Annotated in this window: 102 protein-coding genes and 1 pseudogene (1 of these 103 running past the window's edge); 37 read left to right on the top strand and 66 right to left on the bottom strand. The window is 59.8% G+C overall.

Translation table 11 applies throughout. From position 1 onward, the window contains the following. The first annotated feature begins 104 nt into the window (after positions 1–104). The 3 genes from DA915_RS17380 (at position 105) to DA915_RS28720 (ending at position 2,869) form a co-directional block, all read left to right on the top strand. Positions 105–1,955 (top strand): AAA family ATPase, encoded by a 1,851-nt coding sequence (locus DA915_RS17380; RefSeq protein ID WP_107676732.1) that lies wholly within the window; start codon positions 105–107, stop codon positions 1,953–1,955. 129 nt (positions 1,956–2,084) lie between these two features. Continuing rightward, positions 2,085–2,417 carry a hypothetical protein gene (locus DA915_RS17385; RefSeq protein WP_128287075.1) on the top strand — a complete coding sequence of 111 codons (333 nt, stop codon included), beginning with the start codon at positions 2,085–2,087 and terminating at the stop codon, positions 2,415–2,417. Positions 2,418–2,545: 128 nt separating this feature from the next. Then, positions 2,546–2,869 (top strand): hypothetical protein, encoded by a 324-nt coding sequence (locus DA915_RS28720; RefSeq protein WP_128287074.1) that lies wholly within the window; start codon positions 2,546–2,548, stop codon positions 2,867–2,869. Positions 2,870–2,933: 64 nt separating this feature from the next. On the opposite strand, the gene DA915_RS17390 is transcribed toward DA915_RS28720, so the two are convergent. Further along, a complete protein-coding gene (locus DA915_RS17390) occupies positions 2,934–3,854 on the bottom strand; it encodes an SRPBCC family protein (RefSeq protein WP_107676734.1) in 921 nt (306 codons plus the stop codon). Then, entirely contained in the window at positions 3,851–4,192 is a 342-nt protein-coding gene (locus tag DA915_RS17395) for a helix-turn-helix transcriptional regulator (protein WP_020009926.1), read from the bottom strand. Before DA915_RS17395 ends, DA915_RS17390 begins: the two co-directional genes overlap by 4 nt. 285 nt (positions 4,193–4,477) lie before the next feature. Here DA915_RS17395 and DA915_RS17400 point away from each other — a divergent pair, with 285 nt between their 5' ends. From DA915_RS17400 to DA915_RS17420, 5 genes are all read left to right on the top strand, one after another. Next, on the top strand, positions 4,478–4,696 hold the full coding sequence (locus DA915_RS17400; protein ID WP_003505772.1) for a hypothetical protein: 219 nt from the start codon (positions 4,478–4,480) through the stop codon (positions 4,694–4,696). A 46-nt stretch (positions 4,697–4,742) separates the two neighbouring features. After that, positions 4,743–5,147: a hypothetical protein gene (locus DA915_RS17405; RefSeq protein ID WP_003505769.1), complete on the top strand. Its 405-nt coding sequence runs from the start codon at positions 4,743–4,745 to the stop codon at positions 5,145–5,147. A 258-nt stretch (positions 5,148–5,405) separates the two neighbouring features. Beyond that, positions 5,406–6,299: a DMT family transporter gene (locus DA915_RS17410; RefSeq protein WP_107676735.1), complete on the top strand. Its 894-nt coding sequence runs from the start codon at positions 5,406–5,408 to the stop codon at positions 6,297–6,299. Between the two features lie 148 nt (positions 6,300–6,447). Further along, entirely contained in the window at positions 6,448–8,451 is a 2,004-nt protein-coding gene (locus tag DA915_RS17415) for a hypothetical protein (protein ID WP_107676736.1), read from the top strand. 135 nt (positions 8,452–8,586) lie between these two features. Beyond that, complete coding sequence (locus DA915_RS17420) at positions 8,587–9,075, top strand: cupin (RefSeq protein ID WP_107676910.1); 489 nt, start codon at positions 8,587–8,589, stop codon at positions 9,073–9,075. 97 nt (positions 9,076–9,172) lie between these two features. Here DA915_RS17420 and DA915_RS17425 read toward each other — a convergent pair whose 3' ends face one another. The 4 genes from DA915_RS17425 to DA915_RS17440 all read right to left on the bottom strand — a co-directional run bounded on the left by DA915_RS17425 (position 9,173) and on the right by DA915_RS17440 (position 13,432). Then, positions 9,173–9,985, bottom strand: coding sequence for a nickel-binding protein (locus DA915_RS17425; RefSeq protein ID WP_107676737.1), 813 nt, complete (start codon positions 9,983–9,985; stop codon positions 9,173–9,175). Positions 9,986–10,144: 159 nt separating this feature from the next. Further along, positions 10,145–12,079, bottom strand: coding sequence for an ABC transporter ATP-binding protein/permease (locus DA915_RS17430; protein ID WP_107676738.1), 1,935 nt, complete (start codon positions 12,077–12,079; stop codon positions 10,145–10,147). Between the two features lie 159 nt (positions 12,080–12,238). After that, a complete protein-coding gene (locus DA915_RS29295) occupies positions 12,239–12,397 on the bottom strand; it encodes a hypothetical protein (RefSeq protein ID WP_244600753.1) in 159 nt (52 codons plus the stop codon). A gap of 105 nt (positions 12,398–12,502) precedes the next feature. Further along, complete coding sequence (locus tag DA915_RS17440) at positions 12,503–13,432, bottom strand: LysR family transcriptional regulator (RefSeq protein ID WP_107676739.1); 930 nt, start codon at positions 13,430–13,432, stop codon at positions 12,503–12,505. Between the two features lie 139 nt (positions 13,433–13,571). Between DA915_RS17440 and DA915_RS17445 the strand changes: the two genes are divergently transcribed. The 5 genes from DA915_RS17445 (at position 13,572) to DA915_RS17465 (ending at position 17,391) form a co-directional block, all read left to right on the top strand. Further along, on the top strand, positions 13,572–15,014 hold the full coding sequence (locus tag DA915_RS17445) for an MFS transporter (RefSeq protein WP_107676911.1): 1,443 nt from the start codon (positions 13,572–13,574) through the stop codon (positions 15,012–15,014). A gap of 23 nt (positions 15,015–15,037) precedes the next feature. Then, complete coding sequence (locus DA915_RS17450) at positions 15,038–15,805, top strand: siderophore-interacting protein (protein WP_107676740.1); 768 nt, start codon at positions 15,038–15,040, stop codon at positions 15,803–15,805. A 107-nt stretch (positions 15,806–15,912) separates the two neighbouring features. Next, positions 15,913–16,350, top strand: a complete 438-nt coding sequence (locus DA915_RS17455) for a curlin (protein WP_003505758.1) — start codon at positions 15,913–15,915, stop codon at positions 16,348–16,350. Positions 16,351–16,410: 60 nt separating this feature from the next. Then, positions 16,411–16,809, top strand: coding sequence for a curli-like amyloid fiber formation chaperone CsgH (gene csgH / locus DA915_RS17460; protein WP_107676741.1), 399 nt, complete (start codon positions 16,411–16,413; stop codon positions 16,807–16,809). Between the two features lie 168 nt (positions 16,810–16,977). Next, positions 16,978–17,391: a curlin gene (locus DA915_RS17465; protein ID WP_192886587.1), complete on the top strand. Its 414-nt coding sequence runs from the start codon at positions 16,978–16,980 to the stop codon at positions 17,389–17,391. Positions 17,392–17,433: 42 nt separating this feature from the next. On the opposite strand, the gene DA915_RS17470 is transcribed toward DA915_RS17465, so the two are convergent. The 8 genes from DA915_RS17470 to DA915_RS17505 all read right to left on the bottom strand — a co-directional run bounded on the left by DA915_RS17470 (position 17,434) and on the right by DA915_RS17505 (position 25,644). Further along, a complete protein-coding gene (locus DA915_RS17470; RefSeq protein ID WP_107676743.1) occupies positions 17,434–18,420 on the bottom strand; it encodes a hypothetical protein in 987 nt (328 codons plus the stop codon). 157 nt (positions 18,421–18,577) lie between these two features. After that, complete coding sequence (locus tag DA915_RS17475; RefSeq protein WP_107676744.1) at positions 18,578–19,447, bottom strand: sugar phosphate isomerase/epimerase family protein; 870 nt, start codon at positions 19,445–19,447, stop codon at positions 18,578–18,580. A gap of 64 nt (positions 19,448–19,511) precedes the next feature. Beyond that, positions 19,512–20,177: a nucleoside triphosphate hydrolase gene (locus DA915_RS17480; RefSeq protein ID WP_107676745.1), complete on the bottom strand. Its 666-nt coding sequence runs from the start codon at positions 20,175–20,177 to the stop codon at positions 19,512–19,514. 29 nt (positions 20,178–20,206) lie between these two features. Next, on the bottom strand, positions 20,207–21,055 hold the full coding sequence (locus tag DA915_RS17485; RefSeq protein WP_107676746.1) for a sugar phosphate isomerase/epimerase: 849 nt from the start codon (positions 21,053–21,055) through the stop codon (positions 20,207–20,209). Position 21,056: 1 nt separating this feature from the next. Beyond that, entirely contained in the window at positions 21,057–22,052 is a 996-nt protein-coding gene (locus tag DA915_RS17490; RefSeq protein ID WP_107676747.1) for an ABC transporter permease, read from the bottom strand. Then, positions 22,049–23,065, bottom strand: a complete 1,017-nt coding sequence (locus tag DA915_RS17495) for an ABC transporter permease (RefSeq protein ID WP_107676748.1) — start codon at positions 23,063–23,065, stop codon at positions 22,049–22,051. The genes DA915_RS17490 and DA915_RS17495 overlap by 4 nt, the downstream gene beginning before the upstream one ends. Continuing rightward, positions 23,058–24,548, bottom strand: a complete 1,491-nt coding sequence (locus tag DA915_RS17500) for a sugar ABC transporter ATP-binding protein (RefSeq protein ID WP_107676912.1) — start codon at positions 24,546–24,548, stop codon at positions 23,058–23,060. The genes DA915_RS17495 and DA915_RS17500 overlap by 8 nt, the downstream gene beginning before the upstream one ends. Before the next feature lie 118 nt (positions 24,549–24,666). Next, positions 24,667–25,644, bottom strand: a complete 978-nt coding sequence (locus DA915_RS17505) for a substrate-binding domain-containing protein (protein ID WP_003505738.1) — start codon at positions 25,642–25,644, stop codon at positions 24,667–24,669. 237 nt (positions 25,645–25,881) lie between these two features. On the opposite strand from DA915_RS17505, the gene DA915_RS17510 reads away from it, so the two are divergent. The 5 genes from DA915_RS17510 (at position 25,882) to DA915_RS17530 (ending at position 32,555) form a co-directional block, all read left to right on the top strand. Continuing rightward, entirely contained in the window at positions 25,882–26,961 is a 1,080-nt protein-coding gene (locus DA915_RS17510) for a LacI family DNA-binding transcriptional regulator (RefSeq protein WP_107676749.1), read from the top strand. A gap of 81 nt (positions 26,962–27,042) precedes the next feature. Beyond that, on the top strand, positions 27,043–27,369 hold the full coding sequence (locus tag DA915_RS17515) for a tetratricopeptide repeat protein (RefSeq protein WP_107676750.1): 327 nt from the start codon (positions 27,043–27,045) through the stop codon (positions 27,367–27,369). Positions 27,370–27,523: 154 nt separating this feature from the next. Beyond that, positions 27,524–29,407: a sigma-54-dependent Fis family transcriptional regulator gene (locus tag DA915_RS17520; protein WP_107676751.1), complete on the top strand. Its 1,884-nt coding sequence runs from the start codon at positions 27,524–27,526 to the stop codon at positions 29,405–29,407. Positions 29,408–29,565: 158 nt separating this feature from the next. Further along, positions 29,566–30,639 (top strand): 2,3-butanediol dehydrogenase, encoded by a 1,074-nt coding sequence (locus tag DA915_RS17525; RefSeq protein ID WP_107676752.1) that lies wholly within the window; start codon positions 29,566–29,568, stop codon positions 30,637–30,639. 113 nt (positions 30,640–30,752) lie between these two features. Continuing rightward, positions 30,753–32,555, top strand: coding sequence for an NAD(P)/FAD-dependent oxidoreductase (locus tag DA915_RS17530; RefSeq protein WP_107676913.1), 1,803 nt, complete (start codon positions 30,753–30,755; stop codon positions 32,553–32,555). Between the two features lie 45 nt (positions 32,556–32,600). On the opposite strand, the gene catB is transcribed toward DA915_RS17530, so the two are convergent. Both catB and DA915_RS17540 read right to left on the bottom strand, forming a co-directional pair. Continuing rightward, positions 32,601–33,236: a type B chloramphenicol O-acetyltransferase gene (gene catB, locus DA915_RS17535; protein ID WP_107676753.1), complete on the bottom strand. Its 636-nt coding sequence runs from the start codon at positions 33,234–33,236 to the stop codon at positions 32,601–32,603. A 328-nt stretch (positions 33,237–33,564) separates the two neighbouring features. Then, a complete protein-coding gene (locus DA915_RS17540) occupies positions 33,565–36,354 on the bottom strand; it encodes a bifunctional aconitate hydratase 2/2-methylisocitrate dehydratase (RefSeq protein ID WP_107676754.1) in 2,790 nt (929 codons plus the stop codon). A 364-nt stretch (positions 36,355–36,718) separates the two neighbouring features. On the opposite strand from DA915_RS17540, the gene DA915_RS17545 reads away from it, so the two are divergent. Genes DA915_RS17545 through DA915_RS17560 form a run of 4 tightly spaced genes read left to right on the top strand, consistent with a single transcriptional unit; the run spans position 36,719 to position 41,314 of the window. Continuing rightward, complete coding sequence (locus DA915_RS17545) at positions 36,719–37,216, top strand: spore coat U domain-containing protein (protein ID WP_107676755.1); 498 nt, start codon at positions 36,719–36,721, stop codon at positions 37,214–37,216. Positions 37,217–37,237: 21 nt separating this feature from the next. Beyond that, entirely contained in the window at positions 37,238–37,957 is a 720-nt protein-coding gene (locus DA915_RS17550) for a molecular chaperone (protein WP_080867401.1), read from the top strand. Continuing rightward, complete coding sequence (locus DA915_RS17555; protein ID WP_107676756.1) at positions 37,929–40,367, top strand: fimbria/pilus outer membrane usher protein; 2,439 nt, start codon at positions 37,929–37,931, stop codon at positions 40,365–40,367. Before DA915_RS17550 ends, DA915_RS17555 begins: the two co-directional genes overlap by 29 nt. Continuing rightward, on the top strand, positions 40,364–41,314 hold the full coding sequence (locus DA915_RS17560; protein WP_107676757.1) for a spore coat U domain-containing protein: 951 nt from the start codon (positions 40,364–40,366) through the stop codon (positions 41,312–41,314). The genes DA915_RS17555 and DA915_RS17560 overlap by 4 nt, the downstream gene beginning before the upstream one ends. On the opposite strand, the pseudogene DA915_RS17565 reads toward DA915_RS17560, so the two are convergent. From DA915_RS17565 to DA915_RS17585, 5 genes and pseudogenes are all read right to left on the bottom strand, one after another. Then, positions 41,308–42,818 (bottom strand): annotated as a pseudogene (locus DA915_RS17565) (ABC-F family ATP-binding cassette domain-containing protein). The gene DA915_RS17560 and the pseudogene DA915_RS17565 overlap by 7 nt on opposite strands. 179 nt (positions 42,819–42,997) lie before the next feature. Beyond that, complete coding sequence (locus DA915_RS17570; protein WP_107676758.1) at positions 42,998–44,800, bottom strand: ABC transporter ATP-binding protein; 1,803 nt, start codon at positions 44,798–44,800, stop codon at positions 42,998–43,000. A gap of 461 nt (positions 44,801–45,261) precedes the next feature. After that, positions 45,262–46,251, bottom strand: coding sequence for a tripartite tricarboxylate transporter substrate binding protein (locus tag DA915_RS17575; RefSeq protein ID WP_060725636.1), 990 nt, complete (start codon positions 46,249–46,251; stop codon positions 45,262–45,264). Positions 46,252–46,366: 115 nt separating this feature from the next. Further along, positions 46,367–47,062: a superoxide dismutase gene (locus tag DA915_RS17580; protein WP_107676759.1), complete on the bottom strand. Its 696-nt coding sequence runs from the start codon at positions 47,060–47,062 to the stop codon at positions 46,367–46,369. A gap of 192 nt (positions 47,063–47,254) precedes the next feature. Further along, positions 47,255–47,584: a GCG_CRPN prefix-to-repeats domain-containing protein gene (locus tag DA915_RS17585; protein ID WP_080829994.1), complete on the bottom strand. Its 330-nt coding sequence runs from the start codon at positions 47,582–47,584 to the stop codon at positions 47,255–47,257. Positions 47,585–47,765: 181 nt separating this feature from the next. On the opposite strand from DA915_RS17585, the gene DA915_RS17590 reads away from it, so the two are divergent. Then, a complete protein-coding gene (locus DA915_RS17590; protein WP_003521659.1) occupies positions 47,766–47,969 on the top strand; it encodes a CsbD family protein in 204 nt (67 codons plus the stop codon). 48 nt (positions 47,970–48,017) lie between these two features. Here DA915_RS17590 and DA915_RS17595 read toward each other — a convergent pair whose 3' ends face one another. Beyond that, on the bottom strand, positions 48,018–48,200 hold the full coding sequence (locus DA915_RS17595) for a hypothetical protein (protein ID WP_003505704.1): 183 nt from the start codon (positions 48,198–48,200) through the stop codon (positions 48,018–48,020). 273 nt (positions 48,201–48,473) lie between these two features. On the opposite strand from DA915_RS17595, the gene DA915_RS17600 reads away from it, so the two are divergent. Genes DA915_RS17600 through DA915_RS17625 form a run of 6 tightly spaced genes read left to right on the top strand, consistent with a single transcriptional unit; the run spans position 48,474 to position 54,020 of the window. Then, on the top strand, positions 48,474–49,625 hold the full coding sequence (locus DA915_RS17600; protein ID WP_003505702.1) for an extracellular solute-binding protein: 1,152 nt from the start codon (positions 48,474–48,476) through the stop codon (positions 49,623–49,625). Next, a complete protein-coding gene (locus DA915_RS17605; protein ID WP_107676760.1) occupies positions 49,622–50,506 on the top strand; it encodes an ABC transporter permease in 885 nt (294 codons plus the stop codon). Before DA915_RS17600 ends, DA915_RS17605 begins: the two co-directional genes overlap by 4 nt. Before the next feature lies 1 nt (position 50,507). Next, positions 50,508–51,332 carry an ABC transporter permease gene (locus DA915_RS17610; RefSeq protein ID WP_080867397.1) on the top strand — a complete coding sequence of 275 codons (825 nt, stop codon included), beginning with the start codon at positions 50,508–50,510 and terminating at the stop codon, positions 51,330–51,332. Positions 51,333–51,341: 9 nt separating this feature from the next. Beyond that, positions 51,342–52,376 (top strand): ABC transporter ATP-binding protein, encoded by a 1,035-nt coding sequence (locus DA915_RS17615; protein ID WP_107676761.1) that lies wholly within the window; start codon positions 51,342–51,344, stop codon positions 52,374–52,376. A 1-nt stretch (position 52,377) separates the two neighbouring features. Then, complete coding sequence (locus DA915_RS17620; RefSeq protein ID WP_107676762.1) at positions 52,378–53,214, top strand: glycerophosphodiester phosphodiesterase family protein; 837 nt, start codon at positions 52,378–52,380, stop codon at positions 53,212–53,214. Further along, a complete protein-coding gene (locus tag DA915_RS17625) occupies positions 53,211–54,020 on the top strand; it encodes an inositol monophosphatase family protein (RefSeq protein ID WP_107676763.1) in 810 nt (269 codons plus the stop codon). The genes DA915_RS17620 and DA915_RS17625 overlap by 4 nt, the downstream gene beginning before the upstream one ends. 40 nt (positions 54,021–54,060) lie before the next feature. Here the strand turns inward: DA915_RS17625 and DA915_RS17630 are convergent, their stop codons facing one another. The 12 genes from DA915_RS17630 to DA915_RS17685 form a co-directional block, all read right to left on the bottom strand. Continuing rightward, a complete protein-coding gene (locus tag DA915_RS17630; protein ID WP_107676764.1) occupies positions 54,061–55,872 on the bottom strand; it encodes an ABC transporter ATP-binding protein in 1,812 nt (603 codons plus the stop codon). A gap of 4 nt (positions 55,873–55,876) precedes the next feature. Beyond that, positions 55,877–57,661, bottom strand: coding sequence for a gamma-glutamyltransferase family protein (locus DA915_RS17635; protein WP_107676765.1), 1,785 nt, complete (start codon positions 57,659–57,661; stop codon positions 55,877–55,879). A gap of 21 nt (positions 57,662–57,682) precedes the next feature. Next, on the bottom strand, positions 57,683–58,555 hold the full coding sequence (locus tag DA915_RS17640; protein WP_003505690.1) for an ABC transporter permease: 873 nt from the start codon (positions 58,553–58,555) through the stop codon (positions 57,683–57,685). A 10-nt stretch (positions 58,556–58,565) separates the two neighbouring features. After that, positions 58,566–59,513 (bottom strand): ABC transporter permease, encoded by a 948-nt coding sequence (locus DA915_RS17645; RefSeq protein ID WP_107676766.1) that lies wholly within the window; start codon positions 59,511–59,513, stop codon positions 58,566–58,568. Between the two features lie 67 nt (positions 59,514–59,580). Continuing rightward, positions 59,581–61,089 carry an ABC transporter substrate-binding protein gene (locus tag DA915_RS17650; protein ID WP_003505688.1) on the bottom strand — a complete coding sequence of 503 codons (1,509 nt, stop codon included), beginning with the start codon at positions 61,087–61,089 and terminating at the stop codon, positions 59,581–59,583. Positions 61,090–61,167: 78 nt separating this feature from the next. Further along, on the bottom strand, positions 61,168–61,968 hold the full coding sequence (locus DA915_RS17655; protein ID WP_107676767.1) for a FadR/GntR family transcriptional regulator: 801 nt from the start codon (positions 61,966–61,968) through the stop codon (positions 61,168–61,170). 138 nt (positions 61,969–62,106) lie between these two features. Beyond that, positions 62,107–62,973 carry a galactose mutarotase gene (locus DA915_RS17660; RefSeq protein ID WP_107676768.1) on the bottom strand — a complete coding sequence of 289 codons (867 nt, stop codon included), beginning with the start codon at positions 62,971–62,973 and terminating at the stop codon, positions 62,107–62,109. Next, the gene (locus DA915_RS17665) at positions 62,960–64,147 is read right to left on the bottom strand and encodes a galactarate dehydratase (protein WP_003505685.1); all 1,188 of its coding nucleotides are present in this window, start codon (positions 64,145–64,147) and stop codon (positions 62,960–62,962) included. Before DA915_RS17665 ends, DA915_RS17660 begins: the two co-directional genes overlap by 14 nt. 43 nt (positions 64,148–64,190) lie before the next feature. Beyond that, on the bottom strand, positions 64,191–65,915 hold the full coding sequence (locus DA915_RS17670) for an ABC transporter ATP-binding protein (protein WP_162687226.1): 1,725 nt from the start codon (positions 65,913–65,915) through the stop codon (positions 64,191–64,193). 7 nt (positions 65,916–65,922) lie between these two features. Beyond that, on the bottom strand, positions 65,923–67,047 hold the full coding sequence (locus tag DA915_RS17675) for an ABC transporter permease (RefSeq protein ID WP_060725622.1): 1,125 nt from the start codon (positions 67,045–67,047) through the stop codon (positions 65,923–65,925). 9 nt (positions 67,048–67,056) lie between these two features. Next, positions 67,057–68,043: an ABC transporter permease gene (locus DA915_RS17680; RefSeq protein ID WP_003505682.1), complete on the bottom strand. Its 987-nt coding sequence runs from the start codon at positions 68,041–68,043 to the stop codon at positions 67,057–67,059. Between the two features lie 121 nt (positions 68,044–68,164). After that, complete coding sequence (locus DA915_RS17685) at positions 68,165–70,114, bottom strand: ABC transporter substrate-binding protein (protein ID WP_003505681.1); 1,950 nt, start codon at positions 70,112–70,114, stop codon at positions 68,165–68,167. A 301-nt stretch (positions 70,115–70,415) separates the two neighbouring features. Between DA915_RS17685 and DA915_RS17690 the strand changes: the two genes are divergently transcribed. From DA915_RS17690 to DA915_RS17700, 3 genes are read left to right on the top strand one after another with little or no spacing between them, the layout of a single operon-like run. Further along, positions 70,416–71,135, top strand: a complete 720-nt coding sequence (locus DA915_RS17690; RefSeq protein WP_020009865.1) for a FadR/GntR family transcriptional regulator — start codon at positions 70,416–70,418, stop codon at positions 71,133–71,135. Positions 71,136–71,189: 54 nt separating this feature from the next. Continuing rightward, entirely contained in the window at positions 71,190–72,071 is an 882-nt protein-coding gene (locus DA915_RS17695) for an SMP-30/gluconolactonase/LRE family protein (RefSeq protein WP_107676769.1), read from the top strand. Between the two features lie 29 nt (positions 72,072–72,100). After that, a complete protein-coding gene (locus tag DA915_RS17700; RefSeq protein ID WP_107676770.1) occupies positions 72,101–72,997 on the top strand; it encodes a dihydrodipicolinate synthase family protein in 897 nt (298 codons plus the stop codon). Between the two features lie 112 nt (positions 72,998–73,109). Here DA915_RS17700 and DA915_RS17705 read toward each other — a convergent pair whose 3' ends face one another. From DA915_RS17705 to DA915_RS17740, 8 genes are all read right to left on the bottom strand, one after another. Further along, positions 73,110–74,762 (bottom strand): OFA family MFS transporter, encoded by a 1,653-nt coding sequence (locus DA915_RS17705; protein WP_035212898.1) that lies wholly within the window; start codon positions 74,760–74,762, stop codon positions 73,110–73,112. Between the two features lie 115 nt (positions 74,763–74,877). Then, positions 74,878–75,222 carry a formate dehydrogenase subunit delta gene (locus tag DA915_RS17710; protein ID WP_087747043.1) on the bottom strand — a complete coding sequence of 115 codons (345 nt, stop codon included), beginning with the start codon at positions 75,220–75,222 and terminating at the stop codon, positions 74,878–74,880. 72 nt (positions 75,223–75,294) lie between these two features. Then, entirely contained in the window at positions 75,295–78,177 is a 2,883-nt protein-coding gene (gene fdhF / locus DA915_RS17715) for a formate dehydrogenase subunit alpha (RefSeq protein WP_087747041.1), read from the bottom strand. Between the two features lie 4 nt (positions 78,178–78,181). Next, positions 78,182–79,738, bottom strand: coding sequence for an NADH-quinone oxidoreductase subunit NuoF (locus DA915_RS17720; RefSeq protein ID WP_107676771.1), 1,557 nt, complete (start codon positions 79,736–79,738; stop codon positions 78,182–78,184). Then, positions 79,735–80,214: a formate dehydrogenase subunit gamma gene (locus tag DA915_RS17725; RefSeq protein WP_107676772.1), complete on the bottom strand. Its 480-nt coding sequence runs from the start codon at positions 80,212–80,214 to the stop codon at positions 79,735–79,737. The genes DA915_RS17720 and DA915_RS17725 overlap by 4 nt, the downstream gene beginning before the upstream one ends. A 117-nt stretch (positions 80,215–80,331) precedes the next feature. Further along, on the bottom strand, positions 80,332–81,255 hold the full coding sequence (locus DA915_RS17730; RefSeq protein WP_020009858.1) for a LysR family transcriptional regulator: 924 nt from the start codon (positions 81,253–81,255) through the stop codon (positions 80,332–80,334). Between the two features lie 309 nt (positions 81,256–81,564). Beyond that, positions 81,565–82,194: a flavin reductase family protein gene (locus DA915_RS17735; RefSeq protein ID WP_107676773.1), complete on the bottom strand. Its 630-nt coding sequence runs from the start codon at positions 82,192–82,194 to the stop codon at positions 81,565–81,567. Positions 82,195–82,523: 329 nt separating this feature from the next. Continuing rightward, the gene (locus DA915_RS17740) at positions 82,524–83,573 is read right to left on the bottom strand and encodes a porin (RefSeq protein WP_107676774.1); all 1,050 of its coding nucleotides are present in this window, start codon (positions 83,571–83,573) and stop codon (positions 82,524–82,526) included. Here DA915_RS17740 and DA915_RS28970 point away from each other — a divergent pair. Next, the gene (locus DA915_RS28970) at positions 83,566–83,721 is read left to right on the top strand and encodes a hypothetical protein (protein WP_192886589.1); all 156 of its coding nucleotides are present in this window, start codon (positions 83,566–83,568) and stop codon (positions 83,719–83,721) included. The genes DA915_RS17740 and DA915_RS28970 overlap by 8 nt on opposite strands. Positions 83,722–84,031: 310 nt before the next feature. Here the strand turns inward: DA915_RS28970 and DA915_RS17745 are convergent, their stop codons facing one another. The 6 genes from DA915_RS17745 to DA915_RS17770 form a co-directional block, all read right to left on the bottom strand. Next, a complete protein-coding gene (locus DA915_RS17745; protein ID WP_107676775.1) occupies positions 84,032–86,206 on the bottom strand; it encodes a bifunctional diguanylate cyclase/phosphodiesterase in 2,175 nt (724 codons plus the stop codon). A 228-nt stretch (positions 86,207–86,434) separates the two neighbouring features. Further along, a complete protein-coding gene (locus DA915_RS17750) occupies positions 86,435–87,370 on the bottom strand; it encodes a 2-hydroxyacid dehydrogenase (RefSeq protein WP_107676776.1) in 936 nt (311 codons plus the stop codon). Positions 87,371–87,393: 23 nt separating this feature from the next. After that, positions 87,394–88,125: an amino acid ABC transporter ATP-binding protein gene (locus tag DA915_RS17755; RefSeq protein WP_003521699.1), complete on the bottom strand. Its 732-nt coding sequence runs from the start codon at positions 88,123–88,125 to the stop codon at positions 87,394–87,396. After that, positions 88,106–88,765, bottom strand: a complete 660-nt coding sequence (locus tag DA915_RS17760; protein ID WP_020009852.1) for an amino acid ABC transporter permease — start codon at positions 88,763–88,765, stop codon at positions 88,106–88,108. Before DA915_RS17760 ends, DA915_RS17755 begins: the two co-directional genes overlap by 20 nt. After that, positions 88,762–89,466 (bottom strand): amino acid ABC transporter permease, encoded by a 705-nt coding sequence (locus DA915_RS17765; RefSeq protein WP_107676777.1) that lies wholly within the window; start codon positions 89,464–89,466, stop codon positions 88,762–88,764. Before DA915_RS17765 ends, DA915_RS17760 begins: the two co-directional genes overlap by 4 nt. Positions 89,467–89,532: 66 nt before the next feature. After that, positions 89,533–90,336, bottom strand: coding sequence for a transporter substrate-binding domain-containing protein (locus tag DA915_RS17770; protein ID WP_020810902.1), 804 nt, complete (start codon positions 90,334–90,336; stop codon positions 89,533–89,535). Between the two features lie 294 nt (positions 90,337–90,630). On the opposite strand from DA915_RS17770, the gene DA915_RS17775 reads away from it, so the two are divergent. Then, positions 90,631–90,951, top strand: a complete 321-nt coding sequence (locus DA915_RS17775) for a hypothetical protein (protein WP_003505663.1) — start codon at positions 90,631–90,633, stop codon at positions 90,949–90,951. Between the two features lie 157 nt (positions 90,952–91,108). Beyond that, on the top strand, positions 91,109–92,131 hold the full coding sequence (locus DA915_RS17780) for a LacI family DNA-binding transcriptional regulator (RefSeq protein ID WP_107676778.1): 1,023 nt from the start codon (positions 91,109–91,111) through the stop codon (positions 92,129–92,131). 147 nt (positions 92,132–92,278) lie between these two features. On the opposite strand, the gene DA915_RS17785 is transcribed toward DA915_RS17780, so the two are convergent. The 7 genes from DA915_RS17785 to DA915_RS17815 form a co-directional block, all read right to left on the bottom strand. Next, on the bottom strand, positions 92,279–93,307 hold the full coding sequence (locus tag DA915_RS17785; RefSeq protein ID WP_107676779.1) for a proline racemase family protein: 1,029 nt from the start codon (positions 93,305–93,307) through the stop codon (positions 92,279–92,281). A 96-nt stretch (positions 93,308–93,403) separates the two neighbouring features. After that, positions 93,404–95,113: an aconitase X gene (locus tag DA915_RS17790; RefSeq protein WP_107676780.1), complete on the bottom strand. Its 1,710-nt coding sequence runs from the start codon at positions 95,111–95,113 to the stop codon at positions 93,404–93,406. A gap of 12 nt (positions 95,114–95,125) precedes the next feature. Next, the gene (locus tag DA915_RS17795) at positions 95,126–96,367 is read right to left on the bottom strand and encodes an FAD-binding oxidoreductase (protein ID WP_107676781.1); all 1,242 of its coding nucleotides are present in this window, start codon (positions 96,365–96,367) and stop codon (positions 95,126–95,128) included. Then, positions 96,367–97,089, bottom strand: a complete 723-nt coding sequence (locus DA915_RS17800; protein ID WP_003505658.1) for an amino acid ABC transporter ATP-binding protein — start codon at positions 97,087–97,089, stop codon at positions 96,367–96,369. Before DA915_RS17800 ends, DA915_RS17795 begins: the two co-directional genes overlap by 1 nt. Beyond that, positions 97,082–97,735 (bottom strand): amino acid ABC transporter permease, encoded by a 654-nt coding sequence (locus DA915_RS17805; RefSeq protein WP_003505657.1) that lies wholly within the window; start codon positions 97,733–97,735, stop codon positions 97,082–97,084. Before DA915_RS17805 ends, DA915_RS17800 begins: the two co-directional genes overlap by 8 nt. A gap of 12 nt (positions 97,736–97,747) precedes the next feature. Next, positions 97,748–98,413, bottom strand: coding sequence for an amino acid ABC transporter permease (locus DA915_RS17810; RefSeq protein WP_080864430.1), 666 nt, complete (start codon positions 98,411–98,413; stop codon positions 97,748–97,750). 72 nt (positions 98,414–98,485) lie between these two features. Next, positions 98,486–99,292 (bottom strand): transporter substrate-binding domain-containing protein, encoded by an 807-nt coding sequence (locus DA915_RS17815; RefSeq protein WP_087747018.1) that lies wholly within the window; start codon positions 99,290–99,292, stop codon positions 98,486–98,488. A gap of 445 nt (positions 99,293–99,737) precedes the next feature. Between DA915_RS17815 and DA915_RS17825 the strand changes: the two genes are divergently transcribed. Then, on the top strand, positions 99,738–100,775 hold the full coding sequence (locus tag DA915_RS17825; RefSeq protein WP_107676782.1) for an Ldh family oxidoreductase: 1,038 nt from the start codon (positions 99,738–99,740) through the stop codon (positions 100,773–100,775). A gap of 286 nt (positions 100,776–101,061) precedes the next feature. On the opposite strand, the gene DA915_RS17830 is transcribed toward DA915_RS17825, so the two are convergent. The 3 genes from DA915_RS17830 to ftsZ all read right to left on the bottom strand — a co-directional run bounded on the left by DA915_RS17830 (position 101,062) and on the right by ftsZ (position 104,082). Further along, the gene (locus DA915_RS17830; RefSeq protein WP_107676783.1) at positions 101,062–102,027 is read right to left on the bottom strand and encodes a dihydrodipicolinate synthase family protein; all 966 of its coding nucleotides are present in this window, start codon (positions 102,025–102,027) and stop codon (positions 101,062–101,064) included. A gap of 109 nt (positions 102,028–102,136) precedes the next feature. Beyond that, positions 102,137–102,835, bottom strand: a complete 699-nt coding sequence (locus DA915_RS17835; protein ID WP_003505651.1) for a GntR family transcriptional regulator — start codon at positions 102,833–102,835, stop codon at positions 102,137–102,139. Positions 102,836–103,119: 284 nt separating this feature from the next. After that, a complete protein-coding gene (ftsZ, locus tag DA915_RS17840; protein WP_107676784.1) occupies positions 103,120–104,082 on the bottom strand; it encodes a cell division protein FtsZ in 963 nt (320 codons plus the stop codon). Between the two features lie 480 nt (positions 104,083–104,562). On the opposite strand from ftsZ, the gene DA915_RS17850 reads away from it, so the two are divergent. After that, the gene (locus DA915_RS17850; protein WP_107676785.1) at positions 104,563–105,006 is read left to right on the top strand and encodes a response regulator; all 444 of its coding nucleotides are present in this window, start codon (positions 104,563–104,565) and stop codon (positions 105,004–105,006) included. Between the two features lie 503 nt (positions 105,007–105,509). Here DA915_RS17850 and DA915_RS17860 read toward each other — a convergent pair. The 8 genes from DA915_RS17860 to DA915_RS17895 form a co-directional block, all read right to left on the bottom strand. Next, positions 105,510–105,656: a DUF1127 domain-containing protein gene (locus DA915_RS17860; protein WP_003505647.1), complete on the bottom strand. Its 147-nt coding sequence runs from the start codon at positions 105,654–105,656 to the stop codon at positions 105,510–105,512. Positions 105,657–105,873: 217 nt separating this feature from the next. Further along, positions 105,874–106,476 carry a hypothetical protein gene (locus tag DA915_RS17865; RefSeq protein WP_162722637.1) on the bottom strand — a complete coding sequence of 201 codons (603 nt, stop codon included), beginning with the start codon at positions 106,474–106,476 and terminating at the stop codon, positions 105,874–105,876. Positions 106,477–106,613: 137 nt separating this feature from the next. Next, positions 106,614–107,732: an ABC transporter permease gene (locus DA915_RS17870; RefSeq protein WP_020810891.1), complete on the bottom strand. Its 1,119-nt coding sequence runs from the start codon at positions 107,730–107,732 to the stop codon at positions 106,614–106,616. Further along, the gene (gene rbbA, locus DA915_RS17875) at positions 107,729–110,497 is read right to left on the bottom strand and encodes a ribosome-associated ATPase/putative transporter RbbA (protein WP_107676914.1); all 2,769 of its coding nucleotides are present in this window, start codon (positions 110,495–110,497) and stop codon (positions 107,729–107,731) included. The genes DA915_RS17870 and rbbA overlap by 4 nt, the downstream gene beginning before the upstream one ends. Positions 110,498–110,508: 11 nt before the next feature. Beyond that, positions 110,509–111,573 (bottom strand): HlyD family secretion protein, encoded by a 1,065-nt coding sequence (locus DA915_RS17880; protein WP_107676786.1) that lies wholly within the window; start codon positions 111,571–111,573, stop codon positions 110,509–110,511. A 445-nt stretch (positions 111,574–112,018) separates the two neighbouring features. Then, positions 112,019–113,392 carry an alpha-glucosidase/alpha-galactosidase gene (locus DA915_RS17885; protein ID WP_107676787.1) on the bottom strand — a complete coding sequence of 458 codons (1,374 nt, stop codon included), beginning with the start codon at positions 113,390–113,392 and terminating at the stop codon, positions 112,019–112,021. 21 nt (positions 113,393–113,413) lie between these two features. Then, a complete protein-coding gene (locus tag DA915_RS17890; RefSeq protein ID WP_107676788.1) occupies positions 113,414–115,081 on the bottom strand; it encodes an ABC transporter ATP-binding protein in 1,668 nt (555 codons plus the stop codon). A gap of 12 nt (positions 115,082–115,093) precedes the next feature. After that, positions 115,094–115,343: the end of an ABC transporter permease gene (locus DA915_RS17895; RefSeq protein ID WP_107676789.1), read on the bottom strand. The gene runs 887 nt beyond the window's last position; only the last 250 of its 1,137 coding nucleotides appear in the window; its start codon lies off the right edge, out of view; the stop codon is at positions 115,094–115,096.

A 115,343-nucleotide genomic window follows, 5' to 3' on the forward strand; every position in this document is an offset into this window, starting at 1 on the left:
CGTGGAGTCAGTAGACGGCATACACCACAAAACCACTTCAGCCACAGATTGCGCAAAAGATCTGTCATGAGTATGCTGTTCGATAATGGATGCAGGGTTAAGGCATGCGCATTGAATACCTTCAAATATCAAATGTCCTCAGTTTTCCCTATCGAGCCGATATAAATCAGGCCGATAAAATAGAATTTGATGATGGTCTAAATATTATTATCGGCGAGAACGGATCCGGAAAGTCCACCGCCCTCGAGGTTGTCAACTTCCTGTTTCGAAGGGTCATATATCGTCAGTTCAGCTTCAATCGCGAGCTCTTCGGACGCCGCTCAACACTTCCGACGAATGAAAGGCGACAAATTCTGTTGCCAGCTCATCACACCCATATCAGCGGTTTCCGGCTAGACGCAAATTGGGATAGCGAAAATCAAGAGCAGCGCATTCGAATAGCACTACGACTTGACGACATCGACCGCCAGAACATTGCTAATATCAGAGCTTACTTTGTCGATCTTAACCAAACACTGGGATCGTACTCAACTTACAACGTTAACGCCAATGGCGAGGAGCGAGATACATACGTTACTGATGTTATATTAAATCGTAACGCAAATAATTTTAGGGTTGAGCTACAGGGCGGAGAGCACGACTTTGGCTTCACATATCTAACCGACTATCACCTCTTTAGAGAGGCCATTTCCCTTCACAATACCCTTACGAGTGGTGAACCGATCCCACCCCTCCATGAAAGTTTTACGCTTATCGGTAGCTATCGCAACTACCACGCGTTTCAGCCTTCCATTTCACTTAGCAACGCGTCGGCATCGCAACAAATTCAGGATATACGGAATCAAGACTTTAGCCGTAGCCTCAACGCTACTGAGAGCAATGAACCTCCTGTTTTCGCTCTCGTCCGGCTACAAGTTGCTGAGCGCCACTTCAACCTGATTTCAGAAGCAAAAGACCTTGCACAGTGTGAACGAGAAGCGAACGATCTTCCTTTTGTAAGGTCGGTTAATGAGCGACTGCGCGTGGTAAATCTGCGCTGTCAAATAAAGCTTCTGGATCAGCGTACATGGCAGTATAGCTTCGAATTCTACGACACCCGTCGCAATAAACCGATCGGCGACATCAACAGCCTGAGCGCAGGTCAAAAAGCGATTATCCACTTAGTGCTTGAGGCTTATGGGCGGGGGGAGCTGAAGGGTGGGGTCGTCATCATAGATGAACCTGAAATCCATTTGCATTATCAATTCCAGTACGAGTATCTGCAGGTACTTCGAGAACTGAACCGGACGCAGAGGTGCCAATATATTCTGGTTACCCATTCGGAATCGCTCATCAATTCGAGTACCATAAGCTCTGTACGGCGGTTTGCACTCAATACTAGCGGTCACACCGCAATCTTCTCGCCTACACTTTCCGCAGACGAAAAAAGCCTAATACGCATCCTCGACAACTCCCGATCGACTTATGCCTTTTTCTCGAAAAAAGTGGTGCTGGTGGAGGGCGATACCGATCGCTATTTCTTTAGGGCGCTACTCCAAGAGCGACACCGTCTGCTCGAACAAGAAATTGCTGTTCTCCATGTCGGCGGAAAGAGAGAACTTTCAAAGTGGCACAGTTTGTTTTCAAGCTTCGGCCTCCGCGTTTACGCTATCTCAGACTTCGACTACGTCGTAAATATGCACTATCGCGCTGACGTCGGAGTTCGCCTCCGAACAGCTCAAGAGATCGCCGCATTCAAACAGTCACACTTAGATTGGGAAGGCCACATAAACGCATCAGCAGCAAATGGTATGTTCATACTGCGCGAAGGCGATCTCGAAACGTACCTTGGCATAAGAAAAGATCTAAGCCATGTGATTGAATTCTGCCAAAATGATCTTCACTCATTTCTGGCAGATAATACTTCTAGCAAAAGCCGCGAAATACGGTCAATCATTGATACCATCGCCGGATAATGTCTCGGAATGACGCCGCGCGACTTAAGGTTAACTCTCGTGTCGAAACTTGGACTTCTAACAGCAATAGGGCACAACATAGCTGACTCGGTCGGCTCCGGAGTAGGACTAATGGTTGGAGTCTACTCCATGGATATCTACGGTGAGGCCGCTTCTACCGACGAAGGTTACATCGACGTAGATTTCCTCACTGGCAGTACATTTGGCGGAGCCGCTTCACCTTCGCTCATGAAGGCTCTTAAACTCTACAGCGAGGAGTTGCCCCGCTTCTGCAAACGGAATGGGGTTGAGGTTGCCGAGTTTCGTATGCTTAGTGTCCGCTTCTTGACAAAAAACCTTAAGCCGACTTGTATCGTGACAATAGAAGATCATCACGGGCGCTCCTCCATCGACGAATATCAAGGATTGCCCGCCCGTCGTGTGAAAAAACTGGACTATTTGGGGCGGGTTCGGCGAAAATAGCATTCTATAATTCGTCACGCGGGTTTTAAATTCCGACGACGCTAAGCACAGCGTGAGTCGGACGAAAAAGTACGAATGAGGTTCAGGAGCTGAAGGCCATCATACGAACCGGATTTGCCGTTGCCAGCATGTTTTTTGCGGGCTCTATTGCGTTTGCCGCGCCGACATATCTCAGCTGCGAATTCGCAGGCTCGAAAGGAACCCCTCAGGTATTCAATTTCGCTCTCGACGAAGCCGCCGGGACATTTGGAGTTTATGTCCCGGCTTCTGGAAGTCAGAGAATGGAGAAAGGCACCTTTGCCGGCGGTAAAGCGAGCCTGAATGAAGGCTCGGTGGCATGGGAGATCGACATCGCCAAGGGTTCGGTCATCCGCGATAAGCGCATGGTTGGCGAGAAGGATGGCGGGACCTGCAAGAAGATCTCGCACGCGCAGAGCGGTTTTGAAAATTAATTGCCGGTCTGGGCAAGAGGCCAGCATCGAGATGTCCGCACATGGAGCTGACGGCACGGCACATCTATAGCGCCTTGGCGAAGCGTTCCAGTTTGCCCAGCGTTTGCTGACCCAGCTCCACGGCACCGAAACCCTTCGCTTGCTGGAACTCGGCTTCCGTGCTGAACACCATGCCCAGCACAACTTTCGTCTCGCCATCCTGATCCTCGAAGGAGGCCCAGGCATCGGCATGTTTCGGCCCGTTTTCGCCCCATAGCAGCGTATAGCCGATCCTCTCTTCGGGCCGGACCTCGACATAACGATGATGGTTCGGGAAGACTGTGCCGTCAGGGCCGATCATGTCAAAGACCCATTCGCCGCCGGTGCGCAGATCAATCCTCTTCGTGCGGCAGGAAAAGCCTTCGGGACCCCACCATTGCGGCAGCGTCTTCTCGTTCATCCAGGCTTTCCAGAGGATGTTTCGCGGCACCTTTATCGTTCGCTCCAGCACCATGGTCCGCCCGGCCACGCTGGCCAGATTGTCGAGACCCGCGCTGAAACCTTGTTGATAACCATCGCGCATATCCTCCGCCAGAGAGGAAAGCTGCACCGTTACGGTCAAGCGGCTACGCTCTTCCGCAGCCTGAAAATCGGCAGTTACCAGCGCTGCCGACTGCGTTACGCCGCCGGATGAGACCACCTCATAATTCACGCTGCGGAGGGTTGGCAGCAGCTCCAGCCAGCCGCATTCACAGCGAATATCCGGCTGGCCGGCGACCTTGCAGAGCGAAACTTCGCGACCGCCCAGCCTGCTGTCCGCTTCCAGGAATTCCACGGTGACCGAGGGCGTGGGAGAGGCCCACACCGCCCGGGCGGCGGGTGAGAGCCAGACCTGCCAGAGAGCCGATAACGGAACGGCAATCTCCCGTTCGAAGCTGAGCGTCGCGAAACGGTCTTGTGGATGCGGTTCAGCGTGTGCGCTTTGTTGACCCGGTTTCGTTATCATTCTGAATCCTCCTTCATAGCCTGCATTGCAAATGCCTCCAGCCGGTCAAGCCGGCTCTCCCACACGGCCCGTTGCTCATCGAGCCATGTGCTTACCGGCTCCAGCGCTTCGGGCACGATGGCGCAGGTGCGCACCCGCCCATCCTTGGAGGTGATGATCAGCCCTGCCTCCTCCAGCACGGAAAGATGCCGCATCACCGTGGGCAGACGCAGCCCCGTGGGAGCGGACAACTCCATGACCGGTGCCGGCCCGCCGCCAAGGCGCGCCAGAATTGCCCGTCGCGTCGGATCGGCCAGAGCCTGGAAGATCAGTGAAAGTTCCTGATGATGCTTAGTCATATTGCTAACTATCATGTTTCGTCGTGACGGGGCAAGGGGAAACTTAGCAGATTAACTAAGTTTTATCGGGAGGGATGGTCCCGGGGATGAAATGCCGATGCGTCGCCCGACCGTTTCGTTTGGGTGACGGAACCCTTCCTCTTCATGCGCCTGGCGTTCGGCAACGGGCGGCGGATGCAACTGACGGGCCGGAAACGAGCCATCAAAAGTTGCAGAAAAAGATTGACTCTCGCTGCCGCCTGAGTGAGCTTCGCCGGGAAAAGACGGGGAAAAAATCAAATCATCATGTCACCAGAACGCTTCAATCAATGCCTGCGGGTGATCCGCTGGACGCCGATCAATATTGCGTCCGCGCTGCAATGCGAACTTTCATGGATCGAGGCGCTGGAAGCAGGCAACGAGGAGGTTCCCGCTGGCCTGGCGACATGGCTGGAAACGCTGGCGCAAGCCCATGAGGCTCTTCCGCCTCCGTCCACCTATAGAGGAAAACGGTCGACATTCTGATGCGGCCGGCAGCTTTCAGCCTTTACCAACGATTGGATTATTCGAAATGAAATATGTCATAGCAGCTCTTGGCCTGATCGCCTTCTCAAGCCCCGCCCTCGCGGCATCCTGCGAGAAGAACTTCACTGTCTCAGGCGTACCGATGGTGACGGCTGTCTCTTACAAGTCCTGGCAGGAACTGCCGAAGGCGAAAGCGCCCGCCGTGCTGCAAAAGCTCGCGCAGGCCGTGGCGGCGGAAGGTTTCTCCGGCATCCAGATCAACAAGGCGCTGTCTTCCATCGATGCGCACCAGGAGACCAGCGGCAGCGGCAGAATTCAGACGCTGCGGGTCGTGGCCCGGCAGAAAGGCGCCGCGGTGCGAATTGATGCTGTCTTCAACATTCAGGCAGGACAGATCGCGGACAAGAACGTCATTCGCGAGGGCATCTGCAATATCATCAATGGCGCGTGACGCACGGTGAATAAACCGCCCCTTCGCAGTCTCGACGCCGGCGCACGCTGACATCGAGACTGGGGAGCTGTGCGGGTGCGGCGCATTTGTTGCGAACGGACGCGGCGGCTGGCCCCGGCGCGGGCGGCGGGCTATGTGGCTGGTGTATGCCGTTGATGGCGATGCTTAGGGTATGGCGGGCAAACCCGGAATCTGCGATGGGTGCAGACAGGGATACTATCCGCGGCCGGAAGCAGGCTGCGAATCGACGGGGAAAACATGCCGATCCATGAACTGGCTGCCGTGGGCGCCGCGACGTGCTGGGCGATAACCGGGCTTCTTGCCGCGGGCCCGGCGGGGCGGCTTGGAGCGCTGGCCTTCAACAGGACGCGGCAGCTTTTTGTCGCCGCTTTGCTGGGGGTCTATGTGCTCGCGTCAGGCTCCTGGCGGGAGCTTCAGCCCGAGGCATTGTCGTCGCTTCTCCTTTCCGGCTTCATCGGCATTTTTGTTGGCGACACGCTTCTCTTTACCTGCCTCAACCGGCTGGGGCCGCGCCGTTCGGGAATCCTGTTTGCGCTGAATGCCCCGATCGCCGCACTGCTGGCATGGGCGGTGCTTGGCGAGCAGCTTCCCGCAAGCGCCATTGCCGGCATAGGCCTGACGCTCAGCGGCGTGCTACTGGCAATCCTCTTCGGCAAGCGCAAGGCGCAGCTGCATGAATGGGAGAGCGTGAAGGGGCCTCTCTGGCTCGGCGTGCTCTTCGGCCTTCTGGCGGCGCTCAGCCAGGCGGTCGGCTCGCTCATTGCAAGGCCCGTGATGGCGACCGGGATCGATCCTCTTGCCGCTTCGATGCTGCGTGTCGGGGTGGCCGCCCTTTGCCTGACTGCGCTTACCATGCTGCCTATCGACGCGGTTCGGCCCAGAGGCCCGATGACCCGAAGCCTGTTCCTCCAGACGGCGTTCACGGGCATCATCGCCCTGGCTTTCGGCATGACGCTGCTTCTTTTTGCCCTTTCCGGCGGCAAGGTCGGCATCGTCTCGACACTGTCGGCAACGACGCCGGTGATTATCCTGCCATTGCTGTGGCTGAGAACGCGGGAAGTGCCGGCACCCGGCGCATGGGCCGGCGCCGCACTTGTCGTGGCCGGCATGGCGCTCATGTTCTGGAGATAGCTTCAACCCGATGGAGAACGGGTGCGGAAACGCCTCATCCGCGTCGAGACTTTTCACGCCAGGATTCAGACAGCACTGCCCCCTTGCTAAGCAACTTTTGCGTGCTTAAAAGGCGGCTAATATCAGTTCGTTAGAGAGGACCAACTTCGTGGAACAGGAAAACATCCAGACCGGCAAGGGTCGGCGCCGGGCGCTTTGGGCGGCGGTTGCAATTATTGCCGTTGCTGCCGCAGGCGTCATCGGCGGCAAGACCTTCTACGAAGCAAAGGTGAAGGAACTCGTTGCCCGCAGCGGCGCGACCGCCACTTCCATCGAGGTCGACTTTCTCGGGAAAATTCATGTTCGCGATCTGACGCTGCCGCTTGAAGACGGCAAGAATATCAAGATCGCGGCTATCGACGGACGTCCGAAACTTCCGTTTCTGGACGGCGCGCTTGACATGACGACCATCGATATCGATGTGCCCACCGGAAAGATTTCGATGGCGCAGGCCCGCGTCGAGAATGCCGCTTTCGAAAAGCCGGGACAGGCGGAAGAAAACGGCAACTCCCTGCCCCGGCGCATCGAGCGCTTCGCAGCCGCGCGCATTTCCACGCCTGAGGTTACGTTTACCCAGTCCGTCGCGACCACCGAGCAGAAGACCGTTTACAAGAACGTCGCTCTCTCCGAGATCGCCGGCGGTCGCATCGCCCGCTATTCGATCGACAATGGCGGCTACGACATCAAGATGCAGCTTCCCGACAGCGATGGCGCGATGAAGGACAAGCATATGGTCGTCTCGACCGGCGCAATCGCCGGCCAAGGCATCGATGTCGCTTATCTCGCCCGGCTCTATACGGAAAAGGCCGGTCCCGAAGACAAGGAAGCGAAACCGCTCTACGGGCCGCTCTCCGTCAAGGCTGTCTCCTTTTCTGACGGAGACGCTCATTTCAGCTACGATGAAATCCGCAGCGACGGCTTTACCGCCCGCATGCCGTCTGAGCCGCTGCTGGAGACCCTGAAAGCGCTGACGACCACCCAAAATCCTGACGAGCTTTCACCGGAAGCGCGCCAGGCGCTTTTCGCAAAGGTCGTGTCCATTCTCGACATGGTCGGCAAAAGCAACATGCAGCTCATCGGCTTCAAGGTCGACGCGCCGGATGAAAAGGAAGGGGCGGCTGGCAAAAGGGTCAAGGCCACCATCGACCGTATCGACATGCAGATGGACAGCCGTAAGCTCGACTTCGGCTTGAATGGCATGTCGATCGGAGACGGCGACGGCAAGATCGAAGTCGCGGAAGCAAGCCTCAAGGGCTTTGACTGGAGTTCGACGATCAAGGGAATTTCCGAGATCATCGCGCTCGACGAGACGCAGATCGAGACCTTCCAGTTTAATCGCCTGATACCGGAACTTGGCAGGGTGCGCGTCGGCGGCATCAACGTCGATATGGCCGCGCCGGAAAAGACTGAGGAAGAGACGACCGGCACGCCTGAACGCATCAAGTTCACGCTCAAGAATTTCGAGATGGGGCTGACCAAGCCCTTCAACGGCATCCCCACCGATATCGAGATCAGGCAGGACGAGCTCACGCTTCCGATCCCCGCCGACTCGGAGGAGGAGGTTTTCGTCGAGGCCCGCAAACTGGGTCTCGAAACGCTCGCCTTCTCTTATGGCCTTGCGGCCGGCTGGGACGAACCGAACAGCAACCTGGTGATCCGCGACATCTCGCTCAGCAGCAAGGATTTCGGCAGCGTCAATTTTGCCGGTCTGGTAAGCGGCTTTACCGAAGAGTTCTTCTCTTTTGACGTCAATCGCGCGCAGGCGGCGCTCTTCGGGCTCGCCGGCCGCGAGGTGAAGCTCACGATCAGGGACGAAGGTTTGATGGCCAAGGCGATCAAGCTTTATGCCCTGCAGAACGATATGACGGAAGATCAGGTGCGCGCCACTCTGACACTGGTGGCGGGCATGATGCTGCCGCAGGTGGCAGCTGAACAGCCGAAGCTGCAAAACGCGGTGGAAGCGCTCGTCCAGTTCATCAGCAAACCTGGAACCCTGACGGTAACGGTCAAATCCACGGGCGCAAATGGCCTCGGTATTTTTGACCTGGTTGCCGCCTCTGACAATCCGATGGGTCTTCTCGACAAGGTCGATATTCAGGCGACGGCCGAATAAACCGGCCACTCCTCCGGCAGTCTCAAGCTTGGTTTTCCGAGCTTGAGACTGCCGGAACTGGTATTCTCATGAGATTATGACGTGAACGTCTGAGAAGCCCGCCCTCTTGCGGGCAGGGCCATGAGGAGCATCAACATGAAAACCGAGCAACTCACTTTCGGCCCCGACGGGCAGGTTCCCAACAATCAGACCTTTGCCGTCGTCATTTATCGAAATGTCGGCACAGACTTTCATTCCACGGATTTCGAAGCAGTATTTTCCCGCAACGGATGGAGCGGCATCTGGCGCAATGGCGTGTTCGACTACCACCATTACCACAGCGGCGCACATGAGGTTCTGGGCGTGGGGCGTGGCGAGGCGACATTGCAGATCGGCGGGCCGGACGGGCAAATTCTTGATGTCGCGCAGGGTGACTGCCTGATACTGCCCGCCGGAACCGGCCATATGAAGCTGAGATCTTCTGCGGATTTTCAAGTGGTAGGTGCTTATCCGCCCGGTCAAAAGGCCGATATTCAGACCTCTGCACCAAGCGCGGAAATGCTTGAGCGGATAAGGTCCCTGCCGAAACCTGAGACAGACCCAGTGCATGGAGCCTCATGCGGCCTGATGGAAATATGGCGCTGAAGGCCAGCCCGCCGATCTACCCTTATACCCGGCAGGCATGCGATTTCAGCCTTGGATTTTGCCCAAGGGCGGCGTTCCCCTGCAGCACGAGCCGTAGCTAATGCAGCCACTCGCAACTATAAGCGAGGACCGGCTCGGCAAAGCCCTTCAGTCTGTAACGATCGCCGTGCACGAGGACATCAGCGCCGCCATATTCCTGGAGGGTCTTGTCCGAGATCAGTATCTGATCGCTCCCAGCGGCGGCACAAAGTCTTGCTGCCAGTTGCACGGTCGTGCCGAAGAAATCATTGCTGTCCTCGACCGGCTCCCCACAATCCAGCCCGATGCGAATGTGAATGGGCTCCCCTTTGGCGCTGTTGTAACGATGGAACTCGCGCTGGATATCAATGGCGCAGTCCACGGCAAACGGCGCGGAGGAGAACACGGCCATTATGCCGTCACCGGTATGCTTGACCTCCCGTCCCGATCGTCGCCCCAGACAACCACGCACGAGAGCATCATGCGCCCGGACGAGTTCTGCCGACATACGATCGCCAAGGCGGGCCGTCATCTCGGTTGAGCCGACAATGTCAGTGAAAAGGATCGCACGGTGGCCGGCGTCCATATCTTTCGAGACAGCCCCAACAGCCACCGGATCCTGTATGCGCCCGAGAAATGCTTCCACGGCCGACAGGGCGACTTCCACCACTTCACTGGCGACAAACCCGTGCGCTTCGCGATGCACGCACTGCGCGGTTGCGGCGTCCGGGGCATCCATAAGGCAAAAGGCCGTGCCACGTCTTTCATCAAACCAGTAGGTCAAAAACTTGACGCCATACTGATCCTGGATGTTGAGGTCTTTAAGGTGTGCCGCAGCAATATCCGCAGCGGAAACGCCGGCAAGCTCGTGCCGGTCCATGAAGATAGGCATTGGTTCCTCCCAAGAGTATTTCGTTGCCTCCTCTGCCAGCCATTTTATGACGTCACCGAATGGTCGTCTATCGTTCTTACGGGTGACACCGGAAAAGACGGGAACACCGGAAAGGGCGATATTCGTTCGCGTTAGAATTTCGGGGCCACTGACGACCTCTTACCTGCGCTTGACCATACGCCGAAGCAGGGAGCCGGATCGGGCCTTGCGGGGAATGAGGTGGATGTCGCTGACCAGCTTTGCGCCGCCTTCCCGGCGTTCCAACGTTATCTTTCGGCTATGGAAGGCCTCGAGCTCGGCACGATGCGCCACGCTGATGATCGTGGCGTCTGGCAATTCATCAATCACCGTCTGCATCATCCTGTCCTGGCTTTTTTCGTCGAGAGCCGCAGTCGCCTCGTCCATGACGATGATGTCAGGGTCGTTCAGCAACAGGCGGGCAAAGGTCAGCCGCTGTTTTTCACCGCCCGACAGCGTCTGGTCCCACGGCGCTTCCTCTTCCACCTTGTCCTTGAGATGGCCGAGACCAACCTTGTCGAGAGCCTCCCCTATCTCTTCAAAGGTCCAGCTCTCGGCCGCCTGCGGATAACAGACCGCCCGGCGCAGGGTGCCGGAGGGAATATATGGCCGCTGCGGCAACATGAAAAGCCGGCTGCTGGCGCGAAAACTGACACTGCCGCCGCCCCATGGCCACAGGCCCGCGATTGCCCGAACAAGCGTGCTTTTGCCGGATCCGGACTCCCCTGCGACGAGCACTCTTTCTCCCCGCCCGATCTCTACATCGGTCTCTTTGACGACGGACGTACCGTCGCCGAGCGACACAGAAACATCCTTGAGGCTGAGCATCGTTTCGCCTTCCGTTTCACCACGGACGATCCGGCCAAGCTTATCGCTCTGTTCGGCCCGCTCGAGACCGTCAAGCGACATCATCAGGGAGGCAACACGGCGTGCGCAGGCGTTCCAGTCCGCCAGCCGGGGATAGTTGTCGACCAGCCAGCCGAAGGCGGATTGAACGATGGTGAAAGCGGATGCCGCCTGCATGACCTGGCCGAGGGACATGCTGCCGTCGAGAAATTTGGGCGCGCAGAGAAGAAGCGGAACAACGGGCGCAATCAACATCGATCCATGCGACACGACAGTGGTGCGCATATATTGCTGCGCCATCTGCTTCCACTGCTGCCGGACATTGCGGAATCTTTTGTCGAGGTCGCTTCGCTCCTCCTCTTCGCCGCCAAGCAGGGCGATGCTTTCCCCGTTTTCTCGGACGCGGGTCAGCGTGTAGCGGAATTCCGCCTCGAGCTGGTTCTTGACCTCGGAGACCCTGACGAAGTTCCGGCCGATCAACGCGATGGAACTTGACGTGATGAGCGCATAGATCACCGCCGCAACCACGAGAAAGCCGGGTATCGTGATCCATGCCCCGCCGATCGGCAGCGTCAGCGCGCCGCCGATCGTCCACAGGACGACGATAAAGGTGGAAGCCGACACGAAGGCGGCAATGACGCCCGCCACGAAATCCACGGGTGCTTCGGTGGCGATCCGCATATCCTCCGACAGCCTCGCCTCCGGATTCTGATGGTCACCATCGATCAGGTTGAGCTGGTAATAGCGACCATGTGCAATCCATCGGGAGACCAGCACCTTGGTCAGCCAGGAGCGCCAACGCCGCTGGATGCGCATTCTGACATAGACCTGTGACGTCACGATCATAACGCTTCCGAGAACCAGCGGCGGGAATATCGAAGCGAGAAAATAAACAGTGGATGCATCCCGCTTTTCAATCGCGTCGAAAATCCCGCGATTCCAGACGTTGATACCATATTGGAAACCGACATTTATGCCGATCATCACCAGGAGCCCGATGGAGAACGGCCATGCCAACGCATCGCCACGGCGGCTCCAGAACCCTCGCGCGCTGATCCAGAAGCGTTTCAGAAGATATTTCTTGCGGGCCTCTTCGGCCTCTTCCGGTGTCAAACCCGAAGCAGGTTCCATTTCCTCCGGCGGGAGGGGATCATCGTTAGCATGAACATTCTCTGCACCATTCTGGCCGGTGCCATCGACTGGTTTCGGTTTTGCGTCAGCATCGGTCATGGATGCTTAAACGGATGGCGGTTTGAAAGGTTGCCGGTCCAGAATGATTTGCCTTTGGCCCAAGGCGGCCGTGCTAGCGGCCTCTGGTTTTTCTCCACTTCAGTAGATACCCAAATCCCGGTCCGAGCAGAGCGCCGGCAATGATCCATTCCATCACGCCTAGCGGGCTTTCATCGGGATCATGCCCGGTGACTGCGGCGTGATGTTGACCACAGCACCGCCGCCCGTTGTATTCATCACGCGGATTTCATGTTTCATCGAAAGCCATGGACCGGTTAAGTTGACCTCAAAGACACGTCCTAGTGTTGCGGTTTCCATTCGCCAAACATCTATGCGGCAGGCTTCGGGACGATACCCCTAAATTCAGGAACTCTCCGATCTCCACGCAGCAGTCCTTCAGGGTCTTGCACAGGCAACAGGTTCTCACAAAGGCAGAACAGGTCGCGCTGCCGACCTCGTACAAATCGCGCGAACAAGCGAGCGAAGCCATCTGTGGGTGGGGTCGGCGTCGAAACGCGGGTGCCATGCCTGGGAGATGGCGAGCGCGTCTGTCTCCACCGGCAAGGTAAAGGACGCCAGATCGCGCCTTGCGACCTTTGTCAGGCGATCCGGCATGGCGGTGATGTGGTCACTCGTTCGAACGATTTCCAACGCATCGGCAAAGCTTGCCACGGCCAGGCTAACGGTGCGGGCATGCCCGAGAGCGGCGAGCGCCTGATCGATCGGACCCTCGAAGCGACCCCGTCGCGATATGGAAATATGCGGATAGGTCGTAAAACCGGTCAGCGTCACAGCGCTTGCAATGATGGGGTGGTCTTTTCGAACAACCGCAACATAGCGATCGTGAAATAGCGCCTGCAGCCGAACCTCCGGCCCCATCGCGCCGATCACGCCAATGTCGAGATCGACCCTCGCCTCGCGCAGGGATTCCACATCCTCCTCGCCCTGCGGGGCGAAACGCATCCGGGCTTTAGGCGCATCGGCAGAAACGGCATTGGCAATTGCCGCACCGTAAGCTGCGACAAAGCCGTCATTGGCGCGAATGACGAAGGTCCGGTCAATCTGAGCGGGATCGATCTCGCCTTGGCCGCGCACGATCTCTTCCGCGTCCATCACGACCCGACGCAGACGTTCCCTCAGGGCTTCGGCCCTTGGCGTCGGCACAAGGCCGCGTCCAGCCCGCACCAGAACCGGATCGCCGAGCAGATGGCGGATGCGGCTCAGCTGTCGGCTCATCGCCGGAGCGGAGAGGTTCAGCCGCTGGGCGGCGCCTGCGACACTCCCCTCTGACAGAAGCGTGTCGAGGGTGACAAGCAGATTCATGTCGATCGGGGTTCTGATCTTCTCGTTCATATCCGTATCCGCCGTCCACCATGGAGTGCACCTGATGCACTTATAACTTAGCTATATTGCACTGTATGCAACAAATGTCGGAGGCTATCAACGATCGAAAATCAACGGCTCCAAGGAGCATTTTTCGATTGGAATGAACATGTCGTCACACACCGTCACCCTAACCGCTTCCGGCCATGCGGCTCATCACCGGCCGGTCAGATCCGGCCTTGTCCTTGCCGGCCTTTCATTGGCCATCCTTCTTTCACAGCTCGGCACCAACATCGTCAACGTCGCCTTGCCGACACTGGTCACGAGCTTTTCGACAAGCTTCGGCGCCGTCCAATGGGTGGTCGTCGGCTATCTGCTTGTCGTCACCTCGCTCATCGTCGGCGTCGGCCGCTTCGGAGATCAGCTCGGCAAAAAGCGGCTCTATCTCTGGGGATTGGCCATCTTCCTGCTCGCATCGATCATATGCGCCGTGTCAACGACACTTCCTTTGCTGATCGCCGGACGCGCGGCGCAGGGGCTTGGCGGCGCGATCATCATGGCTCTGTCCTTTGCCTTTATCGGCGAGGTCTTTCCGAGGGAACGCGCGGGCTTTGCCATGGGTGTGCTCTCGACCATGGTCTCCTTCGGCATAGCGCTGGGGCCGTCGCTTGGCTCGCTGGCGCTTGCCGCCTTCGGCTGGCAGGCGATGTTCTGGCTGAACCTTCCTTTCGGCATCCTCGCCTACCTGCTGGTGAGCCGCTACCTGCCGGTGTCGGTTGATACGCCGAAACATCCCGCTCCCGCTGCGCGCTTCGACTGGCTGGGTACGGTGCTGCTGGCGGCGACGCTCGGCGCTTATTCGCTGGCGATGACCTTTTCCGGCACGCGGGGATTTGGCGATACGCTGGTTATCCAGCTGGCCTTCGGCGCCCTCATTGGTCTTTCGTTGTTCCTCGGCGTTCAGGTGAAGGCGAAAGCACCGCTTTTGCGGCTCTCCATGTTTCGCAACCTTCTTCTTTCCACCAGCATGGCCATGAGTGTTCTGGTTTATGCGGTGATGATGGCGACGCTGGTGCTCGGACCGTTTTTCCTGTCGAAGGCGCTTGGGTTGAATACACGATCTGTCGGCCTGGTCATGACCGTCGGTCCGCTTGCTGCGGCTCTGATGGGCGTTCCTGCAGGTTTCATCGCTGACCGGATCGGCGCGAAGATTACGATGGTGATCGGGCTTGCTCTCTTCACCATTGGCAGCTTCGTGATGTCATGGGTGACTGCAACAGGCGGCGTATCGACCTATATCGCCGCGATCCTGATGATCAGCATTGGCCTTGCCTTCTTCCAGACGCCAAACAACGCGGCGGTGATGGCCAATGCACGGCCCGAGCAACGCGGGCTCGTCTCCGGTCTGCTGGCGCTTGCCCGAAATCTCGGCCTGATCACCGGCGCTTCTCTGATGGGGGCAATCTTTTCCCACGCGGTTGGCGACGCCGCCACGGCCAGCCCGGAGGCGATCACATCAGGCATGCGCCTCGCATTCCAGATCGCCGCGCTGATGGCCGCGGCAGCTTTCATTCTGGCTCTGACCACTCTTCGCCGCCGCAGCGCGGCCTGAACGACCCCGCGAAAGAAAACAAAATGAAACACGACAATAACAACCCCGGGCATCCAATCCCGCCCGAACGCAGATTGCTTGTTGCGGCGGTGCGCGAGGTGCATCTCGTTACCCCGCATATGAAGCGGATAACCGTGGGATCAAACGCGCTTGAAGGTTTCCCGGTCCGCCGGCCGGCGCAATGGGTCAAACTGTTTGTCCCAACACCTGAAAGCGAAAAGCCAAGCGGCAGGGCCTATACGATCCGCTATTATTACAAAGGCGATGCCGAGATGGATATCGACTTCGTTCTGCATGGTGATGGTCCGTGTTCTTCCTGGGCGGAGCGGGCCCGGATCGGAGATGTCATCCAGCTCGCCGGGCCGCGCGGCGGCTTCAGCCTTGCCCCTGATGTGGCCCATCTTCTGATCGGCGGCGACGAAACGGCGCTGCCCGCGATCGGCGCGATCCTTGAAGACCTGCCCGCCGGGATCAAGGTGACGGCCTTTATTGAAATCCCGGACAGACGCGACATTCAAACGATCGTCACGATGGCGGATGCCGATATTACGTGGTTACCCCGCAATGGATCGCCTGCCGGAACCGGCACGGCCCTTCAGGAGGCGATGACGGCTGCCAGCCTGCCGCAGGGACAGAGCGAGGTCTGGTTCGCAGCCGAGTCTACGGTCGTGAGAATGGTGCGACGCCATTTCCAGAATGATCGGCAGTTCGATCGCAGCCGTATCACCGCCTCAGGATACTGGAAGAGCGGCGAGACGGATTTCCGTGATGCCGAAGGCGATGAGCGGTGACCTGCCAATGAACCACGACTGAATAGCGCCTTCAGCTTCCGTTCCGACGGGAGCGTCTACAACAAAGACGTTCAACCGCGGTCTTATCCGCCTGAGGAGACACAGTCATGATCCGGAAGTCTTTCATTGCAAGTGCACTCGTCGCTCTCGTCGGCATCGCTGCCGCGGCACCCGCCATGGCCAATGACGTGCGCATCGAACAATATGGCTGGTCCAATTCTGCCGGCGGCGCACAGGAGGGTTACGGCAACCGGATCCGTACCTATCAGAACGGCGGCTACAACCGGATTGTCGGTCACCAGTATGGCCGGCATAATCTTTCGGCTGTCGGCCAGGAGGGGCACGACAATTACGGTTCCACCTATCAGAACGGCAGCCGCAACGTAGCCGGCATCGGCCAGTTCGGTTCCAACCACACCACCATCCTGACGCAGGACGGCAACGGCAACATCGCGGCCGGTGTGCAGGTGGGCCGCGGCTGCAGCGCCAATGTGAGTCAGGGCGGCAACGACAATGTCGCGGCCTTCGTGCAGGCCTGCCCTTAACCGGCGGCGCGACGTGAAACTGGTCGGGATCGAAACATCAGATCATCAGGGAGACGAGCCATGCCCCATAGCGTCAGACATCCGCGCCGCCTGGCGGCGATCCTAGTACTGGCACTGCTTCCCGCCGGCGCCCTTGCGGCCATCTCGACCGCAAGGGAACCGGCAGAGGGAAAGGTCTGCGAGATCAGGGCAACGCCGCAGGCGGGCATGGTGAGGCTGGAGGCCTTTGCCGGGGGCGACACGCCTGCCGGCGGGACCTACGCCTTTCACGTCGAAAAATCGGGAAGCGGCGGACGTTCGGTCATCAATCAGGGCGGCGACTTTGATGCTGCCGCCGGACGTTCGCAATTGCTGAGCGCGGTGACGCTCGATGCCAAGGGAGCCCGTTACAAGGCGGTGCTCGATATGGTGATCGATGGCAGGAGTTTCAGCTGCACGAAGCAGGTCGACGGCGACTAAGCTGCGGCATGCTTGTGAATTACTCCCATAGAGGGCGCCGCTTAGGGCGCCCTTTTCTTTTGATCGTGCCGAACGACTGAACGACATGTGAATGGGCAATTCCGGTCGGGTTCAGTTGCGGGATGCGATTATCGATCATCGGCAAGGCGCTGACAGATGGAGATCAGAATGACCCGCAACATATTGAAACTTCTTACCGTTACCCTGCTTGTTGGTGGTCTCACACCCCTTGGATTTGCCGTACCCGCCCATGCCGGCGGCCGCATCTCCTTCGACCTCGCACCCGGCAATGCCGCCGATGGCGATCTGCTTTCGACAGGTCTTCGCGCCTATTCGCTCTACCGTGGCCTCAAGGAGGCCGATATCCGCCAGCTCGGCCGTGGCAACGCCGCCGGCATCGCCCAGAACGGCGGCGGCAATCTCGGCTTTATCCGGCAACGCGGCACCGGCCATTCCGCAACGCTGCAGCAGAATGGCAACAACAATGCCTATGGCATTTTCCAGTACGGCCGCAACACGGAGACCAATGTGGTGCAGGATGGGAATAACGGCAGCGGGCTGACTTTCAGCTATGGCTGGTAAGGCGACGCAGGACAGCGATCCTTGCGGGTCGTCTCCACAGGCTCAATTCGCAAGAACCTTTCCGTCCCTGCTCTGAACGATATCCGGCGACGGAACCGGCAGAGCACCGGAAGCGGGCAGAGACGGAATTATCAGCCATGCGCCGGGATAATCATTGCGAAGATGCCGGGGATTATAACGAATATTGCTTCCGGCGGCATGGCGAAGCGTTCCGATCGTGGCATCTGTTGAAAGCACACCTCTGCTGATTGCGTGGAGTTTTCGGTTGCCATCAAGGGCAAGCGTTACCTCCGAAAGCTCGAAACTATCAATGTGAACGGTCTGCTCCTGCGGTGTGTCGACAATCCATCTGTCTGAATCGACAAAGCCATCGATGTAGACATTACCGGTGGAAGCACGCAGGGACGTGCCTTTCGGCAGGCTGATACCGTCAACGACATTGCCTTCGGCGAGAATGCATTTGCTGAAGGCGGAGATGCCGCCATCGGTCATGAAGTCAAACTCCACGGGCTGCGTCGCGTCGCAGCGCCAGCCGCTCTGGGTGGTCACTCCATTGCCGGTTATGCGCATGTTGCCAGGGGTGAAGCCGATCGTTTCGTAGTTCTCGTTGGTCTTTATCGCGATATAACGGGCGATCTCGATCGCATCGATATCAGCGACCCGCACCGGATGCGGAAACACGGCCCGATTGAAGGCCTGCCTGTCATCGGCAATGGCCAGTTCGAGTTTCGTACCCTTGGGCATATCGATCCCACCAAGGCGCGCCGGCTCCGAGAGTTCCGGCCGATAGCGTGCCGCTCTCTCCTTGTCGTAAGCACTCATCTGCAGATAAAAATCGCCGAACCGAAAAAGTGTGAAAAGCGCAACGGCCGTCACCAGCCCGTAAGGCAGGATCATCGGGCGCTTCCAGCGGCCGCGCACATATCGAACGAACAGCAACAACGTCCAGACGACCCACACAAGGGTCGTGACGAGAAAGAAGGCAAGGAGAAGCAGCGCTTCGACGGAGGGCAATGCGACAGGGATCATGCAAACCAATGGTCCTGGGCGGATCGTTTTGATCCTGAAGAGACATCAGTGCTTTAGCCCACAAGCGGTTGTCATTTCAACTCGGCGATGGCGGGCGGATAGTGGCGGCTGTCCGGGCGACAGATAGCGGCCGCCCGGTCAACGCGCTTATGGGGTATCAGCCGCCAAGGACGAAACGGGAGAATGCCAGGGCATTGCGGGCGTCCTCGTCCATTTTCGCGACATCGGCGCCGCCGCTGAGATCGCGCCAAACCTTGATGTCGGAGCCGATCGTGCCACCGGTCTTGACGAAGGGCTCCATGATAACAGCACCGGTGTAATTGATATCGCGAAGGGCCAGACCAATTTCGTGCCAGGGCATCCTGCCCTTGCCCGGTACGCGGCGATTGCTCTCACCGGTGTGGAAATGACCGAGAAGCGGGCCAGCCGTGCGGATGGCTTCGCCAAAACTGTCTTCCTCGATATTCATGTGGAACGTATCCAGCATGACTTTCACGTTGTTCTTGCCAACATCCTTGACGAAGGCGACGCCTTCGGCCGCCGTGTTGAGCACGTGGTTTTCAAAGCGATTGAGGACTTCGATGCAAAGGTTGATGCCGAGATCATTGGCGAAATCGGCAATGCCATTGATGCCTTCGACGCCGCGCGCATAGTCGCCCGCCTTGTCAACGGGCTGGGAGTAATCGATCGGCCAATAGGAATGCAGCGCACCGCCGATCGTGTGAATGTCGAGCTTGGCGACATTGGAAAGGGTACGTTCAAAGAACGCCTTGCCGGCTGCGCGCACGGAAGCATCCTCGGACGACAGGTTCTTCGTTTTCGAAGGGCCGATGCCGGCGGTGAGGATGATGCCGTTATCCTTCGCGCTCTGCCTGATCACGGCGAGCTCGGCGTCGCTGTATTCATTGATGTGGTGTGCGGCGACTTCGATGATATCGAAACCGAGCTTGGCGACCTTCTCGATATAAGGGCCGAACTTGGCGCTCCACTCATGTTCCCAGTAAGAATAATAGATGCCGTGTTTCATGGGGATTTCTTTCGCTTTTCGTTTCGCTGGATTTGATTTGGGCGGAGCAGTGGTTGAGCCGGCTTCAGGAAGTCGGCTTGCTTCCCGGATTTCCGATACGAAGGTCCGGCTCCGTGCTCGAGGAAATGATGAACCGGCCATTCGGAAGGTCATTCTCTTCAACCTTGCGATTGATCTCGTCTTCACCGAGGCCAAAGCTGCGCCAGCGGTCTCTCAGCCGCGCACGCAGGTCGTCCTCATCGACATCGACAAAGACAGTCAGGTCAAAAATCTGTTTGAGACGATCCCAGGGCGATTGGCTGGCAAGGAGATAGTTGCCCTCGCAGACGATGATATCGACGGATTGCGGGATCAGACGGCCGCCTGCGCGGGCAATCTCGATGGCGCGATCAAAGACGGGGACGGCGACGACATCATCCTCATTGGCCTTCAGGCGCTCAAGCATGTGACGCAAGCCGTGAGCATCGAACGTGTCGATTGCGCCCTTGAAGGGACGGCGCTTCATCTCTTCGAGCACGGCATCGTCACAATGAAAGCCATCCATCGGAAAGAGCGCCGCAGACACGCCTTCGCCTGCATTCAAGACGTCAACCACATGCTCGGCAATGGTGGATTTTCCCGATCCCGGCGCGCCGGCGATTGCAATCATCACGCGCCGCCCTTTGGCGCCGGCAAGACGTTTGAGGGTCAGGCCCGCAATTTCACGGGCATTGTCGTCAATTTTGCTCAAGGTATTCTTCGCCTCGATAATGGATGCTGTCAGAAAATCCGGTACTGGTTTGCCTTGTCGCGCAGGAATGCCAGTCCCTTGTCGAGAACCTCATCAGCGCTCGGCGCAACCGGCCGCCAGGTCGAAATCGCGCCCGCCATCTCCTGCGGCATCGCGGCAAAACTTTCGAGGGTCAGCACACCCTTGAAATCGATGGCGGCGAGTGCGGAAAACACTTCATCCCAGGCAACATTGCCAAACCCCGGCGTGCCGCGGTCGCTTTCCGACATATGCATGTATTTCAGGTGGTTGCGGGCGGCGATGATGCCGTTTGCGATACCCTTTTCCTCCATGTTCATGTGGAAGGTATCGAGATGGATAAAGATGTTATCGGCACCGATGCGTTCGACCAGCGCCACCGCCTGTTCGGCGGAATTGAGCAGATGGTTCTCGTAGCGGTTCACGGTCTCGATGCCGAATTGCAGGCCGAGCGTTTTCGCGTGGCCGGAAGCCCGCGAAAGTGCCCTTGTCAGGTTGTCATATTCACCCTGCGTCGGCGGAAATCCGGTTCGCTCATTGGTGCCGCCATAGGTGACCCCCGTCAGCGCTTCCGCCCCCATTTCTGCAGCCTTGTCGAGCGCGGCGTTCAGATGGTCGATAGCCGCGTCGGGACGTACGGACGCCCAGGCGGGCTCCGGCAGCACAAGCGAACAGACGGCGCGTAGGCGGTATTTCTCCAGCAGGGCGCGCGTGTATTTTGCGTCGACGGAGGGGATATCGATGAGCGGAATCTCGATGAAATCCTGACCGTAATCCGCGGCAGCGGCAATGGACCGTCTGGCGTTGTCGTGGTCCCATTTCAGAGACCACATCATTGCGTGAACACCGAAGCCTTTCACGTCATACCTTCTTTCTGAGAGATGCGAAGTAGCTTGAAAACAGGCCGCGCGCCGCCATGACGACAATCATCAGCACGCCCCAGAGCGCCGTTGCCAGATGCTGGTTAGCGCCGAGAAGATTGAGGCCGGACGACAGGAGCTGCAGAACGATGAGCGCCACGAAAACGGGCAGTACCCGACCGAAACCGCCAAACGGATTGATGCCGCCGAGGAATGCCGCCAGGACCGTGATCAGCAGATAGGATTCCCCGTGTCCGACACGGACGGAGTTGAAACGGGCAAGCATGATGATGCCGGCAACCGCACACATCAGACCCGAGAGCGTGTAGACGAGAACCTGGATTCTGCGCGTGTTGAGGCCTGAATAACGTGCGGCCTCGATGTTTGAGCCGATCATCAACAGGCCGAAGCCGAGCTTGGTGCGTGTCAGCAGCACATGCCAGAGCCCGACGCAGACGATGAAAATCAGAAGCGGGATCGGCAGGCCGAGAAGCGTGCCGTGGCCAAGCGGCGCCATATAGGCGGGAAAACCCGAGACATCCCCACCACGAGTGAGAAACTCGCCAAGGCCACGCAGGAAGATCATCATGGACAACGTCACAAGGATCGGATGGGCGCGGGTGTAAGCGATCGCCGCCCCCGTCATGGCACCGGCAGCCCCGCCGGTGACAAGTGCGGCAAGGCAGGCCAGCAGAAATGCACTCGGCGGCGCATCCACCCCGCCCTGGGCCTGCAGCACCCAGGCCGCGGCGAGACCTGACAGATTGGCGGCGAAGGTGACGGAAAGATTGATACCGCCCGTCAGAAGCGGCAGCAGCATCGCCAGTGTCAGCAGGCCGAGCTCCGGCAGCTGGAATGCGACCGAACCGAATGTCCCGAGCGACAGGAAGTTGTTCGCCAACGTTCCAAAGATGAGCATGACCGCGATGAAGGCAATGACCGGTCCGGCCATATCGGCACCGAAGATCGCGTTGAATTTCCTGACAAGGCTGCTCATCGCTGGGCGCTCCCCTTCTTTGCGGATGTCCGTAGGGCGCTCGGCAGAAGCTTGTCGAACCGGGTGGAAGAGAGCGTGATGGCGATGAGAATGATGGCCCCGACGATCATCTTGAAGGCAAAGGGAGAAACGCCCATCAGGTTGAGGCCGTTCTGGGTGATCGAGACCATCAGCACCCCAAGCACGCAGCCGATGACCGAACCCTTGCCGCCGCCGAGCCGCGCGCCGCCAAGCACGGTTGCTGCAAGAACATCCAGCTCGCGGCCATAAAGCGCGTTCGGCACCACCTCCTGCGCATAATGCGCCTGCATGAGCCCGGCAATGCCCGCCATCAGGCCTAGCCAGCCGAAGGAGATGTAATGCATGGCACCGATATTGACGCCGAAGCGGCGAGCGCCTTCAGGGTTGTCGCCGAAGGCATAAAGTTTGCGCCCGACGGTAGTGCGCGAAATCATGAACCAGGTGGCGGCACAGCAGAGGATCATCACCACAACGGGCAGCGTCAGCTCGACCCAGGAACCATCAGGCATCTCACGCTCGTAGAACACCACGCGCGTCGACAGCCACTCCGGCAGGTCGTAGATCGACACGCCCTTGGTGAAGAACATCAACAGCCCGAAGAAGATGTTGAAGGTGGAAATGGTCGCGACGATGGAAATGATATTGAGCCGCCAGACGAGGAAGGCATTGACGAAACCGAGACCGAGGCCAACGGCGCCGGCGATGATGAAACCTTCCGCCCAGTTGCCGCCGCCGAGCGCATTGAGCGCCAGCACCGTTACATACTGGACGACGGAGGCCGCGACCGCGAAGGAGATGTCGATACCACCAGAAATCAGCACCACGAGCAGGCCGACCGCGAAGATGATGTTGACCGCCGAGACATTCAGCACATCGAAGGCATTGGAGATGGTGAGGAACCGGTCGGTCGCGAAGGACAGTCCCGTGCAGAGCAGCACCATGACCACAAGCAGGGTGAATTCGGTCGTATGTCCGAGGATGAGCCTACGCATAGATGGCGGACTCCAGTTCGGTAAGCGACAGGCGTCGCGGATCATAGGTGGCGTGGAACCGGCCTTCGACCATGTGGATGACCCTGTCGGTGTTGAAATAGACTTCCGGCGGCTCGTCAGAGATCACGATGATCGAGAGACCTTCTGCGGCGAGCTTACGGACGATTTCGAAGATGCCGGCGCGCGCGCCGACATCGACACCCACGGTCGGCGCGTCGAGGATGAGGATTTTCGGCCCGATCGCCAGCCACTTGGCAATCGCCACACGCTGCTGATTGCCGCCTGAAAGCGTGCGGATCGGATCTTCCGGCAATCCGATCTTGACGCCGAGCGCCGAAATCCAGCGGGAAACGACATCCGCCTTTTTCGACGGAGAGATCAGGCCGCCGCTCAGCAAGCGGTCGAGAGAGGCCATGACGAGATTATCGGCAATGGACTGCGGCTGGTTCAGACCAAGCGAGAGCCGGTCCTCGGAAAGATAGGCGACACCCGCCCGGATCGCATCCCGGTTGGAATGGAAATCCACCTTCTTTCCATCGATGAGGATTTCACCCGATTGCGCCCGATGCATGCCAAACAGGGTCAAGGCCAGTTCCGTGCGGCCGGCTCCCAAGAGACCGGTTATGCCGAGCGTTTCTCCCCGCCGCAGATCGAAAGAAACATCTTCAAATTCGCCGGCCCGGCTCAGCCCGCGCACCGAGAGAACAACGGGTTTATCGTCGTGATCGGCGGCGATGACGGCGCTGTCGAAATTGCGGCCGGTCATCAGTTCGGTCACCCGTGACTGGGTCATGCCTTCAACGGGAAAGACGCCGACAAGCGATCCATCCCGCAGCACGGTGATGCGGTCTGAAATCTCCAGCACTTCCGCAAGGCGATGCGAGACGAAGACGACCGCCACACCCGAGGCAGAGAGGTTGCGGACGATGTCGATCAGATAATCGGTTTCGGACTGCGTGAGCGACGCGGTCGGTTCGTCCATGAAAACGAGCCGCGCTTCCCCGACCAGCGCGCGGGCAATCGCCACGATCTGGCGCTGGGCGATGGGCAGCTCCTTGAGCGGCTTATCAAGATCGATCTCGACGCCGAGCCGGGCCAGCGCCTTTTCGGCAGCCTGTTCGATGGCGCGCTTGTCAACCAGCCCGTATTTTCCGTTTACCGCATATTGAAAGCCGATATTTTCAGCCACCGTCATTTCATCAAACAGCGCCAGATCCTGCCAGATCACCTGAATGCCAAGCGATTGCGCAAGCGTCGGGGTCATCGCGGTTATCGGCTTGCCGTCGAAATAGAGTTCGGCATCGCTTTCGGGCGTGTAAACGCCTGTTATGACCTTGATCAACGTGCTCTTGCCACAGCCGTTTTCGCCGGCAAGGCAATGCACTTCACCCGGATTGACCTCGAAAGAAACACCCTTCAGCGCGCGGACGCCGCCGAAGGTGACTTTGACATTTTTGAGGGACAGGAGCGGTTCTGCGCTCATGATAACGTAAATCTCCTTCCGCCGCGAAAGCATTGCAGACGTGGCGCTCGGCATGTTTTTCCAGATGAGGCGTCGCGCGCGTATCGCACCCGCGCGACGCCCTTGGCCTTGGGGAGGATCAGAGGCCCATGGAAACGAGCTTGTCGATGCTTTCCTTGTCGATCTTCAAAAGCTGGTCGACGACGATGGTGTTACCTTCAGGATTGATGGTGCCGAGACCTTCGATATTGTCGCCGGCCTTCGGTGTCTCGCCCTTGGCGATACGGTCGGCGAGCGTGATGAAGACTTCACCGGCCTGTTTCGGGTTCCACATGAAGCCACCCGTCAGCGCGCCTGATTTGATCAGCTTTGCGCCCTGCCCCGGCGAGAACGGGCCGATGACGAAGACCTTGCCATCCTTGCGCCGCTCTTCGACGGCGCGTCCGGCACCGATCGGCCCCTGCGAACCGAAGGCCAGGAAGCCCTTGAGATCGGCATTGGCCGACATCAGGTCAAGCGCCGTCGAACGGCTCTTGTCGAGGTCTTCAGCGACACCGTAGCGATCGCCGACCAGTTTCATGTCGGGATAATTGGCCTTGATATAGGCGATGGCGGCATCAGCCCAGGCGTTATGGAGCGGAACCGTGAGCGAACCGACGAAAACGGCATAGGAGCCCTTGCCGCCCATCTTTTCCGCCAGAAGCTTGCCATGCGCTTCACCGAAGCCCTTGGCGGAGGCGAGCTCGAAATCCCAGTCGGCGCCGAGCTGCTCGGGCGATTCATGGGTGATGACCTTGATGCCAGCGGCCTGGGCTTTTTTCAGCACCGGTTCCAACACCTTTGCATCATTCGGCACCACGCCGATGAAATCGACCTTCTGAGCGATCAGGTCTTCGATTGCGCGGACCTGCAGGGCCGGGTCGGCGCTGGTCGGGCCGACCATGAAACCGTCAACGCCGAGCTTCTTGCTCTGTTCCTTGATACCGGCCTCCATGGCGTTGAACCACGGAATGCCACCGATCTTGACGACGACGCCAACCTTCGGCCCTTCGGCAAAGGCTGCGGATGAAAGCAGTGCGAGCGACAGACCGACCGCTGCAGCAATAATTTTCTTCATGATGTTCCTCCTCAAAAAATCGGCAAACGAAACCCGCCGCAGCCATTTTTCATCTGGCGCGTTCAAAATTTCTCATCTCGCTTATTCGAGACTCTCCCTTGCCACTCCCACAGCAACCATCTTGCACAATCGATATTGCTAAATTGCACAATCGATGGTGCAATAACCATATCATGAAGCTCCCTTCCGTCAAGGGGACGCCTACTCTAATAATTGGAATCAGTTGGGGAGATCACAGTGACGGGCATAAGTTCCAAGAAAGCCACCATTTATGACTTGTCGATATTGTCGGGCGCATCAGCCTCGACGGTAAGCGCCGTGTTGAACGGATCATGGCGCAAGCGGCGGATTTCCGAGGAGACCGCCGATAAGATTCTCTCGCTTGCCAAGGCGCATCGCTACACCACCAACCTGCAGGCCCGCGGTTTGAGGAGCTCGAAATCCGGTCTCGTCGGGCTTCTGGTGCCGGTTTATGACAACCGGTTCTTTTCCTCTATGGCGCAGACCTTCGAGGGGCAGGCGCGCAAACGCGGCCTGTCGCCCATGGTCGTCTCCGGTCGGCGCGATCCCGAGGAAGAACGTCGCACCGTGGAGACCCTGATCGCCTATTCGATCGATGCGCTCTTCATTGCCGGTGTGACCGATCCCGACGGCGTGCACCAGGTCTGCGCCCGCGCGGCCCTTCCGCACGTCAATATCGATCTTCCCGGCAAGTTTGCTTCCTCGGTCATTTCCGACAACAGGCGCGGCGCGGAAATACTGACATCGGCAATCCTTGCCCATGCGGCAAAAGGCGGGCCTCTCGGTCCTGATGACGTCATACTGTTCGGTGGTCACGACGACCACGCCAGCCGCGCCCGTATCGACGGCTTCCACGCTGCCAAGGCCGCCTATTTCGGGGCTGAGAGCGGAGACGATATCGAGATTACCGGCTATTCCCCTCGCATGACGGAACTGGCTTTCGAAGGTTTCTTCGAGCGCAGGGGCCGCCTGCCCCGCTGTTTCTTCGTCAACTCATCGATAAATTTCGAAGGGCTGCTTCGTTTCATGGGGCGTCATGACGGTGAGACCTTCGGCGACATCGTGGTCGGCTGCTTCGACTACGACCCGTTCGCATCGTTCCTTCCCTTCCCGGTCTATATGATCAAGCCCGATATCGCGCAGATGCTCAAAAAGGGTTTCGAACTGCTGGAGGATAACCGGAGCGAACCCGAGGTCATCATTATCGAACCGCAGCTCATTCCCCCGCGAACCGCGCTGGAAGGCCCGCTCGACGATATCTGGGACCCGGTTGCATTACGCCGCATGGGCAAATGAACGCGCGGAATACCGCTTGACCTCAACTGCGCTTGAGGTCGTACCGATTGCATGGTGCTTCACCATTGCAACGGGATAACGATGATAGAAAAACTCATGAAGATGCTGGAAGACGGACGGGACAGTCCGCTGCTGCGCTTTTCAATCGCGAGGACTCTGGCGGCCGCAGGGCAATTCGAAGATGCTGCACATCATCTGCAGGAGGCTATCCGGCAGGACCCAGACTATTCGGCAGTCTGGGCCGAACTCGGCGAATGCCGCGCACGGTTGGGAGATGACGATGGCGCCATTGCGGCGTGGGTGGAAGGCATGTCGGTGGCCATCAGGCGTGGCGACATTCAGGCCAAAAGGCAGATGGAGGTCCGGCTGCGACGTCTGCGGTCACGCAGTTTGAAGGGCGTCAGTTGATAAGACGGGCATCACGGGCGCAACTCGGTCGCGTCGTTGCCAGCACAATCGAGCCCATGCGCTAAAAAATCGCCGGAAGGTTAGCCAGATTTCATAAAACTGGCTATGATCGCCGGAAAAATCACGGGAGGCGGCTGTCGAGGGCCGGTGATTTATGGGTTTTTCGGATCACATCAAGGAAATCGAGCACGTCGGACAGGGCAGGAATACCGGCCGGGATGCGGTGGTGCTCGAATCCTGGCGGCGTTGTCTCGACACCTATCAGCTTGATCCGGCCAAGGCCCGCGAAGCCGTCATCGTTTCCGAAACATGCCTGCGCGAGCATCGCCAGCGGGCTGAAGACCTCGTCCACATCGCCCGTTCCGGCCTGGAGCGGCTGTATCGGCAGGTGGCCGAGCAGAATTACGTTCTTCTTCTGTCGGATCAGCAGGGGGTGACGGTCGAGTTTCTGGGCGACCCGTCATTCAACAACAATCTGCGCAAGGCCGGGCTTTACCTGGGCTCGGAATGGTCGGAACCGCGCGCCGGCACCTGCGCCGTCGGCGCCTGCATCGCCACCGGCGAAGCGCTGACGATCCACCAGACCGATCATTTTGATGTGACGCATACGCCGCTTTCCTGTACCGCCGCCCCGATCTACGATACCCAGGGCGCACTCACCGCCGTACTCGATATTTCGCTGCTGAGTTCCCCCATCCTCAAGACGAGCCAGAACATGGCGCGCCATCTGGTTTCATCGACCGTGCGAAGGATCGAACTTGCAAATCTGATGGCCAGCAGCCGCCATGATCTCGTGCTGCGCTTTGCTGGCGCGCCCGAATTTCTGGATGTCGACCCCGAAGCGGCCCTGTCCGTCGATGGCTCCGGCCGGATAACGGGCATGACGCACGCCGCCGCCCGCCTTCTCGCCGCATCGCGCGGGCTTGACTGGCGCATGCCGGAACGCCTCCTCGGAGAGCGCGTGGAGGAGTTTTTCGAGGCCGGCTTCGATGAACTCGCCTCCCTCACCCGATCAAGCCTGCCGCAGGAGAGGCGCATCGTCGTGAAGGACGGCACCGTGCTTTATGCGCACGCGATCGAACCGCAGCAGCGCCGGTCGACCGTGCCGCTTGCCCATCCAAAATCCCAGCCGGTCATGGAAGAGATCGGCGGCGATGGGCCGGCGGTTCGAAACCTCAGGCGCAAGGTGGAAAAACTGGCGCCTGCAAAACTGCCGATCCTGCTGCAGGGCCAGACCGGAACCGGCAAGGAACATCTCGCCCGCATCATTCATGACGCCAGCAGCGTTTCCGGCCGCTTCGTCGCCGTCAATTGCGCCGCCATTCCCGAACAGCTGATCGAGAGCGAATTGTTCGGTTATCTGCCGGGAGCCTTCACGGGCGCGCTGGCAAAAGGACGCAAGGGGCTGGTGGAAGAGGCACAAGGCGGAACGCTTTTCCTCGACGAGATCGGCGACATGCCGTTTGCGGCACAAAGCCGCCTTTTGCGGGTGCTGGCCGAAGGCGAGATTCTGCCCGTCGGTGGCTCCACCCCCCAGAAGGTGGATTTCAGGGTGATTTCCGCATCGCACCGCCCGTTGAGCGACATGGTACGGACAGGTGATTTCCGCGAAGATCTCTACTACCGCCTGAATGCGGCCGTGCTGACCTTGCCGGCGCTTTGCGAGCGCGACGACTTCCCCTGGCTCCTCGATAGGCTTCTGGAAAAACATGGGCTACCGGGTCGTCCTCTGACGCTCTCCAACGCCGCCCGGATGTTGATCCTTGGCCATTCCTGGCCCGGCAATATCCGCGAGCTGGACAATGCGATAGCCTTTGCCGCCGCCCTTTGCGATGACGGGGTGATTACGGCTGAAGACCTTCCCGATCATCTGGTCTCCGCAACGTCAGCCCCCATGATCGACAGTCGCGGTGCCGATCTCGGCGCGCTTCTGGCGGCCTGCAACGGCAATGTGTCGGAGGCCGCGCGCCGGCTCGGCATCGATCGCACGACGATGCACCGGCGAATGCGACGCCTCGGCATCGGAAAACCTCACTAACAGGTGAGGCGTATGCCACGGCTGTTGCGCCACAGCTGTGGCGTCATACAAAACCGGCATTCTGGTAAAACCCCGCAATTTCAGGCTTCCAGCACGGCAAACCGTGCTGGCACGGGCATTGCACCTTCTCCGGCATCAGGAGCCATCGAGGAGAAAACATGCGCGCGCTCAGATTTCATGCAGCCAGGGACCTGCGGATCGAAGACATTCCCGAGCCGAAACGGCCGGGGCCGGGGCAGGTTCTCGTCCGCAACCGGTTCGTCGGCATCTGCGGCACCGATCTGCATGAATATAGTTACGGTCCGATCTTCATCCCCACCGAACCGCACCCCTTTACCGGCGCACATGGCCCGCAAATTCTCGGTCACGAATTCGGCGGTGTCGTGGAGGCCATCGGCGAAGGCGTCACCTCGGTCGGCGTCGGTGATCGCGTCTCGATCCAGCCGCTCATCATGCCGCGATCCGGTGACTATTTCGCCGACCGTGGCCTCTTCCATCTGAGCACGCAGCTGGCGCTGGTCGGTCTCAGCTGGGAAGGCGGCGGCATGGCGCAGGCAGCACTCGTCAACGAATATAACGTTCAGAAGATTCCCGACGAGATGACAGATGAAGAGGCCGCACTCGTTGAACCCTCAGCGGTTGCCGTTTATGCCTGCGACCGCGGCGGCGTCACCGCCGGCAACAGCGTTCTGGTCACGGGCGCCGGCCCGATCGGCATGCTCACGCTTCTGGCCGCGCGTGCGGCCGGCGCTGCCCAGCTCTTCGTGTCCGATCTCAATGATGCCCGCCTTGAGCTTGCCCGCAGCATCGTCCCCGACGTCATCACTATCAACCCGAAGCGCGACAATGTCGGTGATGTCGTGCGCGCGGCAACGGAAGACAAGGTCGGCTGCGATGTCGCCATTGAATGCGTAGGCAATGAACATGCGCTCAAGGCCTGCGTCGATGCGGTGCGCAAACAGGGCGTCGTCGTACAGACCGGCCTGCATCCGCATGAAAACCCGATCGACTGGTTCCAGGTGACATTCCGCGACCTGGAGATCAAGGGCTCATGGGCCTATCCGACCCATTATTGGCCGCGGGTCATCCGACTCATCGCCTCCGGCCTGCTGCCGGCGACGAAGATCGTTACCAAGCGGATCACGCTCGATACGGCCATGTCTGAGGGCTTCGATGCCCTGCTCGATCCCGCCGGCACTCATCTGAAGATCCTGATCGATCTTTCGAAATAGGCTTTCCGCCTCCGCATGCCGGGAAGAGGAGCCCGGTATGCGGGAGCCGTTGGCTTTCGGGGCGGCGACTTCGCCGCTCCACCATCAGACCAAGCACCATGGAGGAGATGAATATGCTTGATGTCAGTCCCGCCACCAAAATCGACACGGTTCTTTCCAAGCTCGGCAATGCGCTGGAAAATGGAGACATAGACGCCGCCGTCAACCTGTTTCAGGCCGATTGTTACTGGCGCGACCTCGTGACCTTCACCTGGAACCTGAAGACGCTGGAAGGCCGTGAGCAGATCCGCGACATGCTGACGAGCCAGCTTTCCGCCATCAAACCCTCGGGCTTGGTGCAGGATGTGAAGGAGCAGGCTTCGGAAGGCGATGGCGTCACCGAAGGCTGGTTCGAGTTCGAGACCGGTGTCGCCCGCGGTTACGGCCATATCCGCCTGAAGGACGGGCTGATCTGGACCCTGCTCACCACCATGAGCGAACTGAAGGGCCACGAAGAACCGAAGGGCATCCGCCGCCCGATGGGCGCGGAGCACGGCCACGACCGCAACCGCCGGACCTGGAAGGAAAAACGCGAGGCCGAAGCCGCCGAACTCGGCTATTCGGAGCAGCCCTATGTCGTCATCATCGGTGGCGGACAGGGCGGCATTGCACTTGGCGCGCGTCTTCGCCAGCTTGGTGTGCCGGCGATCATCATCGAAAAGAATGAGCGGCCCGGCGACAGCTGGCGCAAGCGCTACAAGTCGCTCTGCCTGCATGACCCCGTCTGGTACGATCACCTGCCCTACATTCCCTTCCCGGAAAACTGGCCCGTCTTCACGCCGAAAGACAAGGTGGGTGACTGGCTGGAAATGTACACCAAGGTGATGGAGCTGAATTATTGGGGCTCCACCACCTGTAAGTCGGCACAATATGACGAGGTGACGGGCGAATGGACCGTGATTGTCGACCGCGCCGGCAAGGAGGTCGTGCTGCAGCCGAAACAGCTGGTGCTGGCGACCGGCATGTCCGGCAAGGCGAATATCCCGAAATTCCCCGGACAGGATGTCTTCAAGGGCGAGCAGCAGCATTCCTCGCAGCATCCGGGTCCGGACGCCTATGCCGGCAGGAAGGTCGTGGTGATCGGCTCCAACAACTCGGCGCATGATATCTGCGCAGCGCTCTGGGAGGCCGGGGCCGACGTTACCATGCTGCAGCGGTCCTCCACCCATATCGTCAAATCCGACTCGCTGATGGATATCGGTCTCGGCGACCTCTATTCCGAGCGGGCGGTGGCAAACGGCATGACCACGCGCAAGGCCGATCTCATTTTCGCCTCCCTGCCCTACAGGATCATGCACGAGTTTCAGGTTCCGGTTTACGACCGCATTCGCGAACAGGACGCCGATTTTTATGCGGCACTGGAGAAAGCGGGCTTCATGCTCGATTTCGGTGACGACGAATCCGGCCTCTTCATGAAATATCTGCGGCGCGGATCGGGTTATTACATCGATGTCGGGGCCTGTGACCTCGTGATCGACGGCTCGATCAAGCTCAAATCCGGGATGGATGTCTCGCACCTGACGGAGAATGCCGTGGTGCTGAAGGATGGCACGAAACTGCCCGCCGATCTGGTGGTCTATGCGACCGGCTATGGTTCGATGAATGGATGGGCGGCCGATCTCATTTCACGTGAGGTGGCGGACAAGGTGGGCAAATGCTGGGGCCTCGGTTCCGACACCACCAAGGATCCCGGCCCATGGGAAGGCGAACAGCGCAACATGTGGAAGCCGACACAACAGCAGGCGCTGTGGTTCCACGGCGGCAACCTGCATCAATCGCGGCATTATTCGCAATATCTCTCGCTGCAGCTCAAGGCGAGACAGGCGGGCCTGAAAACACCCGTTTACGGACTGCAAAAGCCGCATCATCTGTCCTGACCCGGAGGGAGTTCCGGCCCGTCTCGATGAGGCGGGCCGGGCATTTTACGACTGGGACTTATCGGATTGCCAGAACCTGTAAAGCTCCGCGACATTGCCGCTGGTCATCAGCGGCATTGCCGCCTTCAGCTGCTCCGCCGGCCAATCCCACCATTTCATCTCGAGCAGCAGGGCGATGCTGTCATCATCGAACCGCTTGCGGATCGTCTTTGCGGGATTGCCGCCGACGATGGCATAGGGTTCGACATTCTTCGTCACCAGCGCCCGCGTTCCGATCACCGCGCCATCACCAACCGTGATGCCGGGCATGATGATCGCTTCCGAGCCTATCCAGACATCGTTGCCGATGACGGTATCGCCCGCCGGCAGATAACCATTCCCGGCATTCTCAAATTCCGGCACCTCGGGCATGAAGAAAAACGGGAAGGTGCTGATCCACTCGTTGCGATGGCCCTGATTACCCGCCATGATGAAGGCGGCACCCGAACCGATCGAGCAGAAGCTTCCGATCACCAGCCTGTCCGCGCCTTCATCCGACAACAGATAACGGGCGCAGTCCTCAAAGCTGTGGCCGTGATAATAACCGGAATAATAGCTGTATTTCCCGACCACGAGGTTCGGGTTCTTGACCTGCTTGTCAAGCGTGATGCCCCGGAACGGGCTTTCGAAGTAATTTTCCATTGGAGTAATCTCACTACATATCTTCGCATTCGCTTACCTCAAGGCAAGCCGACGCCGAGCGCCAAGCCTGTCGGCTTTTCGCTCGATGCTCCTCACGCAACCGCGGGAGCTAGATGCAGGTGATACTCGAGGCTTTTATCATTCAGTCTGGTTACCGCAAAAACCGGCGAAGGCCAAGCCGTGACATGTTTGAAGCCTGTAATGCCGAAATCCCGGCGGCACATAAAGCAACAGCGGGGATTTCTCCCCGCTGCTGTCGTTGGTTCGGCATTTTCACTGCATCGCCGCCGCGGGCGTCCTTGGCCCGCACACCGCGATGGTCTCGGCCTCAGTAGTGAACCGACTGGGAATCGATCGGCGTTACCTTCGGCGGGGCGAACTTCGTCAGGTCGATCCCTTCGACGGCAGACCGATACTCCTCGATGCTCGGCGTGCGGCCGAGGATGGCCGAGAGCACGACAACCGGGGTGGAGGCCAGCAGCGATTCACCCTTCTTTTCGGCGCTGTCTTCAACAACACGGCCCTGGAAGAGACGAGTGGACGTTGCCAGAACCGTATCGCCCTTTGCCGCCTTTTCCTGGTTGCCCATGCAAAGGTTGCAGCCCGGACGCTCGAGATACAGGATGTTTTCGTATTCGGTGCGGTTGGACGTCTTCGGATTGACGTCATCGAACTCGAAGCCGGAATATTTCTGCAGGATTTCCCAATCCCCTTCCGCCTTCAGCTCATCGATGATGTTGTAGGTCGGCGCGGCGACGACGAGCGGCGCCTTGAACTCGACCTTGCCTTCGGTCTTTTCGATGTTCCGCAGCATCTGCGCGACGATCTTCACGTCACCCTTATGCACCATGCACGAGCCTACGAAGCCGAGATCGACTTTCTTGGCCGCACCGTAATAGGATACCGGGCGAATTGTGTCGTGCGTGTAGCGTCTGGAGACATCGTTGTTGTTGACGTCAGGGTCGGCGATCATCGGTTCGTTGATGACATCGAGATCCACAACGACTTCCGCGAAATATTTCGCGTTGGCGTCCGGTTTCAGAGCTGACTTTTCACCTGAACGGATTTCTACAATACGTTGATCTGCCTTGTCAATCAGGCCTTTCAGCGTCTGCGCGGCATTGTCCATGCCCTTGTCGATCATGATCTGGATGCGCGACTTGGCGATTTCCAGCGACTCGATCAGCGTCTCGTCTTCGGAAATGCAGATCGACGCCTTGGCCTTCATTTCGGCCGTCCAGTCGGTGAAGGTGAAGGCCTGGTCTGCCAGAAGCGTGCCAATGTGGACTTCGATGATACGGCCCTGGAAGACGTTGTCGCCGTGCTGCTGGAGCATCTGCGCCTGCGTGGCGTGCACCACGTCGCGGAAGTCCATATAGGGCTGCATCGTACCCTTGAAGGTGACCTTGACCGACTGCGGGACCGGCATGGTCGCCTCACCCGTTGCCAGCGCCAGTGCGACGGTGCCGGAGTCAGCGCCGAAGGCGACGCCCTTGGACATGCGGGTGTGACTGTCGCCGCCGATGATGATCGCCCAGTCATCCACGGTGATGTCGTTCAGCACCTTGTGGATCACGTCCGTCATCGAATGATAGACGCCCTTCGGGTCGCGTGCGGTGATGACGCCGAAATTATGCATGAAGGACATGAGCTTCGGAATATTCGCCTGCGCCTTCTTGTCCCAGACGGAGGCCGTGTGGCAGCCCGACTGATAGGCGCCATCCACCAGCGGCGAAATGACGGTGGCCGCCATCGCTTCCAGTTCCTGCGCGGTCATCAGGCCGGTCGTATCCTGCGAGCCGACGATGTTGACCTTGACGCGAACGTCCGAGCCGGCATGCAGCACCTTGCCGGGCGTGACGCCGACAGCGTTGCGGTTGAAAATCTTCTCGACGGCGGTGAGACCCTGGCCTTCGATGGAGATTTCCTTGTTGGGCGCGAAAACCGGGGTGGCCTCGACGCCGAGCGTTTCAGCGGCAAACGTCTGGAGCTTCTTGCCGAAGACGATGGCGTAAGAGCTGCCGGCCTTCATGAACTCCATCTTCTGGGGCGTGAAGGAAGAGGCGAGATCCACCAGTTCCGTGCCGGTCTCGTCGCGCAGCTTGCGGTTCTTGGCATCGATCTTGAGGACCGTGCCTGTTTCAACCGAATATTTCTGCTCGAGGATAGGATTGCCGTCATTGTTGAGGATCGGCTTGCCGTCTTCGCCGAGCTTCTTCACCCAGTTCTTGAGGTTAATGCCGATGCCGCCAGTCACGTCGACAGTGGTAGCGAAAATCGGCGAAATGCCGTTGGTGCCGGCGACGATGGGCGCGTAATTGACAAAGGGCACATAGGGGCTGGCCTGCTTGCCGGTCCAAAGCGCCACGTTGTTGACGCCGGACATGCGCGACGAACCGACGCCCATCGTGCCCTTTTCGGCAATCATCATCACCCGCTTGTCCGGATGCTGCTGCTGCAGCGCGACGATTTCCGCCTGCGCTTCCGGCGAGATCATACACTGGCCGTGCAGCTGGCGATCCGAGCGCGAATGCGCCTGGTTGCCGGGGGACAGAAGGTCGGTCGAAATATCGCCTTCGGCGGCGATGAAGGTGACGACCTTGATCTCGTCTTCAACGTCGGGAAGCTTGGTGAAGAATTCGGCCTTGGCGTAGCTTTCCAGTACGGCCTTGGCGATGGCGCTGCCGGCCTTGTAGGCGTCGCGCAGGCGGAACATGTCGGCATCGTAAAGGAAGACCTGGGTCTTCAGCACTTCGCCGGCTTCGGCGGCAATCGCAGCGTCGTTACCAAGCGCGATGTCGAGCAGCACCCTGATCGACGGGCCGCCCTTCATGTGCGACAGCAGTTCCAGCGCGAAGGAAGGCGTGATTTCCGGCACGATCGCTTCGCCGAGAATGATCTGCTTGAGGAAGTCAGCCTTGACGCCAGCGGCGCTCGTGGTGCCCGGCAGGGTGTTGTAGATGAAGAATTTCAGGGCATCGGCGCGGTGCTCGCTGCCGGCATCCTTGATCAGCTCGATAATCTCGGCCGTCAGTGCACCGTCGTCAATCGGCTTGGGCGCGAGACCCTGTGGTTCTCTGCTTTTGATTTCAGCCAGGTAATCCAAGTAAAGGTTCATCGCAATCCCAACGTCAAGATGTCTATGGAGCCGGTACAGAGCGCCACTGAACGGTACTGTTGATCGGCCCGGGTTTCTATTGATTTCGAGTACGCCAACCGGGGCCGGCTGACAAGATGTCGCATTCCAGTAAAGAACTCGTAGACGGCATTTAGCGTCGATCCTGTGCTCCTGGATCACGTCACGTTGCTACACTTTCGGTTGTTGCATCTACTGCATTTCAGCCAGTGGCTTTTCAGGCGGCCACGTTAAGGATTTGTTAACCAAATCAGTACGAGTATTAGATTATTCTAATTACCCGTTATTGGCGTAATTCCATGTTGCGCACCGAAAAATAAGCAGCGCAACAGCTTGGGGAGGCAGCATGAAGTTTGCAGCATCAGGCTATCTATTATCATTTGCGGCACTGGTTCTCGCACCGGCATCTGGTATCGCGCAGGTCGCCTCGACGAATTTCACGGTGCAGATCACCATTCAGGCGGCATGCCAGATCAATTCCGCCGGCAATCTCAATTTTGGCACCAATGGCGTAATCGGCAGCAATATCGATGCGACCAGCGATGTTATCGTGCAATGCACGGCAAGCACGCCCTTCAGCCTGGGCCTCAGCGCCGGCGCGGGCTCGGGGGCGACGGTCGCCAACCGTCTGATGACATCGCCTGCCGGCGCGACCATTTCCTACTCGCTTTATACGACTGCGGCACATAGCACGGTGTGGGGGAACACCGTGGGAACGGACCGGCAAACGGGAACGGGAACCGGGGCACCGCAGACCTTCACTGTCTATGGGCGCGTACCTGCCCAGACGACACCCGCGGTCGGCGTCTATACCGATACGGTGACGGCCACGCTCAATTACTGATCGCCATAGGGAGGATCGCGCATGCGTCTTTTTACCTTAGCGGCTGCGTTTTTTGCCGGTTTGAGTGTTTCACCTTCACAGGCTGCCTCGCTACGGGTCGCACCCGTTCTTCTGGATCTTAAAGCGCCCACGGCGGCCTCCAGCCTTCGCATCTGGAACGATGCGAAAACCCCGATCAACGTTCAGGTGCGTATATTCCGCTGGACCCAGCAGAACGGGCAAGACGTCTATACGGCGGCGCAGGACGTCGTCGCCAGCCCGCCGATGACGCAGCTGAAGGGAGGCGCGGAAAACCTTATCCGCATCGTCCGGCTTTCCAAGGCGCCGCTGCGGGCCGAAGAGAGTTACCGCGTCATCGTCGATGAGTTGCCGCCGGCGGGAAGACCACAATCCGGCACGGTCAACCTTGTGGTGCGCCATTCCATCCCCGTTTTCTTCTCGCCCGCTTCCACAGGTGATGCGGAACCGGCCTGGAAGATAACGCCGCAGGGCAATGGCTACAGGGTCTCGGTGTCCAATACGGGCGAGAGGCGGATAAGGATCGCCAACCTGATGCTTTCCGGCGGCAACGGTCAGGCGATTGCCCGGCAGCAGGGGCTGGTGGGATATGTGCTTGGCAAATCCGCCGCAAGCTTTGTGGTTCCGGCAACGGGCGGCAAAAAAGGCGGCGGCACGCTGAAGATTTCGGCAGACAGCGAAGGCGGCCCCGTCAATGCGACGGCGCGCGTCTCGGGCGGCTGACCTTGCCGTTTTGACGATTGCCGCTCTGACGGTCATTTCATCGGGCAGTTTCTCCGTGGCGCAGGATATACCCCCTGCGGCGCAACCAGCCTCTTTTGCCGCAAAAGAAGCGGGACAGTTTCAGCTCGAAGTCTACATCAACGATGTTTCGACAGAACTGATCGCCACATTTCGTCAAAACGACGCCGGATCGTTTCTCATCGAGCCGGAGCAGCTGAACAATATCGGGATTTCTCCGGTTGAAAGCGCAGTCGGCGATGATGGCTGGATCGACATTTCCCGACTGCCAGACGTGGTGGCGCGTTACGATGAAGGCACCCAGTCCATGCATTTCACCCTGCCGATGGCGGCGCGGGCAAACAGGGTGATCGACGGCTCCGGCAAGAATGCGACGGAAGAGGACGACGAAACGCAGGAAAAGGCCGCGAACGATTTTGGAGGTGTGGTGAATTACACGATCTATGGCTCCTCCGGCGGCAACAAATGGTCTGACATCGCCGATTTCAACGGGGTCTCGGCCCTTCTGGAAAGCAGGGTCTTCGGTCCGCTCGGCGTGCTGTCCTCGTCACAGGTTCTGAGCACATCCCGCCTGTCGGAGTTCGACACCCAGCGCCTCGATACCACCTGGAGCTATTCGGACGAGGAAACACTGACGAGCTACCGGGCCGGAGACCTCATCACCGGCGGGCTGAGCTGGACACGCCCGACGCGGCTGGGTGGCTTGCAGTTCCGCCGCAACTTCGACCTGCGGCCGGATATCGTTACCATGCCGATGCCCGAATTTGCCGGTTCGGCAGCCGTGCCCTCCACCGTCGATGTCTATGTCAACAATATCCGCCGCCTGTCGCAGGATGTTCCCGAAGGCCCCTTCTCCATCACCAATCTTCCCGTCATCAGCGGCGCGGGCAATGCGCGGCTGGTGGTGCGGGATGCGCTGGGTCGCGAAACCGTATCCGAAACGCCGTTTTATGCTTCACCGGACCTGCTCGCAAAAGGCCTCGTCGATTTCTCGGCGGAGCTCGGTTTTGCCCGGCGCAATTACGGAACCTCTTCTTTCGATTACGACGAAAAACTGCTCGGATCGGCGACGGTTCGTTATGGCCTGTCGGACCACCTTACGCTGGAAGGCCATGCGGAAGGCGGCGAGGATTTCTACAATATCGGCCTTGGCGGCGTCTTCACACTTGGGGCCCATGGGCTGGCGGCGCTTTCCGGCGCGTCGAGCCGTTTTGGCGAGGAAAGCGGCTACCAGCTCTCCGCAAGCGTCGAAGCGGAATTGCTCGGGTTAAAATTTCACGCCCGGTCGCAACGGGCATTCGGCGACTATCACGACATGGCGTCGGTCTCCGCCGACAGCTCGACACTCAGGACGATATCCGGTCTGCTGAGCGCGCGGCCACCGCGTGCCGTGGACCAGATTTCCGTTTCCACACAGCTTGCTTTCGATGAAACGAGCCTGAACTTTTCCTATACGCAGGTGGAAACCTTCGATGAGAGGAAATCCCGGCTGCTCGGCCTCTCCGCCATGCGGCCGTTCGGTGAGAATGGCAATATCTTCATCACCGCCTATAAGGACCTTGAGGACAGCCAATCCTACGGCGTCTTCGCGGGTCTGTCCTGGTCGTTCGGCGGCGGCGTCTCCGGCTCGGCCGGCATGTCCTCGGATGCGGATGGGTATTCTCTGACAGCAGAGGTCGGAAAATCCGAAGAGCAGGCCGAGGGAAGTTATGGCTGGCGCCTGCGCGGCTCGACAGGCGGCAACGATATCGCATCCGTTTCCGGCAGTTACCGCGGCAGCGCCGCACGCGTTTCGGCCGGCGTCGACCAATTCAACCGCACGACACAGGCCTATGCGCAGATCGAAGGATCGATAGCGCTCGCCGGCGGCGATGTCTTTGTCGGCAACCGCATCGATGACGCTTTCGCCGTGGTGGATGCGGGCGCGCCCGGTGTCGATATCCTGCTGGAAAACCGCCCCATCGGCCAGACGAACCGCCGCGGCAAGATATTGCTTCCGAACCTGCGTTCCTATGACGTCAACAACATCACGCTCGACCCCAGTAATCTGCCGGTGGACGCCCGCATCGACCGCACGAAACAGACCGTGACACCAACGGAGCGGGCGGGAGCAGTGGTCAATTTCAAGGTGGAAACCGAGGGTCAGGTGGCGCTGGTGACGCTGAAAGACGAGAGCGGCCAATTCATCGAAACCGGATCAACAGGCAAAATCGACGGCAAGCGCGATTTCATCGTCGGTTATGACGGGCAGGCCTATCTCGACAATATCAGCGACACGCATCGCCTCCGCATCATGCAGCCGACGAAAGGCGAGTGCGAGGCGCAGATCACCGTCCCTTCTGCCGGCGAGACGCGCGCAACTCTCGAAACCCTATGCAGGAGCATCCAATGAAGGTCCTGACCCGCACCGGCCTTGCCATCACCGCTTTCCTCTCCGCTTCACCGGTTCTGGCGCAAAGCTGCACCTTCAACATGTCGGATATGAATTTCGGCTTCGTCAATCTCGCAGGCGGCAGCGCCGCGGACACGACGGCAACATTGTCAGTCACCTGTTCCAACCCGTTGTCACTGGCGCTTTCCATCCGCATCTGCCCCAACATCAATGCCGGAAGCGGCGGGCAGTCGGGCGGTATCCGCCGGATGCTTCAGGGCAGCAACATCCTCAATTACCAGCTTTACCAGAACGCGGCGCGCACGACTTCCTGGGGATCGGTCACGCAGCCGGCGCTCGGATCACCTCCGCCGATCGATATGGCGCTACCGCTCCTGATCAACACCACAAGCCGCACGGTCTATGGCAGGATCAACGCCGGCCAGGCCTCGGCGGCGCGCGGCCTTTATCTCTCCAGCTTTGCCGGCGCAGAGACCAGTTTCACCTATACAAGCTATACCCTGTTCGCACCGAGCTGCTCCTCCGTGACCCAGAACCCCACGCAGGTGCCGTTCAACGTGACGGCTGCGGTTGCTCCGACCTGCATCATTTCGGCCGAAAACATCAATTTCGGCAGCCACGGCGTGCTAAACACGGCAGTCGATGCGACAGGCGCAATCAATCTGACCTGCACCACCAGTCTGAACTACAGCGTGGCGCTCAATGGCGGGCTGAGCAACAGCCCCCCGGCCGCGCGCCAGATGGTGCAGGCGGCCGGATCGATAACCTACGGTCTCTACCGCGACGTGAGCCGCACGAATGTCTGGGGAAGTGCCGCCGGGCAGATAGCCACCGGCACTGGAACAGGCAGCCTGCAGACATTGACCGTCTACGGACGCGTACCGGCGCAGAACACGCCGGCGCCGGGAAACTACTCCGATACGGTCGTCGTGACGGTGAACTACTGAGGGCCCGAACGCACCTCTGACTTTCCAAGTTCCAGCCGCCGATCGATGCCGATGCCGGCGAGAAACGCCTCATCATGGCTGACGACCAGCAAGGCGCCGTCATAGGCCCGAAGGCCAGCCTCCACGGCGGCGATGGAATCGATATCGAGATGGTTCGTCGGCTCATCAAGGATCAGCAATTGTGGAGGCTGCGGGCCTCCCAGAACACAGGCGAGACCTGCCCTGAACATCTGCCCGCCCGAGAGTGTTGTAACGATCTGCAGAGCGGCATCGGCACGAAACATGAAGCGTGCAAGCGCGGAGCGGCAGGCATTTTCCCCGGCCTGCGGGTTGAGCCGAAGGAAGTTGTCGCGGATGGACAGGCTCGCAGCGTCGTTTTTCCCGATCCGTTCGGACCGGTCACGGCAATGCGTTGCGGCCCGGTAATTTCAAAAGAAAGATCGCGAAGCACGGCTTCTTCGGCCCGATACCCCGCCGTCAGGTTCTGCAGGCTGAGCACGGTTTTTGTCGCGTGCAGCCCGCTGGGCGGCAATGTGACGCTGACGCCCTGCAGGATTTCGATCCGCTCCCGCGCCGTCTTCAGATCTTCCGTCGCCTCGGCTGTAAGGCGGCTGGCCAGATTGGCATTGTCACCGCTCGTCTTTTCGGCGCGCCTTTTCATCGCGCCGACAAGGATACGGGGCATGTCTCCCCTCGCCGCCTTTGCGGCGCCCCTGCTGTCACGGCGAGCCTTGCGCTCCAGCGCCTCCTGCGACCGGCGTCTGACCTCGGACAGACGTTTTTCCGCACTCGCAAAGTCCTGTTCGGCAGCGGCCAGCTCCAGCGCTTTCTGTGCGCGGTAGTGGCTCCAGTTGCCGCCGTAACGGGTTGCTCCGAGCGTGGTCATTTCCACGATTGCATCGAGGGTTTCGAGAAGTTCCCGATCATGACTGACGACGATCGCGCCGCCACGCCAGGCCGCCAGAAAATCGGCGACGAAAATGCGTCCGTCCCGGTCGAGATTATTCGTCGGTTCGTCGAGGATCAGGAAGTCGGGAGCGGCGTGGATTTGAGCCGCAAGTGCGGCCCGCGTGCGCTGCCCGCCGGACAGCGCCGAAAGCGGTGTGGAGGGCAAGGCGTCCAGCCCTACCTGCGCCAGAGCCTCGGCAATTTTTCCCTCCAGCAACCAGTCGATATCTTCAAGCTCTTCGAGAGTGGCCGTTCCCGCCTGCGCACGGGCAAGGACCTCAAGTGCATCGCGCGCGCCAAACAGGTCGGCGATGGTCTCGTCGGACGCCACCTGCACGCTCTGGCGCAGAAGATTGACGCTGCCCGAGACGGAAACCGTGCCCGCGGATGGCGACAGTTCCCCCGCAATCAGTTTCAGAAGCGTCGTCTTGCCGACGCCGTTGCGCCCGACAAGGCCGGTGCGTTCCGCTCCGAAGCGAAGATTGATGTTGGAAAAGAGCGGATGACCGTCAGGTGTTGACCACGAAAGGTCCGAGAGAGTGATGGAATGCGGCATGGATATGGGTTCCCCTGATGACAAGGCGTTGCGGCTTTGTGATCGGGTGGAAATCCATGGTTCACCGTCCTGTTGGTGTTGCGCAGAACACGCCCTTACGCGAAAAAAGCGGCGTGTTCGTGGCGCGGGTTTAATGTTCGGGAAGGGAACGCCGGGGGAAACCCCGGCGTTTCGTTTTTTCAGGCCACCAGCCCCTTGGTCAGCTCCAGCGCCTGCCGTTCGAACAGCCGGCGATAGATGCCGTCATGGAGGCGGATCAGCGCCTGGTGGTCACCCTCTTCGACAATCTTGCCCTTGTCGAAGACCAGCAGCCGGTCCAGCGCCCTGACCGTGGAAAGCCGATGCGCGATGACCAGTGTGGTGCGGCCGACCATCAGCCGTTCCATTGCCTGCTGGATCTGCACTTCGCTTTCGCTGTCGAGGCTGGAAGTCGCCTCGTCCAGTATCAGCACCGGCGCATCCGCGAGGAAAGCACGGGCAATGGCCACACGCTGACGCTCGCCGCCGGACAGCTTGACACCACGCTCGCCCACCATCGTCTCATAACCCTTGGGAAGGGACATGATGAAATCATGGGCGCTCGCCTGCTTCGCCGCCTGCTCGATCTGACGCCGCGTGGCGTCCGGCCGGCCATAGGCGATGTTTTCCGCCAGCGTGCGGTGGAACAGGATGGGCTCCTGCTGCACGATGGCGATCTGGCCACGCAGGCTCGATTGCGTGACCCCGGCGATATTCTGGCCGTCGATGCGGATCGCGCCCGACTTGACGTCGTAGAGCCGCTGGATGAGCTTGACGAAGGTTGTCTTGCCCGAACCGGAATGGCCGACCAGGCCCACACGTTCACCCGCCTTGATGGTGACCGAAAAGTCATCATAAAGCGGTGTGGTATGCGCGCCATATTGGAAGGTGACGTGATCGAAGACGATCTCGCCCTTTCCGATCTTGATCGGTCCGGCGTCCGGCCTGTCTTCGATGCCAAGCGGCATCTTGTCCAGCAGCACCAGCTCTTCCATGTCGTTGACGGCACGTTGCAGGTTGCGGATATCCTGCCCCACATCGCGCAGGTAACCCTGCAGCACGAAGAACATCGCCAGCACGAAGGTGATGTCGCCCGGAGTCGCCAGCCCCTGTCGCCACATGATGAGGCCGGTGCCGAGAATGCCGGCCTGCATGGAAACCATCATGAAGCTCTGGATCGTGCCGTTCAGCGTGCCACGCTTCCATGTCCTGCGTGTGCGGTTGTCCCACTTCACCAGCACATGGCCCAGCCGCGTTTCTTCGCGGGTCTCGGCACCGAAGGCCTTGACCACCGAATTGCAGCTGATGGCATCCGCCAGCGCGCCGCCAAGCCGGGTATCCCAGGCATTGGCGAGCCTTGCCGCCGGCGAGACATAACCCATGGAAAGCCCCACCGTGACGCCGACATAGATCAGAGAGCCGAGGCCGACGATCAGGCCCATGACCGGCCAGTAGCTGCCGAGCACGATGGTCGCGCCCACCAGCATGACGATGGAAGGCAAAAGCGCGACGAGCAGCAGGTCATTAAGCGAATCCAGCGCCCACATGCCGCGCGTGATCTTGCGCACCGTGGAACCGGCAAAGCTGTTGGCATGCCAGTCGGTGGAGAAACGCTGGACCTTGTGGAAGCCGTTATGGGTGACATCCGCCATGGTCTTCAGGGTGAGCCTGATGATACCATTGAAGATGAACCAGCGCAGCACCACGCTCACCAGCCCAAGCGACACAACGATGACGAAGGCGCGCAACGCCCCATCGCCCCCATTGCCAGCGCCGTTACCGCCAGCAATGGCATCGACGATCTGGCCGGAAAAGACCGGCACCATCACTTCGGCCAGCGTGCTTCCAATCACCAGCACGATGATGAAACCCACCAGCGCCGGCCGATTGCGCCAATGGTTGAAAACAAAGCCGAGCACATTGCGATATGCATCAGCGCGGAAATCGAGCTTCTTGCGTGACATTTTAACCAGCCCGGCGCGACGGATTCGGCAACCGGTCCTCAAAACGGAAGTTGGATGGCACAGCCCGGGCGGGAGACAAAATGATCCCGTCAGATCAATCGGGCTATGAAGGAAAACAGAACCGCATGTCGGGCGCGCTCAGGGCGGGCCGCGAATGGATATGACCTAGTGGCGGGCCATTCCCTGCGGGAGGGTTTTGATGAATACTGGTGTCATGCAACGCCTCCCTTTGTTCGATCTGACGCGGTATTGAGATTTGTAACTCAGCAGTTCGAGCTTGCCAAGCGGGTTTTTACAACCGGCTGGTGAGTGATGCGGAAACGCCACACCGGCTGGATGCGACGATATAAATCGTGGCCGATGCGACTGACGCGCCGGCCACGATTTTATCAGTTCGTTACTTCCGCCCGCAACCGGCAGGATGCACGGCGGAAAATCGGACTGGTATCTGCCGTTGCCGGTCAGTCCATCTGCACATTCGCGTCCTTGACCACAGGTCCCCACTTGGCGATCTCAGCCGCAACGTGGGTTTTCAGCTCATCCGGCGAAGAGGCGACGATCTTGGCGCTGAAATCCGCCATGCGTGCGGCCACCGCCGGATCGGCAAGCGCCTTCTTGGCGGCGGCGTTCAGCTTGTCGACCACCTCGGCCGACGTGCCGGCGGGCGCAAAGAGCGCGTTCCAGGTATAGGTCTCATAACCGGGCACGGTCTCGGCGATGGTCGGCAGATCCGGGAAGGACGAGGCGCGTTCTTTGGTCGTGACGCCGAGCGCCCGCAACGTGCCGGATTTTATATGTCCTGACGAAGAGGGCAGATTGTCGAACATGATGGAAATCTGGTTGCCGAGCAGATCGTTGAGCGCCGGGCCGGCGCCCTTATAGGGAACATGCTGCATGCTGACACCGGCCATGCTCTTGAACAGCTCGCCGGAAAGATGCAGCGGGGTTCCGTTGCCGGAAGAAGCATAGGCATGTTTGTCCGGCTCGGCCTTCAGCAGGGCAATAAGCTCCGCGACGCTGTTGACGTTGAGCTTCGGATTGACGACCAGCACATTCGGCACCACCACGAGCAGCGAGACGGGCGTGAAATCCTTTTCCGGATCATAAGGCTTGGTCTTGAGAATGAGCGGGTTGAGGGCGTGGGTGGCAACCGTGCCCATCAGGATCGTGTATCCGTCGGGTTCGGCGCGGGCCACGCGGTCCGCACCAAGATTGCCGCCGGCGCCGGCGACATTTTCAACGACGATCTGCTGGCCGAGTTCATCACCCATCTTCTGCGCGATAACACGCGCGACCACATCGGTAGAGCCGCCCGCCGCGAAAGGAACGACCAGAGTAATCGTTCGCTCGGGGAAGCCCTGCGCGCTCGCAGTCGTTCCCAGCATGCCCAAAGAAACCGCCGCGGCGGCAAGTTTCAGCACTGTGCGCCGTTTTGAAGACCGGTAAATCATGAACCCTCCTGTAACATGGCCTCCTCGCCATGGGCGCATAGTAGCTCAAATGCACCTCAGGGCAACCCGCCGGGGAGCGGACGCTCCCGGCGGGTTTCAGGAGAAAGAGGGTTCGTTACGCTTTCAGGCGCTCCTCTAAAACCCGCCAGTTGACAAGCTTGTCGAGCACGGCGCGGATATGTTCGGCCTTGCGGTTCTCATAATCCACGTAATAGGCGTGCTCCCATATATCGATTCCGAGATAGGCCGGGCGGCCGACAGCAACGGGGTTCTTGCCGTCCTCATATCCGATCAGCGCGAGCTTGTTGCCGTCGTCACGCGTCAGCCACACCCAGCCGGTGCCGAAGACCGTATCGGAGACATCGACCGCACGTTTGATGAAACCGTCATAGTCACCGAAGGTCTCGTTTACCGAAGCGGCAAGATCACCCGTCGGCCGGTTCGGTCCGCCCGGGACGAATTGGTCCCAATAGGCGACATGGTTCCAGGCCTGCGCGGCATTGTTGAAGATTTTGACATCAGCCGCCTCTTTTGATTTGGCGGACTGCGTGACGATATCAACCAGTTCCATGTCGGCATAAGGCGTGCCGGCAGCGAGCGTATTCAGCTTGTCGTAATAGGCCTTGTGGTGTTTTCCATAATGCAGACCCACGGTCTTCGCCGAGATGACCGGCGCGAGATCGGCTTCGGCAAAGGGAAGCTTGGGCTGCGTCAGGGGCAGTGCGGCGCGCGCGACATGCGGGCGGGGAAAGATTGCAGCGGCAGCAGTTGCTGCGCCGGCGGTGAGAACGGTGCGTCTGGTGATGTCCATCATATCCTCCTTATGAACGGTGATATGGGACTAACCCCAAACTACGGCCCGGGTTTCCTCACGCTGAATGCAATTCTGTCGCAGGTCATGGAGATGAGAGGCGGCGGCGCTGTATTCACGCCCTGCCGGGGCGGGATGGACTGACCGCCCCATATGAGAAAGGCCCTCCCGGCTGGAGAGGGCCTTGCCCGATCAATATCGATAATAGTCGCGGCGGTCGCGGTAGTCGCGATAGTCTCTGCGGTCGCGCCACTCACGCCATTCCCGTCTGGCCTGACGCTCACGCCATTCACGGCGGCCTTCCCAGCGGTCGCGACGGTCCCAGCCACGCTCATACCGGGGCGGACCATTCGGACGGCAATAGCCGCGGGGTGACAGGTGAAAGCCGCGTCCGCAGGCATAATCGACCGTTTGAATGTGGGATGCCGAGGGTGCAGACGGTTGGCCCACAGGCATGGCATTCGCACCGGTTCCGAACAGGGCGCCGAAAATCAGTCCGGCGGTTAAAATCATCTTGCGCATCTTATTTCCCTCCTTGTGGGATGGGGGGATTTAGCGCCCTGCCGGGTGAACTGTGGCTGAATGAATCGTGATCTTTTCGTGGCAGCAGCCACAGTTGCGCCGAACATTACGGCCTCCGGGCGGAACCCTGCGGAGGCTCAGACATTTACCAGTGCAAGCCAAACAAAATGGGAGAGCACCGATGGATTGGAATCGCGTTGAAGGCAACTGGAAGCAGATGAAGGGCAAGATCAAGGAACAGTGGGGTAAACTCACCGACGACGATCTTGACGTCATCAACGGCAAACGCGAGCAGCTCGAAGGCAAGATCCAGGAGCGCTACGGTTACGAAAAGGACCGCACCAGGAAAGATATCGACGACTGGTATGGACGCCAGACCTGGTAAGACGAGACCCCGCTTCGGCGGGGTTTTTCTTTGCGCGGGATTTCCCGGTCAGCTGGCCACGGCCAGAACAGCAGCGATGACGATCAGCAGCGGCCCCATCCATCTGAAATGACGAACAACCGGCGGCTGGCTAGCCGTGTTTTTTGACAGCGGCAGATAACCAAAGCCGACACATGTCATCCACAGGCCGGCGCAAAACATGATGAATTCGTCAATATAGGCTGCGATCATCGCTCCCCTCCCTCCTAATTATCGCGGTCATCCTATCTGCCCGGAAACCGCTTTGGTAGAGCCCCCTGCGCCTTCGGATCACCCGTGGGCACAGAGGGCGGCAAGACCGGCCGGCATCAACCGTCACGAAAGCGTTATGGAAAGACATTAGAACCGCCGCCGGCCCGTTCAAAAAATGCACGGCTGTGCAACTGATGGCCAGAGCCTTTCCCGTCCATCTCTCAAGCCTCAGCGCTCAGAGTTCCACTCGCGCCGAAAACATCGGAGACATAGATGAAACGCCGCACCTTTATGATGTCCGCCGCAGGCGCCGCCGCCGGTCTCGCCCTTGCACCGCGCATGAGCTTTGCTGCTCCGGGCACGATCGACTGGTACACCAGTTCGGATACGAATATCCTCGATTTCTGGTCCAATACGATCAAGCCCGCTTTTGAAGCCGCCAATCCCGGCCTGAAGCTCAACCTCGTCGATGCCGGCGACAGCGCCGGCATCATGGCCATCGGCGAGCGCGCCATCGCCGCAAAGCAGACGGGCACCGATCCGCAGGCAGATTATTTCGAAACGGCCGATCCGCTGCTCCCCACCGGCGCGATCGATGCCGGCATCTACGTGAACATGGCAAAGGCCGGCCTTTCCAATTATTCGCGCGTCAACCCGCTTGCCATCCGCAGCGAATACAGCCTGCCCTATCGCGGCAGCCAGGTTCTGCTCGCCTATGACACCAGCAAACTCAAGCCGGCGGACGCACCGAAGACCTGGGATGAACTCGTCAAGTGGATCAAGGCAAATCCCGGCCAGTTCGTTTATAACCGTCCCGACAAGGGCGGCTCCGGCGGCAACTTCGTCCGCCGCGCCATCCATCAGGCCAACGGTCTCGATCCCAAGGCCTTTACGGTTGATAATTACACCCAGGAAGCCGGCGACAAGGCTCTGGGCAAGGCATGGGCGCTGCTGACCGATATCGCCCCGTCGCTCTATGACAAGGGCGCATACTCTTCCGGCAACACGCAGTCGCTGCAGCTTCTTTCCCAGGGCGTCGTCACCATGACCCCCGTCTGGTCCGATCAGGTGCTGAAGGCCATCGATCAGGGCGTTCTGCCGAAGGAAACCGGCCTCGTCCAGCTTCAGGATCTGGCGCTCTGCGGTGATTTCTCGCGCGCCGTGGTGCTTGCTAACGGCGCCAATCGTGATGCTGCCCTGAAGCTCGCCAATTTTGTGCTGTCCGAAGAAATTCAGGGCGCGATCCTCAACGAGCTGGGCGGCTTCCCCGGCGTTTCCTGGGACCATGTGTCGGCCGACCTGCGCAAGCGTTTCGCCGACATCATTCCGCAGACCATTCCGACCTTCCCGGCCGGCAAATGGGAAACCGCCATCAATGATGGCTGGTACCGCAACGTCGCTCCCAACGTTAACCGCAAGTCGTGACCGAGGTCGCAGAGGGAGCGGTTCGCCCGCTCATTGACAATACAGCAGGCAGGAGGCCCATCGGCCTCCTGCTCGTCGCCATTCCCGTGTTCCTGATGATCTGGCTCGTCATCTGGCCTGCCATCAACGCCATCGGCCGCACCGTGTGGCGCACCGGAACCGATGGTGAAACGAGTTTCGACCTTTCAAGCTACGGCTTCTTCTTCTCAGACCGCTACAGCCTCGACAATCTTGCCGTGACATTGTGGACGACGATGGTCTGCGCCGTCCTCCTGCTGGTCATCTGCCTGCCGATCGCGCTTTACCTTCGCTTTTCGCAAGGTCGTCTTTCGGCTTATGTGCAGGCGCTTGCCATCTTTCCGATGTTCGTGCCCTCCATCATCCTCGCCTTCGCCTTCATCCGCGTTCTGGGCCCCAACGGCATGGTGGACATCTTGCTCAATGCGGTCGACCTGCCGAAAATCCGCACGCCCTATCTCACGCCCTGGGGGCCGGTCATCGGTCTTGTCTGGGACAATATTCCGCTGACGGTTCTCATCCTGCTCGCGGGCCTCGGCAGCGTCGCCAACCAGTCGGTGGAGGCGGCGCGGGATGTGGGCGCAAACGCGCTGCAGGTCTTCTGGCACATCATCCTGCCGCACATTTCCAATTCCATTCTCGTGGCGCTTTCCTTTTCGGTGCTGGGCATTTTTTCTTCCTTCACCCTGCCATATCTCTTGGGCCCGGCCTCTCCCGAAATGCTCGGCCCCTTCATGCAGCGCACGCTGCGCGAAGTGCAGGACCCCATCGGCGCCATGACCCAGGCCGTCATCGCTTTCGGTTTCTGCATCGCTTTCGGCCTGTTCTACGTGCGTTCGGTCGCGCGCAACCAGGGGAAATGACATGACGACGCTGACGCGGGCCCGTGCCCGCATGGACTGGCCCGGCATCTTTTTTGCAACCCTTCTCACTATCGCCATCGTCGGGCCGCTGCTTGTTGTCGGCACCTGGGCATTCACCGAGGTCTGGCGTTTTCCCAATGTCATTCCCCAGCAGTTCGGTTTCCGTTTCTGGGGCCAGACGCTCGGCCGCGCCGACGTGTGGAACGCCCTGATGCTGAGCCTTCGGCTGACAACGGTGGTGACATTGCTTTCGGCGCTGATCTGCCTTCCCGCCGCCTATGCCTTTGCGCGCATGAGCTTTCCCGGCCGCAACCTGCTGTTCTTCTCCTTCCTGGCCGGCCACGCCTTCCCGAAATTCGGGCTTCTGGTAGCGATTGCCGCCATTTTCCTGCAGCTCAACCTCATCGGCACCTTCTGGGGCGTTGTTCTCATCCAGCTCGTCGGCACGCTGATGTTCATGATCTGGATTCCCGTGGCGGCATTCCAGGCCGTCGACCGGCGTATGGAAGAGGCGGCCCGTGATGTCGGCGCCAGTCCGCTCCGGGTCTTCTGGTCGATTACCCTGCCGCAGGCGGGACCAACCATTGCCGCCGCCGTTTTGCTTAGCTTCGTTGGCACTTTTTATGAGACCGAAGGCGCTTGGCTCATCGGTGCGCCGGGCATCCGCACGATGCCGGTGCTGATGATCAGCTATATCAACAACCAGATGGTCATCCAGTACGGCGCGGTTCTGTCCGTCCTGCTCTGGGTGCCGTCCTTCATTGCCCTCATGTTCGCCCGCCGCGTCATCGGTGGCGGTGCATTCGCCCGCGGTTTCGGCGGTTAGGAAATCAGCATGTCCGTACTTCACATCCGCGAGATCTCGAAAACCTATACCGGTGGCACCAAGGCAGTCGACAGTTTCTCGCTCGATGTCGCCGATGGCGAGCTCGTTTGCCTTCTCGGGCCTTCCGGTTCGGGCAAATCGACGCTGCTGCGCATGGTCGGCGGCTTCGAGCAGCCGACGGGCGGGCAGATTACCATCGATGGCGAAGATGTGACCCAGCTGCCACCGGAGCGGCGGCCGACCGGCATGGTGTTCCAGAGCCACGCGCTCTGGAGCCACATGAACGTCTTCAAAAACCTCGCTTTCGGCCTCAAGCTGCGCCATATGCCGGCTGCCGTGATCAAAGAGAAAGTGGAGGCGGTGCTCGAGCTCGTCGGGCTTTCCGGTTATGGCGAGCGCGCCACCAGCCAGCTCTCGGGCGGCCAGCAGCAGCGCGTGGCGCTTGCCCGCTCGCTGGTTCTCGAACCGAAAATTCTCCTGCTCGACGAACCCTTCGCCAGCCTCGACCAGCATCTGCGCGAGCGGTTGCGGGAAGAGGTGCGTGATATCCAGCAGCGTCTCGGCATCACCACGCTGTTCGTCACCCACGGGCAGGACGAGGCCCTTTCCATGGCCGACCGCATCGTCGTGATGGCAAATGGCAAGACCGAACAGATCGACCGGCCTAACGTCATCTACCGCGAACCGCAGACCCCTTTCGTCGCCGGCTTCATCGGCACCATGAACCTGATAGAGGGTGCGGTTTCAGACGGAAATTTCATGCGCGCCGATTTTACCCTTCCGCTTCCCGTCTCCGATGGCCCGGCCATTCTCGCCGTCCGCCCGGAAGCCATCGATCTGACGATTTCCGAAACACCGGAAGCGCACGTGCACCGGGTGACGGATTACGGCACCCACGGCCTTGTCGACCTTGATCTCGCCGATGGTACAAGGATCAAATCCATGGTCGCCCATCCGGATCTGTTCCGGGCGGGACAGGGCGTACAGATTTCGCCCCGTGCCGTCACGGCCTATCGCGACAACCGCCCAATCTATCGGAGCTGACATGAACCAGCCGATCCTTATCGAACGCGACGGCCACAGGACCTGGCTCAAATGGCATCGCGCCCGCCGCCGCGCTGAAGATCCGGTCTTTACCGGCCAGCGCATCATCGAGGCGATGCGGCTTGGCGCCAGCATCGAAGTCGATCTCGTCATTCATGCCGATCACGGCTGCGCCGTTTTGCATGACCGGACGCTGGAGCGGGAAACCACTGGCACAGGCCGAGTGCGCGACACATCCGCCGCTGCGTTGCGTCAGCTTCACCTACGCGACAACGGGGGCCAGCCAATCGCTTCGAAGGTGATGCTGCTCGAAGACCTCTGCGCCCTGCTCGCCCACGAGACCGTGCATCCCGACGCCCTGTTGCAGCTCGATTTCAAGGAGGACCTGCAGGCGCTTACCCCGCAGGTGGTCGCCGGTTTCGGAGCAAGCGTTTCGCCCATAGCAAGCTCGGTGATCCTGTCCGGCGGCGATTTCGACGCCATCGCCATGCTGGCCGGCTCAGCGCCGGGACTTCGCACCGGATATGATCCCTGCCATCGCGGCACGCTTGCTCAACTGAAGGCAAGCGGAAACTATCTGGGTTTCATCGAAGACGCTCTCGCCACCGCGCCCGATGCCGGGATGATCTATCTCGACTACGCGATCGTACTTGCTGCCGAGGATGCCGGTGTCGATATCATCGCCCCCATCCACGCCGCCGGCCGCCGGGTCGACGCCTGGACAATCAACAGCGTCACACCGCAATCCATAGAACAGGTGAAACGCCTCCTGCGGCTTAAGGTGGACCAGATCACCACCGATGATCCGGAAGGGCTCACCGAGGTTTTCAGCCGATGACAGTCAATTACAGCACCATCCTCGACCATATGGTCGCCACCGCCCGCGAAGCCGGCGCATTGACGCTCGAACATTTCAGGCGCTTCCGCGACATCGAGATCGGCGTCAAGGGACCGGGGGATTTCGTTTCCGATGCGGACCGGGATTCCGAGACACTGATCCGTGAGCGCCTGCTCGGACAATATCCCTGGGGACTGACCGGCGAGGAATTCGCGCCTGTCGAAGGGGCGGATCAGGATCATCGCTGGCTGGTCGATCCCATCGATGGCACCACCAATTTCCTCTTCGGCCAGCACTATACCATCACCATTGCGCTTCGCCGCGGCAATGAAACGATCTGCGGGCTGGTCTATAATCCCGTTTCCGACGAGATGTTCGCCACGATCAAGGGAGACGGCGCCTATCTCAATGGCCAGCGCCTGCGGGTCAATGCCAGCACGGATGTCGCGCTCATGTGCGTCGGCACCGGCCTGCCCACGCCCAATCTCCAGCTTTATCCCGGTGCCTATCAGCGCCTCGACGCCATTCGCGCGCCCATCGGCGCGGTTCGTGTTGTCGGCAGCGCCGCCAATTCCTGCGCTTATGTCGCCTGCGGAAGGCTCACGGGCTATTACGAGGAGACGGGATTCGTCGACACGGCAGCCGGCATTCTTCTTGTTCAGGAGGCCGGCGGCATTGTGACCGACTGGTGGGGTCGCGGACCGGAGTTCTATGAGAAGACCGGAACGCTGATCGTCGCCAATGCCGCGACCCATGCCTATCTCATGGAGCATCTGCGCGGCGTTTCGCCCAAAAACCCTTCATAACGTTTTCTTCTTCAAAACATTTCGTGCGGCCGTAATCGTCTCAGGCTATCTGCACCATGTGGCCGGGCGATACGGTCCTGTAGTTTCGCGTCGGCGTTTCATATCCCATTGCCCGTATCGGGCTCTTCAGCTCGTCATTGGATATGCCGCGCCTTATCCCGCGTCTTGCCGGGTCCGGCACCGGAACGGCCGCCATCAGCTTTTTCGTATAGGCATGTTGCGGATTGTCGAAAACGGCGGCGCGCGGCCCGATCTCCACGATCTCGCCGAGATACATCACCGCGACGCGATGGCTGACGCGCTCCACGACAGCCATGTCATGGCTGATGAACAGGAAGGCGAGGTTGAGGCTCTGCTGCAGGTCGAGCAGCAGGTTGCAGACCTGCGCCTTGATCGACACATCGAGCGCCGAGACGCTTTCATCGGCAACGATGACCTTCGGATCGAGGGCCAGTGCCCGGGCAATCGCGATGCGCTGGCGCTGACCACCCGAAAATTCGTGCGGGTAGCGGTTGGCCATATCGGCGGACAGGCCGACTTTTTCGAGAAGATCGGCAGTCTTTTCCTTGGCCTGCTTGGCGCTGCCCAGCCTGTGCTTGATAAAGGGCTCGGAAATTGCCGTGCCCACCGTCATGCGCGGATTGAGCGACGAGAACGGGTCCTGAAAGATCATCTGCACCGATTTGCGCATGTTGCGCAGACCGACGTTATCGAGGCGCATCACATCGTAACCGTCGAGCGACACATCGCCGGACGACGGCTCCACGAGGCGCATGATCGAGCGGCCGGTGGTGGACTTTCCGCAACCGGATTCACCCACCAGCGACAGCGTTTCTCCTTGAAACAGATCGAAGGAAACGTTCTCGACGGCGTGAACCGCACCCGTCTGGCGCGCCAGCAGGCCGGAGCGGATGGGAAAGCGCGTCACAAGGTTCTTGACCGACAGAACCGGTGTCTGTCCGCTTGCAACCGTCTCGGCCACCTCCTCCGGCTCGGTCGAAAGACCGGTTTTCATGTCGAGAACCGGAAAACGCGTCGGCCATTGCCGGTTACGCATCGAACCGAGCTTCGGAACCGCCGAAAGCAGCACCCGCGTATAGGGATGTTTGCCGCGCCGGAAGATGTCCTCCGTCGGCCCGGTCTCGACTTCATCGCCGCGATACATCACGATCGTGCGGTCAGCGATTTCGGCCACCACACCCATGTCATGGGTGATGAAGAGCACCGACATGCCCTCCTCTTCCTGCAGCAGCTTGATGAGATCGAGGATCTGGCCCTGAATGGTAACGTCGAGCGCCGTCGTCGGCTCGTCGGCGATCAGCAGTTTCGGCCGCGAGGCGAGCGCCATGGCAATCATCACACGCTGGCGCATGCCGCCCGAAAACTGATGCGGATATTCGTCAAAACGACCGGAGGCGTTGGGAATGCGGACCTTCTCCAGAAGCCGCACCGTCTCCGCCCGCGCCTCCTGCTTCGAAAGCCCCTTGTGGCGGATGAGGACTTCGGAAATCTGGCGGCCGATGGTGAAGATCGGATTGAGCGAGGTCATCGGCTCCTGAAAGATCATCGAGATATCGTTGCCGCGCACGCCACGCATCTCCTTTTCGGAAAGCGCCAGCAGATTGCGCCCGTTGAGCAGGACTTCCCCTTCTATCCGGCTGGAGGCTGGGGCAAGCAGGCGCATCAGTGATAGCGACGTCACGGATTTACCGGAGCCGGATTCGCCGACAATCGCGACGGTTTCACCGGGCGCGACATCGAAGGACACATTGCGCACCACGCTTTTCCAGGCGCCATCGACGAGGAAGGAGGTGGTCAGGTTCCGGACGGAGAGGACAGGTTTCATCTCCATGGTCTTACCGCCCAACCGCATAGGCCTGCATCAGCCGCGGCGTTGCGGCGGCGCGCAAGAGGCCGTCCGCATCCCGCCGCGCGGCGGTGAGCCTCCCGACGGACCATGCATCGGCAACCGTGACGCGGTGTCCGCGACGGCGAAGCTCCTGCAAGGTCGCTTCACCCACGGTGCTTTCCACGGTGATTTCCCCCGGCGAGCTGGTGCGCGGATAAAACGAGCCCGGAAAATGCGCGGTGTGGAACAACGGCATATCTATCGCGGCCTGCAGGTTCTTGCCGTGATGGGCATAACGCAGGAAGAAGGGTAGTTGCCACTGGTCCTGCTGGTCGCCGCCCGGCGTACCGAAGACCATGGCGGGACGGCCCTGATGCAGCGCAAGCGAGGGCGTCAGCGTCGTGCGCGGGCGCTTGCCCGGCGCAAGCGAGGTGGGCAGCCCCTCCTTCAGCCAGAACATCTGGGCGCGGGAATTGAGCGCGAAACCGAGACCCGGCACGATGGGCGAGGATTGCAGCCAGCCGCCCGAAGGCGTGGTGGAGACCATGTTGCCCCAGCGGTCGATGACGTCGATATGGACCGTGTCGCCGCGCTTTTCCGTCAGATGCGACATGGTCGGCTCGTAGACGGTGCCGGTGCCGCTCATTTCGGCCAGCATGGCCATGGTGGCATCCACCTGCTTTTCGTAACCCGGCACGGTGCCCGGACGCAGTTCCAGCGACGCCTCGCTGCCGATCAGCGTGCGGCGTCCGGCATTGTAACCTTCGGAGAGAAGATATTCAGTCGGTATCTGGCCGAATTCAGGGTCGCCGTAATAGACCTCGCGATCGGCATAAGCGAGCTTCATGGCTTCGACGATGGTGTGGATAAAATCGGGACCGGACGGCTCCATGGCCGCAATATCGAAGCCCTTCAGCAGCGCAAGCGATTGCAAGAGAACCGGACCCTGCCCCCAGGCGGGCGTCTTGGCAATCGTCCAGTCTTGATAGTCGAACGTCTGCGGCGCTTCGACGGTCGCGCTCCAGTCCGCCATATCCTGCGCCGTCAGCACGCCCTTGTGCCTTGCGCCGCTAGCATCCATCACCTCTGCGGTCTTTACGTAACTGTCGATGGCTTCCGCTACGAAACCCCGATAGAAGGCATCGCGCGCCGCCTCTATCTGGTTTTCGCGGCCGGAGCGCGCTTCGGCTTCAGTGACGATCCGCTGATAGGTGGCGGCGAGAACCGGGTTGCGGAAATTGGCGTGAGACTCGGGTGCCGCGCCGCCCGGCAGCCATGTCTCATGGGATGTCGGCCATTCCTTCTCGAAGAAATCGGCCAACCCCTTGATGGTGGCGGAGACACGCGGCAACGTCGGATGCCCGTGCTCGGCATAATAGATTGCGGGTTCCAGCACTTCGCGCACGCTCATCGTGCCATAGTCGCGCAGCATCAGCATCCAGCCGTCGAAGGCGCCGGGTATGACGGTTGCGAGCAGCCCGTCGCCGGGGATCAGCTTCAGGCCTTCCGAAGTGTAATGTTCAATCGTGGCGCCACTCGGGGCCGGGCCCTGTGCGCAGATGACTTCCACCTTGTCCTTCTGCTTGGAATAAAACACCGCGGGCATATCTCCGCCCGGGCCGCACAAATGCGGCTCGACAATCTGCAGGACGAAACCGGTGGCCACGGCGGCATCAAAAGCATTGCCGCCCTTTTCGAGGATCGCCATGCCAACGGCCGATGCGATCCAGTGCGTCGAGGTGACGACGCCGAAGGTGCCAAGGATTTCAGGGCGTGTGGTGAATTCATTCATTCCGATATTCCTTGTAAAAAATCATGCTTCGCGCGGATCGAGCGCGTCGCGCAGGCCGTCGCCGAGAAGATTGAAACCGATGACGACGAGGAAGATGGCGATGCCGGGCCACATCGTCATCCACGGCGCCTGGCTCAGGAAATTCTTCGCGGTATTCAGCATCGAACCCCAGGATGGGGCCGGCGCCTGCTGGCCGAGACCGAGGAAGGAAAGGCTCGCCTCCGCAATGATGGCGGTCGCCACCGTCAGCGTCGCCTGCACGATGATGGGGGCAAAGACATTCGGCAGGATGTAACGCGTCATGATGTCGATGTGGTTGAGGCCGATGGACCTCGCGCCCTCGACATAGTCCTCCATCTTGACTGCCAGCACCTGCCCGCGCGTCAACCGCACGAAGATCGGCATGGCGGAAAGGCCGATGGCGATCATCGCATTGGTAAGGCTCGGGCCGAGAAAGGCGGCGAGCGCGATTGCCATGATCAGGAAGGGCATGGCGAGCAGCGCTTCGGTGATGCGGGAGATGACCATGTCCACCCAGCCGCCGAAATAACCTGAAATCAGGCCAAAGGGCACGCCGATCACCACCGCGATCATCACCGAGACGACGCCGGCCATCAGCGAGGCGCGGGCGCCATAGATCATGCGGGAAAGGATGTCTCGGCCGAGATCGTCGGTGCCGAGCCAGTGGGCCGCCGACGGCGCCTTGCGGATGGCCGACCAGCTGGTCGCAACCGGGTCGGCAATCGGCAGGATCGGCGCGGCGATGGCAAGCACGGCGAAAAACAGCACGATGATCATGCCGACAAGCGCCGATTTGTTGCGCTTCATTTTTTTCCAGGCGCGGCTTTCCTGCCGTGTCGCCGGTACGGAGAGGTTTTGATCGAGAACGGTCATGATATCAGCCTCAGATCGTCGCCCTGAGGCGGGGGTTAAGCAGGACATAGGCAATGTCGGCCAGCAGGTTCATGAGGATGAAGCCGACGGCGGTGCATAAAACGATGCCCTGCACGACGGCATAGTCACGGGTGAAAACCGCATCGACCGTCATCTTGCCGAAACCGGGAATGGTGAATATCTGCTCCGTCAGAACCGCACCGGCCAGCAGCTCCCCGAAGAGCAGCGCCAGCAGCGTGATGACGGGAAGAAGCGCATTACGGAAACTGTGCGACAGGATGATCTCGCGCGGCGAAAGTCCCTTGGCGCGGGCGGTTCGGATATAGTCCGAACTCAAGACCGCAACCATCGCAGACCTCGTGTGCCGCATCAGCGTTGCCGCAAGCGCATTGCCCAGCACGAAGGCGGGCATGATCATCGTTTCGATGGAACGGACAGGGTCCACGAAGATCGATTCATAACCGGATGCCGGCAACCAGCCGAGTTTTACTGAGACCAGCAGGATCAGCATGATGCCGAGCCAGAAATTCGGGATCGACAGGCCGGAAAGCGCAACGACATTGGCGGTGTAATCGATCCAGGTATTCTTCTTGACGGCGGCCAGAATGCCGATGGGGATGCCGATCACCATGGCGAAGAACATCGCCATGACAGCCAGCTGAATGGTGACCGGCAGCTTCTGGCCAATCAGTTCCAGCACCGGCTGGTTGGACCGCAGCGAAATACCGAAATCGCCGGTCACCACGCCGCCCAGCCAGTTGATATATTGCAGCGGCACGGGATCGTTGAGGCGATATTTCTCCCGCAGGAATTCGATCGTCGCGGGATCGCGCTCCTCGCCCGCCATGGCGAGAACCGGATCGCCCGGCAGCAGTTTCTGCAGCGAGAAAACGAAGATGGAAATGATGAGAAGCGTCGGGATCGCGACCAGCAGTCGCTTGCCGATATAAACAGGCATGGCATTGCCCCCGTTTGTGTCCGGTCTTGGGGGCCGCACGGCAAGCCGTGCGGCCTATGCGAAACGGTCAGTCCTTGGAAACGCCGAGAAGGCGGATCATACCGTCAGGTGACGGCGCCCAGCCCTTGACCTTGTTGGAAATGGCATAGGCATAGGGCTGGTGGCCGAGATAGATGATCGGCATGTCGTCGTTGAGGATGACGCTTGCGGCATCATATTTTTCCTTGCGGACTGCATCTTCGGTCGAGGCACGGGCCTCGTTCAGCAGCTTGTCGACCTCGGGATTGCAATATTTCACATCGTTGATGCCGCCCTTGCAGGTGACGAACTGATGCAGGTTGCCATCGGGATCGATACGTCCCGACCAGTCTGAACGGCTGAGCTGGTAATTACCGGCGGTCTGCTCGGACAGGAGTGTGGCAAATTCGGTGGCCTTCAGGGTGACGTTGAAGCCAGCCTCGGCCGCCATGGACTGGATGACCTGCATCATCTGCGTCTGCGTGGTGTTGTTGGCGTGCTGAAGCTCGACATCGAGCGTCTCGTAACCCGCCTCCTTCATCAACTGCTTGGCCTTGTCGATATCGCGCGGCGGCACCGGCAGGTTCTGGTTGAACCAGGGGCTTGTGGGTGGGAAAGCCTGATTGCCGCCCTTTGACGTCCCTTCGAAGACGATCTGGCCGATGGCCTCGCGGTCGATAGCATAGGAGAATGCCTGACGCAGGCGCTTGTCCTTGCCGAGCGGATTGTCCGCACGCGCGCCATTGTTCATGTTGACATACATGGCCATGTAACCCGGTCCAATGACATCGGCATAGGTCAGTTTGGGGTCGTTCCTGACGGATTCCGCATCGGAGGCCGAGATACGCTCGGCGATATCGAGGTCGCCTGCGCGAAGGTTCGCGAGCTTCACGGTGGTGTCGGGGATCGGCAGATAGACGATCTTATCAACGAGGATCTTGTCCTTGTCCCAATAATCCGCGAACTTCTCCAGCACGATGCGATCCTGCTGGATGCGCTCGACGAATTTGAACGGCCCGGCGCAGACCGGCTTGGAGCCGAAATTCGCACCCAGTTCCTTGGCCGCTTTCGGCGCGACGATCATGCCGGCGCGGTCGGAAAGCTGCGCCAGCAGGGTGACGTCAGGCGTCTTCAGCGTAAATTTGACTTCGAGCGGCCCGGTGGCCTCAACCTTCTCGACCGACGAAAGCTCGCTCTTGCGGCGGGATTCCGGCAGCGTCATGTTGCGCTCGATGGTGGCCACGACGGCCGCCGCGTCCAGTGTTTCACCGTCGTGGAACTTGACACCATCGCGGATTTTCATCGTCAGCACCTTGCCGCCTTCGGACCAGGCCCATTCGGTGGCGAGCTGGGGCACGATCTTCATGTCCTGCGAGATATCCACCAGCTTGTCGCACATGGCGGTGTAGACGATGCGGCCGACGAAGGTGCGCGACTGTGCGGGGTCGAGCACATCGGCATCGTCGTTCAGGCCGATGCGCAATTCGGAGGATAGCGCCGGCGTGGTCAGGAATGCGCTCGCCAACAGCGCAGCAGTCAATGTCTGGATTTTCTTCATGTTCGTTCCTCTGGTCTGGTTATTTTGACTTTTTGTCATTGGCCGCCCCTGACGGGGCGACAGTTTTCATCCGTGGCCTTAAGAAGCCTCGGTCAGCGAATTATCGGCGCCGGCCGTATTGCCCGCCCCGGATCCCTCCTCCAGAAAGCCGAGCGAGGTGGCGCGGATCAGCCTTTCCTGATGCATGAGAAGATGCTGGCGCATGGCTTCACCGGCACGCGCTGGATCGCGATCGGCGATGGCGTCGACAATGGCCATGTGCTGTTCGAAAGACGCCCTCACATTTGTTCCGCTGCGCCGGGCGAGTTCCCGTATCGACTGCCAGGCATCATCCTGGCGGACACGATTGATGACATCGAAAATCGAGAGAAACAGCTTGTTGCCGGCACTTTGGGCGATCTGGCGATGGAGCGAGCCATCCCACAATTCCTTGGCATCTGCATCCGTGCTCTGGCCGGTCTTTTCCACCAGCGCCCGCATGCGCTCCACCTCGGCCGGCTTGGCGCGCATCGCCGCTAGCTGCGCCAGCTGCGGTTCGATGCGCAGGCGCACCTCCATGATTTCCATGAAATCCGTACCGGCGACCAATTCCGTGACCTGGGCGGACCAATCATCAGGTTTTTCACCCACAAAGGTTCCGGCCCCCTGCCGCCGCCAGATGAGGCCTTCGGCTTCCAGAACCTCAAGCGCGCGGCGGATCGACCGACGGCCGACGTTAAAAGTCTCCGCAAAGGCCCGTTCCGTCGGCAGACGGCCATCCCTGACGAGATGATTCGCCTGAATATATTCACGCAACCGCGCCAGCGCGTAGTTGGAATTGTCGTTAGGGCCTGCTGCCACACCGCACCATTTTCTTGAACCAATCTTGTATTGGTTCATTTGGTGAGAAATTTTCGCCGACGTCAAGCGCATTTTTGAGCGACAATCTCTGACGCTCAAAATATGGGCATGTGGCGTTTTTTTGACTGTGGAGATGGGACGCAGGGGCATGGCGTTCTCGCGCGCGCCCTGCCCCCCTCAAGGCCCGACGGAAAGCCGGATTCGCCCCGATAGATGTTCGCCGGACGCAACGATCCTGACGCCAAGCGCTTCCCGCTGCGCCTCCGGCAAGCCGAGCGCTCCGGCGGCCATGGAAACGGGCTCGAGGCAAAGATAGCTGTCCATGCGGTGGACAGCCAGATGACCGAAAACGGGATCGGCCTCGATCAGCAGTGAAAACCCGTCAAACTGGACATGCGCATTAGACCAACCTGTATAATGCTCCGTGTATCCCGTCGCTGCGGGAATGACGGTCGTCTGGCGAAGTACGGCTGCTTGGCCGGTCGGCACGTTCTGCGGGTCCAGCGGATATTCCAGCCTTGCATCCGTGCGCGCTTCGCAGCCAAATCCGGCAGCCAGATAGGGATGCCAGCCCAGCGCCATCGGCGCGGGTACGTCCGCCAGATTGGTGATCGACAGGTCCACGGTGAGGCCGGCGTCTTCGAGCAGAAAAGACTGTTCAGCGCGGAAGGAAAAAGGCCATTCCCCGTCAGCCTCATAGTGGAGTACCAGCCCCGCCCGATCCGAAGCCAGACCGGAAATCTCCCAGGCTCGCCGGTGCGCAGGTCCATGCATGGCATCAGGCGCAAGGGCCGGATGGGGAGAAAGCTCATGGCGGATGCCCGCATGAACGAACGAGCTCCCATAGAGCCTATTGTGGTAAGGAAACAGCGGATAGGCGCCGGCGCGCGGCCAGTTGAACGGCTGGAAATCCTCCCCGGTTGCTGGCGCCAGAATATCACCGTAGTCCGCGTGGTGCAGATAGGTCATCCTGCCGCCCCATGCGGGACGCAGGCGGGCAGAGAGCCGCCCGCAGGCAATCGCGATCGTTTCAGGCAAAGGCATAGGAGCCGTCAGGCCGTTTCGGCACCCGTCTCTGCCAGTGAATGTAACCGTCTTCCTGCATGGCTTTTTCATCCATCTCCACCCCCCAGCCGGGACGATCCGGCCTCAGCTCCAGATATCCGTCCTTCGGCAGATAGGGGTCGACGACATAGCGGGTTTCATCCTCGCGTTTTTCAAGATCGGTGCCACCATAGACATAACATTGGCCCTTCGGCAGCCGGTATTCGAGAATACGGAAATTCTGCTGGGCAGCGGAGAAGTGCACATTGACGGCGGTGGCGAGCGGCCCCATCGGGTTATGCGGCGCAATGCTGACGAAATGGGCTTCCGCAAGCGTGGCGATGCGGCGCATTTCGGAAATGCCGCCGACGACGCAGATGTCAGGCTGAATGATGTCTGCGCCCTTTACTTGAAGAAGACGCAGGAACTCATTGCGATTATAGAGACTTTCACCTGTTGCCAGCGTGCAGTTCAGCCCCTGTTTCAGGTCTCCCCACATCTCGATGTTTTCGGGACGCAAAGGCTCTTCGAAAAACAGCGGATCGTAAGGGGCAAGCGCATTGCCAAGCTGGCGGGCGGCGGCGGGTTCAAAAATCTTGGCATGGGCATCGAAGGCGATGTCGTAGTCAGACCGCACGGTCTCGCGAAGCGAGCGGAAATAGTCGGCCGAACTGCGCACCACCTCACCCCAGCGGTGGGCATGGATATCCACGCGCCACGGGCTGAGCTTGAAGGCCGTGAAGCCCCAGCCCTCGTTGAGGCGGTCGAACTCTTCCTTTGCCGCCGGCGCATCCGGTGCCGTGTAGACGCCGGCATAGACCTTGATGCGGTCGCGCACTTCGCCGCCAAGCAGCTTGTAAACAGGCACGCCCGCTGCCTTGGCGGCAAGGTCCCACAGGCAATGATCAAGCGCAGATATTGCTGACAGACCGAGCGCGCCGGGCGGAAAACGGTTCTGCTGGAGAAGGAGATTGTAGAGATATTCGACCCGCGTCGGGTCCTGTCCGGCGAGGAAGCCATAGAGGTAATCCAGCACCGGCGGCAAGGCGAGATCGGGGCCGTGATTGTAACATTCGCCCCAGCCGGTCAAACCGTCATCCGTATCGAGAGCGACGATGACGCGGGGGCGGTCCTTGTCGCGGGTGACGAATACCCGCATGCGATCGATTTTCATGCTTAGTCTTCCTCATGAATTGCAGCGCGCAACGGGCGCAACACTATCGGGCGGCGATCCCGTTTTTGATCTCTGGCGGTTCGACGTAGCGAAACCTGCGGGTGCGGTCCCGGTCCCGCGGGTCCGGGCGCGGAATGGCGGAAAGAAGCGCCTGCGTATAGGGATGGTCGGGCGCGTTGCAGACTTTTTCGGCGTCTCCCACCTCGACAAGCTTGCCGCGATACATCACCCCGACACGGTCGCACATGTATCTGATAACGCCGATGTCATGGCTGATGAAGATATAGGCGAGACCAAGCTCGTCCTGCAGGCGCATCAGCAGATCCAGCACCTGGAACCGCACTGAAACATCAAGCGCTGACGTCGCCTCATCCGCAACGATGATGCGCGGTTTCAGCGTGATGGCGCGGGCAATCCCGATGCGCTGGCGCTGTCCGCCGGAAAAGGCGTGCGGGTAACGTTCGCGCCCGGCCGGGTCGAGACCCACCTGCTCCATCAGGGCACAGACGCGTTCATCCAGTTCCTTGCCCCTGGCAATGCCGTTGACCAGCAACGGCTCGCCGATGACCTGCGCCACCGTCATGCGCGGATTGAGCGAGCCGAAAGGGTCCTGGAAAACCATACGCAATTCACGCCGCGCGGCCTTCAGTTCGGCACCTTCGATTTTGGCCAAGTCGACCACCGTGCCATCCGCCCGGCGATAACGCATCTCGCCGCCGGTCGGATCGTAAAGACGCATGATGGAGCGGCCCATCGTTGTCTTGCCGGAGCCGCTTTCGCCGACGATGCCAAGCGTCTCGCCCGGGAGAAGCTTGATCGACACGCCATCCAGCGCCTTCATTTCACCGAAGTGCATGGAAAGGTCGTTCACTTCTAGCACCGGCGCAGCCGTTAGATCGAGTGGAGGCCGCGCAAGCCGGATTTCCGCCTTCTGCTCCAGCTTCAGCACGGAGCCGATCAGCATGCGGGTATAGGGGTCCTGCGGGCTGTGGAATATCTGCTCGACGGTGCCATATTCCTTGGCGACACCATGATGCATGACCAGCACGTCATCGGCGATCTGCGCCACCACGCCCATATCATGGGTAATGAACAACACCGCCATGCCATGCGCCTTTTGCAGTCGCGATATCAGGTCGAGTATTTCGGCCTGTGTGGTGACGTCAAGTGCCGTCGTCGGTTCGTCGGCGATCAACAGTTGCGGTTTGCAGGCCAGCGCCATGGCGATCATCGCGCGCTGGCGCATGCCGCCCGAATATTGGAAAGCGTAACGATCCAGCGCCTTTTCGGGATTTGGAATTTCCACCTGCCGCAGCAGCTCGATGGCCTCGGCCCGCGCCTGTGCCTTGCTCATTTTCAGATGCAGACGCAGGACCTCGGTGATCTGATCACCCACCGTATGCACGGGTGAAAGCGACGACATCGGCTCCTGAAAAATCATCGCGATATCAGCGCCGCGCACCGAGCGGATGGCCCGGCTGCGCGGATCGAGCTTTGCCAGATCCAAAGAGGTGCCATCGGCGCGGTTGAGGATGATCGACCCGGACGCAATACGGCCGGGGGTGTCGATGATCTGCAGGATCGAGCGGGCGGTGACGGATTTGCCGGAGCCGCTTTCGCCGACGACGCAGAGGGTCTTGCCGGGATCGATGGAAAAAGACAGATCGTTGACCGCCCGGAAGACGCCGTTTCGGACCGGAAATTCGGTCACGAGATTGCGGACTTCGAGCAGCGGCCTGGCGGGCTTCATGGAGAGAATGTCGCTCATCAGGACCTCACTTATTATAGGGATCGGCTGCATCGCGCAGGCCGTCACCGAGCAGATTGAGCGCCATGACGGCAATGACAACAGCGACGCCCGGCAGGAACAGCCACGGCGCGGTTGCAATCGAACGGATATTCTGCGCCTCGCGAAGCAGCACGCCCCAGGAAATCGTCGGCGGCTGGAGACCGAGACCGAGGAATGAGAGCGAGGTTTCCGCAAGGATCATCGCCGGAACCGCAAGCGTGACCGAGGCGATGATATGGCTCGAAAAACTCGGCAGCATATGGCGGAAGATGATGCGCCCTTCCGGCACGCCATCCAGCCGCGCCGCGGCCACGAATTCTTCGGTTCTGAGCGACAGGAACCGGCCGCGCACGACGCGGGCAAGCTGCGCCCAGCCGGTCAGGGACAGGATGATGGTGATCATCATGTATTGAAGCGTGGCAGGCCAGCCCTGCGGCAGGGCGGCGGCCAGCGCCAGCCAGATGGGAATGGTGGGCAGCGACAGCACGAAATCGATCACGCGCTGCATGACGAAATCGATGCGGCCGCCATAATAACCGGAGATACCGCCCAGAACGACGCCGAGCAGCAGCGAGAAAAACACGCCGACGAGACCGATCGACAGGGAAACCTGCGCACCCTGCACCACGCGGCTAAAGACATCGCGTCCGAGGCGGTCCGCGCCGAACAGGAAAAGCGGGCGCGTCTTGTCGGTGGAAGCCAGCAGGTGGATATTCGTGTTGAACAGGCCGAATACGGAATACTCGTAACCCCTGCCAAAAAGCTGAATCGGTATTTTCTTGGCCGTATCTTCCACGAACACCGCAGCCAGCGTTTCGGGATTACGGGTCAGCTTCAGCGGATAATAATGCATCCCGAGCGAGAAACCCTCGGTCGTATCGACGAAATGGACGCGCTGCGGCGGATGGAAGGTGGCGCGGGCGTTCTGCAGCACCGGATCGTTGATGGCGAAGAAGCCGGGCACCAGCGCAACGATATACATGGCAATGGTGATGAACAGGGCGGCCATGGCCAGCTTGTGGCGCTTGAATGCCCACCAGATGAGCTGCCACTGCGAGGCGACGGCGGCGCGGTCCTGCCGGGCATTGGTGGTAATGGTGATATCGCTCATGGCGCCCTCCTATTCGAGACGGATGCGCGGATCGACCAGCGCAAGCAGGATGTCGCTGATAAGCGATCCGATCAGCGTCAGCGCGCAGATCAGAAGCACGAAAGCGCCGGCGAGATACATGTCCTGCGCCATCAGCGACTGCAGAAGCAGGGGTGCGGCCGTCGGCAGATTGAGCACGATGGCGACCACCACGGAGCCCGAAATGAGGTTGGGCAAAAGCCATGCGATGGTGGAAATGAACGGGTTGAGCGCAATTCTGAGCGGGTATTTCGTCAGCAGCTTGAACTCGGACAAGCCTTTCGCCCGCGCCGTGGTCACATAGGGCTTGGGCAATTCGTCCAGCATGTTGGCGCGCATGACGCGGATGAGGCTTGCGGTGGAAGACACGGCAAGAATGGCGACCGGCAGCCAGATATGAGCCATCAGGTCAACCATCTTGGCGATGCTCCAGGAGGCCGTTTCATATTCGGCTGAAAACAGCCCGCCGACATCGGCCCCGAACTCCACCGCCGCCACATACATCAGCACCAGCGCCAGCAGGAACGAGGGTATGGAAAGGCCGAAGAAGGAAAAGGCGGTGAAGAGATAATCGCCGATCGAATATTTGCGCACGGCGGAGAAGACGCCGATCGGAAGTGCGATGGCCCAGGTGGCGAGAAGGCTTGCGATGGCCAGAACCAGCGTCAGCGCCATACGCTCCCAGATGAGGCCCGAAACCGGCTGCTGCCATTCGAACGAGATGCCGAAATCGCCACGGCTGATGATGCCCCATATCCATTTCAGATATTGCACGATCATGGGGTCATCGAGGCCGAAACGTTCACGCAGCTGCGCCGCGGTATTGTGGTCGATGACCTCGTTGGAGGCAGCCAGTGTGGCGATATAGGTCGTCACATAGTCACCGGGCGGCAGCTGGATCAGGACAAAGGCAAGGAAACTGACGGCAAACAGGGACGGTATCATCCACAGCAGGCGTTTTACGATAAAAAGCAGCATGTCGCTCTCGCAATCACATTGTGCCATACGCACCGCCTTCCACTAAGGAAACGGTATGCGCGTGGTCGAAACAACCTGAGAGGCGTCGCCGCGTTACGGCAGCGACGCCCATGTGGTGGTATCAGCTTGTGAAGGTGAACTGTTGCGGCAGCGCCGGGCCGGGATTGGGCCATGTCCAGCTGTCGGGTTCCGTTTCCGGCACATTTCGCAGATTATTGCGAATGATGCCGAAACCACCAACGGCAAGGCAGAGGCCGATCGTCTCGAACTCTTCCGCCGCGATATCGAAGATTTCCTTCATCTTCTCGCCGCGTTTGGCAAGGTCGGCCGTCGAGCGGGCCTCGTCGAACAGCTTGAAACGCTTCTTCTGGCTTTCCGGCGGCTCTTCGCCCTTCTGGCCATTCGAGGTGTACCAGAGCGCCCACGGAATGGCGTAACGCGAACCCTGCGGGTGGAATGCGAAGAAATCGCGCGGATCAAGCATCGGGTCGAGACCGCCGGGGCCGGGCCAGACGGCAGCATCATGGGCGTTGTCATCGCCGCGTGTATAATAGAGCGCGCGTTCGATGGTGTTGACCTTGATGTCGACACCGATCTGCGCCCATTGCGCCTTCACCAGTTCCAGCGCATCGACCAGATCGGGATAGAGCGTCGGGATGACATCGATCGAGAAGAAGACGGGCTGGCCATCAGGCCGCAACCGCATGCCGTTGCCGTTCTTCTTGTCGTAACCGGCCTTGTCGAGAAGATCATTCGCCTTGTCGGCATCATATTCGGTGAACTGGCGCGCCAGCTTTTCATTATACCAGGGGTGTGTCGGGCGTGGTCCGGCCTGATACCCCTCGCTCTGGCTGAAATAGACGATGTCGATGATTTCCTGCCGGTTGAGCGCGATGGACAGCGCCTGACGGAAGGACTTGTCCGCGAACATCTTGCGCATTGCCGGGTCTTTGTGGGTGATGTTCAGGTAGATCTGGCATTGCTGCGCGGCAGACGGCACCAGAGTGAGCAGGCGATAATCGCCTTTTTTCATGTTCTGAGACAGGGTCGGCTTGTTGGCGAGAACGCTGATATGGCGCTCCTGAATGTCGATCTTGCCGGAAATGACGTTCAGCATCAGCGATTCGACATCCTGCGAAATGCCGAAATTGATTTCGTCGATATAGGGCAGCTGGTTGCCTTCGGTATCGACCTGCCAGAAGTACGGGTTGCGGGTCATGACCACCCGTGTCGCACCGCCGGAATAGGGTTCCTTCACCACCCACGGATCAAGGGTCGGCTTGTCGACATTCGACCAGCGGGACGGAATTTCGATATCACCGCACTTCGCCCGGAACAGTTCCGTCCAGCTGGAGACACCCGCAGCCTTCACATCGGCATCGAGCGCCGTGTTGTATTTAGGCAGGAACTTGCTGCAATAATGCTTGGGAAACAGCGTCGGATGCTGGCCGAGCGGCGTGGCGAGGTTTTCCAGATAAAGCGCATTCGGCGCTGCGAATTTGAACTTTACCGTGAAATCATCGACTTTTTCGACATCGACCGCCTTGCCCGCAACGGAGAGCTGCGCTGGCGTGGCGCTGTAAAGCTCCTTGTTCTTGATGCAGTCCTCGATGGCGAACACCACATCATCTGCGGTGAAGGGATGACCATCCGACCATTTTGCGCCTTCCAGCAAATGGAAGGTGAATTGCGAAGCATCGTCGTTGACTTCCCATTTCACCGCAAGGTTCGGCAGAACCTCGGTGAAGTCCATGTTCCAGCGAACCAGCCCCTGATTGCCGACCATGCGCAGGATGCCGTTATGGTCCGACGAACCGCGCAGGCCACGGCGCAACGTGCCGCCATAGGAGCCGATTTTCTCGTGCGGTGTCACCACCATCGGATTTTTCGGCAGACGTTCGGCCAGGGGCGGCAATTTACCGTCCTTTACCAGCGCCTCCAGTTGCGGCGCCTGCTTGCCGGCAGCAGCCCGCGCCGAGGTCCCGATGACGGAAAGGGCGGCCACGCCGCCAAGCCCCGCCATAAAGGTTCGGCGCGTTACGCCCAGTGAAAATGCTTCGCCATCGCGCATCGACAATCCTCCCAAAAAATCACCGGCAGCGAAACGGTTTTCACCGTACCGCAACAGCCCTCCCGGCCAGCCAGCACGCCGATCCTCCATCGGCAGGGGCAGACCATATGGGCGTTTTCAGATGATTACAAGTATTGACAGATTTTTACATATTTTTTATTCGTAGACCGGTTTTCAGGATCAGGCTTGAAGAAAAAGTCGGTACGACAGCCCCCTCGCTCACAAAAACCCCGGTATTTCTGTTGCGATTGAAATGCAGGAAACCCATTAACTTCAGCGATTTGCAACGGAAGGGCTGCTGATGGACAATCAAACCGCATCTGCTGCCGCTCGAGGCGAGACTCGGCTGAGCGACATCATCTACGAAAAAATCATCGGCATGATTTCGGACGGGCGGTTTCCCGTGAACGAACGGCTGCCATCGGAACAGAATCTGGCGTCGTTGTTCGGTGCATCCCGGCCGGTGGTGCGCGAAGCCCTGGAGCGGCTGCGAAACGATGGCCTCATCGTCTCCCAGAAAGGGTCAGGCTCCTATGTGCGCCAGCAGCCGGATTCGTCCGTGTTGCAACAGGTGCCTGTCGGCTCGCTTGCAGACGTGCAGCGGTTTTTCGAATTCCGGTCCGGCCTTGAATCTTCAGCGGCCGAACTTGCGGCGCGCAACTGGCAGGCCGCCGACAAAACCCGCATCGAGCAGGCTATTGCGGCGCTGGAACAATGTCTGGAACGCAACGATCTTGGTGCGGAGGAAGACTTTGCCCTGCACGAAGCCATTGCGAAGGCGAGCCATAACCAGTTCCACATCACGGTGCGGATCTGGTTCAAGCCGCATTTCGCGATCGGCCAGTCGGTGACACGCAGCCTCAGCCTCAAGCGGACGCCGCAACATGTGCGCGAGGTGCAGAACGAGCATACGGCAATCGTGGAAGCGATCTTTGCGCGCCAGGAGCAGGCTGCGCATGACGCGATGAAAGACCACATCCTGAAGGCGCGTGCCCGCATGTTTCAGGGCGTCGGCAGCTAGAACCGTTTCCGCAATTCGAAGGACGAGGCCCTATGGGGCAATGGAGAATAATCAGTGAGCCAGCCGCGCATCATAGAGCCGAAACTCCGCTCCCTTATCGATACGCCGTTGAAGGTTGGAGAATCACCGGCATGGGATGAGCGGACCGGCAATCTGTGGTTCGTCGATATTCTCGCCCCCGCCATTTTCTGCCTGCATCCGGGCGGAAAACTCGACAGATATGATATGCCTGCCCAGGTGGGATGTCTCGGTCTTTGCGACAATGGCCTGATCGTGGCGGGTGTGAAGACCGGCGTGCACCTTCTCGATCCCGTGAGCGGAAAACTTGAACTTCTGTGCGACCCGGACGAAGGGCGACCTGACAGCCGCCTCAACGACGGAAAGGTCGGCCCCGACGGCCATTTCTGGGTGGGGACCCGCGACGAGGCTGCGATACAGACAGGCAATGCGCGCCTCTATCGCGTCGCGCCGGATGGCGGCGTCGAACGCATCATCAATGGCGACATGTTCACCTCAAACGGGCTCGCCTGGAGCCCGGATGGCAGGCGCATGTATCATTCCGACAGCAGCGGGCTGATGTATCAGGCGTTCGATTTCGATGTCGCGACGGGCAGGCTCGGTCCGGCCGAACGTCTTCACGATTTCGCGCCGGACGAAGGCAGGCCGGATGGCGCGGCGACCGATTGCGAAGGCTGTTACTGGAGCGCCGGCGTTCAGGCCGGACGTCTCAACCGTTTTTCACCGGATGGCGAACTGTTCGAGATCTACAGGCTGCCGTTCAAAGGGCCGACCATGCCGTGTTTCGGCGGTCCGGACCTCAAAACGATTTATCTCACAAGTCTCGTCACCGAGACGGACGGAATAGCCACGCCAGGCACCCTCGTGGCCTTTGACGCGCCCGTTGCGGGGGCAGCCGTACACAAGTTTTCCATCTGAAGACACTTTCATCTTGAGGAAACCAGTTGATGACGACATTTGATTTTCGCCAGGCCCTGCACGGCATCTCCGGCGTTCCCGTAACAGCCTATGAGGCAGGCGGGGAAGTCGATATTGGTGTCACGACAGAGGTCTACGCCCGCGTTGCAAGGGCGGGCATCCACAACATCGTTGCCGCCGGCAATACCGGCGAATTCTACGCTCTCACACCGGCCGAGATTCTCAGGGTCTACGAAGCCGCGATAAAAGGTGTTGATGGCAAAGCCCCGGTCACGGCGGCGATTGGACGCTCGCAGCGCGAGGCTCTCGCCATGGCGCGCCAGGCAAGGGAGATGGGCGCATCCGCCGTCATGTCCCATCAACCGGTCGACCCCTTTGCGGCACCGCAATCCCAGATCGACTATTTTCTCGGCCTGGCTGACGGCAGCGAGCTGCCGCTGGTGGCCTATGTCCGTGCCGACGGTTTTTCGGTCGATGACATGGTGAGGCTTGCCAGCCATCCGAATGTTGCAGGCATCAAGTTCGCAACGACCGACATCATGCTTCTCTCACGCGCGATTGCCGCTTCCGATCCGAAGGGCGCGCTCTATGTCTGCGGCCTCGCGGAAAGCTGGGCCCCCGCCTTTTCGGCTGTCGGCGCACGCAGCTTCACATCCGGCCTCGTCAACGTGGCTCCGCAATTCTCACTGCAGGTTCATGAAGCCCTGACGTCAGGCGATTTTTCGGCGGCACGGAAGGTCGTTGAAAAGATCGAACTCTTCGAGCGGCTGCGGACGCGCTATCGCAACGGCGCAAACGTGACGGTGGTGAAGGAAGCCATGGAAATCCTTGGCCTCAGGGTTGGCCCGGTTCGAGCGCCGGGACTTGCCCGTCTGGACGAACAGGATCGTAAGACGCTTGAAGGGCTGCTCGCCAGCTGGCGTTGACAGACGAGTTACCGGCAAGCTGCATTTTGTCTATGTAATATGCCGGCCATCGGCCGGCATATTCGTTGCGGGTGGCGCAGCGATCCTGCGCCACCGAAGGGGTCATGGACGTTCAGCCGAACAGAGCCAGACTGCTCTTCACGGTTACCCACACGCCCCAGAGAAGCGGAATGCCGACCGCAATCCAGGCCAGTGCCGCCTTGGTGTCCAGCCCGCCGCGTCCGATGCCGAAGGAGCCCGTGGGGCCGGCATTGGCCGCCGCCGTCTTTGCCTGCAGCGCCGCGACCTCCGCGTCCGGCATGAACCACTTGTCCGAAAGCGGCCGCACGAAAGCATTGGCCACGAGGCCGATCGCCAGCATGCCCGCCAGGATATACATGGTGCTGGTGTAGAGCGCCGGCCCAGGTGCAACGCCCGCCGCGATCTGCGCTTCGCGGATGTAGTTGACCACGACGGGACCGGCAATGCCGGCAGTCGCCCAGGCCGTCAGCAGGCGGCCGTGGATTGCGCCGACGAACTGCGTGCCGAAGATATCGGCGAGATAAGCGGGAATGGTCGCAAAACCACCGCCATACATAGACAGGATGATACCGAAGGCCAGAACGAACAGCGCCTTGTTACCCATCGTCGCCAGCGTCGGCGCCAGCGCATAAAGAATGATGCCGAGAATGAAGAAGCAGAAATAAGTGTTCTTTCGGCCGATCTTGTCGGACATCGACGCCCAGAAGAAACGGCCGCCGATGTTGAACAGCGAAAGCAGGCCGGTGAAACCGGCCGCAATCGCCGCAATCTGCGCCTTCTGCCCGGCATCAAGATCCGCAAAACCCACACCGGGCAGGCCGATCAGCGAACCGGCGAAGATTTCCTGCAGCATGGGCGAGGCCATGCCGATAACGCCGATGCCCGCCGATACATTGAGGCACAGCACCGCCCAGATAAGCCAGAACTGCGGCGTCTTGTGCGCATCGCGCAGATGCACATGGCGATGGGTTATCATGGCGCTCTTGGCGGAAGGCGCCGTCCAGCCTTCCGGACGCCAGCCCGATGGCGGAATGCGGTAACCGAAGGCGCCCGCCATCATGAAGACGAAATAGATCAGGGCCATCACGACGAAGGTCTGCCAGACGCCGACCGAAACATCCGTCTTGAAGCTGTTCATCAGGAGATTGGCGAGCGGCGCGCCGATCATCGCCCCGCCGCCGAAGCCCATGATGGCCATGCCAGTCGCCATGCCGCGACGGTCCGGGAACCATTTGATTAGCGTCGATACCGGCGAAATATAGCCAAGGCCGAGCCCGACGCCGCCGATGACACCAGCGCCCAGCCACATCAGCCATAGCTGATGGGTCATGACGCCGACTGCCGCCACCAGAATACCGCCGCACCAGCAGCAGGCGGAAACGAAGCCGGCCTTGCGCGGCCCCACTCTTTCCAGCCAGCCGCCCCAAATGGCCGCCGAGCAGCCGAGAAGCACGAAGAACAGCGTATAGATCCAACCGAGGTCGGCCACGCGCCAGTTGCACTCGGTGGTGAACAGCGCGCCCAGAAGGGTAAGGCTGGAGCAGCTGGGGTCCGTCGCCGGCAGCGCCTTCGACAGCGGCAGCCAGAACACGCTGAAGCCATAGGCCATGCCGATGCATAGATGAATGGCAAGGGCCGCCGGGGGCACCAGCCAGCGATTGAAACCCGGTCTTGCGATTATTCGTTCGCGGTCCAAAAACCCGGCCTGCGCCGCCTCTCCCGCCGTTGCATCTGCTACTGCCATTGACATTACCTCCCTCGTGAATGTCTGGACATCTCAAGTTCACCCCGCCAGGCGAACATCGATATCACCGGACGTCCTCCTGTCCGGCGAAAAGTCTGATTTCCGGTCGTGCCGCTCACGCCCCCGTGTTTTCAGGTATGCTTGGTTCCGAAAGGGACTCGCCCGCAATTGGTCCTTTCCCGCCCGGCGCGCCCTTCGCATCATCGCCGAGACCAACCGCATCGGCTGCCGGATCACCGGGCCGCTTGATCTCCTTTGACGCCGCAAGCACAAGCGGCAGAAAATCACCGGCCCCGGCATCCACCATCTCGAAGAACCGGCGTCGCATGCGCGGCTCCCAGAACTTGTTGATGTGCGTGGCAACACCGTCGATGCGAATATCTTCCGGCTGCGACAGAAAGAATGTCGCGATCTGGTTCGCCATTCTCACCAGTTTTTCATCGGTGTGGTTGAGCAACATGACCTATTCCCCCGCGCCGACCGTCAGCCGACGCCTCTGTGTGTGACAAGGCCGGGCGCACCCGGCCCCTCCTTATTCCGCCGCTTCGAGCTTGCCGGCGATGCGCCGTGCACGGCGGCCAAGCGCATCATATTCCTCCTGCCATTCCGTCGGCCCGTTGGAGGGCGACACCTGCACGGCGGTCACCTTGTATTCGGGACAGTTGGTCGCCCAGTCGGAGAAGTCGGTGGTGATGACGTTTGCCTGTGTGCCGGGGTGGTGGAAGGTCGTATAGACCACACCCGGCGCCACACGGTCGGTGATCAGCGCTCTCAGCGTCGTGTCTCCAGACCGGCTGACGAGCTTGATCCAGTCGCCATCCTTCACGCCGCGCTGTTCGGCATCATGCGGATGGATTTCGAGACGATCCTCCTCATGCCAGACGACGTTTTCGGTGCGGCGTGTCTGCGCGCCGACATTGTATTGCGACAGGATGCGGCCGGTGGTGAGGAGCAGCGGGAAACGCGGCCCCGTGCGTTCGTCCGTCGCCACGTATTCCGTGCGGATGAATTTGCCCTTGCCGCGCACGAAACCGTCCACATGCATGATCGGCGAACCCTCAGGGAATTTCTCGTTGCAGGGCCACTGCACCGAGCCCTTCTCTTCCAGATAAGCGTAGGAAACACTGGCGAAGCTCGGCGTCGTCGCGGCGATCTCATCCATGATCTCGGACGGATGGGCGTAGTTCCACGCAAGACCCATGGCCTGCGCCAGCTTCTGCGTCACTTCCCAGTCGGCATAACCGTTCTTCGGCGACATGACCTTGCGCACGCGGTTGATGCGGCGCTCGGCATTGGTGAAGGTGCCGTCCTTTTCAAGGAAGGTGGAACCCGGCAGGAAGACATGGGCATAATTCGCCGTCTCGTTCAGGAAGAGATCGTGCACCACGACACATTCCATGGCTGCGAGACCGGCGGACACATGTTTCGTATCCGGGTCGGATTGCAGAATGTCCTCGCCCTGAATGTAGATGCCCTTGAAGCTGCCATCCACGGCCGCATCGAGCATATTGGGGATACGCAACCCCGGCTCGTTGTTGAGCTTCACACCCCAGAGTTTTTCGAAGACGTCACGCGTCGCATCGTCGGAGATATGGCGGTAACCCGGAAGTTCGTGCGGGAAAGACCCCATGTCGCAGGAGCCCTGAACATTGTTCTGACCGCGCAACGGATTAACCCCCACACCGGGGCGGCCGATATTGCCGGTCGCCATGGCGAGGTTGGCGATCGCCATGACAGTGGTCGACCCCTGGCTGTGTTCGGTGACACCGAGCCCGTAATAGATCGCGCCATTGCCGCCCTTGGCATAAAGACGGGCGGCGCCGCGCAACTCTTCCGCCGGCACGCCGGTGAAACTTTCGGTTTCTTCCGGGCTATGCTGGGGTTCTGCAACAAAGGCGGCCCAGTCCTCGAATTCCGACCAGTCGCAGCGCTCGCGGATGAAGGCCTCGTTGAACAGCCCTTCCGTGACGATGACATGTGCAAGCGAGGTCAGCACCGCGACGTTGGTTCCGGGCTTCAGCGGCAGGTGGAAAGACGCCTCCACATGCGGCGTGCGGACGAGATCGATGCGGCGCGGATCGATGACGATCAGTTTCGCGCCCTGACGCAGCCTCTTCTTCAGCCGCGAGCCGAAAACCGGGTGGCCATCCGTCGGATTGGCGCCGATGACAAGCACCACATCGGACTGCTCGACGCTGTCGAAATTCTGCGTGCCGGCGGAGGTGCCGAAAGCCTGCCCGAGACCATAACCCGTCGGCGAATGGCAGACGCGGGCGCAGGTATCGACGTTGTTGTTACCAAAGCCGGCGCGGATGAGTTTCTGGACGAGGAAGGTTTCTTCATTCGTGCAACGAGACGAGGTAATGCCGCCGATGGATTCCCGGCCATATTGCCCCTGAATGCGCCGGAACTCCGAGGCAACGTGAGAGAAGGCCTCCTCCCACGTGACTTCCCGCCATGGATCACTGATCTTTTCACGGATCATCGGGTTGAGAATGCGATCCCTGTGGGTGGCATAACCATAGGCGAAGCGGCCCTTGACGCAGGAATGGCCGCGATTGGCCTGCCCGTCCTTCCACGGCACCATGCGCACCAGCTCTTCACCGCGCATTTCCGCCTTGAAGGAGCAGCCCACACCGCAATAGGCGCAGGTCGTGACCATCGAATGTTCCGGCTGGCCAATCGCGATCACCGATTTTTCGGTGAGCGTCGCCGTCGGACAGGCCTGCACGCAGGCGCCGCAGGACACGCAGTCAGAGTCGAGGAACGCCTCATGCGCGCCGGGCGAGACCCGGCTTTCAAAACCGCGCCCTTCGATCGTCAGCGCGAAGGTGCCCTGCACTTCCTCACAGGCGCGCACGCAGCGGGAACAGACGATGCATTTGGAAGGATCATAGGTGAAATAGGGATTGCTTTCGTCCTTCGGCATCCAGCGGGCATTGAGATCGCCATCACCACCGCGAGCCTTGACGTGGTTGTCGCCTTCATACCCGTAACGCACATCGCGCAGGCCAACGGCACCCGCCATATCCTGCAGTTCGCAGTCGCCATTGGCGGCGCAGGTCAGACAGTCGAGCGGGTGATCAGAGATATAAAGCTCCATCACGCCCTTGCGGATCTGCTTCAGCCGCTCCGTCTGCGTGTGCACGACGAGACCGGCAGCGACCGGCGTGGTGCAGGAGGCGGGGGTGCCGTTGCGGCCCTCCACCTCGATAAGACAGAGGCGGCAGGAGCCGAAGGCATCCACCATATCGGTGGCGCAGAGCTTGGGAACATCGATGCCCGCTTCGCGCGAGGCGCGCATGATCGACGTTCCGGCCGGGACGGTTACCTGACGTCCGTCGATGGTGAGCGTCACCATGTCAGTCGCGAGGGATTTGGGGGTTCCATAGTCGAATTCTGTCACAAGGGCCATGGTCTTACTCCGCCGCTTCAACACGTGGGATGGGGGCAAAATCAGCAGGGAAATGCCGGAGCGCGCTCATCACGGGATAGGGCGTGAAGCCGCCGAGCGCGCAGAGCGAACCGAATTTCATGGTTTCGCAGAGGTCTTCGAGGAGTGCGGTGTTTTTCTCCCGCTCGATGCCGAGCGCGATCTTGTCCACCGTCTCGACGCCGCGCGTCGAGCCGATGCGGCAGGGCGTGCACTTGCCGCAGCTTTCGACGGCACAGAACTCAAGCGCAAACCGCGCCTGATGGAGCATGTCGGCCGTGTCATCGAAAACCACGATACCCGCATGGCCGATCAGGCCACCGGCAGCGGTAAAGGCCTCGTAGTCGAAGGTCGTGTCGAATAAGGAAACCGGGAAATAGGCCCCGAGCGGACCACCCACCTGCACCGCCTTGACGGGGCGGCCGGTGATCGTGCCGCCGCCGATATCATTGACCAGCTGTCCGAGCGGCAGGCCGAAGGCGGTCTCGTAAAGCCCGCCATGTTTGATGTTTCCGGCAAGCTGGATCGGGATGGTGCCATGCGAACGGCCGATGCCAAAATCGCGATAAAACGCCGCGCCGCGATCCATGATGACTGGAATGGAGGCGAGCGAAATCACATTGTTGACGACGGTGGGCTTGCCGAACAGGCCCTGCAGGGCAGGCAGCGGCGGCTTGGCGCGCACCGTGCCGCGTTTGCCTTCAAGACTGTTCAGAAGCGAGGTTTCCTCGCCGCAGACATAAGCGCCCGCGCCCATGCGTACTTCCATATCGAAGGCGCGGCCGGAGCCGAGCACGGACGGGCCAAGAATGCGTTCGCGCCGGGCGATCTCGATCGCCTGCTCCATGACCTTGATAGCGTAAGGATATTCCGAACGCGTATAGATGAAGCCCTTCGTCGCGCCAACGGCAAGGCCGGCAATCGCCATGCCTTCGATCAGCACGAAGGGATCGCCTTCCATGATCATACGGTCGGCGAAGGTGCCGCTATCGCCCTCGTCCGCATTGCAGACGATGTATTTCTGGTCGGCGACCGCATCCGCAACGGTCTTCCATTTGATACCCGTCGGAAAACCCGCGCCGCCACGTCCGCGCAGGCCGCTCTCGGTCACCTGGGCAACAATGTCCAGCGGTGCCATGGCGACGGCTTTTTCGAGGCCTTTCATGCCCTGATAGGCTCGATAATCCTCAAGCGACAGCGGATCGGTGACGCCGCAACGCGCAAATGTGAGACGCGTCTGGCTTTTCAGGAATGGGATATCCTTTGTCGGCCCGAGACAGAGCCGATGCTCGCCGCCGGTGAGAAACCCTGCATCGAAGAGCGAAGTAACGTCGCTCGCTTTGACCGGCCCGTAGGCAATACGGCCATGCTCGGTGCGCACTTCCACCAGCACCTCAAGCCAGAGCATGCCGCGGGAACCGTTGCGGACAATATGCACATCGAGATTGCGGCTGGTCGCCTCGCGGCTGATCGCTTCGGCCACGCGGTTTGCGCCGACGGCCAGCGCGGCGGAATCGCCGGGAATAAAAACGGTGACACTCATCGGCGCGCCTCCGCCAGAATGTCGCCAAGACAGTCCTCGTCAAGGCGGGCATGGACTTCGCCGTCCAGCATCAGGGCGGGCGCCTGTGCGCAAAGCCCGAGGCAGAAGACCGGTTCCAGCGTGACGGAGCCGTCAGCGGCGGTTTCGTGCCAGTCAAGGCCGAGCCGGGTCTTGATGGTGTCCGCAAGAGGCTCGCCACCCATCGACTGGCAGGCCTCGGCGCGACAGAGCTTTAAGACATGTCGGCCGGAAGGATGATCGCGAAAATCGGGATAGAAGGTTATGACGCCATGGACTTCCGCGCGTGAGATGTTCAGCGCGGATGCGATGATCTGTTTGGCGCTTTCCGGGATGTAGCCGAATTCTTCCTGCACCGCGTGCAGAATGGGCAGCAGCGGCCCCTCCAGGTGGAGATGTTCTTCAATCACGACGGAAACACGGGCCGCCTCATCTGCGGCAACCGCTCTGATATTCATAAGCCAGTCCTCCCAAACCGACGGGGGCAAGGAATGATGAGCGGGATATGGTGAAATCCCTTCGCAGCCCCTGCATCGTTTGGAAGAATGTCGAGATCGGCGGGATCAGGTCAATAATCAGTTTCCGTCAGTTGATAGGAAATTCCTATCAAACGCCTTTTCTGCAGCCCGCTGACGGGCCTCGTGAAGCAGCGCGGAAACAAGCGGCGTGTGTGGTTCGCGGTGTGTAGCAATCAGCCCCACGAGATGCTCCGCGTCCGGTTCGGTGATCGGAATGATTTTTATCTGTTTCGGGAAACCAAATGATTCCGCAAGGTTACGCGGCATTATTGAAGCCCATTGTCCGGTTCGTATATGAGAAAACAGTACGATCATGGAGTTGGATTCGAGCGTCGGCTTTGCCTCCACGCCTGCCTCGGCCATATGCTTGTTGATGATGCGACGGTTCTGCATATCCGAAGTCAATAGGCATAGCCTAAGACCGGAAACCTGCTTCCAGGTAACGCATTCCTGATCGGCGAGCGGCGTTCCGCCTGCCGTGATGAGGTGATATCGCTCCGAATAAAGCGGCACCGTAGTCACTCGGCCAAGTGGTTCGTTGTCGAGATAGCTGATTCCCGCATCGATCTCGAGGTTTTCGATCTGGCTCAACACCTGAAGCGAGGTGCGCGACGTGACTGAAAAGGTCACATCAGGATGACGCGCCTGGAAGGACTCCGTCAATCGCGGCACCATCGCAAGCGCCGTCGGAATGACGGCAAGCCGGATGTGGCCGGCCAGACCCTTGCGGGCTGCGCGCATTTCCTCACGCATGGTGCGCGTATCGCCAACGATGCGGCGCGCCCATTCGAGGACACGCTGGCCTTCCGGTGTCAGCCCCTGAAAACGCGCCGCACGCACCACCAGAACGACACCCAGTTGGTCCTCCAGCTGCCGGATCGCGGCCGAGAGACTGGGTTGGGAAACGCCGCACTCCTCCGCGGCACGGCCGAAATGCTCTGCTCGCGCCAATGCAATGAAAAATTCCAGCTTGTCGATCATGCGTCCTCCCGCGTGACTCGCGACCATGCGGATGGTGCGAGCAGAAGAACACTAAAGCGAGGCGGGGAAGCCCGCAAATGGATGCGGGTATTTTCCTGCAAACTGTGCGCTGACGACAAGACCGAATTCCCTCAAGCGGGGACAGCCATAGCGTCAGTCTGCTTTGACCTGTGGTAATCCACCATCCAGCGAGCTGGACTCAACGATGGAAACCGTGTCCCGGACGACGGGGTCGGCACCCTGCCCTCCCAATCGTGCGAGTTTCCGGCAGCAGGCAGGGAACATCCGACGCCTCAGCCGCCAGAACCTTCACTTGCCATCTGGATTGATGAAGTCGGTGATCGCGGGCGCCTTGAGGACGAACTGGCGATCCGAACTGATATAATTATCGGCGTGGAGGCGCGCAATCGGCTGATATCGGTCCGGATCGACATAACGCCCCTCCGCATCGAGGCAATCCTTGTGGACATGCATGTGCACGACTTCGCCCAATACCAGGGTACGGCGCGGATAATCGATCAAACGTTCCACACGGCACTCGAAGGCGCAGGGCGACTCCGCCGCAAAGCTCGCTTCGATCTTGCTGCAGGGTGTGGCTGTCAGTCCCGCAATCGAAAGTTCATCAACCTCGCTGTCGAAGCCGAGACCGCAGACAAGCATTTGTTCAGACAGCGCCATATCGACCATGTTGATGACAAACTCACCCGTGCGGCGAATATTGGCCATCGTATCCTTCTCCTCGCCCGTCTCACGCGGCTGGATACCGAGAATAACGATCGGCGGATCATGGGAGAAAACGTTGAAGAAACTCATCGGCGCGGCATTGTTGTGGCCTGCGGCCGAACGCGTCGTGACAAGCGCTATCGGCCGCGGGCCGATAAAATTGGTCAGCAAACGATAACGGCTCTGCGGTTCAAGCGCGGTAAAATCGAATTCCATGGGAGCACCTGATTTATTGTATACAATAATATTTCATATTGCGGACAATTTCTCAATCACCCTCATCGCGAGATGGTCGATTTTTGCCGCACCTGCTTTCTGGAAACCAGGAGGAGCAGCGAGCCTCCTAGCATTTTCCGACCCATGAATGAGCTCGCCATCCACCTATTGACTACCAGCTCTAATAAAAACTCCCCGACCTGGAGGGGACCGGGGAACAAACCTGACATCATGTCAGGAACTTTGACTGGAGCTAGTCACTCACCCGTCCGGAGACGGGGTGGATCTGAGTTGCCTACCCCTACTATGCTTTTTGCTTGTAGGTTCTATTAGAACGAACGCTGCAGACGGAGGAAGCCGGTCCACTGCTCAGGACGATTGTCGATGTCCAGATAGTTCGCGGTGAGCTTCGTGGTGAGACCATCGGTGATCTTGTAGTCAACCGTCAGGCCAGCCTTCCAGGCGTCGTTGTCGGAGAACTCATCCCAGGAAGCGATGCCATAGCCGCCGTAGTACTGGAAGCCGGGGGTGATCTTCAGCTTGTCGGTTGCCTTGATAGCGTATTCAGCAGCGACCGCCCACTCGGAGACGTTGTAGTAGGCGTTTGCACCAGAAGCCCAGACACCAGCCAGGCCGAGCGTGCCCGGACCAATACCAGCCGTCGCGATCAAGCGCACAGCACCGTTTTCGCGGTCGGTGTCGTAACCACCGATGAGCTGGAAGGCAAAGCCGTCGAGCTTTGCGCCAGCACCAACAACCACGCCGATATTGTTGTCGCGTTCGTTATACGAACCGACCGTAACACCTTCGAGTTCGTCGACAGAAACGCCTGCCCAGAAGGAACCAGCATCGTAGGTGTAGCGAACGGAGTTAAACGTCGCATTGGAGAAAAGTTCGTCCGTTTCACCACCGAGTTCTACACCGTCATCCCACCAGCCCGTGGACTTGCCAACTCTCAGGCCGGCAAGCTCGATGAAGGCCTGCTCAACGAAAACAGCAGAACCGAGGTTACCACTCGTACCCGCGGTCGAACTGCCAATGCCAGAGTCAGCGTTGCCACGGAAACCGATATAGCCACGCAGAGCGCCGAACTCGGTGTCGCTGCGGGTGTCGATGTTGAACTGGGCACGCGTCATAGAATCCCAGTCAGACGCACCTGATGCGTCCCGACCAAAATTGGTCTGGAAACGGATGTAACCCGAGAACTTCAGGCAGGTTTCGGTGCCGGGGATGTAGAAGAAACCGGTGCCGAAAGCGTCGCAGACGCGAACATATTCCAGGGGCTCGGGCTCGGCAGCGACGATGGCGTCAGCGGCCTGTGCGCCGGATACTGCTGCGAGAGCTGCAGCGGAGCCGATCAGAAGGCTCTTGATGTTCATTTTTAATCTCCAGTCAAAAATTTTTCAACAAATGCGCAAATTTGAGGGCTGGCCTTTCCCTGCCGCCCGCTTCCCTGCGCTGACTCAGCAAATGACAGATATTGCTGCAGACTCGCAATTCAAATCGGCGGAATATAAATACAGATAAAGTACTCAATCCAATTTCGTAGTAAAATTACAACAAATTAACAGTTTAAATTATAATATTTCTGAATATTATTTCACAATAATCAAATTCCTTACTTATAAATATTGCCGTTAATTACTAAAATATAAAAAGACAAAACAATGAACGCCCCGTCCTCCCGGGATCGGGAGGTGTCAGCACTCACGGGCATGGGGAGGCGAAGTGGTTTTCGCTGGGGAACAGGAAACGACGAAGGCGGCAAAACGTCTGCCCGGCATCTCCCGGAAAGCCACGTCTGGCCGATCTGAAACAATCGGCCGCCAGGGGCAGCCTATTTGCTGTCTTCGGGCAAGCCGGTGGGGAATATCGTCTTCTTAGCCAGCATGTCTTCGATCACCTCTGCGGGCACCGGCCGGCTGAAATAATAACCCTGGCCATAGGGGCAACCGGCCTCACGCAGAAATGTCGCCTGTTCGCCGGCTTCCACACCTTCGGCAATGACATCGATGCCCAGAGACCCGGCAAGCTGGATCATGATCGAGACGATGGCGCTGTCCTTGGTCTTTTCGGGCAGGTGGGTGAGAAACGAGCGGTCTATCTTCATGCAGGACAGCGGAAAGGTCTTCAGCATGCCAAGACAGGAATAACCGATCCCGAAATCATCCAGCGCCAGGCTTACGCCCATCTGTTTGATGGCCCGCATGATCCGGACCGATGTTTCGACATCCTGAATGATAAGCGTCTCGGTGATTTCGATTTCCAGGAGCGATGGCGCAAGGCCGGTTTCCTTCAGCACCGACCTGATCTGCTGCACCAGCCCGCCCTGAAACTGCCGCGGCGAGATATTGACCGCCATCTTGACGGGCAAGAGGCCGGCGGCCGCCCATGCCTGCGCCTGACGACAGGCCTTCCTGAGAATGCTTTCTCCGAGTTCCACGATCAGCCCGGTTTCTTCCGCAAGCCCGATGAATTCCGCAGGGCCAAGCAAACCTTCCGTGGGGTGCTGCCAGCGCACCAGCGCCTCCACGCCGCTGATTGCGCCACTGACAAGATCGACCTGCGGCTGGAAGTGCAGCACGAACTCGTCTCTCTTCACGGCCTTGCGCAATTCCTCGATGCGGGTGAACTTCTTCCTCAGATCATCCGCCATATTGGGGGTGAAGGTGGCAATGCTGTCGCGCCCGTTATGTTTGGCTTCATACATGGCAAGATCGGCGGCCGCGACGATTTCCGCCGTGGTTTCCCCATGCTCCGGGAAAAAGGCCATGCCGATGCTGCATGTGACCTTGATATCGTAGTTACCAATGCGCAATGGCTGCGAGACCGCGGCACGGATGCGCTGCAGCCGGGCTTCGACATCGTTCCTGCCTTCTTCAAGAATGATGACGAACTCATCCCCGCCTACCCGGAGAACGAGATCGTTTTTCCCGAGGCTTTTCGCAATCCGCTCGGCGGTTTTCGACAAAAGCGTATCGCCGATGCTGTGGCCGAGCGTATCGTTGATCTGCTTGAAATTGTCGAGATCGAGAAAGCCGATGCCGACCCGTCGGTGCGTCTTTGCCGCCGCCGCCAAAATTTCAGGCAATCTCGTATCGAGGAAACGACGGTTTGGCAGCCGGGTCAGCATGTCGTGATCAGCCAGAAAGGCGATATGTTCCGCCGCCCTTTTTCGGTCAATCGCCAGGCCCGCCATACGCGCCGCAGCGCCGATAAACTCCAGCAGCGCCGCCTCCGGCTTGCGGCTGGCCAGCATGCACCAGACGAAACCATGCGCCTTGCCTTCGCTGGCGGGAATATCGAAACTGAAGGCGATGTGTTCTGCCGGATGGGTGAGGCACTCAGGATCACTGACGCTGGAAACAAGAGCGGCCAGCCCCTCCTCCTGCGCAAGTGCGGGCGAGGCATAAACGGAAGGCTCCCCAGCTGCCGCATCGAACACCCGCACGGCGCAGATCAGTCCGGTTGCGAGATTTTCGATAGCCTTGACGAATTCTTCGAGAAAATCCTCGATACGCGCGGCGGCGACAATCATCTCAAGAATATGCGCCTGCGCCTGAAGCAGTCTTTCCGAAGCCTTTTTCTGGGTTATATCCCGCGAGGCGCCGACCACGCCGATGATGTTGCCGGCCTCGTCCTTCAGCGGCACGCGCGACATCATGAGCCAGCGGTCGATATCGCCACGCATGGCGCGTTCTTCGTAACCGAGATCCGGTTCGCCGGTGCGCATGACCCGCGCCTCGGTATCGGGAATGCCGGCACGCCGCGCCGCTTCACCGTTAATATCGTAATCGGTGAGCCCGATCAGTTGCTCGACCGTGTCAAAGCCATTTTCGGTGACGATGGCCCGATTGGCGAAAAGGAAGCGTCCTTCCAGATCCTTGGCATAGATAAAATCCGGTACGTGGTCGATCATCGCTTCCAGAAGCGCGTGCCGGTCGGAGGGATTGGCATTCTCGCTCATGGCAGGAGTGGCAGATGGCGTGACACCGCGCTTTTTTCGCGACATCCGGTTCTGCTCGGCTGTCTTCGGGCCTTTGGAACGCACCTCTCCGCCTCATTACTTTGCAAGGAAGCAGAATAGTAAGATTATACGTGTTATATAAATATGAACGGCGGGAGGAGATTGCCGGGAAACCCGCCCTTTGCAACTGGCTCCATAAAGCCGCGCCTGCCTGAATGGAAACGGCGCAGCAGAAGCTGCGCCGTCAGGCTATAGGGGGCAATTCATTGTCCGTCACACCACCGGCGTCGGCAGCTCTTTGCCGGCAAAATGCGCATCGAGATTGGCGAGAACAAGATCGGCCATGGCGCGCCGCGTCTGGTGCGTGCCGCTGCCGACATGCGGGGCGAGTGTGACGTTATCGAAGGCGAAAAGCGCTTCCGGCACCCGCGGCTCATCCTCGAAGACATCCAGCGCCGCGCCACCGATTACGCCGTTCGAAAGCGCTTCGACCAACGCCTTCTCATCCACGAGCGAACCGCGCGCCACATTGACGAGCACGCCCTGCGGTCCAAGGGACTTCAGCACATCCGCATTGACGATATGGCGCGTTTCGGCGGTGGCGGCGGCGGCGATGATCAGCACGTCGCAATTGGCGGCCAGCGCTTCGATGCTGTCATAATAGTCATAGGCAACATCGCGGCGGCTTCGCGCGGTGTAGGAAATGTGCGCATCAAAGCCTTCGAGCCGCTTAGCGATCGCCTGGCCGATGCGGCCAAGGCCGAAAATGCCGTAACGGCGGCCGGCGACGCGGGTGGAAAGCCCCATATCGCCCTTCAGCCATTGCCCTGTGCGAACGTGCTGATCCGCCTGTGGCAGCTTGCGCGCCTGCGCCAGAACGAGGCCAAGCGCGAGGTCGGCAACATCGGCCGTCAGCACGTCAGGCGTATTGGAGACGCGGAAGCCCCGCCGTTTCGCTTCAGCCAGATCGACCTTGTCGAAACCAACGCCGTTGATGGCGACGATTTCAAGATTGGGAAGCGCCGCGCCGATATCCGTCGGCAGGCCGATATGGCCGCCGGTGACGACGCCGCGGATCGCGCCGCCCTTTTCAGCAAGGAACGCCGCCTTGTCTGCGGCTTCGAACAGGCGATGCACGGTGAAGCGCTCGGCAAGTTCCTGTTCCAGTGCCGGGATAAGCGGGCACAGTTGCACGATTTCAGTGGTCATGGAGTTTCCTTTGCGCCGGTGAATTACTTCACATCGGCCTTGACGAATTGCCGGAGTTCCGGCGTTTGCGGATTGGCGAACAATTCAGAAGAACGGCCCTGCTCCCAGATCTTGCCCTTGTGCATAAAGATGGTTTCGGTCGCCACGCGGCGCGCAAAGGCCATTTCATGGGTGACGAGGATCATCGTCATGCCGTCTTTCGCGAGGTTTTCCATCACGGTCAGCACTTCCTCGGTCAATTCAGGGTCGAGCGCCGAGGTCACCTCGTCGAACAGCATCACCTTCGGCCGCATGGCGAGCGAGCGGGCAATCGCCACACGCTGCTGCTGGCCGCCGGAAAGCTGGTCGGGATAGGAATCAAACTTCTCCGACAGGCCGACGAGCTGCAGGACCTCGCGGGCAATATCCTTCGTTTCGGATTTCGCCACATCCTTGACGATGCGAGGGGCCAGCATGATGTTTTCGCCAACGGTCAGATGCGGAAAGAGATTGTAGCTCTGGAACACGATGCCGACATCGGTGCGCAGCTTGCGCAGCGCCTTGGCATCTTCTCCGATAGCGTGACCTGCAATTTCAATACGACCGGAATTGATCTTCTCCAGCCCGTTCATGCAGCGCAGCAGCGTGCTCTTGCCCGAGCCGGAGCGGCCGATGAGGGCGAAGACTTCACCACGGCCGACCGTCAGCGACACGCCTTTCAGGACTTCCAGAGCGCCAAAGCTCTTGTGAACGTTTTCAACGATTACTTCCGGCATGAAGCCTCCTTTCCAGCCAACGCGACAGCTGGGACAACGGGTAGCAGACGATGAAATAAAGCACGGCCACCGCGACGAAGACGCGGAACGGCTGGAACGTGGCATTGTTGATGAGCTGCCCCGCTCTCGCCAGTTCGACGAAACCGATGATCGATGCGATGGACGTATTCTTGACGACCTGAACGGCAAAACCGACGGTCGGCGGCAGGGAAATGCGGATCGCCTGCGGCAGGATAACGTAGCGATATTGCTGGGCGCGGGTAAGCGCCAACGATTCCGATGCTTCCCACTGCTGCTTCGGCACCGCCTGGATGCAGCCGCGCCAGATTTCGGCGAGATAACCTGACGTATAGATCGTCATCGATGCGCCGGCGGCGATCAACGGCGGCAGTTCCAGTCCGGCAAGGCTGAGGCCGTAATAGGACAGGAACAGGATCATCAGCACCGGAATACCCTGGATCACCTGAATATAGGTGCCGGCGGCAATGCGCAGCGCCTTGAAATTCGAGGTGCGGGCCAGCGCCACGAAGAAACCGACGAGGCCGCCGCCGATGAGCGCAATGATCGTCAGAAGCACGGTCCATTGCAGGGCGGTCAGCAGGAAGCCGAACTCGTTCCAGCCGAAAGTTCGAAGAGTCATGACTGCACCTCCGGCATGGCGGTCATCGTCTTGCGGGCCACGCGGCGGCCGAACAGCCACATGCCGACAAGGGCAAGGATCAGTCGCAGGCTGAGCGCCAGCGCAAGATAGATGAGCGTGACGACGATATAGACCTCGAAGGAGCGATAGGTCTGCGATTCCACGAAGGCTGCGGCGGCCGCAAGCTCATGGGTGGAAATGGCCGAGCATATGCTCGATGCCAGCATCATCAGCACAAACTGGCTGCAAAGCGAGGGATAGACCTTGGCGATGGCAGGCACGAGGATGACGTGACGGTAGATCTGGTATTTTGTGAAGCCCAGAGCCTCGCCCGCCTCGATCTGCGACTTGTGCACCGCCTCGATGCCGGCGCGGATGATTTCCGTCGAATAGGCCGCAAGATTGATCGTCATGCCGATCAGCGCTGCCGTATCCGCCCCGACGCGAAAGCCGAGACCGGGCAAACCGAAATAGACGATGAAAAGCTGCACCAGAAACGGCGTGTTGCGGATCACCTCCACATAGGCGTCCACGATGATACGGACGATGCCGCCATTGATGGAGCGCAGCGAGGCTAGAAGAATTCCGAAAGCGCAGCCCAGCACGATGGAGAGGACCGACAGCTTGATCGTCAGCCATATGCCGTTCAGAATCTCATTCTGATATTGGGCGAGCGCGCCGAATTGAAAAGTATAGGACATGCGTCACTCCGTTGACATTTCCCGGCCCGCCGGAATGTTCCCCGGCGGGCGCGTTGAAAGGCTCAATCAGAAGCTTGGCAATTGCGGCAGCGGACGGCCGGTCCACTTCACCGAGATACGGTCGAGATCGCCCGACATCTTCATGAGATAGATGGAGGTGTTCAGCCATTGCCGCAGCTCGAAATCCTCGATCTTCGTCGCCATGGAATTGCCCTGCTGGAAGAAGGTGAAACCAACCTGCAGACCGGCTTCCGGACGCTGCTTGATGATCGCTTCGCCAACCGTGGACGGCAGGGCCACGGCATCTACCTGACCAGCAAGCAGAGCCTGGGCGCTGGTGGAATCGTCCTCATAGACAACGATTTCGAGACCTTCGACATTAGCCTTGCGCAGCGCGGTTTCCTGCGAGGAACCGCGATTGACCGAAACGCGCTTGCCCTTGAGGCTGTCGAGATTTTCGAACTTCTGGTCCTTGCCGGAGATGATGTCCATGTTGAACGCACTGTAGGGCTGCGTGAACATGACGGTCTTGGCGCGTTCGCCGGTCGGCGCAAGCGTCGCGACAAGGAAATCGACCTTGCCGGTCTGAAGTGCCGGGATACGCGCCGGCGGTGTCAGCGGCACCAGTTCCACCGGCAGCGACAGGTAAGAGCCGATCAGGTTGGCGACATCAACGTCATAACCGGAAGGATTGCCCTTCTCGTCCACCATGCCCATCGGCGGTGCACCGGTGAGAACGCCGATCTTGACCTTGCCACGCGCCGTGATCTCGCTGAGCGAGACGGCATGGGCGGACGTGGTGGCAGCAAGCGAAGCTGCAACAACACCGACTGCAACGGTCATGTTCTTCAGAAATCTGGATATGCTCATGGTTTCTCCTCCAACCCTATAGTGGCTGCCCAAAGTGGAACAGCGGCCTTGCGCAAACCGGAAAATGTTCTCGATAACATTTTAACGCGATTGACTAAAAACTCCTCCCAAGAAACCGCGAAAGCACAAAACCAGATGAATTCCCTATGAAATTCAACAATTTCGGCTGGTTATCGATTTTCCTCTGCTCGACACCGTTTCACGTTCTTGGCAGGACCAATAATGCATGTTATCGGTATCATTGCAAGTCCGATCTACAGAACTGTTTCGGTCGGCATTCATTCGGGAGGAAACATGTACACACGCTCGGCAATTTTCGAAGGCAGGATTCACCCCGGTCGGGAGGAGGAGTTTTTCCGCATCGTGGAGGAGAAATTGCTGCCGGTGTGGAAGCGCATGCCGAACGCGCAGGCCGTGCGGGTGATGCGCACCGAGCGCACCGACCCGGATGCGGCCTCGATCATCATGGTGCAGGAAATCGACTATCCGTCGATGGAGGCGGTGGAGGAAGCACTGGTTTCTCCCGTCCGGCTGGAAGGCCGCGTGCTGACGGATGAGATGATGAGCATGTGCGACGGCCGCTTTTACCATCTGGTCTATAGCCGCGTCGCATAAATCCGGTGCACGCCGCACCGATATGCAATCATGCGGCGTGCTTTCCCCTGATATCTTCGTGTATGTCTTGTCCTGAACCGGTTCGAATTTAGGGAGACATGCTTTGGTGGAGCGCACGCCCTTGGCCGCAGCGTTAGTCACGTCAAAAAAAGCTACCATGAGCGACGTCTCGAAACTCGCGGGCGTCTCCAAGATGACCGTTTCGCGGGTGCTGGCCGATCCTGCGCTGGTGTCTGAAGAGACACGCCAGAAGGTGATGAAGGCCATCGAGAAGCTCGGTTATGTGCCGGATCGAATCGCCGGATCGCTTTCCTCCCGCCGTACCAATTTCATCACCGCCATCCTGCCAACGCTCACCAACTCCAACTTCGCCGATAGCGCTCAAGGGCTTGCCAATGCGCTTCGCGCGGCCGACTACCAGTTGCTGATCGGTTACACCATGTACGATCTGCAGGAGGAAGAGCGCGTCATCCGCACCATGATGGAGCGCCGACCCGATGCCATAGTGGTCGCCGGCACGGTGCATACCAAGATGGCGAGCGAAGTTCTGATGCGCGCCGGTATCCCCATCGTGGAAATCTGGGACGTTCCCGAACACCCGATCGATCATGCTGTCGGTTTTTCCAATTACGAAGTGGGAAGAACCGCCGCCAAACATCTGATATCACTTGGATTTAAAAGAATCGGCGCGCTCGGCTCAAGAGCCGATGGCGACGTGAAGGACTGGCGCGGCGAAACCCGCCTTCTCGGTTTTGGCGCGGCGCTGCGCGAAGCCGGCATTGCCGACGATCTCATCATCCGCGAAGGCAGTGCGCCGGTCTCCTATGACCACGGGGCAAAGACGCTCGGCTCGCTGCTGGCGAAGGAACCGGATGTCGAGGCGATCTTCGCAGTCTCCGATATTTCCGCCGTCGGCGCGCTGATGGAATGTCACCGTCGCGGCATTCATGTGCCCGAACAGATTTCCATCCTCGGCTTCGGCGATTTCGACATCGGCAGGCAATGTTATCCGGCGATTTCTACAATCAGGGTCGACGCCCAGATGATCGGCCGCAAGGCGGGCGAATTGCTGCTTTCGATATTGGAGGCAGAAAAGGACGCTGCCATTCCCGAGGGTGCGCGGGTGGATGTCGGGTTCGAGCTGATCGTGCGGGAGACGACGAAGCGGGCGGGCGGCTAATCCACTCTCTTCCCTCACTCCTGTGCTTGTCACAGGAATCCAGCCGACACGCGTCTGCGCGGCGAAAGGGAGTTTTCAGCCCAAGGACTTGGGCTGACTGGATCCCCGTGACAAGCACAGGGATGAGGGAAGCGCGGTGTATCGCGCTTACCGCGCGCCCCAGGTATCCGTCAGCCGATACCCCTCCGGCCATGGATCAGAGGGATCAAGCATGTGCTGGTGGATGCCGGTAATCCAGCCGCGGCCGGAGATTTCCGGCAGGATGGCCGGACGGTCGCCGACCTTGGTGGTCCCAAGAATACGGCCGGTGAAGGTGGAGCCGATCAGCGACACCGCCGTCAGCGTTTCGCCTTCCTTCATTTCACCGCGCGCATGCAGCACCGCCATGCGGGCCGAAAGCGCGGTACCGGTTGGCGAACGATCCACCTTGCCCGGCTGGATGGCGACGGCAGCACCAGCCCGCAGGCCTTCGGCCGTGCGCTCCACCTTGCCCGCGAACAGGCAGAATGAAAAATGCCGCCAGTCCGGGTTTTCGGGATGGTCGAAGCCCAAAGCCGTGTTGGCGGCATTGGTGATGCGTACGCCGAGGCGGGCAATGTCATGCGCCTCTTCCGGCTTCAGACTGAAACCCATAGCCTCGGCATCGACGATGACGAAGCTGTCGCCGCCATAAGCGGTATCCACCTTGAGCTTACCCAGGCCTTCGACCTCGAGTTCGGCATCGAGTTTCGCGGCGAAGCTCGGCAGGTTCTGCACGAAAATGCGCTCGGCCTTGCCGTTGCGGCATTCGGCGCGCACTTTTACCAGCCCGCCGGGGGCTTCCAGAAGCATATGGGTTTCCGGCTCCTGCATCGGCACGATGCCGCCATCCAGAAGCACGGTGGAGACGCAGATGGAGTTGGAGCCGGACATGGGCGGCGTGTCTTCCGGCTCCATGATGATGAAGGCGGCGTCCGCGTCAGGATGTTTCGGCGGCACCAGCAGGTTGACGTGGCGGAACACGCCGCCGCGCGGCTCGTTGAGCACGAAATTACGCAGGGTCTCATCACGGGCGATGAAACGGCTCTGTTCCCAGATCGTCTCACCCGGTGGCGGCTTTACGCCACCGACGATCACATCCCCCACCTCGCCCTCCGCATGGGCGGAGATGACGTGAACGGTCTTGATACTGCGCATTGAATTCTCCTCAAGAGCATTTCCAGTAAAAGTGCGTAGCGGTTTACGTCCGGAAAATGCGGAAAACGAAAGATCGAGAGCGCGTCTGAACGCGCTCTAGGAAAGCCAGGCGGGAAGACGGGAATCAGCTCGGCCGGTCAGCGCGCTTTCAACGCAATCGGCAAGGCTGCCGAAGCGCACCGCGCGGCCGCTGAGGCCGGGCCCGTAATGGGCGTATTTGCCGGAATTGGTCATCAGGGCGCGGGTCTTCGTTGGGAAGACCGGCTCGGAAATCGAGCACCAGCAGAGATCAGGCAGCACCTGCACGCCGCTGCCATGCAGGCTTTGCAGCGTGCCGTCCTGCCCGGCCGCATCGATGACCTGCTGACCGGCAGTGACGATGACGGCGACATCCGCATGGCGCCTGCGGCCGGCAAATTCAGCCGCAAGCGCGTGGCACTCCTCCAGCGAGGCATGCGGACTGCCGATGGCGACAAGCTGCACCTCTTCCGGTCCTTCGTTGAGAAGCGACCAGCCGGCGGCCATATCGGCAAGCGAGATGGTGACGGTTTCAGCCGTGTCAATCGGGGTCAACCCGGCTTCCGGCGTTACACCCTCGATATGCAGCATGGGTGCTGCGGAGGTGGTGCCAAAAGCAGCGCAGAGCGCCTTCAAATCATCCCGAGACGGCTTTACAGAGCCGAGACCGCGCAGCAGCGGAATACAATCCGGCGCTGCCTTACCGGCGAGATAACCGACGAGCGGCCAGAAGGCGTCGTTGATGCCCTCAAGCAAAGCCACGTCGACAATCCGCTGCGGACGACGGTTTTCTTCGAGATAAACGCCTGACAATGGCGCCCTGCCCGTTAGTGCAATGCAGAGATCGAGAAAGTCAGGATGTTTGGCAGTGCGCGCGCCGAGCACCGTATTGGCGAAGATCACCGCGTTCGATTCCGCCCAGGCGATCGATTCGCCGGCACTCGGCGCGCTGTCGAGCAGGTAAGGCGAACAGGTGAAAGTGGGCCGACAGCCCATGCGCACATATGCATCCGCCAGTCTCGCGGCCGGATCGCCGAAATAATCAGGCACGCCCTGCGCCCGCCAGTGCGCCTTGTCCACCGAAATGGCGTTCATGGTCGTCGGCACCCGCACCCTGCCGCCCATATCAGCCATCTTTTCCGCGAAGGTGAGATTGGCGGGGCTGGCATAGATGCAGCCGTCAATGTGACCCTGCGTGATATCGATAAGCGCAGACGCCCCCTGCTGGGCCGCCATGGCGACGATGATGCGCATGGCCTGACGCACGGCAATGCCATCCCGACCCTCGAGCATCGCCCGGTCTTCATCCTCGAGGTCGAGATGGGCAATCGCCGGCGGCGCGATGGCAAGCGACAGGCCATCGGCCTCGATGATGTTTCCATCAATGCGGACATGGGCGGCCCGGGAAAAGCGGGCGAAATTTTCGGCGTCGAGGCGGATGACCGGCAGCGCCCGGTCGAACATTTCCGCCGCCACAAGTGCGCCCAGCGTCAGCACATCTTCCGCCTCGCAGAAAACCAGTGCGGACGGCGCGCGGCCGGTGAGGATGAGATCGAGCAACACGCCCGACCCCGTGCACGAGCCGCGGCTGGTCGGCATGAACAGCACGCCGCCGGTGAGACAGATGCCGTGCAGCGGGTGATGCACATCGATCACCCTGCCGGTGGCGGGATCGACACCACCCCAGAAACTCAACGCTTCTGTCGTGGCGATCACGGGGCCTTCGGCCGCACCGGCCAGAATGCTGCGGGCTTCAGGAACGGCTGTTGTCGAAACGGCAGAAGACATTGGAAATCTCCGTCAGAAACGTTGCGGCGAAAATGCCCTTGTATCGATGGCGGGTTTTTGCCCCGTCAGAAGATCGGCGACGATGCGGGCCGTGCCCGCCGATTGCGTCAGCCCCAGATGCCCGTGGCCGAAAGCATAAACCACCCGCGCCGTGTGCCGTGCTTCGCCAATGGCCGGCAGGCTGTCCGGCAGCGACGGGCGAAAGCCCATCCACTGCTTGCCGCCCTCGGTTTTCAGGCCCGGCAGGAATGCTTTCGCCTTGGCCAGAAGCGCCTCGGAACGGGCGAAATTGGCCGGAAGCTCAAGCCCGCCCAGCTCGACCGCACCGCCAACGCGGATGCCGGAAGAAAGCCGCGTGACGACGAAACCATGGCCGCCGAAGGTCACCTGCGTGCGCAGATCGAAAGCCCCGGACGGCAATGTGGTATTATACCCCCGTTCCGTTTCCAGCGGAATTTTTTCCCCGAGTGAACGGGCGATGCGATGCGAAAAGGCGCCCGCCGCCAGCACCACTTTGGCGGCCTTGCGGGTACGACCGTCATGGCTCACCACCTCGACACCATCTTCAAGCGGCCTGAGCGACGCGATATCGAGGCGTTCGATGCGCCCGCCTATGGCGCGGAAGTGTTCTGCCAGCGCCAGCGTGTAGAGCTTCGGGTCGGCGATGGAGTACCATCCCGGCGTGAACGTGCCGCAAGTGAAACGCGGCGCGATGCCGGGCTGTATCTCCGCCATCTGTTCGGCATTGAGATGCCGGAACTCGATGCCGTGGCGCTCGCGCGCCTTCCAGCCGGGAAGCGAACTTTCGAACTCCGCGTCGCTTTCATAGACCTGGAGGTTGCCCTCCTTGCGCAGCATGGCTGTTGTCTCGGTCTTTTTCAGGAACGGCTCCAGCTCGACCTTCGACAGATCCATCAGCGCCGTCTGGGCGGCGGTGGAATGTTCCACCTTCGATGCCGCACAGGCCCGCCAGAACCGGAACATCCACGGCGCGATCTTCAGCGCATAGGAAGGCGGCACGCTGAGCGGACCGAGCGGATCGAGCAGCCATTTCGGCGCTTTCCAGAGAATGCCGGGCGATGCGAGCGGCAGGATATCGGTGAAGGCAAAGGCGCCGGCATTGCCGGCTGAAGCGCCCGCTGCTGGTCCCTCACGGTCGATGACCGTGACCGAAAGACCGCGGCCCTGCGCCGCGATTGCCGCCGAGAGGCCGACGACGCCGGCCCCGATGACGATGACATCATGTGCAGGCATTACCGCACGCTCGCCAGGAACTTCTGGGTTTCAGCATGCTGCGGTGCGCCGAACAGCTGGTCCGGTGTGCCGATTTCCGCCATCACGCCCTGATGGAAGAAGGCGACGCGGTTCGAGACATCGCGGGCGAAGGCCATTTCGTGGGTGACGCAGATCATCGTCATGCCTTCATCCGCCAGCATCTTCAGCGTATCGAGCACCTCGCCCACCAGCATCGGGTCGAGCGCAGAGGTGACCTCGTCGAACAGCATATATTCCGGAGACATGGCAAGCGCGCGGGCAATCGCCATACGCTGCTGCTGGCCGCCGGACATGCGGTTCGGATAGACCTTCAGCTTTTCGGCAAGGCCGACATGGGTCAATTGCTTGACGGCGATTTCCTCAGCCTTCTCCTTGGAAATACCGAGCACCTTGCGTGGCGCCAGCATGACGTTTTCAAGCACCGTCAGATGCGGAAAGGCGTTCCATTGCTGGAAGACGATGCCAACCTTGCGGCGCAGCTTGTTGAGGTCGGTCGACTTGGCATGCACCTCGGTGCCGTCGATGACGATCTTGCCGCTGTCGATCGGCTCGAGGCCGTTGATGCAGGTGAGCAGCGTCGACTTGCCGGAACCGGAGCCGCCGATGATGGTGACGACCTCGCCCTTGTTGACGGTAAGGTTGATCCCTTTCAGAACCTCCAGCGGGCCGAAGGATTTGCGGACGTTTTCGATCTCAATCATTGGGGGACCACCGTCTTTCGAGATACCCGCCGAAACGGGCGATGGGGAAGCTGATAAGGAAGTAGATGGCGCCGCAGATCATCAGGATGGTCAGCGGTTCCTGCAGGCGGGTGACGAGAATCTGCGAGGCGCGCAGAAGCTCGATGAGGCCGAGCCACAGCACCAGTGCCGAATCCTTCATGACGCCGAGCGTCAGGCCGATCCAGGAGGGCAGCGACACGCGGGTGGCAAGCGGCAGCACGATGTAGCGCATGTCCTGCGACCACGTCATGCCGAGCGACCGGCAGGCGCGCCGCGTATTCGACGGCACCGCACCGATGCCGCCGCGCACGATCTCTGTGCAATAAGCCGCCGTATAAAGCGACAGCACCACGCAGGAGGTGGTGAATGGCGGCCAGCCGAGCTTGGCGATCGACTGGAAGGCATTGCCGAGCACCAGCTGGATCAGCAGCGGCACGGAGCGGAAAATATCCAGAATGAAGGTCAGCGGCAGCGACCAATAGGGGCCGAACTGGAAACGGATGATGCCGAAGATGATCCCCATGATGGTGCCTGCCGTGACGGCGACGGCGGTGACGGCAAGCGTCATGCCGGCACCCTTGGCCAGGAAGGCGAGATCACTCCAGGTGAGAGCGGTTTCAAACATGGCTCACCTCTCTCAATAACGGAACAGACGCGCAGCCAGCAATCGGGCAGCAAGCGTGACGATCTTGGCGATCACGTAATAGATGACCGCGGCAAGCGCGAAGAATTCGAAGGTGCGGAACGAGCGGGCGTTCAAGGCCTGCGTAACACCGGCGAGATCCGTATTCATGCCGACGGTGACACCGAGCGAGGTCATGAGGATTGCCCAGACCATCTGGTTGGTGGCAGGCAGAAACGCGACGCGCAGCATCTGCGGCATGATGATCAGACGGAAGGTCTGCATCGACGTCATGCCGAGCGAACGGCCGGAACGGGTCTGCGTATCGGGAATGGCTTTCAGCGCGCCACGGAAATTCTCCGCGAGATAACCGGCATTGTTGAAGGCGATACCGACCAGAAGCGCCGTATAGGGGCTCAGATGAATGCCGAAATTGCCAAGGCCGAAATGGGCCATGTAAATCTGGAACAGCGCCGGCGTGTTGCGGGCGACTTCCACCCAGACGGAGGCGAAAGCGCCAAGGATACGGTTGCCGGAGAGCCGGAACAGCGTCAGCGCGATGGCGAAGGTCAGACCGATCACCATCGACAGAATGGCGATCTGCAGCGTCACCACCGCACCGTCCAGAAGCTGCGGCAGAGCCTTCAGCGCCTGATTCCAGTGGAATGTATAGTTGAACATTAAGTGTCCCGCCTTTTCAGAAACGATCAACGGCGCGATCATTTCGACCGCGCCGTTTACGAAAAGTCCTGATCAGCGATAAACGCCGTTGACGGTGAGCGAGGGAACTTCGCCGCCAACCCATTTTTCGTAGAGTTCGGCGTAACGGCCGGTGCGAACCTGCTGGTTGATGAAGAGGTTCAGGTAGTTGATGAGGCCGTATTCATCGCGGTTGGTGAAGAGCGCGACATAGTCGATGTCGTAAGGCGCCTTGCCGACCACGGAGATGCCGGCGAACTTGCCGCCCTTCACGTTGGACTGGGCAACCGTCGAGGTGGAAACGGTGGCGTCGATCTGGCCCTGGCTGAGTGCGAGGAACACGTCTGCCTGCGTCTGGTACGGGCGGAATTCACCGACGCCCCACTCCTTGACCGACTTTTCGAGCGCGATGGCTTCGAAGGTGCCGGCGGTTGCGCCAACGGTCTTGCCCTTCATGTCTTCGAAAGACTTGATGCCCGACTTGTCGTTGGCGGTAACGGCCATTTCGAAGGCGAAGTAAGGCACGGTCATGCCGACTGTCTTGGCACGCTCCAGCGTATCGGAGGTGGACGCAACGCCGACATCGACGCGGCCGGACATCAGCGCCGGAATACGCTCGGGGAACGGCGTTTCGACAATTTCAGCCGTGACGCCGAGCGCCTTGGCGAGATCGTTGCAATAATCGACGTCGAAACCAACAGGATTGTTGGCGTCATCACGCGCGCCCATCGGCGGGAAGTCGAGCACAACGGCGCAACGCAGCGTGCCGGACGAAATAATGTCGTCAAGCTTGTCGGCCTTGGCCGGGGTGATAGCGGAAGTGGCGGCCAGCAGGCCGGCGAAAATGACCGATTTTTTCATTCTTGATTTGCTCCCAGAATTGGTCTGCCCTTGAAGGCGCGGTCACTATTTCCCCTAGAAAGCGATAAATCAACATAAAAATACAACGAGTATACAAAAAGAATTTTGTGCATGTGCGAACTGATGAGGTTCAGTGGATTAGTTTTGAAAGCTGGCGCGAGGAGCCGACAAGGTGAGCGGAAACATCAAAGGCCCCTCATCCCTGTGCTTGTCACAGGGATCCAGCCAGCCCAAGTCTTTGGGCTGAATAGAGTCTTTCCAACGCGCAGATGCGCGTCGGCTCGATTCCTGTGACAAGCACAGAAATGAAGACCTAAGGAATCTTTACGTCCGATAAAGTGGAATTCCGCTCCGACACAACCGCACCGAAAAGACAAGTTGCATTACCCCCACCTTTGTATACTTTATGTATTCAAAATGTGCGAGCCAATATCGGAGGATTATGATGAGCGACACCACCACCTTGACCATCGACGAACTATTTCAACGGGTGGAGGCGATTTTCCGCCGGGCTGGCTTAAATGCCGTGCAGTCGGGAGCGCTGGCGCGCGTCATCACCGCCGGTGAGCGCGACGCCTGCAAGTCCCATGGCATTTACCGCATTGAAGGCGCATTGCGCACCGTCAAGGCCGGCAAGGTGAAGCCCGATGCCACACCTGATGTGGCCGAGGAGGACGGTACGGCGATCGTGAAGGTCAATGCCAATGGCGGCTTCGCCAATCCTGCCTTCGAGCTTGGCCTGCCGGTTCTGGTGGAACGCGCGAAACGTTTGGGCGTCGCCGCACTCGTCATCAATGACTGCACCCATTTTTCGGCGCTCTGGCCCGAGGTGGAGGGACTGACCTCGAACGGGCTGGCCGGACTGGTGATGTGCCCGAGCTATTCCACCGTCGCGCCGACGGGAGGAACCAAACCGCTGCTTGGCACCAACCCCTTCGCTTTCGGCTGGCCGCGCAAGGACACCTCGCCTTACGTCTTTGATTTCGCGACATCCGTTGCCGCCCGCGGCGAGATAGAACTGCACCGGCGCGCGGGAAAACCTTTACCCGAAGGCTGGGCGGTCGATGCAGACGGCAATCCGACGACGGACCCGGAGGCGGCCCTTGCCGGCGCCATGCTGCCCTTTGGCGGCCACAAGGGTTCTGCCATCGGCACCATGATCGAGCTTCTCGCCGGCATCATGATCGGCGACCTCACCAGTCCCGAAGTGCTGGACTATCTCGGCACCACCACGCTTGCGCCCTTCCATGGGGAACTGATCGTCGCCTTTTCCCCAGAGGCCTTTGCCAAGGGGCGGCCGGGAGACCCCTTCCAGCGCGCGGAGGTGCTGTTCGACGCCATCATCGGCCAGGGCGCCCGCCTGCCCTCCGGCCGCCGTTTTGCCGCCCGCGCCAAATCGGAAAATGAAGGTATTACGCTGACCGCTGCTGAAATGGGCAGCCTCGACCGGCTGCTGGAGAAGGGACTGGACGCGGTCTCCTGACCGCAAAGCGGGAACAAGAAGGCTCGTGAACGCGGGCCTTCTCGCAATGACAAAGTCACTCAGCGTCTTTTGCGACTGCACAGCATCCCCTGCCCCGTCACCCCGGACCTGATCCGGGGTCCAGTGCGATCAAGTCTTTGATCGCGAAAGACTCATTCCTCTCGGCGCAAACGCGCCGCGGCTGGATGCCGGATCAAGTCCGGCATGACGGAGGAGAGACATCAAACCTCATGACATGCAAAAAGGCCCGCATTTGCGGGCCTTTTGTTTTCACGTCAACGGCTGCTTAGGCAGCCTTGCAGGCCTGCACCGCACCCGGAAGCTTGCTCCAGTCGGCGTACCAGCTGTTGAACAGCTTGAACTGCGCTTCGACATAACCGCGCTGACTATCCGTCAGGGCGTCGGTCTCGTTGAAATGCAGCGTGTATTCCTTGTCGCCCTTCAGCACCATCATGTGCTTGAAATAGAGAACCAGATCCGGGCCTTCATCGAAGGACGAGAGAACGGCGAGTGCCTGTTCCAGTTCCAGCGCGCGGGCGCGGGCATCCGCATCACCCTTGGCGGCGGCCTGCGACAGCTTGCAGAGGTGAATGACTTCCTTCGGCAGCACGTTGGCGATGCCGGTGATGGCGCCGGTTGCGCCGCAATTGACGAAGCCGTGGAAAACGGCGGTATCGACACCGATCATAAGAGTGACGTCGTCATCACGGCTGGTGATGTTTTCAGCAGCGTAACGCATATCCGCCGGGCCGCCGAATTCCTTGAAGCCGACGAGGTTCTTGTGCTCGGCGCGCAGCGCGAAGAAGAGATCGGCGCGGGTGGCGAAGCCATAATAGGGGCTGTTGTAGATGACGGCCGGGATTTCAGGAGCCGCCGCGAGGATGGCCTTGAAATGCGCCTTCTGGGCAGAGATGACCGAACCGCGCGACAGGACGCGCGGAATAACCATCAGACCCTTGGCGCCAACCTTCTGGGCGTGGGCAGCATGGGCAACGGCAGACGCCGTGTTGACCGCGCCGGTGCCGACGATGACCGGAATGCCAGCCTTCACCAGGCGCTCCACGCCTTCCATGCGCTGCTCATCCGTCAGGAGCGGCCAGTCGCCCATGGAACCGCAATAAACCACGGCCGACATGCCATCGGCGATCAGTTCCTTGCCCTTGCGAACAAGCGCATCGAAATCAGGGGTGCGATCATCCTTGCAGGGGGTCATCAAGGCGGGAATCACGCCGGAAAAAATGCTGGCCGTCATTACTAGCTCCTAAGGGACATGTTTTTCGGGAATGGACGCACGTCCGCGCCACCCTTTCGACAAGGACATTACTATCTTGTATTTTATTTGTCGACAAGAAATCGACAAGCTACAGATTTATTTCCAGCCGCTCGTTTCGCACCAGCAGTTTCTGCACCTGCCGCACGATCTGTTCGGCATGCTCCCGCGCCAGCCTTTCGGAAAGAGCGATATCGCGAGCGGCAATCGCCGCAATCATTTCTTCATGATCGTCAACGAAGCGCTTGGGCAGACGATCATCATAGGACTGGTAATAAAGCCTGAGGATGCGCCGTCCCTCATCCAAAAGCCGCTTGAACAGGCTGGTGAAATAGGGGTTGCGCCCGGCTTCGGCGATGGAAAGGTGAAGGGCGGCATTGGTGGAAATCATCGCCAGCGCATCCTGCTCCTCGACCGCAATGGCGAATTCCGCGTTGTGGGCGCGGATTCCGGCCAGATCTTCCGGACGGTGATATTGCGCGGCAAGCTGGGTCGTTACCCGGTACATCAACACAAGCGCATCGAAATAGGTATGCATGTTGAGGAAATCGATATTCGACACCATGGTGGAGCGGTTCGGCAGCGTATCGATCAGCCCCTCGCCCGAAAGCCGCACCAGTGCCTCGCGGATGGGCGTGCGTGACATCTTGAACCGCTCGGCAAGCTGCACCTCGTCGATGGGACTGCCCGGCGGCAGAACCAGATCGAGAATCTCGTCGCGCAGCAGATCATAGACCATCTTCACGCCGGAGCCGCGCTTGCGCTCGGCAGAAGCAATTATATCCGTCATCATCAAATCCCTCTTGTCGACATAAAGAGTACTATTATATTTTTTCGCAATCAACGCCGCGCAGCGCCGTCGCCTCTTCGAATGGCGGAATAATTGTTCAAAAACAACAAAAAGCCGTCGCGAAAATTGCCCGCGACGGCTTTTAATCGTTCGGTTTGTGGCGTGGGCGTTATTACCCCGCTTAAGGAAAGACGATTTCTCTAGGGAGCCAAGAATACGCGGCTTGTCCCTTCTCCCCGGCGGGGAGAAGAAACGCCCAGCAATGCCGCCCCTCAAACAAGACGTTAGTTGCGCAGGCCGGTGGCCACGACGGAAATCTTGAAGGCACCATCAAGCGTGGGGTCGAAGGAAGCGCCCATGACCACGTCGGTCTCTTCGCTCACAGCTTCGCGCACCAGCGTCATCGCCTCGTCGATTTCATAAAGCGTCAGATCGTTGCCGCCCGAGATGGATACCAGCGCGCCACGCGCCTCCTTCAGCGAGGGTTCGCCGAGCAGCGGATTCGCGATGGCTGCGGCCGCCGCTTCCGAGGCGCGTTTCGGACCCTTGGCCTGCGCCGTGCCCATCAGCGCCCGGCCGCCATTCTTCATGACATAGCGCACGTCGGCGAAATCGAGATTGACGAGGCCTTCGCGCAGGATGAGATCGGTGATGCAGCGCACGCCAAGCGACAGGACCTTGTCGGCCGTCTTCAGCGCATTCTCGAAGGTGGTGCCGGCATCGGCAATGCGCAGCAGGTTCTGGTTGGGAATGACGATGACGGTATCGGCCGTGTTGAGCAGGTTGGCAAAGCCATATTCAGCAGCGCGCATGCGGCGCGCGCCCTCGAAGCTGAAAGGAAGCGTGACGACACCGACGGTCAGGATATTTTTCGCCCGGCAGGCTTCGGCGATGACGGGGGCAGCACCCGTGCCGGTGCCGCCGCCCATGCCCGCGGTGATGAAACACATGTCGTAACCGCTCAGGTGATCCATGATCTCGTCGAGGGAATCGATCGCCGCCTGCCGGCCGACCTCCGGATCAGCGCCCGCTCCAAGCCCGCCGGTCAGTTCGGAGCTGAGCTGCACGAGACGCGGCGCATCGGTTTTCTTCAGCGCCTGAGCATCCGTATTGGCGGCGATGAAATCCACCCCGCTAATGCCCTCCGCAATCATGTTGTTGATCGCATTGCCGCCACCGCCACCGACGCCGACGACGGCGATATTGGGCGTGTTGCGGGCAATGGTGGCGCGCGGAGACTGGGTCATCGTCTTATTCTCTTTCTAAACTCATAGGGTCCCGCGCCGTTTTTTTGACCGCGGCACGCGAATGATCGGCAAGGTCCCAGCGCTTCCTCCCCGAGCGGGAAAGAGGCTGTAACGCTTTGAATTTTCATGCAGGCCTATCGCCCCATAATGGCGAAAGACCGGCGTTCCAGGGGGCGAAAGATGCTCCACGGCGACGTTCTCCGACCCCTTCCCCGGATGAAAACCGAACCGAATCAACTGCTTCGCTTCCTAGAGGTGATAGCCGAAAAGGCGCGCCGTTTACACTCCATTCACTATGTTTATCTCACTTTGGAACGAGTTACGCCGACAAGTGTTTGCTTGCCGACCGCGCTGGAGCGGCGGGAGATAAAACGGAACCGGCCCTTCCCGCTCCAGGCATAGTTGACGCATCGAAGGCCCGAAAACCGCGATGCACTGTTCGGTCCGATGCTCTGAAGCACACAGAATGGAGACAGGCATATGTTGGCAGACGTCTTGCAGAACGAACCGGGTTTCCGCACGGAACAGCCGCGTGTGCTGATCGTGGAAGACGAATTCCTCATCGCCATGGATATAGAGGATTCCATTTTGCAGGCGGAAGAAGAGGCTGATGTCATCGGCATCGCCAACCAGCTGGAAGAGGCCGTGGCGCTTGGCAGCCGCGCCGATATCGCCTTCGTCGACGTCAATCTTGCCGACGGACAGACCGGCCCGGAGATCGGGCGGCGGCTTTCCGAAGACCATGGCGTGGTGGTGATCTTCATGACGGCGAACCCCGAAGTCGTCGTCAATCTCGGCATAGGCGCCGGCGTGATCGCCAAGCCCGTGCCGCAGGATGCCGTGGAGCAGTGCCTTGCTTATGCCCTTGCCAGACGCGCAGGCACCCATGCCGTAACGCCCATCGGCATGATGGCTTTCGACTGAGATAATCCTGGAAATAAAGGGAAGTTTCCGAAAACAAAAAAGCCTGCCGCGGGAGGAGGTGCGGCAGGCTTTTTGAAAAGATGAACAGCGATATGGGAGGAGGAAAACCGCTGTCCCCGGGGCAATCCTTTGGGAGGAGGAGTAGGATCGCCCGCATTACCGAAAGGATGTGGGAGGAGGTACATCCGTTTCGATGATTTGAAGATACCATTTTTCTGCGCGTTTGACAGGCACAAGGTTGCAGCGCAGATATGCGTTTTGTGCATGGCAATATTCATCGTCGAAAATTCCTGGCGATTGGTTCGCTTCAGTCGTCCTCAGGCGTGGAATGACATCGCTTTGCACATACTCAACGTCATCCTCGGGCTTGACCCGAGGATCCTGACCCGTGGAAAGCAATGGATCCTCGGGTCAAGCCCGAGGATGACGGAGGAGAGGCCTCCAAAACAAAAACGCCCGCAAAGCGGGCGTTTGGGCATTCAATAGCGGCAATATCGTTATGATTACTTACCGACGGCGGCGCGGGCGACGCTGGTGATCTGGCTGCGATCGATACCGAGATCGTGCAGTTCACGGCTGCTCATACGGCCGAGTTCGTTGATGGTCTGACGATATTTGCGCCAATTGTTGAAGCTGCGTGCTACGTTCATGACATTACCCTTTCTGAGGTTTAGGTGACGTCAGTAACGTTTTCGTCCCGGCGTCCTTTGATGTCCTCTATATGCGCTTTTCGATGACGCATTAACAGGCAGAATAAGGCAATCCACCCATGCACTACATGCACGGGTTCCCCATGACGGTTTGCGGCGAAAAAGAAACGTGACTGAAATTCAGACAGTTCACCGGGCTTGGGACCGTCCCTGCCGCTCAGAACTTGTAGCGGACGCCGAATACGTTGGCGTTTGTGGCGCCTTTCATATTGCCCAATGTTTTGCCACCGCCGGAACGGTGGTGAAGACGCCAGAAGAATTCCGTCGAGGAATCCTCGCTGAAGGACACGTTGATTTCCGGCCCCAGATAAAACAGGACATTGGCATTGCCGTCGTCCTTGATTTCCTGTTCGCGCTCGCGGCCCCGCTGCGCATCTGTGACAAGGCTGAGGCCGGCGGTAAAGCTTGGCGTGATGAACAGCCGCTCTCCGAGCCTGATCTGCTCGTAACGCGCAACCGGACCCACCCAGACTTCACCCGTAAAGCCCTTGCCAAATCTGGCAGCGACGCCGATTTCGCCACCGAGTTTCACATTGCCGATATGGTAGGGATAAAACTGGTAGCCGCCGCCCAGAATGGCGTTGCGCTCATATTCCACCGGAAAGAGGGCTGCACTTTTCAGCATGTCTTCTTTCGTCAGGGCGCCGCCGAAACCGAATATCGCTTCGCTGGTCTCCGACGTCATATCTTCCGACGCGAGAGATGGTGTTGCTGCCAGTGCGATCATGCCAACCAGCGACAGACGTGCTGCAATATTCATTTTGCTACTCCTGAACAAAGCCCGCTTACCCAGCCGTCCTCATAGGCATATTCAGGGAAGGCGAACATACCGTTACCGAACACAATTAATTCAACTTGCGCGGAAATGGGCAAGACAAGCGTAATATTCGGCTGCTGTCAGCGCAGGAACCGCCTGAAACGGCGCAGTGCGAAAACGAAGAGCGCGGAGCCGATGGCCAGCAGCGCCAGCAGTTGCGGCCAGACCACATCCAGCCCCGCCCCTCTGAAAAGCACAGATTGCGCCAGAATGACAAAATGGGTGTTTGGCGCAAGAAGCATGATGTACTGGATGATATCAGGCATGCTTTCACGCGGCGTCATGGCGCCGGAGAGCACCTGCAGCGGCAGCAGGAACAGGATCAGCAACATGCCGAATTGCGGCATGGAACCCGCGACGGTCGCGAGGAATATGCCCATCGAGGTCATGGCGAAGAGCTGCAATGCCGTTCCGAGCAGGAAAAGCGAAAGCGAGCCTTCGATCGGAATGGCAAGCAGCCCCCTGACGACGACAAAGAGTGAAAACGCAGAAGCCACCAGCACGACAAGGCCCATGGACCAGACCTTGCTGAGCATGATTTCCAGCGGCGTGACCGGCATGACCAGCAGATGCTCGACCGTGCCATGCTCCCGCTCGCGAATGAGCGCCGCCCCCGTCAGCACGATCGACAGCATGGTGATGGCGGTGATGATGTTGTTGATCGAACCGAACCAGGACTTGTCCAGCTCCGGATTGAAGCGGGAGCGCAGGGTGAGGTCCACCGGCACCGCGGTCGCACCGCGATAGCGGTTGACATATTCCTGAACTTCGCTGGTCACGATGCTCTGCACATAACCGCCGCCGCTGAAGGCCTGGCTCATGCGGGTGGCGTCGATATTGAGCTGGATGGCGGGTTGTTGGCCCGCCATCAGCCGGCGCTGGAAATCCGGCGGGATGTTGAGCGCGAAGGTATCGAGGCCCGCATCCATGCGCTTGTCCATTTCCGCGATGGAAATCTGCTTCGGCGGCGCGAAATAAGGTGGATAAAACGCCGTGCTGATGCGACCGGAAAGCGGCGACTGATCCTCATCGACAATGGCGATGGCGGCATTGTTGAGCGTTTCCGGCAGCGCGCTGGAGCCGGTATAGATCTGCAGCGTGAAGGCATAGACGATGAGGAGCAGCAGCATGCCGTCACGCGCAAGGCCGCGCAGTTCCTTGATGCCGAGCTGGAAGATGTTGGACGAAAACAGCCTCATGACGCCTGTTTCCTCAAAAGTGCGGCACCGGCAATGAGCAGCAGCGGGATGGCTATGAGAAGCGGCAGGAACGAGCCGGAAAGCCCGGCGAAATCAAGCCCCTTCGAGAAGGTCCCACGCGAAATGGTCATGAAATAGGTGGCGGGATAGATGTTGCCGATAAAGGCACCGGCGCCCTGCAGCGACGAGACGGGATCAATCATGCCGGAATATTGCGTGGCCGGAATAAGCGTCAGCAGGGCCGTGCCGAAGATCGCCGCGATCTGGCTCTTCATGAAGGACGACATGAGAAGGCCGATGGAGGTGGCGATGATGACATAGAGCAACGCTCCCGCCGCATAGGTGAGATAACTTCCGGTGAAAGGCACCTGGAAGACGAAGACCGCAAATGCCGTCAGAAGCAGGAAGTTGAGCATGCCGAGGGCGACATAGGGAAGCTGTTTGCCGATCAGGAATTCCAGCCGCGTGGTTGGCGTCACATAAAGATTGACGATGGAGCCAAGCTCCTTTTCCCTGACGACGCTGAGGGCCGCCAGCATGGCGGGAATGAGCATGAGCAGCAGCGGAATGACCGCCGGCACCATGGCGACGAGGCTTTTGACATCAGGATTGTAACGATACCGCGTTTCGATGCTGAAGCTGTTTTGCGTGGCGGCGCTGCCGTAAATCTCGGCGGCCTTGCGCGCCAGCCATGTCTGGTGCATGCCCTGCACGTAACCGCGCACCGTCTCGGCCCGCTGCGGCATGGCGCCGTCGATCCAGGCGCCCACCTCCACCGTCTTGCCGCGCAAGACATCCCGGCCGAAACCGGGGGGAATTTCAATGGCTAGGCTGAGTTCCCCATCACGCATCCGCCGGTCCATATCGGCATAATCGCGGATCGGTTCCTTTTCAATGAAATAACGCGAGCCGGCGATATCGAGCACATAATCCCGGCTGATGGTGGAATCGTCACGGTCCAGCACCGCAAAGGTCAGGTCCTCGACATCGAGATTGATACCGTATCCGATGACGAACATCAGGATGACGCTGCCGAGCACCGCCAGCGTGCCGCGAATGGGATCACGCTGCAATTCCAGCGCCTCACGGCGGGTATAGCTGAACATGCGCCTGAAATCGAAAAACCTCTTGCGGACGGGGGCGGCATGTTGTGTCGTGGGCACCTCAGTTGCCGGAGCCGACGGTGCCACAGGTTCCACTTTTTTCACACCAGAGGCATCCTCGAGATAGGCGACGAAAGCTTCTTCAAGCGTTGCGGCATTTCGGCTCTTGGTGATCGCATCAGGCGTATCGCTGATCAGCACCTTGCCGGCATGCATCAGCGAAATACGGTCGCAGCGCTCCGCCTCGTTCATGAAATGGGTGGAGATGAAGATGGTGACATTGTCGTTGCGCGAGAGATCGGCGAGGATTTGCCAGAACCCGTCGCGCGCCACCGGATCGACGCCAGAGGTCGGCTCATCGAGGATGAGAATGTCAGGCGAATGGATCATCGCCACCGCCAGCGACAGCCTCTGGCGGATGCCGAGCGGCAGGTCGTCCGGCAGCGTCTCCATGACCGCGCCAAGATCGAAGCGCTCGGCCATTTCGGCGATACGCGGCTGAATGGTTTCTTCCGGCAGCTTGAACAGGCGCGCGTGAAGATCGAGGTTCTGCCGCACCGTCAGTTCTGAATAAAGCGAAAAGGCCTGGCTCATGTAACCGACGCGATGACGGATCGCCATATCTCTGGCATCCACCTTGTGCCCGAAGAGCTTGGCCTCGCCTTCGCTGGCCGCCAGAAGCCCGGTCAGCATCTTCATGGTCGTGGATTTCCCGCAGCCATTGGAGCCGAGAAAACCGAAAATCTCGCCGCGCGGAATCTTGAAGCTGACATTGTCGACGGCGGTGAAATCGCCGAAGCGCATGCTGAGATGCGACGCTTCGATGGCATAATCGCCCTCACCGGTCACCTTGCGCGGCGCGATATGGACTTCGTGGTATCCCTTGCGCTTTTCTTCGGGGAGAAGTGCGATGAAGGCTGCATCGAGATTAGGTGCCGACGTGCGCTCCAGAAGTTCGGCAGGCGAACCGGTAGCCAGTATTTTGCCACCATCCATGGCAACCAGCCAGTCGAAACCGGCGGCCTCTTCCATATAGGCCGTTGCGACGATGACGCTCATGCCCGGACGCCCGGCCCGGATGGAATCGATCAATTCCCAGAACTGCCGGCGCGACAACGGGTCGACGCCTGTGGTCGGCTCATCGAGGATAAGCAGGTCCGGATCGTGGATCAGCGCACAGCACAGCCCCAGCTTCTGTTTCATGCCGCCGGAAAGCTTCATCGCGGGGCGATCGGCGAATGGTTCGAGGCCGGTACTCTTCAGCAATTCGGCAATGCGCGCCTGCCGCTCCCTGCTGCCCTGTCCGAACAGCCTGCCGAAAAAGTCGATATTTTCGAAGACGGACAGGGTGGGATAAAGGTTCTTGCCAAGACCCTGCGGCATATAGGCGATGCGCGGGCAGGTATCCTCACGGTGACGCGGATCGGACATGTCGCCGCCCAGAACCTCTACCTTGCCCTTCTGGATGGCCCGCGCGCCGGAAACGAGCGACAACAGGCTCGATTTGCCAACACCGTCAGGCCCGATAAGCCCTATCATCCGCCCTGCGGGAATCTCGACCGATATATCGGCCAGCGCAATGGTACTTCCGAAGGTCAGCCGCACATCGGTCAATCGCGCGACCGGTGCGTTCCTGTCATTCGTTGCGGGAGGCGCGACCATGGTGGCCACCGTCACTTGACGAGATTGCGTTCGAGATTTTCCGGCCAGGCGGCCTGCGGATCAAGCCGCACATAGGCCATGCCGGGCAGTCCGGTTTTGACATACTGGATATATTTCTGCAGCAGTTCCTGAGGGATTTGCGCCCGCACCCGGAATGTCAGCTTCTGGCGTTCCTCTTCGGTCTCCACCGTCTTCGGCGTGAACTGCGCGACATCGGCGACGAAGGAAACTTTCGCCGGAATGGTATATTGCGGGGCGGCGTCCAGTATCAGGCGCACATCGGAGCCCATGGATGTGCGGCCAGCCTCGGCCGTCGGCAGGAAGAACGTCATGTAAACGTCTCCGAGATCGACGAGGTTCAGAACCCGTCCACCGGCGGAAAGCACCTCTCCGGGCTGGGCGATACGATATTGCACGCGGCCGTCGCGGGGCGATTTCAGCGTCGCATCGGCTATGTCAGTCTCAATGCTTTCAATATCGGCATGCGCGGCATCGACCGCCGCCTCGGCATCAACGATCTGCGCTTTGGCGGCATTGATTGCGGCGTCGGAGGCAGCAAGCGAGGCCTGCGCGGAGGCGAGCGTGGCGCGGGCGGATTGCTCGGCGGCTTCACTGTCGTCGACGATCTGTTGCGAGACGGCGTTGCCCGTCAGCAGCTGCTTCGAGCGTGCATAGGTCTTGGAGGCGGAATCAAGCTGGGCCTTGCGCTGTTCCACTATCGCCAGCGCCGAGGTCTTTTCCGCCTCCCGCTGGGCGACAAGGCTGTTGGCCGTATCGATTGCTATTTTCGCACGGCGGAACTGTGCTTCGGCCTGACGCTTCCGCGCTTCCAACTGGGCGGTGTCCATCTGTGCCAGCACCTGCCCGGCCTTCACGAAATCGCCTTCGCGCACCATGATGTCCTGAAGGCGGCCGGCGGTTTTGGTGGAAATATCGATCTCGACCGCCTCGATCCGGCCGTTGCTGGACGCGAAACCGGAAGGCAGCCCCTCCCCCTTCAGCTTCGACCAGGCAAAGTAAGCGGCAACGGCAACAACCAGAACCACCAGACCAATGAGCAAGCCTTTTTTAGACATCCGTCTTCCCCATGAACCCTTCAGGTTTCAACCGTAATACGTAAAAACCGAAGAAGCCAGCCACCATCGCGTTTAGAATCTGTGCCCGGTATTTCTCCTGTTTAAGGGAATGGACCGGGTCATGGGCTGTTTAGGTGTCGTGGTGTTTTGTGGCCTTGACACAAGTCAAATGCCTTGAGGGTTTGCAAACCGTAGAGGTTGCAAAGCCCTATGAAACCGCCTCGTTTGGCAAAGCCGCATCATCCGCACCCCGTCACCCCGGACTTGATCCGGGGTCTAGCGCGATCAAGTCCTTGATCGCAGGAGAATCCTCTCACGGCGCAGACGCGCCGTGGCTGGATGCCGGATCAAGTCCGGCATGACGGAGGAGAGGGGCCTGTACCTTAAATAGCCAAAGGCCGCAGGGTGAAGCCCGCGGCCTCGTATTTGTCATAGCGACCGCGCCTCACACCGCCCGCACCCGCTTCACCTCCGCCTGCGTCCATTCCGGCAGCCAGTCGCGATGGGCCAGCAGCAGATCGTCCACCAGCGACCAGATCTGGTCGAGGTCAAGTTCGGCTGCCGTATGCGGATCCATCATCGCGGCATGGAAGATGTGCTCGCGGTTTTCGCTCATCAGCGCCCGAACCGTCAGTTCCTGCACATTGATGTTAGTGCGCATCAGCGCTGTCAGTTGCGGCGGCAATTCACCGATGAAGGTCGGCTGTATACCGTTATGGTCAACAAGGCAGGGCACTTCCGCCGCGCAATCTGATGGCAGCGAGGTGATGCAGCCATTGTTGCGCTGGTTGCCGTAGATGACCGAGGGTTCGCCGGTCCAGACCGAGTTGATGATGGAGGAAGCATATTCCTTCGACTGTTTGACCTCGATCTTCTCGGCCGAGCGGTAGGCGGCCGCCTGCCCCTTCCAGCGTTCGATCTGCTCGACGCAGCGCTTGGGATATTCATCAAGCGGGATGCCGAATTTCTCGATCAGGTCTTCACGTCCTTCCTTGATGAAATAGGGCGTATATTCGGCAAAATGCTCGGAACTTTCAGTGACGAAATAACCGAGCCGCGTCAGCATCTCGTAACGCACCTTGTTAGGGCAGCGCGGGTTCCAGCCGGGTTTTGGCGCTCGGCCTTCGCGATAGGCGCGCACGAGATCGGGATAAAGGCTCCTGTAGCTGCCATCCGGCTGGCGATGTTCGAATTCGAGGAAGAACGCCATGTGATTGATGCCCGCCGAACGGTAACGGATTTCCTCGTAAGGGATATCGAGATCATGGGCGAGTTCCATGGCCGTGCCCTGAACCGAATGGCAAAGGCCCACCTGCCGGATCGTCGGATATTTCTCGGCAATCGCCCAGGTGTTGATCGCCATGGGGTTCACATATTGCAGCATGATCGCGTTCGGGCAGACGGCCAGCATGTCCTCGCAGATCTTCCACAGATGCGGCACGGTGCGAAGACCGCGCATGATGCCGCCGACGCCGAGCGTATCGGCAATGGTCTGGCGCAGGCCATATTTGCGCGGCACCTCGAAATCGGTGACCGTGCAGGGCTCGTAACCGCCGATCTGGAAGGCGACGACGACGAAATCAGCGCCGGCAAGCGCCTTTTTCTGGTCGGTATAGGTCTCGGCCTTCGCCTTCGCCCCCAGCGTCGAAATCAGCTTGTTGACGACGACGGCGCTTTCTTCCAGCCTTTCACGGTTGATATCCATGAGTGCGATGGTGGCGCCCGAAAGGGCCGGACGCTGCAGCACGTCGCCGACGATGTTCTTCATGAACACCGTGGAGCCTGCGCCGATAAATGTGATCTTGGGATCTCTTGCCATGTCTACCTCCGGCATTGGAATTCAAGCGATTTCGAAGGCGGCCCGTACAAGCCGCTGAGTATATTCTGTTTTTGGGTTTGTCAGCACATCCTCGACAGGCCCTTGCTCGACTATCTGCCCGCGCTGCATGACGATGACGCGGTGGCAGAGCGCGCGGACCACTTTCAGGTCGTGGGAAATGAACAGGTAGCTTAAGCCCCGCTCATCCTGCAGCTTGCGCAGCAGATCGATGATCTGCGCCTGCACGGAAAGATCGAGCGCCGAGGTCGGCTCATCGAGCAGGATGAATTCCGGCTCCAGCGCCACGGCGCGCGCAATGGCGATGCGCTGGCGCTGGCCGCCGGAAAATTCATGCGGGAAACGTGAGAGGATGTTACCGGGCATGCCGGCCGCCTCCAGCGCGTCTCGCACCCGGTCCAGCCTTTCGGCCTTGGTCCGGCCAAGACCATTGATGATCAGCCCTTCCTCGATGATCTGGCCGATGGTCATGCGCGGATTGAGTGACGCGAAGGGGTCCTGAAACACGATCTGCATGCGCGAACGCAGGGGCCGCATTTCAGCGCGGGAGCGGCCGTCGACCCTCTCCCCGTCAAAGATCACCTCGCCGCCCACCGGCTCGTTCAGCCGCAGCAGCGATTGCCCAAAGGTCGTCTTGCCGGAGCCGGATTCACCGACGAGCCCTAGAGTCTCGTGTCTGTTGAGGGTGAGCCCCAGACTGTCGACGGCGATCAGTTCCTTCAATTCGGGTTTGAACAGCCCGCCATAACGCATCATGAAGGAGACGCGCACGCCGTTTGCCGTGAGCAGCACGCCGGAATTCTCCGGCAGCGGCTTTGCCGTTCCCTGTGGTTCGGAAGCGAGCAGCTTCTTCGTATAGGGGTGCTGCGGCGCTGCAAACAGCTGTTCGGTGGTGTTATGTTCGCGCATCTCGCCATGCTGCATGACGTAAACGTAATCGGAAAACTGCTTCACGATCGTCAGGTCATGGGTGATGAGGACCACGGCCATGCCGCGTTTCTTCTGCAGGTCGCGGATAAGGTTGAGGATCTGCGCCTGCACCGTCACATCCAGCGCTGTGGTGGGTTCATCGGCAATCAGCACGTCAGGATCGTTGGAGAGCGCCATGGCGATCATCACACGCTGTCGCTGGCCGCCGGAAAGCTGGTGCGGATATTGTTTCAGCCGTGCTTCCGGCTCCGGTATCTGCACCTGCCGCAGAAGATCGAGCGCCCTCGCCTCGGCTTCCTTGCGGCTGAGTTTCGAGTGCACCCGGATCGCCTCGACGATCTGGCTGCCGATCGTATAGATCGGGTTCAATGAACTCATCGGCTCCTGAAAGATCATCGAAATGCGGTTGCCACGCAGCGCCCGGCGCTGGCGTGACGAGAATTTCAGGATGTCCTCGCCGTTGAAGCGCACCACTGCCGATTTCGAAATCGTTGCCCGCTTCGTCAGAAGGCCCATGACGGTGCGAGCCGTGACGGATTTCCCCGAACCGGATTCACCGACGATGGCAATCGTCTCGCCGCGATAGAGCTGGAAGGAAATATCCTTCACCGCCTCCACCGTTCCGTGCTCCACCTTGAAGGTCACGGCAATGTTGCGGGCATCGATAATGGCGTTGTCCTTGCGGTCATCGGCGTCGAGACGAATGGCGGGGGCATAGGCATTGTTCTGGCTAGCTACCATGTCACGCTCCTCTCAATAGGGATCGACGGCATCGCGCAGACCGTCGCCCAGCGCGTTGAAGGCAAAGACGGTGACCAGCACGAACCCGACCGGCGCGAGGATCCATGGATAGGAACCGATGACGGAATAGGTCGCGGTATCCTGCAGCATCAGCCCCCAGGAGATGAGCGGCGGTTTCACCGCAAAACCGAGGAAACCGAGGAAGGATTCGAGCAGCACGACGCTTGGGATGTGCAGGGTGACGGCGACGATCACATGGCTC

It is taken from the genome of Agrobacterium sp. LAD9, from assembly GCF_003031125.1.
GTDB classification, from domain to species: Bacteria; Pseudomonadota; Alphaproteobacteria; order Rhizobiales; family Rhizobiaceae; genus Agrobacterium; species Agrobacterium radiobacter.

Bases quoted from the DNA above. Each gene is read 5' to 3' on its own strand.
- DA915_RS17380 (WP_107676732.1), top strand. From the start codon at position 105: ATGCGCATTGAATACCTTCAAATATCAAATGTCCTCAGTTTTCCCTAT.
- DA915_RS17385 (WP_128287075.1), top strand. From the start codon at position 2,085: ATGGATATCTACGGTGAGGCCGCTTCTACCGACGAAGGTTACATCGAC.
- DA915_RS28720 (WP_128287074.1), top strand. From the start codon at position 2,546: ATGTTTTTTGCGGGCTCTATTGCGTTTGCCGCGCCGACATATCTCAGC.
- DA915_RS17390 (WP_107676734.1), bottom strand. From the start codon at position 3,854: ATGATAACGAAACCGGGTCAACAAAGCGCACACGCTGAACCGCATCCA.
- DA915_RS17395 (WP_020009926.1), bottom strand. From the start codon at position 4,192: ATGACTAAGCATCATCAGGAACTTTCACTGATCTTCCAGGCTCTGGCC.
- DA915_RS17400 (WP_003505772.1), top strand. From the start codon at position 4,478: ATGTCACCAGAACGCTTCAATCAATGCCTGCGGGTGATCCGCTGGACG.
- DA915_RS17405 (WP_003505769.1), top strand. From the start codon at position 4,743: ATGAAATATGTCATAGCAGCTCTTGGCCTGATCGCCTTCTCAAGCCCC.
- DA915_RS17410 (WP_107676735.1), top strand. From the start codon at position 5,406: ATGCCGATCCATGAACTGGCTGCCGTGGGCGCCGCGACGTGCTGGGCG.
- DA915_RS17420 (WP_107676910.1), top strand. From the start codon at position 8,587: ATGAAAACCGAGCAACTCACTTTCGGCCCCGACGGGCAGGTTCCCAAC.
- DA915_RS17425 (WP_107676737.1), bottom strand. From the start codon at position 9,985: ATGCCTATCTTCATGGACCGGCACGAGCTTGCCGGCGTTTCCGCTGCG.
- DA915_RS17430 (WP_107676738.1), bottom strand. From the start codon at position 12,079: ATGACCGATGCTGACGCAAAACCGAAACCAGTCGATGGCACCGGCCAG.
- DA915_RS29295 (WP_244600753.1), bottom strand. From the start codon at position 12,397: ATGGAAACCGCAACACTAGGACGTGTCTTTGAGGTCAACTTAACCGGT.
- DA915_RS17440 (WP_107676739.1), bottom strand. From the start codon at position 13,432: ATGAACGAGAAGATCAGAACCCCGATCGACATGAATCTGCTTGTCACC.
- DA915_RS17445 (WP_107676911.1), top strand. From the start codon at position 13,572: ATGTCGTCACACACCGTCACCCTAACCGCTTCCGGCCATGCGGCTCAT.
- DA915_RS17450 (WP_107676740.1), top strand. From the start codon at position 15,038: ATGAAACACGACAATAACAACCCCGGGCATCCAATCCCGCCCGAACGC.
- DA915_RS17455 (WP_003505758.1), top strand. From the start codon at position 15,913: ATGATCCGGAAGTCTTTCATTGCAAGTGCACTCGTCGCTCTCGTCGGC.
- csgH (WP_107676741.1), top strand. From the start codon at position 16,411: ATGCCCCATAGCGTCAGACATCCGCGCCGCCTGGCGGCGATCCTAGTA.
- DA915_RS17465 (WP_192886587.1), top strand. From the start codon at position 16,978: ATGACCCGCAACATATTGAAACTTCTTACCGTTACCCTGCTTGTTGGT.
- DA915_RS17470 (WP_107676743.1), bottom strand. From the start codon at position 18,420: ATGATCCCTGTCGCATTGCCCTCCGTCGAAGCGCTGCTTCTCCTTGCC.
- DA915_RS17475 (WP_107676744.1), bottom strand. From the start codon at position 19,447: ATGAAACACGGCATCTATTATTCTTACTGGGAACATGAGTGGAGCGCC.
- DA915_RS17490 (WP_107676747.1), bottom strand. From the start codon at position 22,052: ATGAGCAGCCTTGTCAGGAAATTCAACGCGATCTTCGGTGCCGATATG.
- DA915_RS17495 (WP_107676748.1), bottom strand. From the start codon at position 23,065: ATGCGTAGGCTCATCCTCGGACATACGACCGAATTCACCCTGCTTGTG.
- DA915_RS17500 (WP_107676912.1), bottom strand. From the start codon at position 24,548: ATGAGCGCAGAACCGCTCCTGTCCCTCAAAAATGTCAAAGTCACCTTC.
- DA915_RS17505 (WP_003505738.1), bottom strand. From the start codon at position 25,644: ATGAAGAAAATTATTGCTGCAGCGGTCGGTCTGTCGCTCGCACTGCTT.
- DA915_RS17515 (WP_107676750.1), top strand. From the start codon at position 27,043: ATGATAGAAAAACTCATGAAGATGCTGGAAGACGGACGGGACAGTCCG.
- DA915_RS17520 (WP_107676751.1), top strand. From the start codon at position 27,524: ATGGGTTTTTCGGATCACATCAAGGAAATCGAGCACGTCGGACAGGGC.
- DA915_RS17525 (WP_107676752.1), top strand. From the start codon at position 29,566: ATGCGCGCGCTCAGATTTCATGCAGCCAGGGACCTGCGGATCGAAGAC.
- DA915_RS17530 (WP_107676913.1), top strand. From the start codon at position 30,753: ATGCTTGATGTCAGTCCCGCCACCAAAATCGACACGGTTCTTTCCAAG.
- catB (WP_107676753.1), bottom strand. From the start codon at position 33,236: ATGGAAAATTACTTCGAAAGCCCGTTCCGGGGCATCACGCTTGACAAG.
- DA915_RS17540 (WP_107676754.1), bottom strand. From the start codon at position 36,354: ATGAACCTTTACTTGGATTACCTGGCTGAAATCAAAAGCAGAGAACCA.
- DA915_RS17545 (WP_107676755.1), top strand. From the start codon at position 36,719: ATGAAGTTTGCAGCATCAGGCTATCTATTATCATTTGCGGCACTGGTT.
- DA915_RS17550 (WP_080867401.1), top strand. From the start codon at position 37,238: ATGCGTCTTTTTACCTTAGCGGCTGCGTTTTTTGCCGGTTTGAGTGTT.
- DA915_RS17555 (WP_107676756.1), top strand. From the start codon at position 37,929: ATGCGACGGCGCGCGTCTCGGGCGGCTGACCTTGCCGTTTTGACGATT.
- DA915_RS17560 (WP_107676757.1), top strand. From the start codon at position 40,364: ATGAAGGTCCTGACCCGCACCGGCCTTGCCATCACCGCTTTCCTCTCC.
- DA915_RS17570 (WP_107676758.1), bottom strand. From the start codon at position 44,800: ATGTCACGCAAGAAGCTCGATTTCCGCGCTGATGCATATCGCAATGTG.
- DA915_RS17575 (WP_060725636.1), bottom strand. From the start codon at position 46,251: ATGATTTACCGGTCTTCAAAACGGCGCACAGTGCTGAAACTTGCCGCC.
- DA915_RS17580 (WP_107676759.1), bottom strand. From the start codon at position 47,062: ATGGACATCACCAGACGCACCGTTCTCACCGCCGGCGCAGCAACTGCT.
- DA915_RS17585 (WP_080829994.1), bottom strand. From the start codon at position 47,584: ATGCGCAAGATGATTTTAACCGCCGGACTGATTTTCGGCGCCCTGTTC.
- DA915_RS17590 (WP_003521659.1), top strand. From the start codon at position 47,766: ATGGATTGGAATCGCGTTGAAGGCAACTGGAAGCAGATGAAGGGCAAG.
- DA915_RS17595 (WP_003505704.1), bottom strand. From the start codon at position 48,200: ATGATCGCAGCCTATATTGACGAATTCATCATGTTTTGCGCCGGCCTG.
- DA915_RS17600 (WP_003505702.1), top strand. From the start codon at position 48,474: ATGAAACGCCGCACCTTTATGATGTCCGCCGCAGGCGCCGCCGCCGGT.
- DA915_RS17610 (WP_080867397.1), top strand. From the start codon at position 50,508: ATGACGACGCTGACGCGGGCCCGTGCCCGCATGGACTGGCCCGGCATC.
- DA915_RS17615 (WP_107676761.1), top strand. From the start codon at position 51,342: ATGTCCGTACTTCACATCCGCGAGATCTCGAAAACCTATACCGGTGGC.
- DA915_RS17620 (WP_107676762.1), top strand. From the start codon at position 52,378: ATGAACCAGCCGATCCTTATCGAACGCGACGGCCACAGGACCTGGCTC.
- DA915_RS17625 (WP_107676763.1), top strand. From the start codon at position 53,211: ATGACAGTCAATTACAGCACCATCCTCGACCATATGGTCGCCACCGCC.
- DA915_RS17630 (WP_107676764.1), bottom strand. From the start codon at position 55,872: ATGGAGATGAAACCTGTCCTCTCCGTCCGGAACCTGACCACCTCCTTC.
- DA915_RS17635 (WP_107676765.1), bottom strand. From the start codon at position 57,661: ATGAATGAATTCACCACACGCCCTGAAATCCTTGGCACCTTCGGCGTC.
- DA915_RS17640 (WP_003505690.1), bottom strand. From the start codon at position 58,555: ATGACCGTTCTCGATCAAAACCTCTCCGTACCGGCGACACGGCAGGAA.
- DA915_RS17645 (WP_107676766.1), bottom strand. From the start codon at position 59,513: ATGCCTGTTTATATCGGCAAGCGACTGCTGGTCGCGATCCCGACGCTT.
- DA915_RS17650 (WP_003505688.1), bottom strand. From the start codon at position 61,089: ATGAAGAAAATCCAGACATTGACTGCTGCGCTGTTGGCGAGCGCATTC.
- DA915_RS17655 (WP_107676767.1), bottom strand. From the start codon at position 61,968: ATGAACCAATACAAGATTGGTTCAAGAAAATGGTGCGGTGTGGCAGCA.
- DA915_RS17660 (WP_107676768.1), bottom strand. From the start codon at position 62,973: ATGCCTTTGCCTGAAACGATCGCGATTGCCTGCGGGCGGCTCTCTGCC.
- DA915_RS17665 (WP_003505685.1), bottom strand. From the start codon at position 64,147: ATGAAAATCGATCGCATGCGGGTATTCGTCACCCGCGACAAGGACCGC.
- DA915_RS17670 (WP_162687226.1), bottom strand. From the start codon at position 65,915: ATGAGCGACATTCTCTCCATGAAGCCCGCCAGGCCGCTGCTCGAAGTC.
- DA915_RS17675 (WP_060725622.1), bottom strand. From the start codon at position 67,047: ATGAGCGATATCACCATTACCACCAATGCCCGGCAGGACCGCGCCGCC.
- DA915_RS17680 (WP_003505682.1), bottom strand. From the start codon at position 68,043: ATGCTGCTTTTTATCGTAAAACGCCTGCTGTGGATGATACCGTCCCTG.
- DA915_RS17685 (WP_003505681.1), bottom strand. From the start codon at position 70,114: ATGCGCGATGGCGAAGCATTTTCACTGGGCGTAACGCGCCGAACCTTT.
- DA915_RS17690 (WP_020009865.1), top strand. From the start codon at position 70,416: ATGGACAATCAAACCGCATCTGCTGCCGCTCGAGGCGAGACTCGGCTG.
- DA915_RS17700 (WP_107676770.1), top strand. From the start codon at position 72,101: ATGACGACATTTGATTTTCGCCAGGCCCTGCACGGCATCTCCGGCGTT.
- DA915_RS17705 (WP_035212898.1), bottom strand. From the start codon at position 74,762: ATGGCAGTAGCAGATGCAACGGCGGGAGAGGCGGCGCAGGCCGGGTTT.
- DA915_RS17710 (WP_087747043.1), bottom strand. From the start codon at position 75,222: ATGTTGCTCAACCACACCGATGAAAAACTGGTGAGAATGGCGAACCAG.
- fdhF (WP_087747041.1), bottom strand. From the start codon at position 78,177: ATGGCCCTTGTGACAGAATTCGACTATGGAACCCCCAAATCCCTCGCG.
- DA915_RS17720 (WP_107676771.1), bottom strand. From the start codon at position 79,738: ATGAGTGTCACCGTTTTTATTCCCGGCGATTCCGCCGCGCTGGCCGTC.
- DA915_RS17725 (WP_107676772.1), bottom strand. From the start codon at position 80,214: ATGAATATCAGAGCGGTTGCCGCAGATGAGGCGGCCCGTGTTTCCGTC.
- DA915_RS17730 (WP_020009858.1), bottom strand. From the start codon at position 81,255: ATGATCGACAAGCTGGAATTTTTCATTGCATTGGCGCGAGCAGAGCAT.
- DA915_RS17735 (WP_107676773.1), bottom strand. From the start codon at position 82,194: ATGGAATTCGATTTTACCGCGCTTGAACCGCAGAGCCGTTATCGTTTG.
- DA915_RS28970 (WP_192886589.1), top strand. From the start codon at position 83,566: ATGTTCATTTTTAATCTCCAGTCAAAAATTTTTCAACAAATGCGCAAA.
- DA915_RS17740 (WP_107676774.1), bottom strand. From the start codon at position 83,573: ATGAACATCAAGAGCCTTCTGATCGGCTCCGCTGCAGCTCTCGCAGCA.
- DA915_RS17745 (WP_107676775.1), bottom strand. From the start codon at position 86,206: ATGTCGCGAAAAAAGCGCGGTGTCACGCCATCTGCCACTCCTGCCATG.
- DA915_RS17750 (WP_107676776.1), bottom strand. From the start codon at position 87,370: ATGACCACTGAAATCGTGCAACTGTGCCCGCTTATCCCGGCACTGGAA.
- DA915_RS17755 (WP_003521699.1), bottom strand. From the start codon at position 88,125: ATGCCGGAAGTAATCGTTGAAAACGTTCACAAGAGCTTTGGCGCTCTG.
- DA915_RS17760 (WP_020009852.1), bottom strand. From the start codon at position 88,765: ATGACTCTTCGAACTTTCGGCTGGAACGAGTTCGGCTTCCTGCTGACC.
- DA915_RS17765 (WP_107676777.1), bottom strand. From the start codon at position 89,466: ATGTCCTATACTTTTCAATTCGGCGCGCTCGCCCAATATCAGAATGAG.
- DA915_RS17770 (WP_020810902.1), bottom strand. From the start codon at position 90,336: ATGAGCATATCCAGATTTCTGAAGAACATGACCGTTGCAGTCGGTGTT.
- DA915_RS17775 (WP_003505663.1), top strand. From the start codon at position 90,631: ATGTACACACGCTCGGCAATTTTCGAAGGCAGGATTCACCCCGGTCGG.
- DA915_RS17780 (WP_107676778.1), top strand. From the start codon at position 91,109: ATGAGCGACGTCTCGAAACTCGCGGGCGTCTCCAAGATGACCGTTTCG.
- DA915_RS17785 (WP_107676779.1), bottom strand. From the start codon at position 93,307: ATGCGCAGTATCAAGACCGTTCACGTCATCTCCGCCCATGCGGAGGGC.
- DA915_RS17790 (WP_107676780.1), bottom strand. From the start codon at position 95,113: ATGTCTTCTGCCGTTTCGACAACAGCCGTTCCTGAAGCCCGCAGCATT.
- DA915_RS17795 (WP_107676781.1), bottom strand. From the start codon at position 96,367: ATGCCTGCACATGATGTCATCGTCATCGGGGCCGGCGTCGTCGGCCTC.
- DA915_RS17800 (WP_003505658.1), bottom strand. From the start codon at position 97,089: ATGATTGAGATCGAAAACGTCCGCAAATCCTTCGGCCCGCTGGAGGTT.
- DA915_RS17805 (WP_003505657.1), bottom strand. From the start codon at position 97,735: ATGTTTGAAACCGCTCTCACCTGGAGTGATCTCGCCTTCCTGGCCAAG.
- DA915_RS17810 (WP_080864430.1), bottom strand. From the start codon at position 98,413: ATGTTCAACTATACATTCCACTGGAATCAGGCGCTGAAGGCTCTGCCG.
- DA915_RS17815 (WP_087747018.1), bottom strand. From the start codon at position 99,292: ATGAAAAAATCGGTCATTTTCGCCGGCCTGCTGGCCGCCACTTCCGCT.
- DA915_RS17825 (WP_107676782.1), top strand. From the start codon at position 99,738: ATGAGCGACACCACCACCTTGACCATCGACGAACTATTTCAACGGGTG.
- DA915_RS17830 (WP_107676783.1), bottom strand. From the start codon at position 102,027: ATGACGGCCAGCATTTTTTCCGGCGTGATTCCCGCCTTGATGACCCCC.
- DA915_RS17835 (WP_003505651.1), bottom strand. From the start codon at position 102,835: ATGACGGATATAATTGCTTCTGCCGAGCGCAAGCGCGGCTCCGGCGTG.
- ftsZ (WP_107676784.1), bottom strand. From the start codon at position 104,082: ATGACCCAGTCTCCGCGCGCCACCATTGCCCGCAACACGCCCAATATC.
- DA915_RS17850 (WP_107676785.1), top strand. From the start codon at position 104,563: ATGTTGGCAGACGTCTTGCAGAACGAACCGGGTTTCCGCACGGAACAG.
- DA915_RS17860 (WP_003505647.1), bottom strand. From the start codon at position 105,656: ATGAACGTAGCACGCAGCTTCAACAATTGGCGCAAATATCGTCAGACC.
- DA915_RS17865 (WP_162722637.1), bottom strand. From the start codon at position 106,476: ATGAATATTGCAGCACGTCTGTCGCTGGTTGGCATGATCGCACTGGCA.
- DA915_RS17870 (WP_020810891.1), bottom strand. From the start codon at position 107,732: ATGAGGCTGTTTTCGTCCAACATCTTCCAGCTCGGCATCAAGGAACTG.
- rbbA (WP_107676914.1), bottom strand. From the start codon at position 110,497: ATGGTCGCGCCTCCCGCAACGAATGACAGGAACGCACCGGTCGCGCGA.
- DA915_RS17880 (WP_107676786.1), bottom strand. From the start codon at position 111,573: ATGTCTAAAAAAGGCTTGCTCATTGGTCTGGTGGTTCTGGTTGTTGCC.
- DA915_RS17885 (WP_107676787.1), bottom strand. From the start codon at position 113,392: ATGGCAAGAGATCCCAAGATCACATTTATCGGCGCAGGCTCCACGGTG.
- DA915_RS17890 (WP_107676788.1), bottom strand. From the start codon at position 115,081: ATGGTAGCTAGCCAGAACAATGCCTATGCCCCCGCCATTCGTCTCGAC.